The sequence below is a fragment of the Mycobacterium florentinum genome (assembly GCF_010730355.1).
Taxonomy (GTDB): domain Bacteria; phylum Actinomycetota; class Actinomycetes; order Mycobacteriales; family Mycobacteriaceae; genus Mycobacterium; species Mycobacterium florentinum.
In genome coordinates, this window is record NZ_AP022576.1 from 3,423,583 (window position 1) to 3,536,923 (window position 113,341).

Here is a 113,341-nt window from a genome sequence, read left to right on the forward strand (position 1 = left end):
GCGCCGATGCCGAGGCGGATCTTGGACTTGGTGGCCTCCATGTCTTTTGGCGCGTCGTAGCCGATGTGGCTGTGTTTGCCTTGCGCTTTCGACCATCCCTTGAATTCGCCGAACTTGTTGAACTCGGGATGCGTGGTGAAGACGTGGTAGGTCTCGTTGAAGGCCTCCAGTGCGACCTTCCAGTTGCAGTCGAAGGACAGCCACTTGCGCCATTTGCAGCGCATGTTCTCACACCCGAACGGGTCGAGAATCTTCGCGGCGGGGAACAGGTAGTCGGCCAGCGGCTCACAGTCGGGATCCATGTTGATCCACAACCAGCCGCCCCAGGTATCGACTCGGACCGGCCGAAGGTGGGTGTTGTCCGGGGTGAGGGTGTCCTGCCAGTCCTGCTGTTCGCGGATATGAGTGCACGCGCCGTCGAGACCGTAGGTCCAGCCGTGGAAGCCGCAGACGAACGACTTTCGCGTTCGGCCACAAGCGTTCTTGGCGCCCTCGGGCGTGTCGATCAACCGGCGGCCGCGGTGCATGCAGACGTTGTGGTGAGCGTGGAATTCGTCGGAGCCGGTGCGCACCACGATGATCGAGTCATCGAGAATGTCGTAGGTCAGGTAACTGCCCACCTCGGGCAACTCTTCGACGCGACCGACCTGCTGCCAGACCTTGCGCCACAGCTTGTCGCGCTCGGCACGGGCATAGTCCTCCGAGATATACGCCTCGACGCCGATGGTCATCGGTCTCGATAGTTCCTCGGCCGCTTCGGGATTCACGCCTTTAGCCAGGTCGGTCATCACATCCTCCTAATCGACTCGCGGAAGGATTCGTCATGCAAGAAAAGCGAGGTGTTGTCGGCGTCCAGATGGCTCCACTTGAGGTCCAGGCCGCCGTCGACAAGCAGCGTCTGGCCGGTGATGTAGCTCGACATCTCGGAGAGCAGAAACAGGATCGCGCCGGCCTGCTCCTCGGGCCGCCCGCGCCGGCCCATCGCGATTGCCTTGCGGTCCCGCTCCGGGTCCTCGTCGACATAGGTGCGCGAGGCCGCCGTCTCGGTAACGCCGGGCGCCACCGCGTTCACCCGGATTCCCGCCAGCGCCAGCTCGAGGGCCATCGTGCGGGTCATCGCCGTGATCGCGGCCTTGGCGGTCCCGTAGGCGATGTGAAACGGGGCGGTGTTCATGCCGCTGATCGAGGAGATCGACACGATCGATCCCCGCTGTTGTTGCGCGACTAGTTCACTCGCGACGGCCTGACTCATGAAGAACGCCGTCTCGAGGTTGTCGGCGAAGATCGTGCGCCAGTCGCTGCGCGCCACCCGAGTCGACGGCATCCACGTCGATGGCTGCGCGCCGCCGGCGACATTGACCAGTCCGTACAGGCTGCCCTCGGCGCGGCGCGCGTGGTCGATCACCGTGGCGATGCCCTCGTCGGTCGACGCGTCGGCCGCCACCGGCACCACGGCCAGGCCCTGTTGGGCCAGCGGAGCGACGTGTTCGTCGAGATTTTCCTTCGACCGGCTGACCGCGATCACCGTGGCGCCGGCCCGGGCGGTCATGGCCGTGACGGTCGTGCCGATGCCGCCCCCGCCGGCGCCGGAAACCACCACGACACGGCCGTCGAGCCCGAAGAGATCGTCCATGACCTGCTTTCGCCTGCCGCGGACGCGTCCGGCATCCCCAGCTGGATCTATCACCCATTTTGTCCGGACAAAATATCGCATTCTGTCCTTTGGAGAACACTATTCCGATCCATGGACTTGGCTGTCAAGGTCGGGCCCGGACGGTTTCGGAGCTATTGTCTGGACTAGGAGGAGTTGATAACGTCCAGCCCAAACGGCTGACGGAAGGACCCCCGGCGAGTCATGGCCATCTCAACGCAGTCCTCGCGGTACGCAGCGCCACACCCGGTCGACGTCGCGCAGGGCTGGGAGCTCGAACGGGTCACCGCGCCCAGCCGGCTGTTCGGTGCCAACGGTTTGCGCGCCGGCCCGGACGGTCGCATCTACATCGCCCAGGTGACCGGCAGTCAGATCAGCGCGCTGGATCACCGCACCGGGGAATTGGTGACCGCCAGCCCCAAGGGTGGCGACATCGTGGCGCCCGACGACGTCGCGTTCGACCCCAGCGGCAACTTATACGCGACCGAGGTGATGGACGGCCGGGTCAGCGTGCGCGACACCAGCGGTCGAACCCGGGTGTTGCGTGACGACGTACCCTCGGCCAACGGCATCACCTTCCATGGGGGCCGGTTGTTCATCGGCGAGTGCCGCGAGGGCGGGCGGCTGCTGGAGTTCGACCTGGCGGGCGGACCGCCACGGGTGCTCTTGGAGAACGTGCCGTCCCCGAATGCGATGGAGGTCGGCCCCGACGGCCTGCTCTACTTCCCGGTGATGGGCGCCAACGAAATCTGGCGCATCGATCCCGACGGCGGCGAACCACAGTGTGTCGCACGCGATCTCGGTGTGCCCGACTCGGTCAAGTTCGACGCGCAGGGCTACATCGTCTCGACGCAGGTCGCGAGCGGACAGGTGCTGCGCATCGATCCCCGCAGCGGCGAACAGCGTCTGCTCGCCCAGCTGAATCCGGGCCTGGACAACTGCACCTTCGTCGGCGACCAGCTGTTCGTCTCCAACTTCACCGGCGAGATCACCGAGATATCGCCAAACGGCACAACACGATCCGTGTTGGCAGGCGGGCTCAACTGGCCGATGGACCTGGCGGTGGGCAACGACGGACAGCTCTACGTCGCCGACGGCACCTACTTCTACGTCGCCCTGCCCGACGGCTCCTTGCACACCGCGGGAATGCTGTTCAGCCCCGGTTATCCCGGATTCCTGCGTGGCGTTGTGGCGAGCGGACCCGGCGAGTTCGTCGTGACGACGTCCGGCGGTCAGGTCAGCCGCTACCGGCCCGAGGCGAGCGAAAGCGAAGTACTGGCAGACGGTTTCGACCAGCTCTACGGCGTCGCCCTGAGCGCCGGTGGTGTGGTGTTCGCGGAATTGGGCACCGGGCGGGTGCTGTCATGGGAGTCCGGTGGTCTCGAGGTGCTGGCCACCGATCTGCGCGAGCCGGTCGGCGTCGCGATCGACGCCGACGGGGCCTGCCTGGTCGCGGAGGCCGGAGCCGGTCGCGTGGTCAGGGTGAACGGGTCGAGGACCGACACCGTTGTCTCCGATCTACAACGCCCGCAAGGGATTCTAGTCCGCGACGGTGTGCTCTACGTCGTCGACGCCGGGGCCAAGGAGTTGATCGCGTTCGATCTGGCCGGTGGCGCACGGCGCACGATCGCGTCCGGGCTGCCGGTCGGTCCCCCGCCCGGTGTGACGCCCAAGCCGTTGCGCGGCATGCCACCGTTTTCCGGGCCGCAGGGGCCCTTTGCCGGGATCGCCGCCGCGGCCGACGGGACGCTGTACATCTCGGCCGACGGCGACGGTAGCGTGCTGGCACTGCGCCAGACCACGGACGGCGGCTGATGCCCCAGGCCATCGCGGGCGACCACCGCTACCTACAGATCGCACGCACGCTGCGTAAGGAGATCGTCGACGGCGTCTACCCGGTGGGCTCGCAGCTGCCGACCGAGCACCAATTGTGCGAGCGTTTCGCGGTGAGCCGCTATACCGTCCGCGAAGCGCTGCGCCGGTTGCGGGAGGACAACCTGGTCGCGTCTCGACCGCGGGCGGGCACCCGGGTGGTTCCCCGTCCGGCATCGAGTTCCTATGCCCAGGACGCACTCTCGATCGACGACCTGCTCGCGTTCGCGGCCGGCGCGCAGCTGACCATCGAATCCAACGCGATGGTGACGATCGACGACGACCTCGCGGCTCGGACCGGACTCGAGGTCGGCAGCCAGTGGCTGTCGGTCCGCGGCTACCGGCAGGCCGACGGGGCGTCGGTGCCGATGTGCCGCACGGAGTACTACATCAGCCGGAGTTTCGCCGCGGTCGGCAGGCTGCTGCAACGCCATGCCGGCCCCATTTTTCCGTTGATCGAGGACCTGTTCGGCGTCAGCATCGCGCAGTTGCACCAGGAGATCGCCGCCGTCCTGCTATCGCCAGAACTGGCCGACGGCCTGGGCGTCGAAGCGGGGACGGCCGCGCTGCAGATGCGGCGCACGTACACGACCTCCGACGGCGAGGTGGCTCAGGTGACGATCAACACCCACCTCTCGTCGAGGTTTCGCTACGCGATGACCATGCGTCGCGTGACTGGTCAGGCCGGTTGAGGTGATCACCCGGGCCGCGCACGACACCGCACTTGCCTCCGAGGCATATCGCCGCTCGCTGTGGGTGCACACCACGTTGGCCGATTCACTGCGCACCGCGGCGGAGCTATCACCGGGGCGAACGGTTCTGGTGGACAAAGACATTCGGCTGGATTGCGCCTCACTGTACGCACAGGCCAGCGCGCTGGCGGCAGCGATGCTGGCGCGGATGCCGACCGGCAGCGTCGTGTCGTTCATGCTGCCGAACTGGCACGAGGCCGCCGTCGTCTATCTGGCCGCGACACTGGCCGGAATGGTGGTGAACCCGATCCTGCCCTCGCTGCGCGACCACGACCTGCGTTTTGTCCTCGAAGACGCGTCTACTGCAATGGTTTTCGTCCCGGGTCACTACGGCGGGCATGACTACGCGGGGATGCTCGAACGCGTGACGGCCGCGCTGAGCCCGGCGCCGGCCGTGGTGGTGGTGCGCGGCGACCCCGGTCCGCACACCTCGTACGCAGCGCTACTGGCCGAGCGGCGCGACGCGGCATTTCCGGCGCTGGATCCCGATGCCGTGCGGATGATTCTCTACACATCCGGCACCACAAGTCGCCCGAAAGGCGTCCTGCACACCCATAATTCGATACACGCCCTGATCTTTCAGATCCGCGACCACTGGATGATCGAACCCGGCGACAAATTCCTGGTCCCGTCGCCGATCGCCCACATCGGTGGCTCTATATACGCGTTCGAATGCCCGCTGCTGCTGGGAACGACGGCAGTGCTGATGGACCGCTGGGAACCTTCGCAGGCGGTCGCGTTGATGGACGCCGAACGCTGTACCCACATGGCCGGGGCCACCCCGTTTTTGCAGCAGCTGTTGTCCGCCGCCCAGCGCGCCGAAACCCACCTGCCCGACTTGAAGGTGTTCGTCTGCGGCGGCGCATCCGTATCGCCGCCGCTGATCCGCCGCGCTACCCAGTATTTCGAGCATGCGGTGGTCACCCGGGTGTACGGATGCACGGAAGTGCCCGTCGCGACGGTCGGCGCCCCGCGGCCCGGCGAAGCCGATCACGCGGCGGACACCGACGGCAGGCCCGGGATCGCCGAGATCAAGCTCGTCGCGCACGAGGCGGCGCCCGCCGGTGACGGGGAGATCTGTGTGCGCGGCCCGCAGATGCTGGTGGGCTACCGTCATCCCGAAGACGAATCTTTGGATTCCGCAGGCTTTTTCCGCACCGGGGACCTCGGGCGCTGGGTCGATCAGAAGTACCTGGTCGTGACCGGCCGGGCCAAGGACGTCATCATCCGCAGCGGTGAGAACATTTCGGCCAAGGAGGTCGAGGACCTGCTCGCCGACCATCCCGGCATCGCCGAAATCGCGGTCGTCGGACTGCCCGACGAGCGCACCGGCGAGCGGGCGTGTGCCGTGATCGTTCCCTCGGGCACCGAGCACCCGGACGTCGCGAGTCTGCTTGCGCTGCTGGTGAGCAAGGGCGTCGCCAAATTCAAGGCACCGGAACAGGTCGTGATCGCCGACGCGCTGCCGAAGAACGACGCCGGAAAGGTTCTCAAGCATCGGATCCGGGCGTCATTGCTGCGGACGGGAACCGAGGATGGGTGAGATGCAGGTCGCTATCGTCACGGGAGCCAGCAGCGGTATCGGCTTGGGCTGCGCGGTAAAACTGGCCGAAATGGGCATGGCGGTCGTGGGCAGCGGCCGGGACCGAGACCGGCTCGCCGAACTCGAAAAGGCGATCGGCGATCCGGATCGCGTCGCCACCCTCGCGGTCGACCTGACCGACGATGACGCGCCGCGACGCATCGTGGACCTCGCGGTCGGGCGATGGGGTCGCATCGACTTCCTGATCAACAACGCCGGCGTGGGCAGCCCCAAACCGCTGCACGAGACGGACGACGAAACCCTGGACTATTTCCTGGGTTTGATGCTGCGGGCACCGTTTCGGCTCGCTCGCGAGGTGCTGCCGCACATGTCACCCGGATCGGCGATCATCAACGTGACGTCGACATTCGCGGTCGTCGGCGGCTTGCGCGGCGGCGCCTACTCCGCCGCCAAGGGCGGGCTGACCGCCCTGACCACCCACATCGCCTGCCAGTACGGCGCGTCGGGGATCCGCTGCAATGCCGTCGCACCCGGGGTGACGGTGACGCCAATGGTCGAGAAGCGCTTGGCGGACGAGCGATTCCGCAAGATCAACACCGAGATGACCCCGCATCAACGGTTGGGCCGCATCGACGACATCGCCAGCACCGTCGCCTTCCTGTGCTCGCCGGGCGGAAGTTTCATCAACGGCCAAACGATCGTCGTGGACGGCGGCTGGAGTTCGACGAAGTACCTGTCCGAGTCCGCGCTGAATTCGCGGTGGATCGAGCAATGAATCTGTTTGCGATGCTCGAGCAGGCCGCAAGCCGGTTCCCCGATCGCGGCGCCGTGTACCTCGGCAATCACCGGGTCTGCACGTGGGTTGAGTTGCGGGACAGGGCGTTACGCCTGGCCGCGTCGATCCGCCAACAGCACGGGGCGGGTGCTCGTATCGCGATCGCGACCCACAACCGCCCCGAGATCATCGAGTTGATGTTCGCGATCTGGGCCGCCGAGTGCGTCGTCGTCCCGATCAACTACAAGCTGCATCCGCGCGAGATGGCGCAGATCCTCGAGGACGCGGGCGCGGCTCGGGTGTTCGCCTCGTCCGCCATCGGCGGCGAGCTTGCGTCGTTGACCGCGACACCGACGGAAGTCATTGACTCCGGGGACTATTCGCGACGATTCGCCGCCGCGCCGTGGGCTCCGCCGCGCACCGACCCGGCGGCGCTGGCGTGGCTGTTCTACACCAGCGGAACCACCGGCCGGTCCAAGGGCGCGATGCTGTCGCACCGCAACCTCACGGCGATGACGGTCGCCCACCTGGCCGACATCGACGATCCGGACGAGGGCTGCAGCCTCGTGCATGCGGCGCCGATGTCGCACGGCTCCGGCCTGTACGTGCTGCCGTACGTGCTGCGCGCCGCCCGTCAGGTGGTGCCGTCCTCGGGTGCATTCGATCCCGACGAGTTTCTCGATCTCTGCGCGCAGCACCCGGCCGCCAGCGCATTTCTGGCTCCCACGATGGTGCAGCGGCTGGTCGATACGGGCCGCGGCCGTACGGCCAGTCTCAAGAAGATCGTCTACGGCGGTGGGCCCATGTATGTCGAAAGCCTGCGCAAGGCGATCACGGCGTTCGGCCCGATCTTCGCGCAGATTTACGGGCAGGGCGAGTCCCCGATGACCATCACCGGGCTGCGCGGCGTCGATCACGAGTCGGGCGACGACGCCATTCTCGGTTCGGTCGGTTATGCGCGCTCGGGAATGGAGGTCGCGGTGCTGCGCGCGGACGGTCAGCGGGCACCCGTCGGCGAGATCGGCGAAATCGTCTGCAGCGGAGACGCGGTGATGTCCGGATACTGGCGAAACCCCGACGCGACCGCTGCCACGCTCAAAGATGGCTGGCTCTACACCGGTGACATGGGTTCCTTCGACTCGCGGGGTTATCTGACGCTGCGCGATCGGTCGAAAGATGTTGTCATCAGCGGTGGGAGCAACATCTACCCCCGGGAGGTGGAGGAGGTGCTGCTCGAGCACCCCGGAGTCGCCGAGGCATGCGTGGTGGGCACGCCCGACGCCGAGTGGGGCGAGGTGGTGGTCGCGTTCATCGTCGGCGCGGTCGACCCGGCCGCTTTGGACGCGCATCTGTTGCGGCGCATTGCCCGTTTCAAACGACCCAAGCGGTACGAATTCGTCGACGAGTTACCGAAAAACAGCTACGGCAAGGTGCTCAGGCGGGAACTGCGGGCCAGCTTGGCGCGGTGAGCCCGCGGCGAATGCCGAGAGAAATCAAGGAGGTCGCAATGAAGTGTCGTGCCGCGGTGATTCGCGGGGTCGGCCAGGACTGGGAGATCCGCGAGATCGAGCTAGATCCGCCCCGCGCCGGTGAGGTCCTGGTGCGGATGGCCGTCGCCGGGGTCTGCCACTCCGACGACCACCTGTTCACCGGCGACGTCGTGCCGACCCCCGAGGTGCTGGCCGCCAGCGGCCAGCCCGCACCGGACTGGTTCCCGCTGCTCGGCGGTCACGAGGGTGCCGGTGCGGTCGCCGAGGTCGGGCCGGGCGTGACGACGGTGCGGCCCGGCGATCACGTGGCGCTGTCGTTCATTCCGGCGTGCGGCAGTTGCCGGTTCTGCGTGAACGGGCAGAGCTACATCTGCGACATCGGCGCCAGCCTGTTCCGGCGGGAGATGCCGACCGACGGAACGTGTCGCCGGCACCTCGGCGACGAAAACCTGTTGGCCTACGGTCAACTCGGCACGTTTGCCGAATATGCGGTGCTGTCGGAGAAGTCCGTCATCAAGATCGACGACGCGATCCCCTTCCATGCCGCCTCCCTGGTGTCGTGCGGGGTCAGCACCGGCTGGGGCTCCGCGACGATCTCGGCCGGCACCGAGCCCGGCGACACCGTCGTGGTCATCGGCACCGGCGGGGTCGGGATGAACGCCCTGCAGGGCGCGCGAGCTGTCGGCGCAACCTATGTTGTCGGGGTGGATCCGGTTGACTCCAAACGGGATTCGGCCAAGTTCTTCGGGGCCACCCATACCGCCGCGTCGGCCGAGGAAGCGATCCCGTTGGTCAGGGAGATCACCGGCGGCCTGATGGCCGACCGGGTGGTGGTCTGTCCCGGCGTGGTGCACGTCGACTTGATCCCGTTGGCGCTCACGCTGCTGCGCAAGGGCGGGATCTGCGTGCTCACCGGTATCACCCCGTACACCGAACCTCCGACACCGTTGGTTCTGCAGGAGATGACGCTGTCGGCCAAACAACTCCGCGGGGCTCTGTACGGCGGGATGAACCCGCGCACCAGCGTGCCGCTGCTGTTGTCGTTGTATCAGGCGGGCGCACTCAAACTCGACGAGCTGGTCACCCGCCACTATCGGCTCGAGGACATCAACGAGGCGATGACGGATTTGCGCGAGGGCCGCAACATTCGCGGCGTGATCGATTTCGCCGGTACGTGATCGCGGGCGCAGATCATCCGGACTCGAAGTGACTCCGAATGCCGGCCAGCATCTTGATGTGTGCCTTGACCCCCTCGCGGACGGTCACCCCGGCCAACGGCCGCGGGGCGGTGAACCCTATCCGCTCGGTGACCCGGGTGCCGCCGTCGACCGGTTCGAAACTCACCGTGCCGCGCAGCCGCACCCCGGGTGACTGATCGGCCTCGGTGAGCACAACGCCGCTGGCGGGCACTCGCAGCCTGGCCTGATAGGAGGTGCGGATCGTGAATGGCCCCAACGGGATTCGGTCGACCACCCGGTAGGTCTGCTGGTAGCCGTCCTGGGTTTCGCTGCGGGACACCGATTCCACGGACACGATCAGCGGGTGGACGAGCTTGATGTTGTTCAGGTCCACGTAATAGTCGCGCACCGCGTCGGGCGGCGCGGGCACCAGCTCGGACAGCGTCCGGTCGGTGTGCACGGTCCACCAGCTCATGGAGGAAATCTAGCCCGGGGATGCGGGAAAGGCCCGCGGGCGTAACGCCACGCGACATTCTGTCGGGTTTTTCGACCGTGGCGTTACGCTCGGCGCAGACAGCGGAGCGGAGGCGACATGGGCAACCAAGGTCACGTGGTCGAGCGCTACCTGGAATGCCTGGCCGCCCACGACTGGGACGGACTGGCCGACACCATCGCCGAGGAAGGCCTGACCCGGGAGGGTCCGTTCTGCGATGTCGTCGACGGCAAGGCGCGCTACGTCGCCTATCTGCGCAAGGTATGCACCAATCTCAAGGGCCACCGGTTGCACGTGCAGCGGGTCTCACACGTGGACTCCCGGATGTCGTTCGCCGAGCTGTCCGAGACGTTCGAGATCGACGGCGTCGCGACGACGTGGCCCGAATGCATCCTGTTCGAGCAAGACAACGACGGCTTGATCGCTCGGGTCAGCGTGTTTTTCAAGCAGCGCCACGCCGACAACACGTAGCGGTCTATTCCCTCGCTCGCGGAATTGACCTAACGTGTCAGGGATGGAGGCAGATGCGACTCCGGAGTCGGTAGCGGTCGAGAAATTGCACTCGGGCGACCCGATCACCGATTGTGGCCAGCGGTACATTGTTCTCGAATCGAAATCCCTCGGCGATAGCTGCGTAGTTCTCGAACTGGAGTCCCGGGTGGATCACCAGCTGCAGGTCATCGAGAAGTCCTTCCCGGCCGGATACCAGGTCGACAGGGCACACCACCGAATTCTGTAAAGCGAATTCACGCGTCGGAAAATAATGCGCGAGTAGCCGTGGGACGGCTACCGCGCATTCGTGTTATTCGGGCCTAATTCCGGGCAATCAAACGCGTTTACGCGGCGGCCGTTGGTCGTTGGGATCGTTCGGGTCGGGTTCGCCGAACCACCGCGACGGCTCGTGCTGCCCGTAGGCGTCATGCCAGTCCCACCACTCGTACGGCGCGGTCTGCGGGTACCCCGGCGGCGAGTCCTCCCAGGCCTCCTGGCGCCCCAGCGCCGTCATGTCCAGGAAGCTCCACGTGTTGCCCAGCACCTCGTCGCCCCGGTTGTTGATGAAGTAGGTGCGGAAAACCCGGTCGCCGTCCCGGATGAAGGCGTTCGTGCCGTGCCACTCGTGCACGCCGAAGTCGACATCGAAGCTGTCCGTGATCGTGTACCACGGCATTTGCCAGCCCATCCGCGCCTTGAGGCGGTCGATGTCGGGCTGGGGTGCACGCGAGGCGAACACCAAGGTGGTGTCGCGCGCGTTGAGATGGGCGAGATTCCCGATGTGGTCGGCGATCATCGAGCAGCCGCGGCAGGCGTGGTCGGGCCAGCCGTGGACGTCGGGCCCGAAAAAGGCACGGTAGACGATCAACTGGCGCCGGCCTTCGAAGAGCTCCAGCAGGTTCACCCGGCCGTCCGGCGCATCGAATTCGTACTGCTGGTCCACTGCCAGCCACGGCATGCGCCGCCGCATGGCCGCCAGCGCATCATGGGCGCGCAGCACCTCCTTCTCCTTGACCAGCAGCCGCTGATGCTCGGCCGCCCACTCCTGCGCCGACACGATCGGTGGTGTGTCCATTGTGTTGTCCGCCTTTCGATTTGATGTCAGGTCAGAGATGACAGGCCCGACGCGGTGAGCAGATACGAGCCGTGGTGCCCGGGTTCGCCGCCGGCGATCGCCGATACCGAGGAGCCGACCAGTTCGGCGGTCAGCGCCGGCCCGGTCGACGCGACGAAGGTGTCGACGTCGACGCCTTGACGCTCGGCATAGGCCGCAACGGCCTTCGCGCCCAGCTCGGTGGCCGCCGTCAGCCGCGGCAGTACCGAGACGAAGGTGATGCCCAGCCCGGCCCGGTCCGACTCCCCCGCCGCATAGCCGGCGATGAACCGCACCGTCGACTTCGCCCCCGCATAGCCACCGGACAGTGGCGACCCGTTGACCGCGGCGCCGCTGGACATCAGGATGACCGCGCTGCCCGGCGCCAACGGGCGCGCCAGCGCGTGGCGGGTCCAGTGAAACGCTTGCGCGACATCAACATTCCAGTTGGCGCTGAAGGTTTCCCAGCTCTGCTCCTGCAGCGGGCTCATCCGCGGGGCGGAGCCGGCGCACAGCACCAGCGTGCGCGGGTTGTACTTGTCGATCAGCTCGCCGGCCGTGGCCGGGTCGGCGGCGTCGGCGACCACCGGGATGAAGGAGTCGCCGAGTTCACCGCGAACCTCGTCGAGCAGGGCGGCGGTGCGTGCGATGCCGACGACCCCGGCACCGGCTTCGGTCAGCGCGGCCGCGATCGCGCGACCGAACCCGCGACTCGCACCGGTCACGATCGCGGTGGTGCCCGCAAGTTTCTGGTTGGACCGGTTCATTTGCGTACTCGCTTCCTTGGTGAACTCTGCCGGTGCAACCCCGGCGTGGCTAGACATCCACTGGTTCAGATACGGCGCTTCGACCGAATTGATCGGCCGAAGGGCGATGAATTTCGCCGGCCCGATGTCTCTGTAGAAGGAGTAGCGTTTCGGCCCACCCCGCGAGACATAGGAGAGCGCCGGTGCCGGCTCAGCAGGATTTCATCGAGCAGGCCGCCCCGTATCGCGGCGAGTTGATTGCGCACTGTTACCGGATGCTCGGCTCGGTGCACGACGCCGAAGACCTCGTCCAGGAGACCTATCTGCGCGGCTGGCGTGGTTATCAGGCATTCGAGGAGCGCGCCGCGCTGCGGACCTGGCTGTACCGGATCGCCACCACGGCATGCCTGCGCGCGCTGGAGAACCGCGCCCGCCGCGTGCTGCCGGCCGGCCTGGGCGACAGCTCAATTGACCCGGATACCGACCTCGACGGCGGCGGCGCCGCCCATCAGTGGCTGGAGCCCATCCCCGACACGCGTGTGTTCGCGACGCCGGAAGACACCGTGACGGCGCGGCACAGCGTGCGACTGGCCGTGATGACGGCCCTGCAGGAACTCCCCGCGCGTCAGCGGGCCGTGCTGATTCTGCGTGACGTCGTGCAGTTCAGCGCGGCCGAAGTTGCCGAACTCCTCGACACCACACCCGCCTCGGTCAACAGCGCGCTGCAGCGGGCCCGGGCCCGCCTCGCCGAGGTCTCCCCCACCGAAGACGAGGTGGCCGAGCCCGGCGATGCCAAGCGCCGCGAATTGCTCGACCGCTACTGTGCGGCATTCGAAAGCGCCGATATGGCCGCGCTGACCGAGCTGCTGCAAACGGACGTCAAACTCGAAATGCCGCCGCTGCCGGTGTGGTTCACCGGCCGCGATACCGTGCTGGAATTCCTTGCCGCGCGCGCATTTACAACACCCGGCGACATTGTCATGGTCCCGACCGCCGCGAATGCCCAACCCGCCGTGGCCGAGTACCGCCGCGCCTCCGACGGCGTTATGCGGGCCCATTCGATACACGTCATCACGCCGCGTGCCGATGGCGTTGCCGCCATAACGGTTTTCCTCGACCCGGCCTTGTTCGCGACGTTTGATCTGCCGTCCAGCCGGTAAACTTTCCGAGGGACGCGATTACAGCCGCTGGTAACTCAGCGAATTCCCAGCCACCAAAGCCGTTGGTGTCATCGTACGGCCTGACTTCGGGCGCAGATGTGGACAGGTCCCGAACACCCCAGGATCATTAGCGCGACAGACGTATTTGAAGGATGACCGAATGAAGATTCCGGGTGTAACCAGCGTCGTCGCTGGTCTCACCGACGGAGCTGCCCAGCTGGTGAAAGCAGGTGTGTCCACTGCCGCCGGCGCCGCGGGCGCGGTCCAGGTCCTGGCGAGCCCGGTGGTCGAACTGGCCGGCCCGGTGGTGCAGTCGATGGCCGACTCCACCAGCCGCGCACTCGGGATCACGCCCTCATCCAACGGATCTGCGGGCCCCATCACACCTCCGGTGCGCTGGCAAAGCGGTCGGCGGGTGCACCTGGACCTGGATCCGTTGCTGCCGTTCTCGCGGTGGTACGAGTACTCGGCGGTCGTCGAGGAACCTGTTCGGCGAATTCCGGGCGTGGCCGAGGCCCATGTCGAGGGCTCGCTGGGCCGGTTGGTGTTCGAGCTCTCCGAGGACGCCGAAGACTACGACGACGTCGTGGACGAGGTCCGGTCGACTGTTGCCGCCATTGCCGCGGACCTGGCGACCACCAAGTCGGACGTACCGATTTCCGCGCCGTTCGCCGACCCGGGTAACCCGCTGGCGATCCTGGTGCCGCTCACCTCGGCGGCCATGGACATGGTCGCGATGACCGCCGCCGTCACCGGCTGGGTGACCCGCCTGCCCGCGGCACCGCAGACCACCCGGGCCGCGGCCGCCCTGATCAACCACCAACCGCGCATGGTGTCGGTGCTGGAGTCGCGACTGGGGCGGGTGGGCACCGACATCGTGCTCGCCGCCACCACAGCAGCGGCGCACGGGCTCACCCAATCGTTCGGCACACCGTTTCTCGATATGACGCAACGGACCCTGCAGATCACCGAAGCAGCGGCGCACCGGCGGGTGTGGCGAGAGCGCGAGCCGCACCTGGCCTCGCCCGAGCGGCCGCAGGCTCCGGTGGTCCCGGTCATCTCCTCGGCCGGAGCCAAATCGCACGTCCCACGGCACAGCTGGGCCGCCGCCGCGGCCGGCGAGGCCTCACACGTCGTGGTCGGCGGCGCCATCGACGCGGCGATGGACACCGAGAAGGGCTCGATGGCCGGGCCGGTGGAGTCCTATGTCGAATCGGCGGCCAACGGCTCGCTGATCGCAGCGGCCAGTGCGCTGGTGGCCGGCGGCGGCACCGAAGACGCGGCGGCCGCGATCGAGGCCGGGGTGCCCCGGGCCGCGCACATGGGCCGCCAGGCGTTCGCCTCGACGCTGGGCCGCGGGCTTGCCAACGGCGGACAGCTGGTCCTCGACCCCGGCGCCCTGCGCCGCTTGGACCGGTTGAAAGTGGTCGTCATCGACGGCGCGGCACTGCGCGGTGATCACCGCGCCGTTTTGAAATCGATCGGCGAGGCACCCGGATGGGACGACGACCGCGTTTACGAGGTCGCCGACGCGCTGTTGCACGGTGAAGAGGCTCCCGAGCCCGATCCCGACGAATTGCCCGCCACCGGTGCACACCTGAGATGGGTTCCGCTGCAAGGCCCGTCGGCCACCCCCGCGCAGGGCCTGGAAAGCGCCGACCTCATCGTCGACGGCGAATGCGTCGGCACGGTCGAAGTCGGCTGGGAAGTCGACCCGTACGCGATCCCGTTGCTGCAGACCGCGAATCGGACCGGGGCGCGAGTGGTCTTGCGTCACGTGGCCGGCACCGAGGACCTGACCGCCAGCGTCGCCGCGACACATCCGCCCGGCACACCGCTGCTGACCGTGGTGCGTGACCTGCGCAGCGATCGCGGCCCGGTGTTGCTGATCACCGCCGTGCACCGCGACTTCGCGTCGACCGATACGCTGGCCGCACTGGCTATCGCCGATGTTGGTGTGGCACTTGATGATCCACGCGCCGCGACGCCGTGGACCGCGGACATCATCACCGGCACCGACCTGGCCGACGCGGTTCGGATCCTGTCCGCGATTCCGGTGGCCCGCTCGGCCAGCGAATCGGCGATACACCTAGCCCAGGGCGGCACAACGCTGGCCGGGCTGCTGCTGGTCACCGGCAGCGAGCAGGAGCGGCCCAACAACCCGGCGAGCTTCCGCCGCTGGCTCAACCCGGTCAACGCCGCCGCCGTCACCGCACTGATCGCCGGAACCTTCTCGGCCAGTAGGGTTTTGCGCCTGCCCGACCCCACCCCACAGCCGCTCACCGCCTGGCACGCGCTGGATCCCGAGATCGTGTACTCGCGGCTGGCCGGCGGCTCGCGACCGCTGGCGGTGGAGACCCTGACCCCGTCCTGGCGCCGCCGCCTCGACGACCTGTCCTACAGCCCGCCGTTCGCGGGGCTGCGCGCGCCGCTGCACAACCTGGCGCGGCTGGCCGCGGCTACCCGGGTCGAGCTCTCCGACCCGCTGACCCCGATCCTGGCCGTGGGCGCCGCCGCGTCGGCCATCGTCGGCAGCAACATCGACGCGCTGCTGGTCGGCGGCGTCATGACCGCCAACGCGATAACCGGTGGGGCACAACGGCTGCGGGCCGAAGCAGCCGCTGCCGAACTGTTCGCCGAGCAGGATCAGCTGGTGCGCCGCGTCGCGGTCCCCGCCGTGGCCACCACCCGGCGCCGGCTGGAGGCGGCCCAGCGCGCTACCCGCACTGTCACGGTGTCCGCCAAGTCGCTGCGGCCCGGCGACGTCATCGACCTGGCCGCACCGGAGGTGATTCCGGCCGACGCGCGGCTGCTGGTGGCCGAGGACCTCGAGGTCGACGAGTCGCTGCTCACCGGCGAGTCGCTGCCGGTGGACAAGCAGGTGGAACCCGTCGCCGTCAACGACCCCGAACGGGCGAGCATGCTGTTCGAGGGCAGCACGATCGTCGCGGGCCGCGCTCGCGCGATCGTGGTGGCGACCGGGGTCAATACCGCTGCGCACCGGGCGATTTCGGCGGTGGCCGACGTCGAGACGGCGGCCGGAGTCCAGGCCCGGCTGCGCGAGCTCACTTCCAAGGTGCTGCCGCTGACCCTGACCGGTGGCGCCGCGGTGACCGCCCTGGCGTTGCTGCGCCGCGCGTCGCTGCGGCAGGCGGTCGCCGATGGCGTCGCGATCGCGGTGGCCGCCGTTCCGGAGGGTCTACCGCTGGTCGCCACGCTGTCCCAGCTGGCCGCGGCTCAGCGCCTGACGTCGCACGGGGTGCTGGTCCGCTCGCCACGCACGATCGAAGCCCTGGGCCGCGTCGACACCGTATGTTTCGACAAGACAGGCACTCTCACCGAGAACCGGCTGCGTGTGCTGTGCGCGATGCCGCACGATGCCCGGCCGGGCGATCCATTCCCGGAAGCCGAGGATCCGCGCTCGGCCGCGGTGCTGCGGGCGGCCGCCTGGGCCTCCCCGCAGCCCCAGGACGGTCAGGGCCACGCGCACGCCACCGACGAGGCCATCATCACCGCGGCGAGTTTCCTTCTCACCAAGAACAAGGCGGGTTGGCGGCTGCTCGCCGAGGTGCCGTTCGAGTCCAGCCGTGGTTACGCCGCCGCGATCGGCACCCTGAGCGCGGAGGCGGACAAGCCGGTGCTGATGCTCAAGGGCGCGCCCGAGGTGGTGTTGCCCCGTTGCCGGTTCGCCGACCCGGAAGCCGACCGTGCGCATGCGGAGTCGGTGGTGCGCAGCCTCGCCGAGCGGGGCTTGCGGGTGCTGGCGGTGGCCCGGCGCCCCTGGCCCAACGGGACCACTCACGATGAGGACACCGATGTCGACGCGGTCGACACCTACGCGCAGGAGCTCGAGTTGCTGGGCTACGTCGGGCTGGCCGACACCGCACGGGCATCGTCGCGCCCGCTGATCGAGGCGCTGGAAGCCGCCGGCCGCGAGGTGGTGCTGATCACCGGCGACCACCCGATCACCGCGCGGGCGATCGCCCGCCAGCTGGGACTTCCGGCGGATGCCCGGGTCATCACCGGCACCGATCTGGCCGGTCTCGACGAGGACGCCGCCGCCAAGGTCGTATCGAACGTGCAGGTGTTCGCCCGCGTCAGCCCGGAGCAGAAGGTGCAGATCGTGGCGGCGCTGCAACGCTGCGGGCGGGTGACGGCGATGGTCGGCGACGGCGCCAACGACGCCGCCGCGATCCGGATGGCCGACGTGGGCATCGGCGTGAGCGGCCGCGGTTCGTCGGCCGCCCGCAGCGCCGCCGACATCGTCTTGACCGACCGCGACCTGTCCGTGCTGCTCGACGCGCTGGTCGAGGGCCGCAGCATGTGGGCCGGCGTTCGCGACGCCGTCACCATCCTGGTCGGCGGCAACGTCGGCGAGGTGCTGTTCACCATCATCGGGACCGCGTTCGGCCAGGGCCGCGCGCCGGTGGGAACCCGTCAGCTGCTGCTGGTGAACCTGCTCACCGACATGTTCCCCGCGCTGGCGGTTGCCGTAACCTCGCAGTACGTCGAACCCGACGAGGCCGAGTACGAATCCGAGGAACAGGCCGAAAAGGCCCGCGCCGCACACCGACTCGCGGTGCTGACCGGACCCACCCCGTCGCTCGATGCCCCGCTGATGCGCCAGATCGTCACCCGCGGCGTCGTCACGGCCGCCGGCGCTACCGCCGCCTGGACCATCGGCCGCTGGACACCGGGCAGCGAGCGCCGGACGGCGACAATGGGATTGACGGCCCTGGTGACGACGCAGCTCGCCCAGACCCTGCTGACACGCCAGCACAGTCCGCTCGTCGTGGCGACCGCGCTGGGCAGCGCGGGCGTCTTGGTCGGCATCGTTCAGACCCCGGTGATCAGCCAGTTCTTCGGATGCACGCCGCTGGGACCGGTCGCGTGGTCGGGCGTGATGGGCGCCACCGCGGGCGCCACCGCGATCTCGTGGCTGGCACCCAACTGGCTGAACAAGACCGTCGGCGTCCTCCAGCCCGACGGCGCGGCCGAAGACGAGCAGGACACCCCGGAGGCTTAGGTCGCCAGTTCCTTCCGGATGACCTTGCCGGCGGGGTTGCGCGGAATGCTGTCGACGACGTGGATATCCCTGGGCTGTTCGAAGCGAGAAACCTTGTCCTTCAAGTACTCCCGTAGCGCCGCGACATCGATTTGACGCGCGGCGCGAGCCACGACGAAGGCGGCCAGCCGGCGTCCGAACTGTTCGTCGGCAACCCCGACGACGGCGTTCTCGGCGACGTCGGGATACGCGGCGAGCGCGTTCTCCAGCGCCCGCGGGTACACGTTTTCACCACCCGACACGATCATGTCGTCCTCGCGGCCGACGATGTAGAGCCGGCCCGAGTTGTCCAGATAGCCCATGTCGCCGGTGCTGGTCATCTGGTCGATGACGGCCTTGTCGGCACCGCCGATGTAACCCTTGGTCGTCAGCTCGCCGCCCACGAAAATCCGGCCCGTCACGCGCGGCCCGACGGCCCGGCCGGTTTTGTCGAAGATCCGAACCGGGCATCCCGCGACCGGCCGCCCCACCGTGTCGGGGGCATGACGCAACTCCAAAGGTGTTGCCAAAGCGCCGATTCCGACCTCGGTGGAACCGTATCCGTTGTAGAGGATGTCGCCGTAGGAGTCCATGAAGCGGCGCGCCAGGCTCGGATCAAGCCGATCACCGCTGGATATCACGACCTGAAGCGACAACGGGTTTCGCATCCGCACCCGTTGCGGTAAATCCATGATGCGCGCCAGCATGATCGGGACCACGCTGAGCGCGTCGGCGCGCTGCAGCGATGCCTGGGCCAGCGTCGTCTCGGCATCGAAGCGCCGATGCGTCAGAACCGTGCCGCCCAGGCTGACGGTGAGCATCAGCATGCCCAGGCCGAGGCCGTGAAACATCGGTACCGCCACCGCGATTCGTGATCCGACGCGCAGCCCGGTGCGCTGGAGAATGGTCATGCCGACGCCCACTCCCGAACTCATCCGAGGCATCCGCGGAACGCCCTTTGGCACACCCGTGGTACCCGAGGTCAGCAGAATCAGTCGACCGGACTCGACGACGCGCGGTCGCGGCGCGCCCGGCCGGATCAGCACGGTTGCCGGATCGATCACGCCGACCGACGGCGCGGCGTCGGCGACCCGATCGACAAACTCGTTGTCGCAGAACATGTTTCTGATCTGGTGTGAATCCAGCGCATCCGCGAGAGCCGTGCTGCGAAACTCCGTGTTCACCAGCACCACGTCGGCTCCGACCAGGGCCGCGGCGAACACGGAAGCCGCGAAGTCACTGCCGTTGCGGCACATGATCCCCACCGCCTCGCCCGGGCCGGCGCCATCGCGGACGAGCTCGTGAGCGAGCGCCTCGGCCTTGCACTGCAACTCGCGGTAGCTCAGTGCCCCCTCGTCGTCGATGATCGCCGTGCGCTCCGGCCAGCGCGCCGCCGCGACAGCCAGCAGCGTGGACAGGTTGGTGCCGCCCCGATAGACCTCGCGGATCAGCCGCACCGCCGCGATCGGGGTGGGCACACTCAGCAGCCGCGACGACAACAGGGCCCGGGCCGTCGTGGCGGCCACACCGTCGGTCATCCCCGGTCCTTTCGTCCGCGCGAATCGGCGAAGAACCGGCGATGCCACAACCGGGCGGCCCAGTCGGCCGGACCGGCCAGCAGCACCGAGGCCAGCTCGGCCGGAAACACCCAGGGCGGTTCGTTGCTGCGCGGACGCTCGATGACCGCCTTGGCGATGGCGTCGGCGGCCTCGTCGGGGGACAGACCGGGAAGGCGGCCCAGGATCGGCGTCGGTGCGATCATCCGCGTGCGCACCAGGGCGAAGTACACCGACGTGACGTCGACACCGTCGGCGTGCAATTCCGGCGCCACGCTGCGCAGCCAGCGGTCGAAAGCGCCCTTGGACGCCTGATACGCGCCCCATTGCGGACCCGGCACCACCCGCACGCCGACGCTCGACACGTTCACGATGTGGCCGCGGCCGTTTTCCCGCATGGCCGGCAGCAGTCCCAGCAGCAGCCAGATCGGCCCCAGGTAGTTGATGTCGATGGTGCGCTGGAAATCGTGTGGGCGGTCGTACTGGTGATGCAGCGAACGGCGCAGCGATTTGCCGGCATTGCTGACCACGATGTCGAGCGGGCCGTGGTTCTCGGTGATCTGTTTGGTCAGCACGTGGACGGCGGCCTCGTCGCTCAGATCGGTCGGATAGGCGATGGCGTTCCCGCCACCGGCGTTGATCGCCGCGGCGAGGTCGTCGAGGCGCTCCGCCGATCGCGCGACGACCAGCACCGTCGCTCCGGCCGCCGCCAGCCTGCGGGCAGTCGCCTCACCGATGCCGTAGGACGCACCGGTGACCAGGACCGTCTTGCCCGAAACCGCGGCGCGCAGCCTGTCGGGATCCGCCACCCGCGCCGGGTTGGCCAATCGGTCCGTCGCCGTCTTCAAGGCCTGGCCTATCAAGTTCACCTTCACACCGCATTCACCGAGATGGCGTGCCGAGTCCGGGTGCAGCGCTGCTTTCCCAACGCTTTGCGACTCGTAACCTACAGCTACCAGACCACCCGCACAGGCCGAACCGGTGGTCCCGGCTAAACGTGACGCGGTGTTAGTTCACGATTCGCGGCGGTCGGCGTCGGATGCGACTTCTTCAGCGGTGCCGGCGGTTTCGTCGCAGGGGTCCTCATGCCAATCGCCGAACGGGTCCGGGTAGCCGCCCCACTTCCGTGGTTGCGCCATTTCCGCGTCGGTGAGCAGCGCTCCGTACAGGGCGTCGAGAATGTCGGGGGCTTGCGCGCCGCAGGTCAACACCGTCATCGCCGTGTGCCGGTCACCGAACCGGAACTCCCATTGCAGCTCGGCGAAGAGGCGCCGTTCTGCGTCGATATCGGCCACTTCCTGCGCGGTCATGGCCGCCAGCCACTTTCCCGCGCACGCGACCCGCATGCCTGCGCCGGCCGACTCCAGCCACATGACCTGGTCGGGCCGGCTGGCCAGCCATAGCCGGCCGCGGGCGCGCACCACGCCGGTCAGCAGCAGATCCACCGCGGCATGCAGGCGTTCCGGGTGAAACGGGCGGCGGGCGTTGAATTCGACGATTTGCACCGCCCCGTCGGCTCCCAGTGGCGGCCGGCCCGCCAGCAGCCAGCCGTGCGGATGGTCGCTGAGGCCGCGGCGCGCGCCCTCTTCCAGGTTGGCCAGCGCCGTCTCGAGGCGCTCGATGCCCACGGTGAGGCGCGCCCGCGGAGCCAGCCTGCGCAGCACGGCCAGTGTCACGGGCTCGGGGCGGGTCAGCACCAGCACGTCGGCGAACTCGGCCTGACAGACGACGGCCTGGGCCATCGTGCGGCCGTCCCCCAGCACCGCGTCCCCGAGGGCGCGGGTTAGCCAAGTGCGGGAGTCGATGCACGTCACCACCCCGGCGATCGCCACGTCCAGGGCGGCCGGGCCGTCGGGGTAGTCGGGACCGATGCGCACCCGGACATGATTGATCGCCACGCAGATGGGCTCGGGCTCCAGCCACTCGGACAGATGCACGACGATCCGCTCGACGCCGGCATGGCGGGATAGCGTGCGCAGCAGCGCCAGCAGGTCGTTGCGGACGGTGCAGGACACGCACCCGTGCGCCAGCTCCAATGCGTCCTCGGCGGTGGTGAATTCGCCCTTGCACAACATGGCCGTCGTGCGCCGCACCACGTGACCGTCGAACCGATGCTCGACGACCACGGTCCCGGCCCGGCGCAGGAATGTCCCCGCCACCGCGTCGGTGTCGCCCTGACCCGCTACCAGCACCACCGGCGTCCGCATGCCCACTCCTTATTGCAAATGGTTTTCAATAATGCCTTCGCCACGGTACAGTGCCGGACGGGGCTTGTCGAAAATGATTTTCAATAACCTGCTGTCGTGGAGAGGAGACGTCATGCCCATGCACTGTCAGGTCACCGGCCGCACAGTGGGTTTCGGTAACGCGGTGTCGCACTCGCATCGCCGAACCAAGCGCCGGTGGTCACCCAATATCCAGACCAAGACGTATTACCTGCCGTCGGAGGGCGGGCGCGTCACGTTGCGGGTGAGCGCCAAGGGAATCAAGGTCGTCGACCGCGACGGGATCGAGGCCGTGGTCGCGCGACTGCGCCGAGAGGGTCAGCGGATCTGATGGCTCGCAACGAGATTCGACCCATCGTGACGCTGCGCTCGACGGCGGGCACCGGATACACCTACAACACCCGCAAGAACCGGCGCAACGACCCCGACCGGCTCACGTTGCGTAAGTACGACCCGGTGGTCCGCCGCCACGTCGAGTTCCGGGAGGAACGCTGAATGGCCAAGAAATCCAAGATCGTCAAGAACGACCAGCGTCGCGCGATCGTCGCCCGCTACGCCGAACGGCGCGCCGGCCTCAAGGAGATCATCCGATCGCCGCGCAGCACACCCGAGCAGCGGCTGGCCGCACAACAGGCACTGGCCCGCCAGCCGCGCGACGCCAGCGCGGTGCGGGTACGCAACCGCGACGCGGTCGACGGTCGTCCCCGCGGGCACCTGCGCAAGTTCGGGCTGTCCCGGGTGCGGATGCGGGAGCTGGTGCATCAGGGCCAGCTTCCCGGCGTGCGGAAGGCGAGTTGGTAGATGGCCGGCAAATCGAAAACCCGGCCCAGCCGGACTCAGCCGATCGAGAAGAAGCGAAACCTGCTGAGCAGCCTCGGCCTCAAGTACGTTGACTACAAAGATATTACGACGTTGCGGATGTTCATGTCCGAGCGCGGCCGAATCCGGTCCCGCCGCGTCACCGGCCTGACGGTGCAGCAACAACGGCAGGTGGCCACCGCGATCAGGAACGCCCGCGAGATGGCGCTGTTGCCTTACATCAACGAGCGCTAGTCGCGGATGAAACCCTTGTTGCGCATCAGCACGTCCGCGAGGAATCCGTCGTGCGGGATTTCGGGCGCGCCGTAGAAAGTCGGATGGTTTCCGCGGTAGACGTTGCTGACGGTCGGGTCACCGAGCACGCTGTCGATCAGGTCGTCGTCGCCGGTAATCACGGTAATTACCAATGAGTTTCGCAACGGCGCCAGGCCGGCCTCGCGCGACCAGGGCGACACCCACACGCAGGGGAACGGTAGTTCGATGTTGAGCCTGTCGACATCGGGCTCGGTCAACAGATGCACGGCCGGACGCAGGGCGGCATAGCCATCACCCACCGCGGCGACGACCTGATCCGCGCCGAGCAGCGCGGTGGTGCCCGCGGCCTTCGTCGCCAGATAGTTCGCCAGCGCCTGCGCCTTTTCCACGGGCTGAGTGGGCAGGATCGCCCGCTCGTCCTCGGTGGGTAGCGGCTCGATCGTCGCCAACTTCTCGGCGATCGCCGCGGCCAGCGGGGCCGAGTCGCCCTCGTAGAGCACTGCGGTGGTGTTAACGCACGCCATACCACCGAGATTCGCGATCGAGTCAACGATCAGATCGAGGTAGTCGCGCCAATCGCGGTCGGCGGTGATCAGGAGCTTGGCGCGGCCCGGCCCGTTCACCATCACCGTCGGATCGGCGGCGTATTTGTCGACGACGTCCTGGCCGCCGTACACCATGGCGAGATCGGCGCGGCGGATGATCTCGTCGGCGCCACCATGATCGGTGGGCAGAAATACGACGTCCTCGGGCCGAAATCCCGCTTGGCGCAAAGCGCTAACGAGCCGGTGCCCGGTGAAGGGTTCGCGTCGCGACGGGCGCACCGCGACCCGGTAGCCCAGGGCGAGTGCTTGCGGCCACAGGCCGTGTACCCCCGGGCCGTTGCCCGCGGCGTGCACGGCGAACACCTCGCCGCGCCGCGTCCAGACCGCACTGCCGGCGCGGGTGCGTTCCTCGCGCCAGTCGCGGACCGCGCCGATCGGCTGGGCCGGGCGCACCGCGTCGAATGCGTGGGCAACGGCGCCCGCCACATTGCGGGCCCCGGCGCGGGTGACCACGATCGGCACTCCCGAAATCCGGCTGGCGAGTTCGACATACGCGTCGAAGCCCAGGCCGCCGATTTCCCCGGTCGCAAAGATATCGGCCGCGGCAGCCAATGCCTTTTCCCGCTCCGCGACCGGCAGCGGCGCGACCTTGCGCTGCGCACCGATGGTGCGCGATACATACAGCGGCGCCACCTTACTCAGCTCGGCGACCGGTACCCCGGCGGTGCTGGTGACAATTTCGCGGTTGCGGGTCCGGTACTCGCCGCTGGGCCCCAGCGCGTCCAGCAATACCAGGTCGGTTGTCACACTTGGAGTTTCGCCGGTCACCTCAGTACACGCCCTCGATGACGGCCTCGCCCTCGAAGGTGGTGACCGGCCGTACCGCGCTGACCGAATCGCTGAGTTGCCCAGCGGGGCCCGGCATCCGGATCGCCATGTCGCGTTCCAGGTTGTTCGGCAGGAACATGCCCTTGCTGATGTGGTTCATCACCACCTGGCCGAGCTCACCGTAGGGCACCTGCTCTCCGGTGTCGGGATCGATCACCCAGAACACGACGTAGGGCGTGCGCGGGTCGAAAACGAATGCGTCGCCCTCGATTCGGGTGACCGCCTGCGACAGAATCATGGTGCTGCCGAACGCCATCGTGATGGTCGTCTCGGGGAAGATGTCGCGCAGCAGGTCCAGCGTGTCGGCGTCCGCGTGCGCACCGCTGAGCAACAGGTAACGAATCTTGGCGTTCACCAAGTCCACCAAGTCGTCGTTGCGGGCAATCGCCTCCAGCAACGGCGGGGTGGCGTGCAGGTTCGCGACGTTCTGCGTCTGCAGAACGTGCACCGCCTGCTCGAGGACGTGGTCGACATAGGCCGCCACTTCACCGACGGCATTGCGCGCGGCGATCTTCTTCACCCAGCGGGGATCGATGTCGATCGCGTGAAACGCCGAGCCGAGCCGCTCGGCGACCAGCCGCGAGAAAAACCCGACGCCGTGCGGGCCGCTCGGCATCAGGCACAGGAAGCCCTGGCCCCGTCGAAAGCCGCCGCCGGCGAAGTCCTCGGTTTGCCATTCGATGACTTGCGCGACCCAATCCGGAAGTTGCGCAGTACGTTTCGGCGCCCCGGTGGTGCCACCGGATTCGAAAACCTGCGGCACCGGAGGCGGTGAGCCGTACCCGCGCGGGATCAGATCTTCGACCGGCACATTGCGCAGCTCGCTGAGCAGGTTCGGAAACAACCGCAAATCGGTGAAGGTCTTGATATCGGTCAACGGGTCGAAGTCCAGCGTCTTGGCAATCCGCAGCCAAAAGGCCGAGCCGGTGTCCTCGCCGAAGTGCCAGGCGATCGCCGTGCGCAGGAACGCGTCGACGTCGTCGACCGGTGCCGATCTCGGGACGTCCAACAACGAAAAGTCGATATCGGCCATGCCACCGATCCTGTCGCATGCCGGTCCCGCCCGCCAAGCTGGCTGCGGTCTCGCCGGGCATACAGCGACTGAACGTTGGTCCATGCCGCGGCGAATTCCGGGTTACCGCAAGGGTTTCACTTGCCCGTGCCGCCCAGCCAGGCCGTGATCGCCTCGTTGAAGGCCGGATAGATGTCCTGATAGGTACCGTCGCGTTCGGCGAACCGGAAATTCTTGACGCGCTCCACCACGATCTCCTCGGCCTGCGGCTCGGATCGCAACAGGGCCATCGTCTCGGCGACGTAGTCGTCCAGCGGCATCGCCCGCGGGTCGAATCCGCGCTCGCCCTGCAGCGCGGTCTGCACATGCGGCGGAATGATCTCGATGACCTGCACCGCGGTGTCGCGAAGCTGGAAGCGCAGCGACTGGGTGTAGGAGTGCAGTGCGGCCTTGGAGGCGCAGTAGGTCGGTGTGAGCGCACTGGGCATGAACGCCAGGCCCGACGTGACGTTCAGGATCGCCGCGCGCGGCTTTCGCAGCAGCGCCGGCAACAACGTCGAGATGAGCCGGATCGGGCCCATCAGGTTGATCGCGATGCTCTGCTCCGCCGCGCCGGCGTTGCTGGCGGTGAGATCCTCGACGCGCTGCGTCCCGGCGTTGTTGACCAGGACGTTGAAGTCCGGATAGCGGTCTGTCAGCTCGACGGCGAACCGCCTGACATCGGCCGCGTCGGATTGATCCAGCGACAGGTAGCCGATACCGGGGTTTGCCTCGACGACGGCCTGCAGCAGCGCACGACGGCGGCCCGCGATCACTACCTGGTTGCCGAGCCGGTGCAACGACTCCGCCAAACCGCGGCCGATTCCGGTGCCGCCGCCAGTGACCAGCACGGTATTGCCCGTCATTTGCATGCTTGTGCTCCTCACGCTCGGGGCTGACGTAGCGCAATGCCCCAATCTACTGTGGCGCAGCCCACAGTTTCCGACCCGTACGTGGTCAGCTCGTATGCGCGAAAAACATACTTGCCATACAAGACATTCATTTCACAAATAATGGGGCGGGGCGCAGAGTCGAAGGGAGACAGAGCAATCCGACAGTGAGGAAATCCGATGCGGTACGTCGCCCTAGAGGAAGCCTTTTTCATCCCCGAGCTGGCCGAGCGCCAGCCCACCACGCAGCATCAGCAGCTACAGAAGCGCATGACGCCGGAATGCGCCCGGCGCTGCGCGCTCCGGCTGCCCGACCTGGGCGAGCACCGGCTGGCCGAGATGGACGACGCCGGCATCGACATTCAGGTGCTCTCCCTGACGTCTCCCGGTCTGCAGGTCGACATCGACGCCGAACGGGCCCGCGACAACGCGCGCTTCGCCAACGACCACCTGGCGAAGGCGATCAGTGAAAATCCGGATCGATTCCGCGGATTCGCGGCGTTGCCCCTGCAGGATCCCGCCGCCGCGGTGGCCGAGCTGGAACGCGCCGTAACCCAGGACGGCTTCTGCGGCGCCCTGGTCAATGACTGCATCACCGGACCCGGTGGCCGTTACCTGGATGCACCCGAATACGACGAGCTGTGGGCGGCGCTGGAATCCCTGGGCGTGCCGCTGTATCTGCACCCCGGCGCACCACCGGCCGATCACTGGAAGGTCATCGAGGGGCGACCGGAGCTGTACGGCGCGACCTGGAGCTGGGCCGCCGAGGTCAGCGGTCATGCGCTGCGGATCCTGTTCAGCGGCGTGTTCGACCGGCATCCGTCCGCGACCATGATTCTGGGCCACATGGGTGAATTCCTGCCGTTTCAGCGCAGCCGAATCGACTCCCGGTTCGCGTCGACGTCACATTCGACGACCAGCACGCTGCAGCGCGCGCCGTCGGCCTACCTCGGCACCAACATCGTCTTCACCAACAGTGGCGTGTTTTCACCGGCGGTGATGCTGGGAGCCGTGCTGGAGGTCGGCGCCGACGCGCTGATGTTCTCCATCGACTATCCGTACGAGTCCTCTTACGACGCGGTCCGGGGATTCGAGCAGACGACGCTGTCCGCCGGCGACCGAGAGAAGATCGCGCACGGCAATGCCGAACGGCTGCTGCGGATCGCCTAGCCGGCGCGGTTGTGCAGCCGGCGCGGGTCAACGCCCGCCCGGCGCCACGCCGTCACCGCCCACGGCGTGTACAGGAACCAGAGCGGCAACCGGTTGAGCACCGGATTCAACGCGCGCACGACGGCGGCGAATCGCTGAAACCGCTTCTCCTTCTTGGTATCCCACTCCAGCCGGCACACGTCGCGCATCTGCGGCGGCATGGTTCCGACCAGCACGAGGCGAGTGTAAGCGTTCAGCGGCGCGGACAGGATCTTCCACAGCGGCTTGGGCATCCAGCGCGGTCCCGGAATCCCCTTGCGGATATAGCCGGTGCCGTACAGGACGGTCTTGTGCGGCACGAACCGCTCGAGCATGTCGTCCCAATAGGTGACGAAGTCGGCGTAGGTCTCCGGTTGGCCGCGCCCGCTGACGCCGTAGAGGCTGTACCAGACCTTGCCTTCGCTGAAGATCTGTTCCTTCTCGGCGTCCGACAGCCGCCGGATGAACATGTCGGTGTTGTAGATGACCTGGTCGACGAAAGTGGCGTGCGCCCAATAGAACAACTCGGGATTCAGGGCGTGATACCGGGAGCCGTCGCTGATGGTGCCTTTGATCGGTTTGTGGAAGTCGCGGACCTTGCGACCCCACTCGTGTGGGTTGTCGGAGTAGACGGTCTTCATCAGCGGCGGTGCGGTTCGCTTGGCCCGGCCCAACGTGTCGCTGAAGATCACCGAGTGATCGAGCACGCCCTGGGCAAGCTGCTCGATGCAGTTCTCGACGCCGGCGACGCGCTGAAACCCGAAGAATTGCGTCCGGTGATCGCCGTAGAACTTCCAGATCAGCGAGTCTGGCCCCAGCCGCGGCGCGGTCTCGGCAATCTCGTCGTCGACCGGCATCGGGACCGCTTCGCGCACGCCGACGTCAAAACTCGGGCCGGCCAACTCGTCGTGCTGGGCGGTCATGCCCACCTCCCCCGAAGCAACCGCCGTGAAGCAGTGACACGAAAGTGTATCTTTGTTTCAGGCTAGCATTCATCCGCCGAGGTTGCCGTGGGGGTCGTGATTCATGCAGAGCAGCAGCCTCCGAGGCGATGTCGACCAAATCGCCGATGTCGACCGGACCATCCTGGACACCGCGCGAGCGGTCTTCGAGACCTACGGTGTGCGCCGGGCGAACATCGAGGACGTCGCCGCCCGGGCCGGGGTCAGCCGCAGCACCATCTACCGGCGTTTTCCCACCAAGGACGACCTGGTCGAACGGGTAGTGCGCCACGAGGGTGAACTTTTCTTCGCCACCCTGGACCGTGCCACCGCGGGCTGCACTCCGGGCGAAGCGGTGATCGAGGCGTTCACGCTGGGCGTGCGCCTGGTCCAGGACTCACCGCTGTACTCCCGCATCGTGGAAAGCGAACCCGAGCTGTTCGGCCTCTTCTCCCGGTCGCACGTCTTCCCGATCAGCCAGTTCGCCGACGGAATCGCGCACACCCTGCGCAGATGCGGGGCCGACATTCCCGAGGCCGACCTGGCCAACATCGCCGATGTCCTGCTGCGCGTGGCATTGGGCATCATCGTCTTCCCCACCGACCGGCTCGACATCTCCGATCACGCCGCTGTCCGGCGGTACGCCGCCCGCTATCTGGTGCCCATCATCGGCGACTTGTCGTAGCCCTGCATTAGCCTGGTGTCGTGGCGCCGGTTCCGCGGACCCGGTACGCCAGTTGCGGCGAGATCGACATCGCCTATCAGGTTTTTGGCGATGGCCCGATCGACTTGCTGGTGCTGCCGGGCCCACTCATTCCGATTGACTGTGTCGACAGCGAGCCGTCGATGTATCGCTTTCATCGACGGCTGGCGTCCTTCAGCCGCGTGATCCGGTTCGACCAACGCGGGATCGGCATGTCGTCGCGGGTTCCGTCGCTGGACATGATCGGGCCCAGGTCCTGGGCGCAGGATGCGATCGCCGTGATGGACGCGGCCGGGTGCGAGCGAGCGACGGTCTTCGCCCCGGGTTTCACCTCGTTGGCCGGGCTGGTGATGGCCGCCGAATTCCCCGAGCGAGTCAACAACCTGGTGATCTTCAACGGCGCGGCCAGGACGCTGCGCGGTCCCGACTATCCGATCGGCAGCGACGAGGTCGAGGCCGAGCCGTACACGACGGTGGGGGTCGAACCGGACGCCGTCGAGCAGGGCTTCGACATGCTGGGCATCATCGCCCCCTCGGTCGCCACCGACGACGCGTTCCGCGCGTGGTGGGACCACGCCGGCAACCGGGCCGCATCCCCGAGCATGGCGCGCGTGGTCATCGAGACCATCCGGCGCTCCGACGTGCGCGACATCCTGCCCCGCATCACCACGCCGACGCTGATCCTGCATCGCGACAATTCGGAGTTCAGCCCGATCGGCCACGCGCATTACATGGCCGAGCACATCGCCGGGTCGCGCTTCGTCGAGCTCCCGGGCGAAGATTCCCTCTACTGGACCGGCAACACCGCGCTGATGCTCGACGAGATCGAGGAGTTCATCACCGGCCTGCGCGGCGGCTCGGACGCCGAACGCCTGCTGACCACGATCGTGTTCACCGACATCGTCAGCTCCACCGAGCGGGCCGCGCTGCTCGGCGACGACCGCTGGCGCGATCTGCTGGACAACCACGACGCCATCGTGCGCCAGGAATTGCAGCGCTTCTCCGGCCGCGAAGTCAACACGGCCGGAGACGGATTCGTCGCCACCTTCAGCAGCCCGAGCTCGGCGATCGCGTGCGCCGACGCGATCGTCGACGCGGTCCGGGTGCTCGGCATCGAGGTGCGCGTCGGCATCCACGCGGGTGAAGTGGAGGTTCGCGGCGGCGCCGTGAAAGACATCGCCGGCATGGCCGTGCACATCGGCGCCCGGGTCGCCGCCCAGGCCGGCCCCAGCGAGGTCTTGGTGTCGTCGACGCTGCGCGACATCGTCACCGGATCGCGGCACAGGTTCACCGACCGCGGCGAGAGCGCGCTCAAGGGCGTGCCCGGCGCGTGGCGGTTGTACGCCCTGGTGAGCGAGCGCGCGGTCGTCAAGCGTTAACCAAGGCCACATTCTCGGCGGGTCGGGGTGTCGTGGCGTCGCGCGTAGGCTGCGTTGGGGGCCTGTCAGCGTCGCGGCTCCCGGATTTCGGCGTACAGCTTGACATTTGATCGAAGGAGTACGCATGACCGACGTGCACGTCTCGCTTCCGCCCGCGCTGCGCCGGGCGCTGCAGCTGCTGACGGATCCCCCGGCGGAGCCGGACGCCGGCAAGGGTTATCTGGATCTGCTCCGCGACGAATCGGGGGATGTCCCGAAGAACACCGGCCCAATCCAGGCCGCGTGGGCATCGCCCATCGGCTCAATGCTTTACGACAACGCGCAGGCTTTCTCGCGCCGGTTGATCGCCGCGCTGCAACACCCCGCCGAGTGGCTGGACATCCCGCCGGGCGGAACCGTGTTGGACGTCGGATCCGGCCCGGGCACCGTTACCGCGTCCCTGGCACGCGCCGCGGGCAAGGACGGACTCGCCCTGGGCATCGACATCTCCGAGGCGATGCTGGCCCGCGCCGTGCGCAACGAGGCTGGCCCGCACGTCGGCTTCATACGTGCTGACGCACAACGACTTCCGCTGCGCGACGACACCGTCGACGCCGTGGTCTCGATGGCGGTGCTGCAATTGGTTCCGGATCCGGCCGCTGCCCTGGCCGAGATGGCGCGGGTGCTGCGATCCGGCGGACGGCTGGCCATCATGGTCCCGACCGCGGGGCGTGCCGCGTGGGCGTGGCGGCTGGTGCCCAACATCGGGGCGCATGTGTTCGGCGAGGACGAAATCGGCGACATCCTGGAAGACAACGGGTTCGTCAGCGTGCGGGTGAAAAACATCGGCACGTTCCAGTGGGTGCGGGCCAAAAAGGGTTGAGCGTCAGTCGTGTTTGAACGCCGGGTGACCGCGAACGAGTAGCGGCAACAACGACTCGGGCGGCGCGATCCGGAAGAACGACGACGCGATCCGGTTGACCCAGCCGGGGACGACGACGGCCTTGCCGGCCGCCAGCCCGTCGATTCCGGCCTGCGCGACCTTGTCGGCGGGAATCCACATGATCCGCGGCAGGGCGGCTTCGGCTTCCTCCTTGTCGAAGCCCGCCGCTTCGCCGAATCCGGTGTCCACCGGTCCCGGACACAGCGCGGTCGCGGTCACGCCGGTGCCGCGCAGTTCGCCGCGCAAGCTGTGGGTGTAGGACAACACGAACGCCTTGGCACCGCCGTACGCCGCCTGCCCCGGCAGCGGCCCGAATGCGGCCACCGACGCGACGTTCAGCACCGCGCCCCGCCGCCGCTCGACCATGCCGGGCAGGAATCTGCTGCACAGATCGACCACGGCGGCCACGTCCACCTCGACGAGGTTAACTTCTTTCTCGGGAACAGATTTCGCGACGAGCCCGAGCGTCGAGAGCCCGGCGTTGTTGATCAGGATGTCCGGGCTCAGGCCCAGGGCGGCCACGCGGTCCGCCAGACTCGCCCGCGCCGACCGATCGGACAGGTCGGCGGACAGCGGGTGCGCGGTGGGACCCAGGCGTTGGGCGAGCTCGGCGAGACGGTCGGCGCTGCGGGCCACCAGCACGACCTGATAGCCGCGCCGCGACAGAATCCCGGCGAACTGTTCACCGATGCCCGAAGAAGCGCCGGTGACGATCGCGGCGCGATCGTTTCCCGGTGGCGGAAGGGGCATGCCGTACTCCTACTCGAAGCGCTGGGCTTGCATCGCGAGCTTGTCCATCGACTCGCGCAGCATCTCGGGCGTCGTCGAACGCGCCTTCTCCAGCCGGGTGGCGTCGGTCAGCGCGGTGAAGTCGTAGGTGTGGGTGACGTTGGTCAGGGTGGAGTTGACCTCGCTGAGCTCCCAGCGCCACAGGTGGCCGGGCGGCTTCTTGCCGGGTTCGGCTGGTTGCCAAGCGATCTTGACGCCTTCGATGAATTCCACGACGTGGTTCTCCCGCACGGCTCCGTTGGTCAGCGTCGTCTTGAACACGTCACCGACCGCGCGGACGCGCTGCCCGGGCACCGACGAGGCCAGGTTGTTGTTGCCGTCCCAACTGGGCTGGCTGGAGGGCTCGGCGATCAGTTCGAAGATTCGCTCGGCGCTGGCCGAGATGAAACGCGTGGCGCTGACAATGCCTTCGGGATCCGTATCGGCCATGGGCCAATCCAAACACGTCGCACACGCCGATGGGGGCCGGCGTCCTGCCGACCCCCAAAGCGGCTGACGATCAGTGCGCGCCGACCAAGTCGGCCGGGGCCGACAGCGCCGCCTTGGCCTGGCGGCTGTGCTCGTCGGCCAGCACCTCGACAGCACCGCCTCGGACGCCGTCGACGATTTGCCGTGCGACGTCGCGCGGGTCGTTCTTCGGCACGTCGAACGCGGTGGTCATGTCGGTCGCGGTGTAGCTCAGGTGGACCGAGGTGACCAGCGTGCCCTGTTGCTCCAGCTCGATGCGCAGCGAGTTGGTCAGCGACCAGATGGCGGCCTTGGAGTCACCGTAGCCGCCGAAGCCGCCCACCCATGACAAGACGGAGCTGATGTCCACCAGTGCTCCGCCACCGTTGTCGGCCAGGATCGGGGCGAACGCCTGGGCCACTCGAAGAGCACCGAAGTAGTTGGTCTCGAAGACGTCCCGAACCTCTTCGATGTCGCTGGCCAGCAGCTTGGGTGCACCGAGGACGCCGGCGTTGTTGATCACGATGTCGGCATCCGCCGCCACAATCGCCAGCGCCGCAACGGAATCCGCCTTGGTGACGTCCAGCGCCACACTCACGACACGGGGATCGGCGCTGGGCTTGGGTGTGCGGGCCGTCGCATAGACCTTGGCCGCGCCCCGGCTCAAAAACTCGTCCACGATCGCCTTGCCGAGTCCGCGCTGTCCGCCCGTGACCACGACCGTCGCTCCCTTGATGTTGACCATGATCCGTACTCCTTGACTGAGGTGAACTACTTTTACTTCTGTCAGGCTAATTGCTGACAGAGACATAGTCAAGTAGGATTTGCTTATGTCTACATGGCCTGCGTCACACCGCTTCGATCTCGCGACGGCGCCCGGCGGTCTGGGGTTTGTGCACGATTTCCTGAACACGGTCCATGAGCCCGACCTGCTCGCCGACACCGCGCTCGCGCGGGACTGGTTGGCCGACGCGGTGGGGACGTGGGCGGAGCTGCGCGGCCTTCCCGCCGAGCCGCCCGCCGTGACGGACGCGGACCTACCAAAACTTCGCGCCTTGCGCGCCTCGATCGCGCGGCTGGTGCGCGGAGAAGCGGACGCCGGGCCGGGTACGGCGACGATTTCCGCGTCGTTCGCGATGTCCGAGACGGGCGAGGTCCGGCTGGAGCCCGTCGGCAGTGGCTGGCGCTGGCTGGCCTCGGCGCTCTGGGGGGAGATCTTGCTCAGCCAGCAGGCGGGAACCTGGCGACGACTGAAGCAATGCCACAACCACCCGTGTGAGTCGACCTTTTACGACCGCTCGAAGAACAACAGTGGCGTCTGGTGCAACGTGAAGACGTGCGGCAATGTCGCCAACCTGCGGGCCTCGCGGGCGCGCCGGCGTGAACGTGAGCGCGCCGCGCAGGACGACCGGCTCAGCCCAGCGCCGGGAGCAGGCGCAGCAGCACCCGAGCCGAACTGATCGCGACCTCCTCGACGAAGAGGTTGAAATCGACGCCGGAGTCGGTGCCGGCCAGGTCGGATAGCGCGCGGATCACCAGCCAGGGAATCCCGAATGCCTCGCAGACCTGGGCCAGCGCGCCGCCCTCCATTTCGATGGCCAGGCCGCCGAGTTCGTCGTGCAACCGGGTGCGGCTGGATTCGCAGTGCAGATACTGATCGCCGGTCAGGACGGTGCCGTAGCTGATCCGCGGCGGCGTGCCGGTGCCGCCCGCCGCCGCGGCCAGCGCCGGCAAGGTGAATCCCTCGAGACGGTGTTTGACGCGATCGAGCAGTTCGGGTTCGACCGGGTAGCCGAAGCGGTCGGTCGGGTTGATGAACGGGACATGCCCCGGCTGATAGGGCGCCAACCGCTCGTCCTCGATGATCCCGAAGTCGTGCTGCACGACCCGGTCGGCGATCACGATGTCACCGATGTGCAACCGCGGATCCAGTCCGCCCGCCACTCCGGTGAAAACGATTGTGTGGCAATGAAATCGGTCGGCCAGCAACGTTGCCACCAGCCCCGTGTTCACCTTGCCCATGCCGGCCGCGGCCAGCACCACCCGGTATGCGTCGAGTTCGCCGGTATCGAAGGTGGTCTGCGCGATCTGTTCGCGCTGGGCTCCCGACAGAACGCTGCGCAGATACGCCCACTCTTGCGGGATTGCACAAATGACGCCGATCGTCACCGCGATTCGCTCGCGTGCAAGTCGCACTCCAATCACCGGCCACTGACGCTGGCACCGCCGGCGATTCTATCGACCCGGTCAGCGGGTCAGCAGCGCTCCGCACCCTTGCGCATGACGCGAGAGTCGTCTCCCCGGCCGCGCCACGTGCTCTTGCGCACCAGGTTCAGCGCGTCACAGGCGCGCGCTTTGATGGGGGCCACTACGTCGATGTTGGTAGCGCTCTGGTTGATCAAGGTCTGCAGTGTTGCCATAGTCTCGACCGCTCCTCCGTCAGCCTCGTCGGCCGACTCGTCAATTTCACCGCGCCTGTTTTACAAGTGTGCAGCAGGCGGGTAAACGCAGTGCTAATGCGGTTTGTGTCGTGGCGCACATTCCGGGGCGTTCCGTTCCGCTCGTCACGCTCTGCGAACCGCTCCGACCAGCACTGATCCGGTCGGCGCCCGCAGAAGTCGGGTCGCCAGTCGGCATCCACGGCATCGTGGAGCCCGGCGACACGCGGTTTGATTCACGCTGGCGAAAATGATGCTGCCACAAGGGAAATCCGCTACGCCCAACGCTGGGCAAGTCCAGTCTGCCACATGTGCCGGCGATGCGTCGCGGACGGAATGTTAGGTTGCCTATATGTCTGACGAGATGCTCTGCATTGACTACCGGCGGCTCGAATCGGTCTATGGTCCGCTGGCCCAGTCAATCCGCCGGCTCGTCGACCTCAGCATCCGCACCGAAGCCGACCCAGAGACAGTGGCATCCGCAAAGGCCAAAATCGACAGTGCCGCAGACGAATTGAGCGCCTCGGCGCGGCCCGGACCCTTCGGTGTGCAGGTGACGCCCGACGGCCAGACCATCGCGTGGGGCAACGCGGTGATCGGTCTGCGCAACCCGGTCGCCCCGCCCCTGGTGATCCACCACGAACCGGACGGATTGGTGTGGTCGGAGTTCACTCTCGGCGCGGCCTACGAAGGCCCGCCGGACCACGCGCACGGCGGGGTGTCTGCCCTGATCCTCGACCACGTGCTGGGTGCGACGGCCCACAAGCTGGATCGGCCCGTCTACACCGGCACCCTGACCCTGCGTTACCGGCGCCGTACCGCGCTGGGCCGTCCCCTGCGGGCCGAGGCACACATCGAACGCACCGAAGGCGTCAAGACGTTCTCCGTCGGTCATATCGCCGACGAGGACGGCGTCACGGTGGCTGCCGAGGGCATTTTCATCAGCCCGAAGACGTAAACGTCACGTCGTCATGGCGGCCCGCTCGACGTCGAGCAGCTGCTCGCCGCGTCGCTCCTCGTCGTAGGCCTTGCGGCCGCCGCGTGCGCCGAACAGTCGCTTGGAGACCACCAGGTAGATCACCGCGAGGATGTTGATGCTGAAAGTGACCAGGCGGGTCATCGTGATGCCCTTGGCCAGGTCGTGGATCTCCAGCGGCAGGAACACCGCGGTGGCGATCACCGCGAAATACTCACCCCAGCGCTTGAGCAACCACAGGCCGACAGCTTCGAGCACCTCGATCAATGCGTAGGCGGTCAGCATCAGCGTCAGCAGCGCCAGCGTGGAAGGCTTGGCGGCCAGCGCCTTTTCGAGCTCGTGCACGATCGTCATCTGGTCGACCTTGAACCCGGCGGCGCGAAAGATGGGCAGGTCGCGATCGAGGGTGGCCTGGATGGATCCCCGCGCGCCGCGGAATGTCCACACCGCGTACGCCGCGAGCGCGATCACCACGGCCCGGAAGACGCGTTCGACCGCGAGCGCACGAATGATGATGGCTTGCCGTAAAGCCTTGCCGCGCATGATCATCGGGGCGTCTTCGGCGTGGCCGCGGCCGTGCGGTGCGCCGACGACGAATTCCCCGCAGCGCAGGCACCGCCACACTTCGCCGAGTCCGGTGGTGCCGCTGAGCCGGTCGGCGAGTCCCTGCTCTTCCGGCGCGTAGGTGACGTGACCCGCTAGCGCGCAGCTGACGAGCTCCCACCGGTTGATGCCGCGTTCTTTGCGCATGGCCGATCATTCAACGCGGGCAGCAAATGACGCAAGAGGGCGCGCGGGTTTCAGAGCCGCGGCCGGCTACGCGGGCGCAGCGGCCGCGGGCTCGCCGCGCCCAGCAGTCCGGTGAGCTCGGCGACGGCGATCTCGTCGATCTGGTCGACGGCGGTGACGATGTCGGCGCGCAGCGCGTCGTCGCAGAACGGTTCGGCGAGCCAGCCGAACTTGTCCACCACCCGGTCCCACGTCATCGGCCGGGTCGGCGATCCCTCGTAATCGCTTTCCTCGCGGCTGAATTCCCGTCCGTCGCTGGTGCGGACATGCACTCGCGTCGCGGTACGTTGCGGGTAGTCGGCGGTCAGGTCGGCCGCGGCGACCACGTCGACGCGCGCCAGCAACTCCTGCACGTCGTCGCGCAGCACACGTTCATTCTCCAGCTGCTCGGGACCCACTCCGCCGTCGAGCAGCGCGACCGCGCTGAGGTACTTGAGGTTGTAGTCGGCCTGTTCCTTGGTCCGCGGATGATCTTTGTCGCCGTAGGCTCCCCCACCGGCGATGTCGTAGGCGGTATGAAAAACCTCGATCCGCACCCGCGCGACGTCGTCGCCGCGCAGACCGTTGTCCGTCCGAATCGCCAACAGCGCGTCGATGATGGCCTGTCCGTGGATCAGTGCACAATATTGCTTGAGATAGGTCTGCTCGACCGATCGGAGTCCGCGGTCGGCGGTGTCGAAATCGATTGGCTGATCGAAGAGTTGGACCAGTCCGTTGGGGCCTTCGAACAAGGACTTGGGCCCGGTGATCCCACGACCGGCCAATATCGTCGTGTACACCGCACGCATGCCGGTGATCGCCGGCGAGATGCCTTTCCAGTTCGACACCGGCTCGGTGTGGACCGCGGCGAGGGAGACATTGTCGGCCGCGGCCGCCGCGATCGCGTGGGCGGTACGCTCGGCGTCCAGGCCAAGCAACTTCGCCGATCCGGCCGCGACCGACATCGCCAGTTGCAGCGCATGGTTGAGGCCGCGCGCCATCACGGGAACCTGTGCACTGAAACGACATTGGACTTCGTAGGCGACCGCGAGAGCGAGCAGGAAATCGGCTCCGGTGGCGTTGACGTGTTCGGCCACCGCCAGGACGGCGCCGAAGTTGTCGGCCGGGTGGCACAGGCCGCCCACGGTCAGGTAGGTGTCGAGCAGGTCGGGATAGCGCACCAGCACCGCGTTGAAGAACGCGGCCTGGTCCACCGAGGCACGGCCGCCACCGATGAGCGTCGCCGAGGCGCGGCCGCTGAACTCTTCGGTGTGCGCGCGGATCGTGGCGATGAGTTCGCCGTCCAGCGAACCGACGGCGCAGGCGATGCTGTCGAGCACGTTGCGTTTGAGCAATGCCCGTGGGTGCTCGCTCAGATCCGACGGCCCGGCACCGACGACGAAGCCGGCAAGATCGTCCACAACATAGTGATGCGCCATCGCTTTTCGCCTCCCCCGCCGCCTACGAGCTTAGGCTCGGCGGCGGACGCCGCTGCGCTCCTCGAGGTCCACGACCGGCGGATGCCGCTGGGCTTCGCTGATCGCCGTGGTCTCCGCGGTGAGCTTGTTGCCGATCACCTGGATCTGCCGGGCGCTCAGCGGCGACAGCGGATGCACGCCAACCATCAGGGCGACGTGGCCGCGGTGGTCGAAAACCGGCGCGGCGACGGTCGCGACGGGTTGTTTGCGGCGACCGGGGTTGTCATCGGACAGAAAGCCGATGGTGGTGAACTCGACCAGCAGCTGGTCGAGAATGTGACGCACCGGAGTCGGCATCTCGTTGCTGTCCAGCGTGCCGACTACCTGGACGGCCTGGGCCAGCGCGGGCGTTGTCCAGTCGACGTCGAACCCGCGCTCGCGGGTGCGCGCCAGGACGTGTTCCAGGCGCTGGATCCGATCGGCATTGCTGCCCGTGCCGCGGCGTATCCACGCGCGCTGTTCTTCGTCGGTGTCCCAGGCGGCGAACGCGACGCCGAACGGCGGCGTGTACGGGATGCGATCGCCGGGTATTCCCGCGGGCTGGGTGGCGGGATCGTCCTCAAAAGCGGTGACTACCAACGAATCGCCGAACCGCTCGACTACCGAGCCGGCGTAGCCGACCTCGCGGGAAAGTCGCACCGCCGCGGACCGTGCGGCGTGCGCCAACGGCCGGGCCGTGTCCATCCGCGCCGCCACCGGGGCCAGGGCCGGGCCCAGCGAGAAGGTCTTCGCGACGGGGTCCCGGCTCGCCCAGCCGCGATCGCACAGCGTCTTGAGGATCGCGTGCACCGTCCCCTGCGTCAGGTCGAGCTCGCGCACGATGTCGGAGAAGCGCATTCGCGTGTTTCCGGACCGCGCCAGCAACTCGACAACGTCGAGTACCCGCGCGGTCGGCGCCGAGGTGGATCCGCGAATGGCTTGACTCCTTTGAGACCGGGTTCCTACAGTTATAGCGAACATTCGACAGAATTACTCGATTATTCGAGAAATTGAGGCAGACGCGTTGCGCGCTGTGGTTTTGAGAGACGGTCGGCTCACGGTCCGCGAGACAGCCGACCCCGAGCCCGGGACGGGCGAGCTGCTGCTGCGCACGCTGAGCACCGCGATCTGCGCCTCGGACGTGCACTTCATGGACCACCCCGAACTCGCCATCGACGATCCGACCGGCCGTTCGTTGTACGACACGGATCGCGACATCGTGCTCGGTCACGAATTCGTCGGCGAGGTCATCGGACATGGACCCGGCTGCTCGGATCAGTTCGCCGTGGGCACCCGGGTGACCTCGATCCCGATACGCCTGGTCGACGGCGGCGCGGGCGGAGTGCGGATCATCGGCCAGCACCCCGAGGCGCCGGGGAGTTTCGGTGAGCTGCTGGTGATTTCGGAGGCGGCGGCCAAAGCCGTCTCCGGTGACATTGCCAGCGACGCCGTCGCGTTGGTCGATGCCTTCGCGGTGGGCGAGTTCTATGTGAGGTCGGCCGATATCCAACCGGGCGAGATCGCCATCGTCATCGGCGCGGGGGCGATCGGCCTCTCGGCCGTTGCCGCCTTGGCGTCCCGCGGCATCGAACCGATCATCGTGGCGGACTACAAGTCCGATCGGCGCGAGCTGGCCCGGGACCACTTCGGCGCGCACGTCGTCGTCGATCCCGCACAGAGATCGCCGTTCGACGCATTCCGAGACGTCCGGGCCGACCGCGGATTGCCCGGCCCCGCCGTCGTATTCGAATGCGTCGGTGCCGCCGGTCTGATCCAGAACATCGTCGAATCCGCCGAAATGCTGACTCGCATCTACTGTGCGGGCGGCTGGTACACCGGGGACACCCTCGACATCACCACCGCGACCCGCCAAGGCGTCACAATCCAATTCGGCGGCGGACCGCACCCGCAGGACTGGTACGGGACGCTCGATGCCATCGCCTCGGGACAGCTCGATCCGCTCCCCAGTGTCGGCAAGGTCATCGGCCTCGATGAGGTTCCCGACGCACTCGATCTCGCCCGGCGATCCGACGGGCCGCCGCGCATCGTGGTCCACCCGAACGGAGACATCGCATGACCGAACAAGACGACCGTCAGGACATCTCCGATCTGCTGGTGCGCTACGCCACCGGAATCGACAGTCGCGACTGGCCCCTGTTCCGCACCGTGTTCACCGACGATTGCGAACTCGACTACGGCGAAATCGGCACCTGGCATGGTGTGGACGAAGTCACCGACTTCATGGACAAGACGCACGCGATGGCGGGCCATACCCTGCACCGCTTGTCCAATCAGGCCATCACCCTCGATGGCGACAAAGCCACCGCCCGAACCTACATCGACGCGGTAATCATGTTCGGCGACAACCAGTCCGGGGTCAACGCGTGGGGCTTCTACGACGACGTGATCGTCCGGACGCCGGACGGCTGGCGCATTGCGCGACGCCAGTTCACCCAGGTTCGCGTCGCGACGTTCGGCCAGTAAGAGGAGCGAAAACATGACGTTCGCAACCAAGTACGGCCCGTGGGCGCTGGTGGCCGGCGCCTCCGACGGCTTAGGTGCTGCCTTCGCCACCGGACTCGCCGAGCGCGGCGTCAACGTCGTGCTGCTGTCCCGGCGGCAGTCCGTGCTCGATCAGGTTGCGGCCCAGATCGAATCACAGACTGGCACCCAAACCCGTACACTCGCTGTCGATCTCGCGCGACCGGACGCGGCAACCGTCATCGCCGAAGCCACCGGCGACCTGGAGATCGGCTTCCTGGTGTATTGCGCGGGCGCCGACCCGAATTACCAGCATTTTCTTGATACTTCGATCGAGACCGCCGAAGCGATGGTGCAGCGCAACTGCATGGTGCCGATGCAGCTATGCCACCACTTCGCCCCCGCAATGGTCGAGCGAGGCAACGGCGGCATCGTCATCTTCTCCTCCGGTGCCGCTTTGGCCGGAAGCCCCAACATGGTCGCGTACAGCGCCTCCAAGGCGTTCGACATGGTCTTCACCGAGGCGCTGTGGGCCGAGCTGCACGACAAGGGCGTCGACGTACTCGGTCTGATGCTGGGCAAGACCAACACACCCGCACTGCGCGAACTCGAATACAGCCGCGGCCAGATCGGTTCGCCCGACGAGGTACCGGCCGGCGCAATCTCGGTGGACGAAGTCATTGCCGAGGCGTTCGAGAACCTGACCAACGGGCCGACCTGGATGGCCGGCGACATGATGCGCGCCGGCGCACAAATGATCGCGTCCCTCACCCGGAATCAGGCGGTCGAACTGTTCACCCAGGCCGCGGCCGCGGCGATGGGGCCGGATCACTAACCGCCCGGCCGACGTCGGGGATCCGCCGGGCATCGGTCGGAGCCCCGGACTCCAGCTATGCGCCGCCGTGCATGTTGACGTGCCGCGGTTGCCTTGCCGACCCACCGGACGGGTGCCCGAACCGCTCCCCAGGCCGGCAGAGTCCCCGCAAGACCCCTAGATCGGTTTGCCACAATCTGAAGTTAGTTGAGCCTAAATTTCGAGATTGAGTGCTCTGGCCAGCAAATATAGGAGCCTAAACGGCTTCGCTTGGCATAGTCATAACGTTGCTGGACATGGCTGAAGCGGGTAGCTTTGGCGAGCAGGTCAAGCCACGGCCGCGAGCCAAGTAGCCATTCATGATCGGCACCCAGAGTGAAGGATGACGATGCTCGCCACTGACAGGGCCATCGCCTGGACTCCGACGGCGGCGTCACGCTGGCCGCGGCGCACCCTCTTGCGTTCGGCACTGATCACCGCGACGTTCATCGCGCCCGCGGTGATGGTCCGAGTCATGGGCCTGCATCCGGACCCGGTTGCCGCCCTGCTGATCTTCGGCGCCGCGGTCGTGTCGGCCAGCTTCCTGCTGGCGTGGGCCGCCGAGGCGGCGCAGATCGACGTTTCCGGCGGGCTCGCGATCGCGGTGCTCGCCCTGGTCGCGGTGCTGCCCGAATACGCGGTGGACCTCTACTACGCGTTCGTATCGGGCCATAACGCCGAGTACACGCAGTACGCGGCGGCCAACATGACCGGATCCAATCGACTGTTGATGGGCCTGGGATGGCCGGTCGTGGTGCTGGTCAGCGTCGTGGCCGCGCGGCGGGCCGGCGCCGGCAAGATCACCGGCTTGACGCTGGAGCCCGCCAATCGCGTCGAACTCGGGTTCCTGCTGATCGCCGGAGTGGTGGCGTTCGCGATACCGGGCGGCGGCGAAATCCACCTCGGACTGGGGTTGGCCCTGCTGGCCTGGTTCGGTTTCTACCTGTACAAGGTCAGCCACGGCGACGTCGAGGAGCCCGACCTGGTCGGTACCGCCGCCGCTCTGGGTGAACTATCGGACCGGACCCGCCGCATCGTCGTGGTCAGCCTGTTCACGGTGTCCGGAGCGGTAATCCTGCTGTGCGCCAAGCCATTTGCGGACAATCTGGTCGCGGCCGGTACCGAGCTGGGCATCGACCGGTTCCTGCTGGTGCAGTGGCTGGCGCCGTTGGCCTCGGAGGCGCCCGAGTTCATCATCGCGACCATCTTCGCCACCCGCGGCAAGGGCACCGCGGCCATCGCCACGCTGATCTCGTCCAAGGTCAACCAGTGGACGCTGCTGATCGGGTCGCTGCCGGTCGCCCACATGCTCGGTGGCGGCGGCTTATCCCTGGAGCTCGACTCCCGCCAGATCGAAGAAGTCCTGCTCACGGCCTGCCAAACCCTGATGGGTGTCGCGATGATCCTGGCGCTGCGCTTCCGCCGGGCGGCCGCCTGGACGCTGCTGGGATTGTTCGTCGTTCAGTTCCCGCTGACCTCGACCCCGGAGCGACTCATCCTGTGCGGCATCTACGCCGTGATCGCGATCGTCGCCCTAGTCGTCAACCGCCGCCACCTCGCGGCCACCCTGCAGGCACCGTTCGTCGGGACCGCGGTCCGGCACGCCGGCCATCCGCACCACCCGGTAGAGGAGTCGGCGCTCCCGAGGTAGCGGGGTTTAGCAACGCGTCAATACCGCGCCTACGTCCGGCAAGCCGCCTATTCTTAACGACTGGGGTGGTACGGCCTGGATGGGTGGTGCTCACGTGACGACGTCGACAGTGGCGTGCCCGTCATGCGGCGCGGAATTACGTGCCACCGCCAAGTTCTGCGACGAGTGCGGTTCGCCAACCAAGACTCCGTACACGGCAGCGGAGTACAAGCAGGTGACTGTGCTGTTCGCCGATGTCGTGCATTCAATGGACCTCGCTGCAGCGGTGGGTGCCGAACGACTGCGCGAGATCATGGGTGCGCTGGCGCCGAGCACTTCAAAGCCGCGGACGAGCTACACGCGGCCTTCGACTGGCACATGCGCGCGGGGACGTGGTTGACCCATCGCAATATCACTGCCGCACGGGCGAGTTGGCGGCATGCACGCGATGTCGCGGACCGACTACCCGACGGCGACAGTGACCGCACCGCCATGCGGATCGCGCCGCGAACACTGCTGTGCGCCAGCGCTTGGCTCGCCGGTGGCAGTGTGGCCGACATCGGGTTCGACGAATTACGTGATCTAGCGAGCGACGCCGGTGACAAGGTCTCACTCACCATGGGTATGGCGGGTTGGGTGTCGGCACTGGTAACCCACGCCCAGGTCGACGAAGCATCGCGGTTGGCGACCGAGCTCACCGGGCTGCTCGAGTCCATCGGAGACCCGACGCTTGTTCTCGGGTTGCTTTACAGCCCCGTCGCAGCCAAATACATGCACGCCGAGATGACCGAAACCGAACGCCTTGCCCAACTGATGATCGACCTTGCCGATGGCGATGCCACCAAGGGCAATCTGATCATCGGCTCTCCACTGACGGGGGCGATTTTGCTGCGCGGCTGTGCGCGGAGCCTGCTTGGGAAATCCGGCTGGAGGGCCGACGTCGATCAGGCCGTGACGATGGTTCGTGCGTTCGACCCGACGTTGTTTGGAATGGCCCTGCTTTTCAAACACACCCTGATCACTGTCGGGGCATTGCTGCCGGACGTCTCGGCCGTTGACGAGACGTCCGAATTGATGGAAATTGCGGAGAGGTTCGGCGACAACCTCACGCTAGCCCGCGCCCAGTATGTGCGGGGCATTGCGCTGACCACCTTCTTCGGGCCCGGCCGCGACGACGCTTACGCGCTCCTCGTATCGGCTCGGGAAGCCGCCAGACAGGAGCGCTTCACGATGGTGGCAGGCGAATTGGTGAACCTCTATTTCGCCACGGAGTTGGCGCGTGCCGGCGATCTCGACGGCGCCATCGAAGGTTCGCGAACCGTCGTCGAGACCGAATACGACTGCGGCGACATGTTGTTGCGCGGCGTTTCCGTTTCGGTCCTCGTGGGTGGCCTATTAGGTAGGGGCCGTCCGGCGGACCTCGAAGAGGCGCAAGCTGCCATCGAACGATTAGCAGCTGTCCCGACCGAACCCGGATTCGTCGTAAACGAGCTGTGGCTGCTGCCGATGCGCGCCCGGGAGGCGCAAGCCCGCGGTGACGAATCGGCCTATCGCGACTATCGGGACCGCTATCGTGCGAGAGCGAATGCGCTTGGCTTCGAAGGACATATCGCCTGGGCGCAGGCAATGGAATAGCCCGGCGCTGCACACCATCGGCCGCCGTATACCGTCCAGGTATGAATCGAGTGTCGGTGATCACAGGCGGCGCCGGTGGCATGGGTCTGGCCACGGCCAAAATCGTCGGGCGCGACCACGCCCTAGTTCTCTGCGATGTCAGGCAGGAACGGCTGGACGACGCGGCCGCAACCCTGAAAGAGCTCGGGATGGATCCCACCGTCGTCAACTGCGATGTGACCGATCGGGACGCGGTCACGGAGTTGTTCGACAACGCGAGCAACCTCGGGACACTGACCTCGGTCATCCACACCGCGGGGGTGAGCCCGAGTATGGGTTCCGCCGACTATGTGATGCGGACCAATGCGGTCGGCACCGTCAACGTCAACGAGGTGTTCTACGCGACCGCCGGCGAAGGTTCCGTGATCGTCAACGTGGCATCGATGGCGGCCCACATGTTGCCCGCGGAAATGATTCCGACGGCACGATTCCCGCTGGCGCTCGAGGACAGCGGTGCCTTCGCGGACGCGATGGTGGCCGTGTGCGACATCGCCCCGGAGGAGGCCCGCTCGGGTCTCGCGTACGCGTTGAGCAAGAGCTTCGTGAAGTGGTACAGCCAGTCGCAGGCCGAGCGATTCAATGCGCGCGGATTGCGGATCGTCTCCGTTTCTCCGGGGTCCATCGACACCGAGATGGGCCGGCTCGAGGAGCAGGCCGGCGCCGGCGCGATGGTGGCCAACGCCGCGGTCCCGCGCTGGGGCAAGCCGGAGGAGATGGCCGAGCTGCTCGCCTTCTGTGCCAGTGACAAGGCGGGCTACCTCTCCGGCACCGACATCCTCAACGACGGCGGCGTGATCGCCTCGATGACCGAGCGGTCCAGGCTAGCCGAGGGCGGCTAGACCAGGTAGTAGAAGCTTGTGAGCTCGGGCGCGATCGGAGGCGGTTCCCTCAGGTTCAGGTCAGCCAGCTCGCTGTGGGCGTAGCGCACCGCCTTGAGCGTCGCCGAGAAATCCTCGTCCTCTTCGGGGAAGACATGCTCTGCGGCGAACCAACTTTGGAACCCGACATTGTTCAGCACCGCGAGGGTGTCGGGACGCACGCCGGCCAGTAGCACGGTGACGCCGCGTGCGGTCTCTTCCCGCAGGAAGTGCTCGATGCGCTCGATGCATACGACGTCGGGGTGGCGCACCCGTTTGAGCCGCAACACCACGAACTTGATGTCGTCATCCGCGATCCGCTTGCTGATCTCGGCCAGGTGGCGATCCAATTCCGGTGCGGCGCCGAAGAACAGCTCACCTTCCAAGTCATAGATGACGACCAACGGGTCGGCATTTTCGCCTGAAATGCGCTCGCGTACAACGCGTTCGGGCGTGACTATGAGTTCCCGGGCCTTCAGCTTGGCGGCCCGCGGCACGAACAACAGGATCGACAGCACCACACCGAGCAGGACCGATTTGTCGAGATCGACCGCCACACCGGTGAACGCGGTAACGATCACCAGGCCCGCGTCGTAGCGCGACGCCTTGACGGTGTAGATCAGGCGCTTGAAGTCGACCAGCCGCACCGCAGTGACCAACAGCAGGCCCGCGAGTGCCGGCTGCGGCACGTAGCGCAAGAGCGGAGCGAACAACAGCAGCGCGCCGGCAACCGTTGCGGCCGAGACGATCCCGGAGAATCGCGTTTTGGCCCCGGACTGAAAATTGATCGCCGACCGTGACAGCGAGCCCGAGCCAGGCAGGCTCTGGAAGAAGCCGCCGGCCAGGTTGGCGAGGCCTTCGGCCATGATCTGCCGGTTGTAGTCGATCTTCTGCTGGGTTTGGTACGCAATGGCTTTGGCGATCGACAACGCCTCGATGATGCCGACGAAGGCGATCGCCAGCGCGCCGGTGGAAAGGTGCGGCAGGAATTCGGTGTGGACTTCGGGGACATGCGCGCTGGGTAGGCTGCGCGGGATCTTGGCCGCCACGGACACCGCGGTATGGCCGCCGGCCCCCGGAATCGACCATCCCGCGAGGTAGGCGATCACCGAGGTGATGATCAGCACCGCAAGCATGTCGATCTGCGGCCAGCCGTACCGCCGCACCAGCTTGCGCAGGACAACCGCCAAAAGCACTGCCGCCGTGCTCAATACCACGGCGCGGTAGTTGACGTGATCGCCGTGCGACAGGGTCAGCCACACCCGGTGCAACACCTGCATGTGCCCGTTGCCCTTGTCGCGCACGCCCAGGGCATTGCCGAGCTGGCCGACGGCCAGCAGAAATGCGGCGGCCGCCATGAAACCGATGATGACCGACTCGGAAATGTAGCGGGTCAGGTTGCCCAGCTTGAACAAGCTGATCACGATCTGAAACACGCCGACCAGGACGGCCAGCAGGAACAGGCCTTCGAACAGTTGGGTGCTGTTCTCCGAATCGATGAAGGCGAGCGCGGTGAACACCAGCAGCGATATGGCGCTGGTCGGCCCGTTGATCAGATGCGAGGACGACCCGAAAATCGAGGCGACGATCGTGACGACGATCGCCGAGTACACCCCGAACCGGGGATCGACCCCGGCGATCAGCGCATAGGCCATCGCCTGCGGAAAGGAGATGGCGGCGACGGTCAGGCCGGCAACGACGTCATGCCGGCCTTTCACCGAGTCATAGTTCAGCGCGAAACCCACCTTGGCCACGTCTTTCCGCTAGGTTCCCGACGCCGCGGCGGGCGGCGCCGAGATCGTGTCGAGGATTCCGTTGTTGCCGAAGAACTGCTCGCGCGCATCGCTCCAGTCCTTGGCGATCTCAGCGATTCCGAACAGCGCGAGCGGAGGCAGCCGGTCCGCGTGTTTGGCGAGGATCCCCGGCTTGAACGGTCGATAGCCGAATTGCGCGGCCTGCTCCTGGCCGGCATCGGTGAACAGATACTCCAGATACGCCTTGGCGTAGGTCGCGGTGTTGGGCTCGGTGATGTTCGCGTCGACCCAGGCCACCGCCGGCTCGGCCAGGATGCTGACCGGCGGATAGACGAGCTCGAGATCGTCGGAATTCGCGGCGACCTCGCGCAGCGCTTCGTTCTCCCACGTCAACTGCACGTCACCGATCTTGGAAAGAGTGAAACTGTCGCCCGCGCTGCGCGCACCGGCGTCGGATACCGCGACGTGCTGCAGCAGCGACTTCACGTAAGTCTTCGCCTGGGCCGCGGTGCCGCCACGAGTGGTCACCGAACCCCATGCCGCCAGCACGCTCAACTGACCGTTGCCGGAGCTGCGCGGGTTCGGTGACACCACGGACACACCGGCATTGACCAAGTCGGGCCAATCACGAATGCCCTTGGGATTGCCCTTGCGGACGACGAAGACGACGGTCGATGTGTACGGCACCGAATTGTTCGGCAGGCGCTGCCGCCAGTCGGGCGCGATGAGTCCGTGCTTGCTCAACGTCTGGATGTCGCTGATCAACGCCAGCGACACCACGCTCGCCTTCTGGGTGCCGTCGAGGACACTCCTGACTTGGCGGCCCGAACCGCCGTGTGACTCCTTGATGTCCAGGGTGACACCGGTCTGCGTCCGATACTGCGGGATGAACGCCTTATCGATCGCCGCATACAGCTCGCGCGTGGGGTCATAGGAGACGTTCAGGATTTGGTTGGATCCCGCCTGCGGGACGTTCTTGACCACGAGGGCGGTCGCGGCGAACACGATTGCCAGCACGCCAATGACGTTGAGCCAGCTAATGTGCGGAAGGAAATGCTTCAGCGTCGGACGCGGTTTCAACATCCAGGCGTCCTCTCAAAACAATCTCCAGACGATGCGCCTGGCACCCAGCATTTTCGGCGATGTTAACCAAAAGGCCACGTCATGACAGCGTTGAGAATCAGTCTGACGCTAAATGCGCGCGCTACGTATGCTGAGCAGATGCCGCAGCGGGCGTTGCGTGACCGCCTGATCGATCTCGAAGTTCCGGCCGAGGATGCGGCCCGCGGCCGGGCGCTGCGTAAGACGGTTCCACGGCGTTCGCTCGCGCAGCTGACTCCCTCGGCGCGGTCCGCGACGGAGATTCTCGTCGCCCAAAATGCCGGGCGGATAAGCGAACTCGTCCCCCTGCGGTTCGCACGAATGCTCGCCGACCCGTTCGCCTTCTACCGAGGTTCGGCGGCGGTGATGGCCGCCGATCTCGCCGCGAGCCCGACCAGCGGGATCGAAATCATGTGCTGCGGCGACGCGCACGTCTCCAACTTCGGCTTGTACGCCGCCCCGCACCGCTCGATCGTCTTCGACCTGAACGACTTCGACGAGGCCGCGGTGGCTCCGGCCGAGTGGGACGCCAAGCGCTTGATCACCAGTGCGGTGATCGGGGGCCGTCACGCCGGCTACCCGGCCAAGGCGATTCGCCGCTGTGTCGAACAGGCGCTCGTGCGCTATCAGCGCAGCCTGGAGTCGATGCTCGAGGAGATGGACGTTCTGGAGCGGTACTACCTGCGGGTGGAACCCGAGCACTACACCGGGACGGTCTCCAAGGGTCTGCAGGCGGTGATCCAGAAGACGATCTCCCGGGCCCGTAGCCGGACATCGGCCCGAGTCTTCAAGCAGATCACCGAGATTGGGCCCGACGGTACTCCGCGCCTGCGGGAAGCACCCCCGGTCTTGCAGCACGTCGACGAGGACGTCGAAGCCTTCCTGGTGGCATCGATCCAGGAGTACCTGGCCGCGGTGCCGGCGGATATCGCGCTGCTGCTGTCGCACTTCCGGGTCACCGATGTCGCACTACGGGTGGTTGGGGTCGGCAGCGTCGGTACGCGTTGCTACCTGGTCATCCTGGTGGGCCCGAACGACACGCCATTGATCCTGCAGATCAAGGAGGCCACTCGGTCGGTGCTCGACGAATACGGCGGCTGGCGCCAGCCCGAGAGCCTGACCACGGCGATCGAGGCCAACGGCCAGGGGGTGCGCGTGACCGACGGCCAGCAGATCCTGCAGGCCATGTCGGATGTGTTCCTTGGATCGACTCGCAAGGACGGCCGCGACTACTACGTTCGTCAGTTCCACGACATGAAGGGCACCATCGAGACCGAAGGCATGTCGCCTGCCACCTTCTCCGACTACGTCAGCGCGTGCGCCGTGCTGCTGGCGCGGGCGCATTCCCAAAGCGCGAATGCCTCGATCCTGCGCGGGTATGTCGGCACCAGCGACGCGGTGCACGAAGCGGTCGCCGAATGGTCATACGCGTACGCGGACAAGTCCCTCGACGACTTCCATCAACTGCGCGCGGCGGCCGACGCCGGCGACATCGAGGTTGCCGAGGATCCCGCGCGCTAGCGCCTACTGCCGAAGGTCGATCACGAGTTGTAGGTCTTCGGCACAGATTTGGACGACACCGCTAAACGCCGAATCGGTCGCGGCAACGCATTCGCGGGCGGCGGCGACGCGGACACTCGCCGAATCCGGATCCGTCTCACCGAGGGTCAGTCCCGCCTCGAGCTCACCGATCGCGTCGTGCACCGGCGGGGGAATCGACCCGCTGACGGTGAAGGCCGTCGTCACGGCGCGCGCCAGGTACAGCAGCGAGCCGGCGAGCACGGCCACCTGCGCGGCTTGCCGCTCCGCACCTCGAACGGCGTCGCGCGCGGGCCAGCGCCGAGGCGCGATCCACGCGAGATGACGAGCGTGAGTGCGCGCCTTGGCGAGTACCTCCAGCCGCTCGTGCAGCCGATCGACGGCCGCGTACTGCCAGCCCGACGGGATCGCCGCAGCGCCGCCGATCCGGTCCTCGGTCTCGGCGAGCAGGTCGCTCAGGGCGGCGAAGACGCCGACCCGGGCGCCGCGCAGCGCGGCGCGCGGATTGGGCGGGAACAGCAGGATGCTCAACACGAGCGCCACACCGCCACCGATCAGCGCCTCCTGAAGGCGTTGAAAAACACTGTCGGTGCCGACCGACAACGCCATCACCAGGATCGCGGACCCAGCGGCCTGATTGGCGAAGGTCAAGTCCCGCGCCAGGATCCCCTGCCCGAGCAGCACCGCCACGCAGAACACGGCAAACACCGTGGCGGCCATGGCAATCCACTCGGTGCCGAACAGTTGCACCACCGTGGAGCCGAGGCAGATCCCCAGCGCCACACCGACAATGTTCTGGACCGCCCGTTGGGCTTGAAACACAGTGCTCGCCGACACGCACACCGCCGCGGCGATCGGTGCGAAGAAGGGGTCCGGGTGGCCCAGCACGTCATGGGCGATGTACCACGCCACCCCCGCGGCCACCGACGCCTCGGCGATCGCCCACAGCACATCGCGCAAACGTTGAACGGCCGCCACGCCGCTGTCTATGGTCCTGGTAAGCGAAGCAGTCCTCACGTTTGCCTACCCCAGCACAACCAGCGAGTTCACGGAAGGCCGAATGTCGATGCGAAGCCGCGCGGCGATCCTCTACGAGTACGGCCGTCCCTGGTCGGTGGAGGAGTTCGAGCTGGATCCGCCTCGGGCCGGTGAGGTTTTGGGGCGGCCGGCCGCCACCGGGCTCTGCCACTCCGATGAACACATCCGGCAGGGCAGGCTGGCCACGCTGTACGAGTCGGACACCTACTCCTCGACGAGATGATCACCAAGCGCTACGGGCTCGACGAGATCAACGACGCCTACGCCGATCTAGCCTCGGGTGAACTGATCCGCGGCGTGATCGATTTCGGTATCGGCTAGCCCACGTCCGCCGCCTGGAGCCGCCCCAGTGTGGTGCAGCCAGTCCCGGGTTCGCAGCCGCCAGGTCCGGCGCGCGTATTCCAGCGCGGTGTGCGGCCACTGGGTGACGATCCGGCCCGTCGGCGAGCGAAAGTAGCTGTCGCACTGGGTCCAGATGGTGTGCTCCAAGTCGGCGGAAAGCCGGTCGTTGTAGCGCTTTTCGGCCTCGGGGCGCACCTCGAGGTAGCCGCCGCGGCGCGCCAGCCGGGTGACCGCGCTGGTCACCAGGCGCGCACCGGCCTCCAGGATGTAGACGATCGAGTTGCCGCCCTGGTTGGTGTTGGGGCCGTACAGCATGAAGAAGTTCGGGAACCCCGCGACCGCGACACCCAGGTACGCGCTGGGATCCTCGCCCCACCGCTCGTGCAGGCGCTGCCCGCCGCTTCCGACCACCTCGATGCCCGACAGATAATGCGACGTCTCGAATCCGGTCGCCAGCACGATCGCGTCGACGTCGACCACCTCACCGGCGGTGGTGACGACCGACGTCTCGGTGATCCGGTCGATCGGGTCCGTGACGAGCGCGACATTGTCCTGCTGCAATGCCCGGTAGTAGTCGTCGCCGAGCAGCACCCGCTTACAGCGGAACGGATAGTCCGGCGTCAGGGCGCGGCGCAGCCCGGCGTCGGCCACGGTGCGCTCCAGAAAAGACGTGGCGATCCGGGTGCGGTCCGCGACCACCGGGTCGTCCGCGAAGGTTGCGGTGTTGTCGTGCAGCAGTTTCCAAATCTGCCAGCGAGCGCGACGTACCGCCAACGGGCTGCGCCGGAATTGCGCCAATTCGGTTGCGCTGTATGGCCGGTCGTCTTTGGGGACCATCCATGGCGGGGAACGCTGAAAAACCGTCACCCCTGCGGCGGCCTTGGCCAGTTCGGGGACAAGCTGAATCGCGCTGGCGCCGGTGCCGATCACCGCCACCTTCTTGTCCGCCGGCGCGAAGCCGTGATCCCACCCTGCGGTGTGCATGACGGAGCCACCGAAATCGGTCAAACCGGTGATATCGGGCAGCTTCAGCGAGCCGAACAGCCCAACGGCGCAGACCACCACGTCGGCGCTCAGCGTGCCGGTGCGGCCGTCGCGTTCCAGCAGACACTCCCAGCTCCAGGTGTCCGCATTCCATGCCGCCGAGCGCACCCTGGTGTTGAGCCGTAGGTGACGGCGCAGATCGAAGTCGTCGGCCACCGACTCCAGGTAGGCGAGAATCTCGGGCTGCCGAGCGTAGGTTCGGCTCCAGGATTTGTTGGGCGCGAACGAGAACGAGTACAGGTGGCTTTGGACATCGCATGCGGCGCCCGGATAGGTGTTGCGCCGCCAGGTGCCGCCGACGCCGTCGCCGGCCTCGATGATCACCAGGTCGTCGATGCCGGCCCGGCGCAGCGCGACCGCCGCGCCCAGCCCGCCGAATCCGGCGCCGATGATCGCGACCCTGGGTGAGCGTCGACGCCGAGTCGCCGCCCGGGCCCGGCCGAGTAGATACTTCACGGGCCGGCCCGGCGAATCTCGAGGCCGGCCATGTCGCCCTGGGCCCGCCAGGCCTCCAGGATGTCGGCGTATTCGGTGGGCGTGCCGAAGAAGAAACTGCCCTGTCGGGTCTTGGCGTCCGCCTTGCCCTCGCGGTTGTAGTAACCGGGCGTGCAGGTCTTGGCCCGCTCGGCGGTCGCGGTCGAGCGGGCCACCACCGTGTCGACCCACGCGGCTTCGGCGGCGATCGACGCCTCGACCTCGGTGGCGCCGTTCTCGAGGGCCCACGCGATGATCCAGGCGGCATGTGTGGCTTGGACGTCAAGCAGGTACGGGAAGTTGACCGTCAGTCCCGCCTGGGAGATGCTTTCGATGAAGCAATTCGGAAATCCGTTGGCGCACAAGCCTTGAAAGGTGCGCACCCCGTTGTTCCAGGATTCGGTCAGGCTCACGCCGTCGCGGCCGATCAGCTCGAAGCCGGTACGACGGCTGTAGTCGGTGCCCACCTCGAAACCCGTTGCGAAGATGAGGCAGTCGAGCTGGTAGGCCACCCCGTCGACGACCACGCCGGACTCGGTGATGCGCTCCACACCGCGACCTTGAGTGTCGACCAGCGTCACGTTGTCGCGGTTGAAGGTTTGCAGATAGTCGTCGTGAAAGCACGGTCGCTTGCAGAAGTAGCCGTACCAGGGTTTGAGCGCCTCGGCGGTGGCGCGGTCGACGACGATCTCGTCGACCCGCGCCCGGATCTCCTCCATCTTGGCGAAGTCCGCGAGCTCGATGTCGCGGCCGCGCTGCTCCGGATCCACCGACCCGTCGCCGTCGTGACGCATCACCGGGAGCTTGCGGGTGATGCTCGTCCAGGCATCGGCGACCAGATCCTCGGATGCCTGCCCGCCGGCGGTCAGGATCTGAAAGTTCTGGATGCGACGGCGTTGCCAGCCGGGCTGTAAGGTGTTGACCCACTGAGGATCCGTAGCCGCGTTGGCGCGCACATCGACCGACGACGGGGTGCGCTGGAAGACGTAGAGGTGCCGCGCGGCGGCGCCCAGATGCGGCACACATTGGACCGCCGTCGCGCCGGTGCCGATGATCCCGACGCGCAGACCGGCCAGGTTCTCCAGCTTCTCGCCGGTGTAGCGGTAATCCCAGCGGCTGGTGTGAAACGTGTGACCGCGAAACGACCCGAGCCCCGGGATGCCCGGCAGTTTGGGCTTGGCTTGATACCCGTTTGCCATCGAAACGAACTTGGCCCGCATCTCGTCGCCCCGGTTGGTGCGGATGATCCAGCGTGATTCCGTTGAATCCCAACGGATCTCCTGCACATCGGTGCGCAGACATGCGTCGCGGTACAGATCGTACCGATGGGCGATGCGCTGGCAGTGCGCGAAGATCTCCGCGCCCTTGGCGTATTTCTCCACCGGGATGTAGCCGAGTTCCTCCAGCAGCGGGATGTACACGTAGGACTCGACATCGCAGGCGATCCCCGGGTAGCGATTCCAGTACCAGGTGCCGCCCACGTCGGCCGCCCGGTCGATCAGCCGCATGCTTTGCACGCCGAGCTCGCGCAACCGCGCCCCGGTCAGCAGTCCACCGAAGCCGGCCCCCACGATCGCGACGTCGACCTCGTCGGTCCGGGGCTCTCGGTCGAATTCCTGGTCGACCCAGGGATCTTCGGCGAACCGGGCGAAGTCACCGGCGATCTCCACGTACTGGTCGATCCCGTCGGGCCGCAACCGGCGCGCGCGTTCCTCGGCGTACTTGCGCCGCAGCGCATCGACGTCGAACGCGCACCCGACAGTCTCGGTCAAAATCCCGACTCCGCTCTTCGGCGTCGACTCTATAATCAATCACTTGATCGTATCAAGGAGATGCCGCCTTCTGGTCGAACAAAGCTCCCCTGACCAGCACCTTCGCCGAGCCCAGCGCGGCATGGTAGTCCTCCGGCGGCAGCGTGGCCGCCACCTCCGTCAGGCCGTAGACGAGCGCATAGAGTGCCGCGACGACGGCCCGCGAATCCGGATGGTCACCGAGCTCACCGCGCTGTCGAGCGTCCTCGACGACGCCCTCGATGATCTCGCGGAACGCCTCGAACCCGGGATTCTTCGGCTGCCCGCGCGATGTCCGGCGCGCCGCAACGGTTTCCGCCCGGATCGCGAACTCGAACGCGGCCAAGTCCGGGTACTCGCGCATCAATTGGCCGGATTCCTCGAGCACGGCCTCAATCCGGTCGACGATATTGCCGGGGCGTTGGGCGGCCCGGCGCAGCCGGGGCATGGCCGTGTCGGTTCGGGCCGCGATGGCCGCCTTGATCAGCTCCGACTTGTTCGGAAAATAGTTGTACAGGCTGGCACTGGTCATGTCCGCCATGCGGGCGATCTCACGGATCGTCGCCTTCGCATAGCCGACCTCGGCCACACATTTCATCGTCGCGACGATGATGCGCCGACGGGTCTGTTCACCGCTGGCGCCGACCGGGCGGCCCAGCTGTGTCCTGGCGCGCATAGTTGCCCACCCTTCGACCGCGGGCGCGGTACACCGTCGAATATATTTGACCGACCTGGTAATTCCGGAGGTGAGCGGCCGTGAACCTCGCGTTGGGGGAATTCTCCCGCGCAATCGACTTGGCCGGCGTGTTCGTCAATGCCGTGCTGGGCGGCGTCGTGGCGCGCGAATTCCGCATGGATCCAGTGGGATTCGTCGCTCTTGCGATCCTGTCGGGACTCGGCGGCGGCTTGATTCGCGATACGCTGCTGCAGCACGGGCCGCCGGTGGCATTGACGGACTCGCTCTACGTCGTGGTTGCGCTGGCGGGAGCGGCGATCGCATTCTTGATACCGCTGCGCGCCCGGCTGTGGTCGTTGATCTATCCGGTTGTCGACGCGCTGGCGCTGGGCACCTGGGCAGTGGCCGGCGCGGAGAAGACCTTGGGGTCCGGATTGTCTTGGCTCCCAGCGATTTTGCTCGGAACGATCAGCGCCGTCGGGGGCGGGGCGCTGCGTGACCTGGCGGTGCACCGCACACCGGCGATCTTCGGCGGCAATACCCTTTACGCGACGCCCGCGGTGGCGGCCAGCGGCACCGTGGTGCTGCTCTCCCGTTACGGCATGGCGCCGCTGGGCGAGCTGGCGGGAATCGTCGTCGGCTCGGGCCTGTGCCTGCTGGCCAGATGGCGCGGCTGGCGGCTCGGCGAGAGCCTGACCGCGGACTACTACCTGACGCGGCGCAAGCGCACCTGGCGCATCCGGATCGGCACCCGACCACGCCGCCGCGACGACCGGTGAACCAGCTGGGCCGCCCGGTGGGCGCGGACAGCGAGGAGACCCGCCGCCGCATCATCACCGCCGCAATGCGCTGCGTGGCCGAGGTCGGCTACTCGCAGGCGAGCATCCGCGAGATCGCCCGGGCCGCGGACATGACCAGTGGCAGCCTGTATCACTACTTTCCGAACAAGTCCGAACTGTTGCACGCGACCGGCAAGGAGATCGAGGAGATCGTGCTGCCCCGGCTGCGGTCGGCCGCGGGGCAGCGCGAGGACGTCATCGACCGGCTCGACGCGGTGCTCGACGAGTCGACGCGACTGGTCCGTGACTACCCGTATCTGACCGGGTTCTTGCGGGCGCTGCGCGCCGCGGGCACGGCGGAATCCCCGGGATCCAAGGCGTTGCACGACGTCGTCTTCGAGATCATCGACGATGCCCGGCAACGCGGGACGCTGTCGGGCGAGACCGATACCCGGTCGGCGGTCGAAGCAATCTGCGCGCTGGCCCGGGGGCTGTCGGAGCAGGCGGACAGCCTCCCCGCGCAGACCTATCAAGCCGCGCTGGGTTCAGCCAAGAGCCTGATACGGGGAACGCTCTTCACGCAGCGCGTCGCCGAGCGTCCATAGCGCGACCCCGATCAGCACCAGGTCCTTGAGCAGGAACTGGCCCGGCAGTGCCGACAGCACGGGCAATCCCGCGGCGTGGGTCGAGACCACCCCGGGAGTGGTGAACAGAAAGCTCAGCGTCCCCAGGAACAGCACCACCGCCAGCGCGCTTCCGATCGCCGACACGCGTGGCCACACCGGGCGCAACGCGATGAGAAGGGCGGCAACGATTTCCATCGTTCCCAGCCCGCGGGCAACCGTCGTGACGCTGAAGACGTCGTAAACCCAGCTCATCAGCGGGTTGTGTTCGATCAGCACGCGGGATTCCATCTTCACGTACTTGCCGAACCCGATCCAGGCCAGCACGACGACCAGACCATAACGACTGATCAGATGACCCAGGCGGATCAGCGAATCCGACAACGGATGCGGTGCGTTGGTAAAGGTACGACTGATCATCGAACCGGTCATTGAACGAAGTCCTTTGGCAGGCGGGGCTGGTCATCCAGAAGATCCACGAAGAACGCCGCCATTGAGTTCAGTTCTGCAGCTGCTCGAGCCCGGCGACCAAGAGTTGCAATCCGAACGTGAACTCCTCCGCCAAGGGAACAGGGAGAGCGTCGGCGACGGACGCCGTCGCGGGATACCGCTCGGGGTCGAGTTGCTGGAATGCACTGGCCGACTCGGCATCTTGCGCAGTATCGGCCGCCCCGGAGTGTTGGATGGCAAAGCCGAGGACGTAGCGGGCCAGGGTCGCGTAGGCGTGGGCGGCGACCCCCGGCGCAAAGCCGCTGTCGAGAAGCACCGACAGACACCGTTCGCGATGGGCCAGCGCATTCGGCCCCATCGGGATGTAGTCGATCAGCAGGGCGGCGACATTGCCGTGCCGGCACAGCGCGTCAAACATGTACTGCGCGGACAAACTACAGGCTTGCTGCCATGGCAGTGCGGCGAGCTCATCGGGGTCGACGTCGACTGCCCCGAGTATGTGGTCGACCACCGCGGAAACCAGCTCGGATCGGCTGGCGAAGTGACGGTACAGCGTTGCGGTGCCAGATCCCAGGCGCTGTGCCAGCGTTCGCATCGACAGCGCGTCGGCGCCTTGTTCGTCGAGGATTTCGACGGCCGCCGCAATGATCCGCTCTACCGGCAGCGCGGGACGCCCGCGGGAGCGGGCCGGCGACGGTTGGTTGACGTCGGTCACATCGCCCAATTTAGGGATTGCGGCGACTTGACACCATCAGTATTTATGGTGACACTGTATCCATTATTTATAGCCGGGTCAATACCCCTGATAACAAAGGCATTTCGTCATGCTTCTTCCGCTGGCCACCGAGCCCTACACGGCACCGACGGACCGCGACATGCGTCCGTCCGAGCGACGCGAATTCGTGCGCACCCATCGCACCTGCGTGTTCGGCTACCGCCGGCGCAACGACGGCCCCGCCATGTCGATCGTGTACTACGTCCCCACCGACGCCGGCGAACTGCTGGTGTCCACGATGGCCGACCGCGGCAAAGCCCGCATCCTCGCACGCGACGGCAAGGTCGGTCTGTGCGTGCTCGACGAGCGATGGCCCTTCGCCTACCTGCAGGTATATGCCGACGCGACGATCGAACGAGACCGCGATCTGGTGGTCGACGTGATGATGGCCGTCGCCGGCCGGATGTCCGGCGAACCACTCGCCGAAGAGGCGCGGCCTTACGTCACGGAGATGTCGGAGCGAGAGAATCGCGTCGTCATCCGATGCCGGCCTTACGCCAGCTACGCGCAACCCCCGCGGCACCTGTACCGCAACGACCAAGCCGAGGAAGTGACCCACTGGGTGTCCGGCCTGGTCGCGTGGGACGCCGACGATACGGCCTGACCTACTTCGCGGCGTAGCGATCGCGCAGCTTGGCCAGCGTCGCCTCGATGCCCGACGCGTTGCCCTTCGCGAACCCCATCCGCTCGTAGTACTTCAGTTTCTTTTTCAACGCCCCCGCGTCGCGGTAGTCGAACGTCTCGGTGACCCGGGTCAGGGTGGGTGACAACGACTCGAATTTCCAGCGCCAGCGATGACCCAGCGGATGACGCCATTCGATCAGTTCGTGCGGTTTCAGTTCGGTCACCGTGCTGGTAATCCGGTACGGCACACCCAGCATCTTCATGCTGGTGCAGAACTTCGACCCGACGACCAAGGCGTCCGGCATTTTGATGTTGCCGACAACGGTGCCCGATCCGTCCAGCTCGCAATGCCGCCGGGGATCGGCCGCCCACTCATAGAGCTCCGCGGCGGGCGCGGCCACATCAACCGACCTGCTTACCTGATGGGGGCCCGCGTCGACGATGACGACGGTCATGATGTCTCCTTCCACCTACCGGGCAGCGTAGCCCCGGCTACTGCGGCTCCGGAATATTCGGATCCCACACGGGTGAGGACGCGAAGCGCGCCGGCCACAATCCGGATTTGGTCAGCCGGGCGACCTCTTCGCGCAAGACGACCCCGATCTTCGTCGCGAACTCGCGCGGCAGTTCCAGCGCCGCGGTCGTACCGACGCCGAGCTGATGATTGATCTCGGGCTCGCAGATCGGCGCGCTGCGCAGCCGCCCGGCTTCGACCTCGGCGCCACACGCCGCCGGCGGCAGCACCGCATATCCCAGGCCCGCCTCGACCAGCTGCTTGCAGACGTCCAGCGAATCCGTCGAAAATCGGGCTGTGATAGCGACTTTCATGCGCAGCGCCGTGTTCTCCAAGGTATTGCGAATCCCGGTCTGAGCACTGGGCATGACGAGCGACAGTGCGGCCAGGTCGGTGAAGCGCACCGGGCTCGCCGGCGAGAGATCCGATGCGGGCCCGCCGACCAGCACGAGGTCCTCGACGACGAGGTTGCGATAGAAGAGCCGGTCGTCGGAGACCGGATTGACGACGGCAAGATCGACCGCACCCTTGAGCATGCGTTGCATCAGGTCGTCGGTCTCGGCGACGGCGACATGGAAGTGCACGTTCGGGAACGCCGCGCCGAGGCTGGCCAACAGCGGCGCGGCCAGCACCCGGGCGGCGGTGGGCACCATGCCGAACAGTAGACCGCGCTCGATGCGAGCCAGCGGTGATCCGGCGTAGCGGACCGCGAGCTCCAGCTGACGCAGCGGCGCGGCCGTCGACGACCGCAGGCGTTCGCCCTCTTCGGTGAGGTGCACGCCGCGGCGGGTCCGCTCGAACAGCGTGATGCCCAGGTCCTCCTCCAGCAGCCGGATCTGACGGCTCAGTGCGGGCTGGGCGATGCCCAGCACCGTGGCAGCGCGGGAGATCGAGCCTTCCTCCGCGATCCGCAGGAAGTATTTGAGCCGGTGGGTGTCCATCGCTTCCAGATCTACCAGCCATACAAAACCGGCATGACTGGTTTCCCGAATTGGTATTACCTCACGCCCCCGATCCGGTCATATCGTCGGCGATGTGGGCATGGCGCACCGATGCGATGCCGTGCGGGTCTGACTGGGAGGTCGGCTTCAATGCAACTGCAGGACGACCAGGACTGGGTGCAATTGCTGGGGCTGGACCGGCTGCCCGAGCACATCATCGGCAAGCGGGTGACCGAGCTGATGGACCTGTCCGGCAAGAAAGCGTTCGTCACCGGCGCCGGGGGCGACGGCCTGGGCCAGGCGATCGCGAACCGGCTGGCCGGCTGCGGCGCCGACGTGGCGCTGATCGGACGGACCTTCGAGAAGGTGGAGCGCCGCGCCAAGGAGGTCGAGCAGCGCTGGGGGGTGCGGGCCATCCCCGTCAAGGCCGACATGTCCGACTGGGACGAGGTGCACGGCGCGGTCGCGCAGGCGCATGACGAACTCGGCGGTCTGGACATCATGGTGAACAATCCGGTGATGGTCGCGGCCGGCCCCTTCGAGAAGCAGACCAAAGAGGAAATCGACTACACCGTCCTGGGCAGTCTCACGATGATGATGTACGGCGCGCATGCGGCGCTGCAGTACCTGCTGCCGCAGGGTTCGGGAAAGATCATCAACATCGGATCGGTCGGCGGCCGCATTCAGCAACGCGGCCTGGTCGTCTACAACTCGTGCAAGGCCGGGGTCATCGGGTTCACCCGCAACCTCGCCCACGAGGTCGCCCTGCGCGGTGTCAATGTGCTGGGCGTGGCTCCGGGCATCATGATCAAACCGGAGATGCGCCAGTACCTGCTCGATCCGCAGGACGACAAGCACCGCGCGGGACGCGGCGCCATCCACGAGGCGATCACCAACCAGGTTCAGCTGGGGCGGGCCTCACTGCCCGAGGAAGCCGCGAACATGGTCGCCTTCCTGGCGTCGGAGGCCGCCGACTACATGTGCGGCCAGACCATCGACGTCGCCGGCGGCCAGTGGATGGGTTAACACCTTGTACCGCAACGATTTATGTGACGAAGCCAAAGCCCAGACCGGTCTCACCGACTTCGGCGAGGAATCTTACGCCGAAGGCCTCGACATCCTGCTCTCCGCGTTGCGGGACGAGGCGCGGCTGAACGAGCGCGGCCAGGCGTTCCTGCACCAGCGCATCGTGGGCTATCTGTCGCAGCGCCTGCAGGTCGAGGATTGGTATCGCCGCCACCCCGAGATCGACGACGTCCCGATCGCCGCGCCGTTGATCGGCTTGGGTTTACCGCGGACCGGGTCCACCGCGTTGTCGATGCTGCTGGCCCAGGATCCGGACGTGCGCTATCTGCGGCGCTGGGAATCGTCGCAACCCTGTCCGCCGCCTGCCACGGTGCGGGGTGTGGATCCGCGGATCCCACCCGACCAGGGCGAAATGGTCGGCACCCGCCGCCACGTCCCCGGCGACACGCATGGACCGATGGAATGCCACGAGCTGATGGCATTGGATTTCAAGTCGCACATCTTCCAATCCTTCGCCCAAATACCTTTGTATTCAACATGGTTGGTCCAGGACGCCGATCTCACGCCCACCTTGCGTTATCAGCGCCGGGTGATGAAGCTGCTGGCATGGGGCGAGCCACAGCGTCCGTGGCGGCTGAAATGCCCGTCGCACGTGTTGTGGCTCGACGCCCTGGATGCCGCGTTCCCCGACGCGCGGTTCGTGATGACACATCGCGATCCGACCGACGTCATCTTGTCCGTCGCCGATCTGTATGCCGACATCATCGGAACATTCAGCGACGCGATCGACCGCCCGTACATCGGACGGCTCAATGTCGAGCATTGGTCGCTGGGCATGCAGCGGGCCCTGCGGTTCCGCGCGGACGGCGCCGAGGATCGGTTCTACGACATCGACTTTCGCGCCATGCAGGACGACCCGATCGGGGAAGTCACCCGGTTGTACGGATGGCTGGGCGTCCCGGTCGGTGCGCAGTTCGAAGCACAAATGCAGAGCTGGTGGACGCACGCCGCCGCCGAGCGCGAGCCGAGCTCGCACGCCGACCCGATGCAGTTCGGCATCGATTTCGACGAGGTGCGCCCCCGGTTCGCCCGCTATGCGGACAGCGCCCGCCGCTGGACCGCGCACTGAAACGCCTACGAGCAAAGGACATTCGATGACCGTTGATCTAACCGGGGGTATCGATCCAGCGCGCGAGTACATGCTGGCGCAGCGACCGCAGGACCCGGAGATGCGCGACTCGGTGAGCTTCTGGGTTGTCGACGACCGCGGCGAGATCGGCCTGCCACGCATCGGAATCGAAGCGGTGGGCGCGAATTGGGACTCGCACGACGTTCAGGTCAACGTCGCTTTTCCCGACGGCCGGGTGTATCGGCTGCGCACCAACGAGCCGTCGCTGCCGGCCCGGGGTCCCGACGGACGGGCCAGCGTGCTCGGCGCCGGAGGGCTGGCCTTCCAGTGCATCGAGCCATTCGAGACCTGGACCATGTCCTACGACGGTCCGGCGGTGAAGACCTCGTCGGCCGATTTGGTCGCGGGCAAGAAGAGCGGGCCGGGCGCCGACATCAGGTTCCATGTCGAGGCCAAGATGGCCGCGCCGCCCTGGGTGCAGGGAGCGCTGCAGCCCGACGCCGACACCCAGCTCAAGACCACCGCCGTGGGCGCCATCATGGGTGGGCCGCGTTACGAGCAATTGTTCACCGCCACAGGTGAATTGCGTGCGGACGGCAGACAGTACAAATTCACCGGCAGCGGGCTGCGCATCCGTCGCACCGGCGTACGCAAACTGGCCGGATTCTGGGGCCACTGTTGGCAGTCCGCGTTGTTTTCCAGCGGGAGGGCGTTCGGCTACATCGCCTATCCCCCGCGGCCCGATGGCAAGCCCACGTTCAACGAGGGGTTCGTCTTCACCGGCGACGGCGGGCTGATACCCGGACGAGTGGTGCAGGCGCCGTGGCTGACCCGGCTGCGACCCCTCGGCGAGGATGTCTCGCTGGTGCTCGAGACGGCCGACGGCACCGTCGAAATCAGCGGGGAGACAGTATTTTCCACGCACGACATCCACCACGACGACGATATGTATTCCATGAATGCCCTCAAGCAGGAGATGCCGAGTTTCCCCGCCCTGCAGCAGGCCGGCGTGCGCTACACGTGGGATGGCGAACAAACCTACGGAATGCTCGAACGGTCCAACCCGCTCGACAAGATCGCCCGTGACTAGGAAGGACCGATGAGCCAACTAATCCCAGGCAAGGTGGCACTGGTGACCGGCGCCGCACGCGGACAGGGCCGGGCGCACGCCGTGCGGCTGGCTGCCGAAGGTGCCGACGTCATCGCGGTGGATATCGCCGGCCCGTTGCCGTCGAGCGTTCCCTACGATTCGCCGACGCCCGACGACCTGGCGGAGACCGCGCGGCTGGTCGGGGCCGGCGGGCGAAGGATTGTGACCGCGGCGGTCGATATTCGCGACCTCGACGCGCTGCGGGCCGCGGTCGACGAGGCCGTCGGCGAGCTGGGCCGCCTGGACGTCGTCGTCGCCAACGCCGGAATCTGCTGCCCGGCCCCGTGGGATCAAATCACGGCGCAGGCGTTTCGAGACACCATAGACACCAACGTGATTGGCACCTGGAACACCGTGATGGCCGGTGCGCACCACATCATCGACGGCGGTCGCGGCGGGTCGATCATTCTGATCGGGTCCGCCGCCGGCATCAAGATGCAGTCGTTCATGATCCATTACACGGCAAGCAAACACGCCGTCGTCGGGATGGCGCGTGCGTTCGCCGCCGAGCTCGGCCGCTACAACATCCGCGTCAACAGCCTGAACCCGGGAGCGGTCGCCACCCCGATGGGCACCGGCCGGATGCGCGAGGCGCTGGAATCGGCAGCCGACGACTATCCGCATCTGCGCGGCCTGCACAAGCCGCTGCTGCCCGAGGGCATCGCGCAGCCCGAAGACATCTCCGACGCCGTCGCGTGGCTGGCCTCCGACCAATCCAGACTCGTTACCGCAACCCAGGTTTCGGTCGACATCGGCGTCGGATACATCTGATGCGCGGGCTGACGGACAAGACATTCCTGGTGGCCGGCGGCGCCACCGGGATCGGTGCCGCCACCGCCAAACGCCTTGCGGCCGAGGGCGCCCGGGTGGCCATCGGCGACATCAACATCGAGGGCGCCACCGCCGTTGCCGCACAGATCACCGACTCCGGCGGCCGAGCGATCGCGATCCAATTCGACCTTGCCGATGCGGGATCCGTGCAGGACCTCGTCGACTCAACCATCGGCGAATTCGGTGGTATTCACGGTCTGCACAACGTCGGCGCCGACCTCTCGGAAGCCAATCTCGGCCGCGACACCACGATTCTCGATACCGGCATGGACGTCTGGCGGCGCACGCTCGACGTCGACCTGCTGGGCTACGTCCGAACGATCCAGGCGGTGCTGCCCCACTTGCTGGAGGGAGGCGGCGGCAGCATCGTGAACACTTCGTCGGGTGCCGCGCTGGGCAGCGACCCGCGGCACGTCGCCTACGGCGCCGCCAAGGCCGCCGTGAACCACCTGACCCGGCACGTCGCCGTCAACTGGGGCAAACACAACATCAGGAGCAACGGGGTGATGCCCGGCCTGGTGATGGGCGAGACCCAGGAACGGCAGAACGACGTCTCGCTGCAGCAGGCCTTCCTGATGTTCGGCAAGACCACCCGGCTGGGCAAACCCGACGACCTCGCCGCGGTGACGACTTTCCTGCTCTCCGAGGAGGCCGAGTGGATCACCGGTCAGGTGTGGTACATCGGCGGCGGATCGCATTTGCGGCAATGAAGCTCAACTAGACCTCGGCGGCACAATCGCGAGGTAAAGTCGCCCGCCATGGGCGTCCTGCGCTTCGTCTGGCAACGCGTGTTGGCGTTCGACCGGATCGGCTCGCGGATTCCCCAGCTGATCCAGATATGGCTCACCGAGTTTTTCTTCGTGATGCCGTTGACCTTCTTCATTGGCAAAGTCATCGATATTCGCGGGGCATTCGGCGTGCCGGGGACGGGCGAGCGGCTCGACGGGGTGTTCTGGGGCGCGCTGGTAGTCTCGTTGATCTTCGGCTTCTTCTTCGTGCGCTCGCTGGTCAAGCCCCGGGTGGTGGAGGGTTCGTGGACCCCGGTGGTGCACGCCGATATCGGGTCGATGACCGTCTACGGCGGCAACCGCGCATGGACCGTGACCTATCCGTACCTGACCAGCCACCCGAGTTACGCACTGCTGCTGCTGATTACGGCGCCGATCCCGGCCGTGATGCTGGCCGCGACCACGAATCAGGGTGACAGCACGTTCTACTGGCGGGTGTCCGGGATCGTCGGCCTGATCATCCTCGCCTGCATGGCGCTGACCCGGATCTTGGCCTGGTACGTCTTTCGCCTGGGGCGCCGGAAGCTGGATGCGCGGCTGGAGGGATTGCCGATCTCGCAACGCCGGCTCGGCTGGGAGATCGCCTGGAAGCCGGTGCTCGTCCTGCTGGTGCTGATGTACGCGATCGTCTGCATCCCGTTGGGCGCCATGTGGTTCAAAGAGCAACGCAGGATCGCCGCGCTTCCGGTCGTGACCCTCGCCGACACGGCCCACCCGGGCGACTACCGGCGAGTCAGCGGCACGGTGGCATCCCCAGCCGTGTACTGGGCGCCGCGAGGCACCGGGCGCGGCGGCAACAATTACGCGGGTGCCGGGGTCCTGGTCACGCTGGCCTCGGGTGGTGAGGCGCTGCTACTCGCGGAATCGCTGTCGGTGCCCGACTTCAAGGGCATGATGGCCCGCGTCCACGGGGGCGTCGGTCAAGGCCAGCTGACGGCCACCGGCAAGGTGATCGACGCGATCACCGCCGACCAGCGCAAGTACTACGGCTTCGATCCGAGCGCCTTTGCCGAGGCGCCGCCGGAGGGCCGGTTGATGCTGTTGCTGTCGCAGCCGTAGGCCTGGACGCCCCGCGCCCGACACCGCGTCGCGACCAGGCAGAATGGCGCGGGTCACACCGTCTTGACGTATATACCCCACAAGGGTATACAGAGGGTGAGAGCTTGAGTACCCCAATGGGGTATTGGGAAGGAGCGCCATGACCACGAGCGCCGGCAGCAACCTGGAGCTGGACATCACCGGCATGACGTGCGGCTCGTGCGCGGCGCGGTTGGAAAAGGCGCTGAACAAACTCGACGGCGTGACGGCGACCGTGAACTTCGCCCTGGAGCGGGCGTCGGTCAGCGTCCCGGCGGGATACGACCCGCAGTTGGTCGTCGACGAGGTCGAAAGGGCCGGTTACACCGCTGTTTTGCCGCAACGGCACGCGGAACCCGCGGCGAGCGCCGACGACCGCGAGCTGGCGTCGCTGCGCAGTCGGCTGATTACGGCGGTGGTGCTCGCGACCCCGGTGCTCGCGATGGCGATGATCCCCGCGCTGCAGTTCCGCAACTGGCAGTGGGCATCGCTGGCCCTGGCCGCTCCCGTGGTGGTGTGGGCGGGCCAGCCCTTCCATGCCGCGGCCTGGGCCAACCTCAGGCACCGCGCCGCCACCATGGACACCCTGGTGTCGATCGGAACCCTCTCGGCGTTCCTGTGGTCGCTGTATGCCCTGTTCTTCGGGACCGCCGGCCATCCCCACCTGCACCACGGCTTCACGCTGACCTTGGCGCGGGCCACTGCGCCCAGCAGCGGCGCCGGCAACATCTACCTCGAAGTGGCCGCCGGTGTCACCCTGTTCGTCCTGGCCGGCCGCTATTTCGAGACGCGCGCCAAGCGGCGGGCCGGGGCCGCGCTGCGCGCCCTGCTGGAGCTCGGTGCCAAGGACGTCGCGGTGCTGCGTCCCGACATCCTGCGCCCCGACATCGACGGCGTCGAGATCCGGATCCCCGTCGAACAGCTCAAGGTCGGCGACAAGTTCGTCGTGCGTCCCGGGGAGAAGATCGCGACCGACGGCATCGTCACGGCCGGGTCGTCGGCCGTGGACGCGTCGATGCTGACCGGCGAGTCCGTCCCGATCGAGATCGGCGAGGGCGACGCCGTCACCGGCGCCACCGTGAACGTGGGCGGACGTCTCGTGGTGCGCGCCACCCGGGTTGGCGCAGACACCCAGCTGGCGCAGATGGCCAAGCTGGTCGAGGCCGCGCAATCGGGCAAGGCCAAGGCCCAGCGGCTCGCCGACCGCGTCTCCGCAGTCTTCGTTCCGATCGTCATCGCCATCGCCGTGGCGACCCTGGCGACATGGCTTGTCGCCGGATTCCCGGTCGCCGCGGCGTTCACTGCCGCGGTCGCGGTGCTGATCATCGCGTGCCCGTGCGCACTGGGCCTGGCCACGCCGACCGCGCTGTTGGTCGGAACGGGCCGCGCGGCCCAGCTCGGCGTGCTGATCAAGGGACCCCAGGTGCTGGAGTCCACCCGCAAGGTCGACACCATCGTGCTCGACAAGACCGGCACCGTGACCACCGGCAAGATGACGCTGGTCGAGGTCGTCACCGCGCCCGACACCGACCGCGCCGCGCTGCTGCGCTACGCCGGTGCGCTGGAGGACGCCTCGGAACACCCGGTTGCCCAAGCGATTTCCAGGGCCGCCGCCGCCGAACTCGGTTCGCTGCCGGCACCCGAGGGCTTTACGAACGTGGAAGGCAAGGGCGTGCAAGGCGTTGTCGACGGCCACGCCGTGGTCGTCGGCCGCGAGAGCCTGCTGGCCGATTGGTCGCAGTACCTGGACCCGACGTTGTCGGCCGCGAAAGACCGCGCCGAGAGCGAAGGCAAGACGGCCGTGGCGGTGGGCTGGGACGGCAGCGCCCGCGGGATCCTGGTGATCGCCGACACGGTCAAGCCGACCAGCGCCGAGGCGATCCGGCAGTTCAAGCAGCTTGGGCTGACGCCGGTCCTGTTGACCGGTGACAACGCGATCGTGGCCGACCGCATCGCCGGCGAGCTCAGGATTGCGCACGTCATCTCCGAGGTGCTGCCCGCGGACAAGGTCGCCGTGGTTCAGCGTTTGCAGTCCGACGGCAAGGTCGTCGCGATGGTCGGCGACGGGGTCAACGACGCCGCCGCCCTGGCCACCGCCGATCTCGGCATCGCGATGGGCACCGGCACGGACGTCGCGATCGAGGCCGCCGACCTGACCCTGGTCCGCGGCGACCTGCGCGCTGCTGTCGACGCGATCCGGCTCTCCCGCAAGACGCTGGCCACGATCAAGATGAACCTGTTCTGGGCGTTCGGATACAACGTGGCCGCGATCCCGCTGGCCGCGCTGGGCCTGCTGAACCCGATGCTCGCGGGTGCCGCGATGGCCTTTTCCAGCGTCTTTGTCGTCGGCAACAGCCTGCGACTGCGCTCCTTCGCGAGCACGATCCGTTCCGGCGATATGCGATAGTTGGTCTGGCCAACCGGTTTCCATAGCTTTTAAGGTCTGCACGTTTGCCCCGATTCCTCGGACAACTGTCCCTGCTGCACGGCTGGTTGCCACTCGCGACGCAAGCACTCGCCCTGCTCGTGGCGCTGATCGTCATCGACTGGCGCAAGCCGAGTTGGTGGAAGCGTGCGCTGCCGGTGGCGCTGATCGCGGCGATCGCCGTCACCGCGCTGGCGTACTGGTACATCGCCTCGCTCGGCGTAGCAGGGGACCCCGCACCGAAGTCGCTGTGGCTGTGGATCGCGATGAGCGGATTGACCGCCACGGTGCTGCTGCTGGGCTGGAAGAGCGCCCGCTGGTGGCGTCGCGGGCTCGCGTTCCTTGCGGTCCCGCTGTGTGTGTTGTGCGCGGGCATGTCGTTGAACCTGTGGGTCGGCTACTTCCCCACCGTGCTCGCCGCATGGAATCAGCTGACGTCCGCGCCGCTGCCCGACCAGATCGACCGGCTGCAGGTGACCGCGATGCAGGTCGCGGGCACCAGGCCGGACAAGGGCGTCGTCGTGCCGGTCAACATCGACTCCGACGCATCCCACTTTCCGCACCGTCAGGAACTCGTCTACCTGCCGCCGGCCTGGTTCAACTCCAACCCGCCGCCGCGGCTGCCGACGGTCATGATGCTGGGCTCGGCGTTCAACCTGCCGTCCGACTGGCTGGGGCCCGGTGGCGCGTTCACCGCCATCGACGGCTTTGCCGCCCGCCATCACGGTTTCGCCCCGGTCTTCGTGTTCCCCGATCCCACCGGCTCGTTCGACAACGACACCGAATGCGTCAACGGGAGCCGCGGCAACGCCGCCGATCACCTGACCAAAGATGTGGTGCCGTTCATGGTCTCGAACTTCGGCGTCAGCGGCGACCGGGCGAATTGGGGTGTCGCCGGGTGGTCGATGGGCGGTACCTGCGCCGTCACCCTGGCCGTCATGCATCCCGAACTGTTCAGCGCGTTCGTGGACATCGCCGGCGACTTCCGGCCCAACATCGGCAGCAAGGACCAGACCATCGCCGAGTTGTTCGGCGGCAACACCGCCGCCTGGGCGGAGTACGACCCGCTCACCGTGATGACCCGGCACGGCCGCTACACCGGGTTGTCGGGGTGGTTCGACATCCCCACCCCGCCCGGTGCGCACAGTGTCGCGCAGGCGGCCAACCCCGCCCTCGGGAGCACCGCCGCGGCCAATCCGGAGGGCCAAGACGCGGCCGCTCATGCGCTGTGCACCATCGCCGAGGCCAACGGGATCAGCTGCGCGGTGGTGACCCAGCCGGGCAAACATGACTGGCCATTCGCCGCCCAGGCGTTCGATGCAGCGTTGCCCTGGCTCGCCTCGACGCTGGGGACCCCGAATGTGGAGCCGGCCCAGTTGCCGCAACGGGGCGGCGGAGAACCGCACTGATCCGATAGCGCGTCGTGACCGCATCGTGACCTTTGCAGGTCCACGCCTTTTTCGTCGAGAATTCACAGCTGACCCTCCCGTAACGAAACCGACATATTAGGGCTGGAAATGGTACGGTTCGCTGCTGTGGTCGCGAAGTTTGGCAAGGTAGGCAGCCCGTACGCGGGCCCGCCTGTCAGCCGCCGCACCGCAAACCAGTTGCCTGGCCGTTCGACCGAGGCCGTGCCATGGAAGAGATGAAACGCCGTCGATTCCTCGGCTCGCTGGCCGCGGCCACGGTCGCGGCCGTGGGCGCCGCTCGCCTGATTGTCGACCCGCAACCGCGAACTTTTGCTCAGGTGCCACTCGATGCGGCCCCGACATCCGGCCCCCTCGCCCCGTCGCCGGTCGGCTTGTTGCCGCCCCCGCCGCTGAGTGCCCGGATCCCGCTACCGGGTGGCGGCGCGCTGACGACGATTCCCGGCGAAGGCGACCTGCTCGCACTGACCCTGGATGACGGGGTGAACAGCGACGTCGTGCGGGCCTACACGCAGCTCGCCAAGGACACCGGCGCACGGATGACGTTTTTCGTCAACGGGATCTACAACTCCTGGACCGACAACCTGGATCTGTTGCGTCCGCTGGTGGAGTCCGGGCAGATTCAGCTCGGCAACCACACCTGGTCGCACCCGGACCTGACGTCCGTGCCGCAGAGCAGGGTCGAAGAGGAGCTCAAGCGCAATGACGAGTTCCTGAAGAAGACCTACGGCGTCGGCGCCAAACCGTATTACCGGCCGCCCTATGGAAAGCACAACGGCGCCGTCGACGCGGTGGCGAACGAACTCGGCTACACCGTCGCGACCCTGTGGTCTGGATCGTTATCGGACTCGACGCTGATCACCGAGGAATACATCCTCAAGATGATCGACGAGTACTTCACTCCGCAGAACATCGTGATCGGCCATCTCAATCACCTGCCCGTCACGCACGTCTATCCGCAACTGATCGACACGATCCGTGAGCGGAACCTGCGCACCGTCACGCTCAACGACGTCTTCATCAGAACGCCTTAACGACAAGACGATTGGCCGCGAGTATGCCCGATCCACAGCGGCTTGGCGGGCTCGGCTGGGTGCGTCGGACCGGTGGCCGGCTCTCGGGTGCCGAGCGGCGCCGCCTGCTGATCGCGATCGCGGTGGGGCAGTGGACGAACGCGGTGGGACGGGTCAAGCTCGCATTGGGCCGGATTCCGGAGGCGGCCGCCCGCGTCGACCTGGACACGTTGCGGGTACCGGATTCGAAGTTCGCGCGCGAGGCCGAGCAGGCCGGCGCGGAATTGCCGCCGACCCTGCTGGGGCACTCCTACCGCACCTGGCTGTTCGGGCATGCACTCGCGGCCGTCGACGGTTACCAGCTGGACGACGAGCTGTTCTACTGCGGGGCGCTGCTGCACGACTACGGCATCGTAAATCCCACGGCGGGGCGCGATTTCACCCTCGGCAGCGCCGAGCGGATGTTCGCCTGCGCGCGGACCGCGGGCGTGGATGACCAACGCGCGGATCTGCTCGCCGACGGTATCTGTGTGCATACGACACCGGGAATCACGGTCGATGCCGACGGCGCGATGGGCTGCTATCTGCAATGGGGAGCGATGGTCGACGGCGCCGGACTGCGGGTCTGGGATATCGCGCCGGGCAACGTCGCCGAGGTCCTACGGCGTCATCCGCGGGGCGATTTCAAACGCGAACTGGTGAGCATGATCCGTGCGGAGGCCGCGGCGGTACCGGCGGGACGCTTCGGGCTACTCGTTCGCTGCGGAATGCCGCTGGCCGTGCGGCTAGCGCCATTCGATTCCTGACGTCAGTCGGGAGTGCCTGCCGAAGCGGCAGCCAGGCGCTCATCGAGAGTGGCATGGAAGTGGCCGATCGCGCTCTCATGACGTCCAAACTCCACGAATTCGTTTGCACCGGACTGTAAGCCACGTTGTACCCCCGCCGACATCTCATTGTCTTCAACCAAACCGCGCTCGATGAAGCTACCCGCGCCGACCAGCCTGTCGGTCGGACTGAGCGAGACCCGAGCGGCGACATCGGGCCTGACCATCGAATAGGTGGTGACCGTGCTGTGGCCGACGTCCACCGGGTCTATCACGACCACGGCGATTACGTCCGGAAACGTAGCCAACATGACGTTGGGGAACAGCTGATACAGATACGTCACCCGGGCATCCGTCGTCCAGGTGCTTTCCGGGCGTCCGCGAAGCCGCTCAATGTTTTGGTACGGAAACGTGATTCGACTGTTCGGTCCGAATCTCTCGACCACATTGAGATCGTCGTACTGCACCGGGAAAAAGGTGTCTTTGTGCGTCGAACGGATGTGATAGCCCTCCAGGAACTGCTCGGCCAGCACCTTCCAGTTCATTGCTCGCAGCGTCGAGTCCACCAGGATGAGTCGCTCGGCCGGGACCAACTTGTCCCGCCACGGACTTCCGTCGGTCAGCCACGCCATCGCGTCGTCGGCGGACTCTTGCCGGCCCACGTCAGCGGAGTCGAGCGGACCGATGACGATCAGGCCATCGACTTCGCGGCTGGGGACCTCGACCAGACCGCGGGTGGACACGTCCAAATCGGTGAATGCGTCGGAGTGCGGCACATGTGACAGCGAGCCGTCCAGACGATACGTCCAGCCGTGGTAGCGGCATACCAACGCGTGGGCGCATCCGGCCGCCTCGACAAGGGCGAATCCCCGATGCCGACATGCATTGCGGAACACCCGGGCCCGCTGATCCCGCCCACGCACCGCGAACAGCGGCACGCCGAATGCGATTCGTTCGACGTGATCGCCGGGGTTCGGGATGGTCGCAGCGGGAACGAAAACACTCGGCATCGAGCGTAACATCCGCAGTTCCGCCGCGAATCTGCCTGGATTCAAGTAGTTTTCGACCGGCTCGCGCCAACTCTCACCCTCGTCGGTGGTGCCGGCGTCGATATGCGCCAGGATGCGCCGAGCGATTTCCACGTCGTCTGCGACGAGCAGCCTGGTGGCGGAGCTCATGCCCGCCAGTATCACACTACGGACGTCACGCGTCAATCATTTGGTGATACGGTTGCGCACGTGCCCGCCGTGTCCGAGTCTCGAATCAGCGATCTGCTGGACAGCCGGCCGCTCAGCGCACGCTCGGTGCTCGCGTCGGCATTGTTGGGATCCGACCATGCTCGCCTCACGGTCGCGGAGCTGGTTGCCGTGGCCGGCCTGTTCGGTATCAGCGCCGGTGCCGCCCGCACCTGTTTGTGGCGGATGGTTTCCAACGGCGAGCTCACCGGGGACGACGGCAGCTACGCGCTGGCCGGCCGCTTGCTGGAGCGGCGCCTGCGCGTAGACGAAGCATCCCGCGGCGACGACGCCGTTACCTCCCGATGGGACGGTACATGGGAGTTGGCGATCGTCTCGCTGGATCGCCGGTCGGCCGCCGCTCGGCTCGAGCTGAGGAAATCAGCAATGGCGCTGCACCTTGCGGAGCTTCGGGACGGCGTCTGGATACGCCCGGACAACCTTGACCCGCAACGGCTTCCGGCGTCGCGGGAGGTGCTGGATCGACAATGCACCCATTTTCACGGCGCCGCCACCGACATCACCCCGGACAGGTTGCGAGCGCTGTTTTCCCTTGAGGAGTGGGCGAACGATGCCAGGGCGCTCATCGACGCGATGAACGCCGCGTCCACCACGAGCACACGCGATGATTCGACCGAAAGCTTCACCTACGACTTCGCGTTGTCGATCGCCGTGGTCCGGCACCTCCAGCTCGACCCGCAACTACCCGTAGAGCTGATTCCGAAGCGCTGGCCGGGGCACGCGCTGCGCACCACCTACCGCCGGTTCGACGATGCATACAAACGGCGAATGAACACCGCCTTCCGCGGTTCATGACCGGCAACTTGGCTGTCCCACCCTATCGCCGCGATTCTGCGTCGGCCTTGATCGTCTTCAGGGTCGCGCGCATGATGTGCGCGACGAACGGCCGTATCAGCCACCAGTACCGCAGGAACCGGCGGCGCGACTCCACATCGGTTGTCGCGGTTCGGCATTGGTAGCTGAGCAGTGTGTGGCTTTCCCCATAGCGCGCGACCGAGAAGTTGGCGGCAATCTTTCCCCAGCCGGGCTCGGCGAACGCGGCGAAATCCGCCAACGCTACGTCACGCCACTCGATCACCGGCTGCCAAAACTTCCCCACCGCACCGAAGGCGATCTCGCGGTCCGGTCGTTCGCCGAGCAGTAGCCAGCCCGGCAGCCCGACGCCCTCGGCGACCAGGAGTCGCGGCGGCGGCGGGGCGGCCTTGCCGCGCAATCGCTCCGGTAAGCCGCGCAGCCACATCGACACCGCCAGCAGCGGCGTGCGTACGGAAAGCAGGTCCAGAGACCTGGCCGCCCGAAACGTGGCCGGCACGTCGGCGGCCACCACCGCATGTTCGACGAGCATCGCATCGAACGCCGGAACGGAAGCCTCGATGACCATGCGTTCGGCGGCGCCAACCATGGTGCAATTCTCGAGGCCGGCGCCACCCGGAGCTAGGGTCACTAGTCCCCTAGCCGGAAGGGCGTTCGGCACCGGGCCCCGATTCGCCGGATTCCGCCGACAACAGCGTCACCAACGTCTCGCGAAACTCACCCAGCCGCTGCTCCCCCAGCACCTGCTGCCATCGCTTCTCCAATTCGATTGCGTTGGAGCGCATTACCCGCAGCGCCCGCCGACCACGCGCGGTCAGCTCGATGATTCGGGTTCGGGCGTCGCCGGGGTCGGGCACGCGGGTGACGTAGCCGTGTCGCTCCAAGGCCGCCACCGCCTGGGCCACCGCCTGCCGGCTCACCCGAAGCCGGTCGGCCAGCGCGGACGCATGCAGTCCGCCGACCGCCAGTGGTACCAATGCAACCGCTTGTGCGGGCCGGATCCCGTCCAGCCCGGCCGCGGCGAACGCCGCTCGCAGCTGCGGTGCACCCGATGCGGCAACCAGATTCACCAGCGCCGGCACGGTGGGCTTCCACTCGGCATTCACAAGACGTCGCATGAACACAGAGTGTGCCATTCGCGTCGAGATTGACAAGCTACTTGTCAAATATTGCCGCGGGTGCCACGATGGCGTCATGCGATCCGGCTACCTGCGCACGTTGAGCGTGTGCGTCCTGGCAACCCTGGTCATCGTGCTCGGCGGATGCGTGGGCGGCGGACATGCGTTGGGAACACCCGGTTCTCAGTCGATCCCGGTGGGGAAATCCACCCAGAGCATCGAGTCGGGCGGGGTCAGCAGGACCTTCCATCTGTACCGGCCGCAAGGTTTGGGCGATGCCGTCCCGCTGGTGGTGATGCTGCACGGCGGCTTCGGCAACGGCGCTCAGGCCGAGCGGTCCTACCACTGGGACGACGCGGCCGACGGCGGTCATTTCCTGGTCGCCTACCCCGACGGTCTCAACCGCGCCTGGAATGCCGGCACGTGCTGTGGTCAGCCGCACCGCGAGAACGTCGACGACGTCGGATTCATCACCGCGATGGTCGCCGCGATCGAACAGGAGATCCCGATCGATCGGGCGCGCATCTATGTCACCGGCATGTCCAACGGCGCGATGATGGCGCTTCGGCTGGGCTGTCAGAGCGATACCTTCGCGGCGATCGCTCCGGTCGCGGGGACCCTGTTGACGGATTGCGCCGGGGCGCGGCCGACGTCGGTTCTGCAGATTCACGGCACGGCCGACGACCGGGTCCCGTACAACGGCGGCCCCGGTAAGGCGTCCGGCGCCAACGGAAATCCGCGCGTGGACGGCCCTTCGGCGGAAGCGGTCAACGCCACCTGGCGTGCCATCGACGCGTGTGGTTCACCGAGTTCCACGACGGCCGGGGACGTGACGACCCAAACGGCCGGATGTGCGGGCGGGCACACCGTGGAGTTGATCTCGGTCGCCGGCGCGGGACATCAATGGCCCGGCGGTGAGCCGAGCCCACTTGCGGAGCGGGTCGGCGGGATTCCGGCGCCGTCCACGGCGCTCGACGCCACCGGCACGATCTGGCAGTTCTTCGCCGAGAACCACCGCTAGTAGGCGGGGTACGGCGGACGCTTACCGAAGTAGAGTCCGCCGGCCCATTCCCACACTCGCCGATTGGTCAATCCATGCTGGTCAATCATATTGAGATCACGCAGTTTTCGGCTCAACGGAGAAGATCGCTGCAGCTCCGGTGTGCACAACGCATCCCGCCCACTGCGCGCGTTGTTCGAACGAGGGTTCATCGCCCCCCACGATCCGTCAGCCCGTCGGGTTGTGCAGCATCCCGTCGATCAATCGGTGCAGCACCTGACGGGTCTCGCGGCGGGCCCGCTTCGGGTCGTCGGAGGTGGCGATCAGCATCGCCGCCTCGTCGAGCGCGCCGATCAGCACGTGCGCCAACGGTCGCAGCGGTTGGCGCGCCAGCTGGCCGGCCTTGATCGCCTCGGTGAGCATCTGCTCGGTCATCCCCAGGCTGTACCGCTGAGCGACATCGCGGAAGCCCGCCCAGCCCAGCACGCTCGGCGCGTCCAGCAGGATCAGCTGGCGCACCTCGGGATCACCGGAAACCTCGAGCCAGGCGTCGACGGCGGCGCGCAGCAAATCGGCCGGCGTCGTTGCCCCCGACGAGGCGACGATGGTCGCCATCCGGCCCATCACGTCCTGTTCCACCACCTCGACGACCTCTGCGAATAGCGCTGCCTTGTCGGCGAATTGGTGATACATCGCCCCGCGGGTGACGCCCGCGGCCGCGGCGATCTGCGGGGTGCCCACCTCCGCGTAGCCCCGTTCGCCCCATAGCCGGCGGGCAGCCGAGATCAGCGCGTCGCGGGTCGCCGCGGAGCGCTCTTCCTGAGTCCGTCTCTTGCTTTCCATACAACCTGTTGGTAACTTACGAACAGACAGCCTGTTTGTAAATGCACATCCCTGAGTAGGAGTTATCCATGTCGACGATCGACATTAGTGCCGGGACCATCCATTACGAAGCAACCGGACCCGAAAACGGCAGGCCAGTCGTATTCGTGCACGGCTACATGATGGGCCGAGAACTCTGGCGCGGCGTCAGCCAAAAGCTGAGCGAGCGCGGCCTGCGGTGCATTGCCCCGACCTGGCCGCTCGGCGCGCATGCGGAACCGCTGCGCCCCGGGGCCGACCGGACCATCTACGGCGTGGCCCGCATCGTCGCCGATGTGCTGGCCGCCCTCGACCTCGAGGACGTGGTGCTGGTCGGCAACGACACCGGCGGAGTGGTCACGCAACTGGTCGCGGTGCACTATCCGGAGCGCCTCGGTGCGCTGGTGCTGACGAGTTGTGATGCGTTCGAACACTTTCCGCCGCCGATTCTCAAGCCGGTGATCCTGGCGGCCAAGTCGAAGACGACGTTCAAGGCGGTGGCCCAAGCCATGCGGGTGCCGGCCGCGCGCAAGCGCGCATTCGACGGCCTGGCACATCGCAACATCGACGATCTCACCGAGATCTGGGTGCGCTCAGGGCTATCCGATCCGGCCATCGCCGAGGACCTGCGCCAGCTTTCGCTCTCGATGCGCACCGAGGTGACCACCGGCGTCGCGGCCCGGTTGCCCGAATTCGACAAGCCCACGCTCATCGCATGGTCGGGCGACGACGTGTTCTTCGAACTCGCGGACGGCGAGAAACTGGCCGCCACCATCCCGAACGCCCGCCTCGAGGTCATCGAGGGTGCCCGGACGTTCTCGATGGTGGACCAACCGGACCGGCTCGCCGATCTGTTGTCGACGATCGCGGTGCGCGCCTAGGCGCTGCCTCACAAGGCGGTGTAGGCGCGGCTGCGCTGGCCGTATAGCGTTTCGGCCATGTCAGACGTGACTCAGGCGCTCAACGGCCGACGGATCCTGGTAACCGGCGGCGCGACCGGAATCGGTGCGGCCGCCGTCGGAGTTCTCACCGCGGCGGGGGCCGACGTCGCCGCGACCTATCACCGCACGCCGCCACCGGAGGGCCTCGCTGCCAGCTGGATGCAGTGCGATGTGCGCGACGCCGACGCCGTCTCGGCGATGGTCCGACAGGCCGCCGGGACGCTCGGCGGGCTCGACGTCCTGGTGAATGCCGCGGGACTCTGGCAAGCCGGAATACCGGGCTACGTCGGCGCCGACGACATTTCGTTCCTGCTGGACACCAACGTCAAGGCGACCATCCTGACCAATCAGGCGGCATATGCGGTGATGAAAGATCAGGATCCCAAGGGCGGCAGGATCATCAACTTCGGATCCTCCGAAGCCATTATGGGCAGCCCGATTTCGGCCGTCTACGCCGCGACCAAGGGAGCGGTGCAGGCGTGGACGCGATCGGCCGCCAAGGCCTGGGCGTCCGACCACATCACCGTCAACGCGCTGGCACCCGCGGTACAGACGCCGGGCGCCGACCGGCTGCGCGATTTCCTGGGGCCGGACGCCGCCGCGCTGATCGATCAGCAGATGCAGATGATGATTCCGCTCGGTGGAACCTTGGGAGATCCGGCGCGCGATGTCGGCCCGATGCTGGTTTTCCTGGCCGGCCCGGGGTCGGGCTTCATCACCGGGCAGCTGTTGGCGGTGGACGGCGGCCTGATGATGGTGGGCGGGTAGGGAACCGCCGGACGCGCTCATGCGTGAGTTGGGCATCGAATTCATCAGCGTCTTCGGGCTACCGCCCGTCGAGTTCGTCCATCTGGCCGCCGACCTCGGCTGCCGATACATCTCCACCACGTTGGTCGGGCGTCCATTGGAATCCCTTGGCTATCCGGCATTCTCGCTCAAGCAGGATGTGCGGCTGCGGCGCGACCTGCGCACGGCGCTTCACGAGCGCGGCGTCAGCATCTCGCTGGGCGAGGGCATGGTGATCATGCCGGGCGCCGACGTGTCGGAGTTGGCCGGCGACCTGGACGTCCTGGCTGAATTGGGTACCGCGGCGATCAACACCCTGAGCTTCGACAAAGACCGCGGCCGCACGTTCGACCAACTGGCCACGCTGACCACCATGGCCGCCGCGCGCGGCATCGCGACGTCGATCGAGATGGCGCCCGGGCTGACCATCGGAGACCTGCCCGCGGTGCGGGCCGCCATCGAGCACGTGGGCGGCGCCGGCGTGCGTGCGACGGTGGACACGATGCACTGGGGACGCTCCGGCTACGGCGCCGCCGAGCTACGCGAACTGGGGGCCGAGCGCATCGGCTACTTACAGCTCAGCGACACCACGCGGGAACCGCGCACGACAACGTCCTATCTGAAGGAAGCCATGTACGAGCGGATGCCTCCGGGCGCCGGGGAGCTGGCACTTGCCGACATGCTCGAAGCGGTGCCGACCGATGTGGTGGTCGGGCTGGAGATTCCGATGCGTGCCCTGGCCGAGTCCGGCGTCGGACCCATGGAACGCCTGCGGCCCTGTGTGACGGCGGCGCGTGAATTACTGGACAGTTCGACCGGCTAAGATAAGACGGACCGTCTCGTCTCGTAAGAGTGAGGGTGAATCTCGATGGCTGACGACACCATGCAGGCATTCCTGCGACGGCGCCTGTCGGATCCGAATGTCGCCGTGAAACACCGTGACCTGCGATGGAGTTGGAGCCAACATCTCGAGCAGGCCAGCGCGCGGGCCGCGGCCCTGATCGGTGCCGCCTATCCGCAGCGACCGCTGCACGTCGGCGCCCTGCTCGGCAATACCCCGGAGATGCTCAACCAGATGGCGGCGGCCGGGCTGGGCGGCTACGTGCTGTGCGGCCTGAACAACACCAGGCGCGGTGCGGCGCTGGCCGCCGACGTGCGCCGGGCCGACTGTCAGTTCGTGGTGACCGACGCCGAACACCGGCCGCTGTTGGACGGCCTGGACCTCGCGGGCACGCAGATCTTCGACATTTCGACACCACAGTGGGCCGAATTCATCGGTGCTGCCGGCGAACTGGTTCCACATCGGGAGGTCGAAGCGACCGACGCGTTCATGATGATCTTCACCTCGGGAACCAGCGGAAATCCCAAGGCAGTTCAGGTCTCCCACCTGATGGCGATGTTCGCCGGCACCAACCTGGTCCAGCGTTTCGCCCTCACCGAACAGGACACCTGCTACGTGTCCATGCCGCTGTTTCATTCCAACGCCGTCGTGGCCGGATGGGCGCCCGCGGTGTGCTCCGGCGCCGCGATTGTCCCGGCGAAGTTCTCGGCGACCAACTTCCTCGACGATGTCCGCAATTACGGCGCGACCTACATGAACTACGTCGGCAAGCCGCTGGCCTACATCCTGGCCACCCCCGCCCGCTCCGACGACGCGGACAACCCGCTGCGGGTGGCGTTCGGCAATGAGGCCAACGACAAGGACATCGAGGAATTCGGGCGCCGGTTCGGGGTCCAGGTCGAGGACGGCTTCGGCTCGACGGAGAACGCGGTCATCGTGATCCGCGAAGAAGGCACACCGAAGGGCTCGATCGGCAAAGGCATCGACGGCATCGCGATCTACAACAGCGACACCATCACCGAGTGTGCCGTGGCCCGCTTCGATGCCAGCGGCGCGCTCGCCAACGCCGACGAAGCGGTGGGCGAGCTGGTCAACACCGCGGGATCGGGTTTCTTCACCGGCTATTACAACGATCCTGCCGCCAACGCCGAACGCATGCGGCACGGGATGTACTGGTCCGGCGACCTCGCCTACCGCGACGCCGACGGATGGATCTACCTCGCCGGCCGCACCGCGGACTGGATGCGGGTGGACGGCGAGAACATGGCCGCCGCCCCGATCGAACGAATCTTGCTGCGCCACAGCGTGATCAATCGTGTGGCGGTGTACGCCGTGCCGGACGGCCACGTCGGCGATCAGGTGATGGCCGCTCTCGTGCTGAACGAGGGCCAAACCCTGGACCCCGGGGAATTCGAAGCCTTCCTGGGCCAGCAGCCCGACCTGTCCCCCAAGGCGCGCCCACGCTATGTGCGTATCGCCACCGAATTGCCCAGCACCGCAACGCACAAGGTCCTCAAGCGTGAGTTGATCGCCCAGGGAACGGCGATCGCCGAGGGCGAAACCCTATGGGTGCGCGAACCACGCGGCACCGCCTACGCCGAACGCGGCTAGTTCCTGGGGGCCCGACGGCGGATCTGCCCCTTCACCCGTGACACCCGATTGACGGGGTCTCTGCCAGTGCCGCTGGCGATCTCGTCGCGCAGCTGCGCGATGTTGGAAATCTCCGCGTACAACCCGCGAATCGCGTAGTCCAGCACGGCGAACGAGAAGCGCTGATCCGGATCGTCGGTGATGCCGAGGTCGCGAGACCGCTGCCGCGACCACAGTGCCTCGTCCAGCCGGGCCCGGGTGGCGTCGAGATGCCGATCCAGCGTGTCGACGACGCGTTCGGGGTCCTCGCCCCGGGCGAGCCAGGTTCGCAAGATGACGGGGTGCTTGATGACGACCTGATCGTCGCCTGGATAGTGCTGGACCCACCGGCGAAGCGCGTCGAGCCCGGAATCGGTGGTCTCGTACAACGTGATCGCACGCTTGCCGGATTGAGCGGCGATCTCGCTGACCATCCCCCACTCGAGCAGCCGGTTGAGTTCGCGCCGCACGTGACTGACCGACGGCGACCAGTAGAAGTGGCCGACCGTCAGCTCGGCGCGCATCTTGATCTCGCCGGCGGTCAGTTGTTCGTCGTTGGCCGCCAGTACACCCAGCACCAGGTACGCCGTTACCGGTAGACCGTTGGTGCTGCGCAGGGGACTCACGACCGGCTACTTCGGACTGGTGAAATAGGGCAGCGTGACGTCCGGGCCGACGACATGGAACTGCACCCGCACCCGCATCCCGATCGCCAACTCTTCGGGCGCCACCCCGACGACGTTGGTGAGCATCTGATAGCCCTCGTCCAGCGTGATGATGGCGGGCGCGTAGGGCGGTTCGAACTCCGGCGTGACGGGTCGGTAAACCACTGTCCAGCTGTAGATCTCGCCGGCCCCGGCGCTCTTGATCCACTGCAATTCGGCCGACAGGCATTGGCGGCAGTGCTCGGTCGGCGGGAAGTTGGCCCGACCGCACGCATCGCAGCGCTGGTAACGCAGCTCCTCTGCTTGACAACCCTGCCAGAACGGCACGCTGAGGTGACTGCTTGCGTGCGGCAGCGGACCGGTCTGCGGTTGCAACGCGGTCATCGTGGCTCATCCCCGACGATCAGCACCGTGGTGAACAAGGCACCCGCTCCGCCGTTGCTGCAGAACGCAATATGCGCGTCGGGTACCTGCAGCGCACCCGCTTGGCCGCGCAACTGCTGGACGGCCCGAACGGCGCGCTGCATCATCTGCGGATTGGCACCGGCATGACTGAAGGACATCGTTCCCCCATCGGTGGTGATCGGATGACTGCCGCCGATCGCGATGTGGCCGTCGGCGACGAACGGTCCGCCTTCGCCCTCGCCGCAGAAGCCGAAAGCCTCGAGCTGACGGATGATTTCGAACGAGAACGGGTCATAGAGTTCCAGCACGTCGACGTCGTCGGGCCGAATTCCCGCGTGGCGGAACGCACCTTCGGCCGCGCGTCGGCCGACGACACCGTTCACGTGATCACCGCGGCGGCCGGCGAGGTCCCAGGCCGGTGGGTGCTGATAGGACGGGCCATGGAAGTCCGCGCCGCTGCCCAGCACGTAGACCGGCCGGCTGGCGACATCGACCTTGTCGACGTTCGCCACCACCAGTGCGCAGCCGCCTTCGGAGGTGGTCGCACAATCGAGCAGGTGAAACGGGTCCGCGATCGGACGGGACGCGGTGATGTCGTCGGGTGTGAACGGACCCCGTTGGTAGTAAACGGCTTCGGGGTTCTGGGAGCCGTTGTTACGGATGGTCGCCGCCACGATGGACAGCTGTTCGCGCGTGGTGCCGTAGACGTGCATGTGCCGCCGGGCGATCAGCGCGAACTCGGCGGTGGTGAACATTCCCCACGGCGCCACGAATTCGTTCTCGGGCCTGGTCCACGGCGCCGTGGCCTCGTGGTCGCGGTACTCGCCGGCCTGGGCGGCGACCAGGACCACGACGTCGGCCATGCCGTGCTCGATCGCGGTGACCGCCTCGGTGATCATGCCGACCCCGAAGGCCAGGCCCTGCCACGCCGGGCCGATCCGCAGGTCGTAGATCAACGAGGTCGAGTTCGGGCTCGCGCTGATGCCGTCGACGTCGTCGAGGCTCAGCCCGGCGTCGTCGAGTGCGCCCAGGATCGCCTTGATCGCCAGCCCGCGCGAGGTCTCGCCGTCCAGGCGCCGGCCCTGCCGGGTGTTGTGCACCCCGACGATCGCGGCGGTTCGTTTCGTCGCGCTCACCCGTGCTCCATTCGTTGCGGCCCTTCAGTTCTCATCGGCGACGACACCGAGATAGGTTCCCAGGACGTCGTATTGGCGTCCGTCGCGCAGCACCGTGCCGATCGTCCGGGTGCGCGCATCGACGGCCGGCGTGCCGGCATCGACCACGTCGATGCGCACATCCACCGGCCGCGCGGTTTGCGGGTCGGTGATCTCGACGACCATCGCCACCGCACGCTCCTGTTCGTCCCACTCGACGCTGGTGATCCGATGGCGCGCAGTCAGTTCCATCACGACCGAGTCCTGCCGCACCAGGAAACGGACCGGCGCGCAGAGCTCCCCGACCCGCGGCGGCACGCACAGCGTGACGGCCATGTCACAACCCTGCCGGCCGCACGCTCGTTGCGCCCGCCGCGCGCAATTCCGCCAGCTCTTCTTCGCTGTGGCCCAGCACGCCGGCCAGCACTTCGCTGGTGTGCTGCCCGTACAACGGTGCCCCGTGCCGGATCCACCGCCTGGGCTTGCCAAGGAACGTGAAAGGCATTCCGACACAACGGAACGAGCCGGCGACGGGATGATCGACCGTTTCCCAGAATCCGCGGGCGAGCAATTGAGGGTCGCTCAGCAGCGCGGCGGCCTCCGTGACCCGCGCCGCGGGCACCTGCGCGGCGCGCAGCACGGCGACCGCGTCGCCCACCGGGCGTCGCGCGGTCCAGTCCGAGAGCAGCTTGTCGATCTCGTCCGCGCGCTCCCGCCACCCGGCCTCCTCGTTTCCGAGTTCGGGCTTGTCGATGAGCGCGGCCAGACCGGCGCGTGCGACATCGCTCGTCGCGGCGAGTGCGACCCATTCGTCGTCGCCCTGGCAGCGATACACGCCCTGCGGAGCCGCGCCGGGGCCCCGATTTCCCTCTCGGCGCATCTGGATTCCGTTGCGGGAGTGTTCGAGCAGCATTTCAGCGGCGACATTGAGCGCCGACTCCACCATCGTGGACTCGACATGCATGCCGGTCCCGTCCCGGTCGCGGATCACCAGCGCCGCGACGGCCGCGAAGGCGGCGTGCAACCCGGCGATCGGGTCGCACACGCCGCGCGGAATCACCGGCGGCCCGTCGGCATGCCCGGTCATCCACGCCATGCCGGTAGCCTGCTCCATCGTCTGTGCGAACCCGACGCGGTCGCGCCACGGGCCGTCGAGGCCGAACGCCGGCATCCGGACCATGACGGCGCGCGGATTGGCCGCGTGCACCGAATCCCATTGCAGGCCGAAGTTTTCCATCACTCTCGGGGAGAAGTTCTCGATGACCAGATCACTCGCGGCGATGAGCTCCAGCGCCAACGCCCGGCCGGCGTCGGTGCTCAGCTCGACGCTGATGCCGCGTTTGTTGTTGTTGCTGCACAAGAAGACTGGGCCCCACTCCCACCACTGGTCCCAGTCGGGTGGGCGGCCCGCGGAGAACCGCATGCCATCGGCGCGGCGAACACCCTCGAGCTTGATCACGTCCGCGCCCAGCGTACCGAGGAATTGGGTGGCGACCGGCCCGGCCCAAAACGCGGTGAAATCGGTGATCCGGATGTCGGACAACGGAAGTGTGCTCGCTTCAGCGAGATTGGGACGGGCGGGGCGAGGCGGCCAATGCACCCGGCCGTTGTCGGCGCCCAGCAGCGGAGGCAGCCCGGGCGGGCGGGTCGCGATGGCGTCGCTGCGATACGGCACCCTCGGCTGCAGCACCCCGATCTCGGATTGGACGAACACGCCCCGCTCCACGAAGTGATCGACCATCGGCAGTGTGGCGGGGGAGCCGATGGGCGCCACGGGGATGCGGAATGCCACCGCGAGATCGACGATCTCCTGCGTGGTCCGGGTCTGGGTCCACTGCGTCACCATGTCGAGGAACTCGTCGCGGCGCTCGACTCGACCGACAAACGATGCCAGCTCGGCGTCATCGACCAGCTCCGCGCGATCGATCATGATCAGAAAATCCTGGAACTGCTGCGCGGTGATCGTGCAGAAGCCAACATTGCCGTCGGCCGTGGGGACGATCGACGGCAGTTCCAGGCTGCGTTGGTGCAGCAGGGAATCCGCGCCCAGGACGCTGGCCGACATGGCGGACAGCCCGCCCATCGCGATCGCCATGGCCTCATACGTCGAGACGTCGATGACTTCGCCGCGGCCACCCCGGGTGGCGTGCCGGGCCGCGGCGGCCGCGACCGGGGCGGCGAACGAAGCCGCCAACCACTCCCCCAGCCGGCCGCCCGCCTGGACCGGTTCGTCGCCCGGCCAGCCGCGGCCGGAGATCGAGCCACACAACGCTTGCAGGATGAACTCGTTGGCGACCAGTTGGTCGTCGACGTAGGGGCCCGTCGTGCCGAACGGTGTCACGGCGACCACAACCGCCGACCAGCCGGTGTGCGCCGTGATGTCGTCGAGTGTCCATCCGTCGGTCAGGTCGGTGAGCACCACGTCGGCGCCGGCCAACAGCGCCGTGACCTCGGCGTCGTCGTGACCCACCACCGATTTCTTGCCCGCCGCCAGGTAGCCGAACAGCGCCCCCGGCTCGCCACCGGCCGACCAGCCGCGCATCGAATCACCCTGCGGGGATTCGACTTTCACCACGTCGGCGCCGGCGTCGGCGAACATCTTGGCGCAGTAGGACACCGCGATCCCGTTGGACAGCTCCAGCACACGCCAGTCGGCGAACGGTGCCTGGGCCGCCACGCTCAATTGCCCAGCGTGGTAGCGCGGCCGGCGATGCCGGCCACCTCGGCCGTCACCGGCGTGGCGTCGCGCTGTTGCAGAGCGAACTGCGTCATCCGCGTCCACGCGTCACGGTCGCGCTGGCTGGCCTGGCGGCCGACGTGGGTGACCACGTCCACATCCGTCGCCTGCGCGCGCAGCTGGCCGGCCCGGGCATGCTCCTTCGGTATGTACCGGAACGGGTCGAAAGAGTATGCGGCCATCGCATTTTCGTGGGTGATCTTGTTGATGACCGCATCGTCGAGGTGACCCATCGTCTCGATGATGTCCTCGGGCGCAAACGGCCAGTTGCTGTCAGAATGCGGGAAGTCGGATTCCCAGCACAGCATGTCCTCGTTGAACCAATCCATGTTGCGCACACCGACTTTGTCGCTGATGAAGCAGGTGTAGAAGTGCCGCCTGAACACGTCGCTGGGCCCTTCGTAGCCCGGCGGGAAGGTCGCCAGCGTCCAGCCCGAGTGACGGTTGTAGACATGCTCGGCCCGCCATAGGAAGTACGGGATCCAGCCGACATCGCCCTCGGTAAGCGAGAACTTCAGTTGCGGGAAGTCTGCCCAGAACTCGGCCCAGATCAGCTCGGTGAAGGTGAACATGCTCATCATCGACGAGGCCGTCATCTGCACACTGGGCGGAGCGTCCGTCGACACCTGCGGGGATCGGGACGCGGAGCCGACGTGCGTGCACAGCACCGTTTTGTTCTCGCAGACCGCCTCGAACAACGGATACCAGTACTTGGTGTGAATACTGGGCATTTGCAACGCTTCTGGGTTCTCCGAGAATGTCACCGCGTGACATCCCTTGTCCGCCAGGCGCTTGACCTCCTTGGCCGCCTCGGCGACGTCGTACAAAGGCAGGATTCCGCACGGGATGAAGCGCCCCGGATAGGCCGCGCACCATTCGTCGACGTGCCAGTCGTTGTAGGCCTTGATCATCACCAAGTTGACGTCGCGGTCGGGGCCCTGGTTGAGAACCTGCCCGGAGAACCCGGTGAAATTCGGGAAGTTCAAACCCGCCAGCTGACCGCCGGCGTTCATGTCACGCACCCGCTCGTCGACGTTGAAGCAGCCCGGCCGCATCTCGTCGTAGCGTGAGGCGTCGATGTTGTACATCTCGCGGGGCTTGCCGGCGACGGCGTTCAGGCCCATGTTCCGCCCGCGCACCTGGCCGTAATACCACTGCTGGACGCCGTCGGGCTCCATGACCACCCGCGGCGCGAGCTCTTTGTACTTCGCCGGAACATGCGCGTCGAACATGTCCGCCGGCTCGGCGATGTGATCGTCCACGCTGATCAGGATCAGATCGTCTTTATTCATGCCGCACTCCTCGAATAGAGCGACTAGTAGGCAATGATCTCAGTCACAGGGTCAACGCCCGCCGTTGCTGCTTCTGGGAAGTCACAGTGGCGATAACAGCAGTAATATACCGCTGGAGTCGCGACAAGCAACCGCGTCCACCCAATTCGATAATCAGTGACTAATAGTCCATACGCATAAGACGCGTGCCGGGGTCTGAGATTGCCGGATCGTGACCAGCGGTCGCCGTCGCATGCCACCATGAATCATGGCTGGGCCCGAGTTGAACACGAGCAAGGTGGTGCGACCCACCAATGCCGACGTTGCTCGTTTGGCCAGTGTGTCGACGGCGACCGTCAGCTATGTCCTGAACAACGCGGCGGGCCGCAGAATCTCGGCGCAAACACGTGAGGCCGTCCACCGCGCGGCCGAGCTGCTGGGCTATCGGCCCAACCTCGCCGCGCGCAACCTCGCCCGGGGCAAGAGCGGCGTGGTTCTGTACGTGGTGCCGCATGTGGCGGTCGGCGAGATGCCGATGATCGCCGGCAGCCGAATGACCACCGAACTGGCGCGCCTGGGTCTGCTCCAGGTACAGATCTTCGAGACCGACGACGATCAGCACGTCGTCGATGCGATCGAGAACCTCGACCCGATCGCGGTCACCAGCCTGTTCCCGCTCAGCGAGGCCGCGTCGAACTCGCTGCGGGCCGCGGGCATACCCAATATCGAGATCGGGACGCTGCCCGCACTCGGAGACCCGCACCTGTCCATTGGCGAGATGCGGGTCGACCATCTCGTCTCGCGCGGTCACCGGCAGATCGCGTTCGCCTACACCGGAATTCCGAGATGGCGCATGCTGGGCGACTACTGGTTCGAGGGCGTCGCGCGCGCGGCGAAATCGCGCGGTCTGCCGGGGCTGGCCGTTGCCGAGCTGACCGTCGACAACGCCGCGGAAGTGGTGAGCGGATGGGTGCGCGACGGCGTGACCGCCGTGTGTGCACAAAGCGACGAGATCGCCTGCCTTGTCCTGCACGGTATTCATGAAGCGGGGCTGCGGTGCCCGCGTGACCTCGCCGTGATGGGCGTCGATGCCACCCCGATGGGTGTGGTGAGCAGCCCGCCCCTGACCACCGTGCAATTCGTATCGCGCGCCGTCGCCGATATCGCGCTCGCCGCTCTGCTCGAACGGTTGGGGTACCCGGCTCCGCCGTCGGGTGGGCCGAGCGAGATCGCCCATCTGATCGTGCGCTCGTCGACCTAGGCAACCGCGGGCGTCCGCGCGGAGATAGTTCGCGCTGGCATACTCCCGTGTGAGCGGCCCGCCGGATAGGAGCAATTCGATGGACATCGTCGACGCCCAGGTGCACGCCAACGTGCTCGGCACCGAGGTCACGCTGGCGATCATGGATGCCCTGGGTATTGCGGGCGTGGTCTTCGACGAGTTCGACAGGTTCACCCAGGACGGCTTGCTGCCCGGCTATCGCCTGGCCAACGGAGCCTTTCGCTGCGTGGGGCCGAATGCCGAGGCGGCGGCGATGAGTCATCCCGAGCGGTTCGCCTTCCTGATGCGAGTGGATCCGACAGACCCGGGCCTGGAATCCTGGGTCGAGACGCTGACCGCCGCGCCCGGTTTCAAGGCCCTGCGCACCACGATGTTCACCCCGGCCGAGGGTGCGGTGTTCGAGGAGGGCGGGCACGATCGGCTGCTGAAAATCGCACGGGCCCATGGCTTGCCGGTATTCGTCACGTGCCCGGGACGGGTGCCGCACCTGGCCCAGTACGCGCAGCGCTTCCCGGAGGTCCAGTTCGTCATCGACCATTGCGGTGCCGCGTTCGATGCGCCGCCCGGCCAAGCCGGCATCGACGACGCCGTGGCGATGGCGAGCTACGCCAACGTGGCCTACAAATGGGCGCACGCGGCGTCGTTCCTGTCGAGCGAGCCCTACCCGTTTGGCGACCTCGAACCGAAGCTGCGCCGCGCGCTCGACGCCTACGGGCCACAGCGCGTGATGTGGGCCAGCGACTACACGATGACCCGGCACCGCGCAACCTGGGCCGAGACACTGTTCAGCATCCGCGACGCCGCGTCGCTGTCGGAGGACGAGAAGTCCTGGATTCTCGGTGGAACGGCCCGACAGATTCTGAAATGGCCTGCGCCGCAAGCTAGCTCGTAGTTACGTCAGGCGATCGTAATCGCGGCCAGGCCCTGGCGAACCCGGTCGGGCAGCGATCCCCCCTCGCTGAGCCAGTCGTCCATGGCGATGCGAACCGCCGCCATCGCCAGCGCACCGATCAGTCGGGGCCTGGGATCTTGCGCAGCCGGCTCGGGTAGCCGGGGCGCGATCAGTTCGGCGATCGCCGATTCGTAGCGCACGTAGATGTGAAGATTCCACGCCTCCAGCGTCTCGGATGATCTTGTCAGCTCACCTAATTCACGCACCTGGTCCTCGATCTCGGCGAATCCGACGGCGAGGTCGCCGAAGGCCGCGGCGACGGCCTCGACGGCGGTCAGATGGTCCGGCTGCGCGGCCAGCGCGCCGGTGATCCGGTTCAGCCAATGGACGTTCATCCCCTCGGAGACGGCGTCTTCCTTGGAGTTGAAGTAGCGAAAGAAAGTTGCCCGACCAATGCCGGCCGCGTCGGCGATACGGTCCACGGTCGCCCCCGCCAGTCCGACATCGGCGACCAGTTTCGCCGCGGCCGCCGCGATGCGCTGGCGCGTCGCCGTGCGCTTTTGTTCCGCGAGGGACATCGACACAGATGTCACAGACATCCACCCACCATATCCCGGGGCAGAGCCGGCATCACAAACCGAGCCCGGTTCAATCCAAATTGTTGTTACCGAGACTTAATTCGTCCGGAACGTGGCCATATCATTGTCATCGCGCCATGTGAGACGAAAGTAGTTGTGCAACATCATCATCAAGATGAATAGGTCTCATCACGAATTGCTATTGGACCCAGATTATTCGTCACTGCGAGGATCCCTTGGAAACGTCGGCCAAATCGAAATCCCCGGAGACACCAATGGATCAGAGTTTAGTGCACAGTGCGCGCGAAACCCTCGTGGAAGGCGTCGGACGGCGTGACTTCGTCAGGGCCGTCGCGGCAATCGGCGCCGGTGTCGGGGTAGCCGGCGTCGCGGCCGGTTGCACCCGAACCGGTTCGGCCGCTTCAACTTTGGGAGCACCGAAGGTTCTGCAGCCGGGTGAGGGCAATATCGGGGGCAACCACTACCTGCAGTCCACCCCCGACCAGGTGCTCTGGGGCTATGTGCCGAACGTGCATGCCAAACCGGTGCTGCAAATGAAGTCGGGCGAAACGATCACCATCGACGCCGTCTCGCACGAGGGCATCCTCGAAGACCAAGGGCGCAATCCCGTCGCCTATTTCGGGTCGAAGGGCGTCTCCCAATCCGATGTCCTCACCGACGCCATCGCGATCGCAGCGGAATATCGCCGCACACCACGCAATTTCGACAAGGATGGACCTCACGTGGTCACCGGGCCGGTGTTCGTCGAGGGCGCACAGCCAGGAGATGTGCTCAAAATTGAGACGCTGGAGGCGACACCGCGGGTGCCCTACGGCGTCGTCTCGAGCCGGCACGGCAAGGGCGCGTTGGCACGGACCCCGGACGGGAATGCGCCCGCGGGGATCACGCTCGACGAGGTCATGCCGCCGGTCAGCCAGGACCACCGGCCCAACCCCGACCCGACGAAATACGGCGACGCCTTCACGTTCACCGCCATCGAGGACGGTTACGGCGTCATGCGCTACCAGAAGGCGTCGGTACGGTTCCCGCTCGACCCCTTCATGGGCATGATGGGTGTCGCTTTTTCTCAGGACACCGATCTCACGGCGGCGAGCGCCAATTCGATCCCGCCCACGCTGGGCGGCGGCAACATCGACATCCGGTTACTGGGCGTGGGCTCCACCTTCTACCTGCCGGTGTTCGCCGAAGGCGCGCTGTTCTACGCCGGCGACCCTCACCACGCGATGGGCAGCGGTGAGGTCGCGCTGACGGCGATGGAAGGCTCGCTGCGCGGAACGTTTCGGCTCACGGTGTGCAAGCCGAAAACGGGTGACGCACCGTCGGTGGCGTATCACTACCCCTTCGCCGAGACCGCCGATCTGTGGGTGCCGATCGGACTGTCGGATCCCGACGCCAGCGTCAACGGACAGATCAACGACCTCAACGTGGCGATGCGCCGGGCGGTCGTCAATGCCCTCGATTTTCTCGAATTCGACAGGGGCATGGAGCGCGCGACGGCATACGCGTACCTTTCCGCCGCCGCCGACTTCTCGGTCTCGCAGGTCGTCGACCGCACCGTCGGCGTGCACGCCCAGATTTCCAAGTCGCACTTCAAGTGATTCACGGGTTCCCAGGAGACCGCCCATCGTCTTAAGATGAGACTATGTCTCACGCACCTGCGATGACGCCGATCGATCAGGCGGCCCCGCAATCACGCGCCGCATGGCAGTTCTTCCAGCAGATGATCGCCGACGTCACCAAGATCGTGACCGAGGACGCCGAATCCGAGCGTGAGCTGCTCGAGGGGCTGCGGGTGATCGCCCGGGTCTCGTCGCTGTGCTCGCAAATGGCCGTCGAGGCCGACACCGCACGCCCGGCCTTCTTCGATATGTGCTCGGACACCAGGATGATCGGCGGACCCAATCCCGACGGCAACTACTTCCTGGCGATGATCCGCGGCGACCGGCGCTACCGGATCACCGGCGCCCGCGGCACGACGGCCTACCTCGGCTTCCAGATCCTGGCCGGCACCGGGCTGACGCCACGGCGGATGTCCAACTACGTCGGCGACACGCACCTGGACCTGAACTCCGGCGAGTTCGCGCTGGTGCTCTCGCCCGACGAGCCGGCCGATCTGGGCGGCGCGCAGTGGATCCAGATCCCCGACGACGCGTCGTCGGTCGTTGTCCGGGAGTACATCGGTGACCGCGATTCCGAAGAGCTGGCCACCATGCGCATCGAGGCACTCGACCCCGATCCGGTGACCGCGTTGTCCGATGACGAACTGGCCGAACAATTCACCGCGATGGCGTGGTCGTTGATGAAGCTGACCACGCTGCACCGCACCATCAAGCCCGAGCTGCTACAGCAGCCGAACACGCTGCTGACCGCCGAGGCCGCCGATCTCGGCGCGGCCGACACGACGCCGGACAACCTGTACATGATGGGCACCTACCGGCTCGATCCCGGCCAGGCGCTGGTGCTCGACATCGAGCCGCCCGACACCCGGTACTGGAACGTCACGCTGGAAAGCGTCTGGCATGAGTGCTACGAGCCACGCCGCCGGCACAGTTCGGTGACCAATCGCGGCGTGCAGCCGGACGCCGACGGCCGGGTGCGTATCGCGATCTCCGCGCAGGACTTCGGATTTGGGCATTGGCTCGACACGGGCGGCCGTCATCGCGGCTTCGTGGTGGTGCGCTGGCTGGACAACCCCAACGCTCCCGACGTGAAGGTGTCCGTGCGCGAGGGCCGGGAGCAGGCATGACGCTGCGGGAGCGGTTCAACCCGGAGAACCTCATCGCCGCAGCCTGCGAACAGGTCGGTAGCGACGACTTCGGCGACGACGGTTGGCAGCCCGGGCTGGAACGGGTCGCCGACGGGCTGGTCAACGATGCGCGGCTGTCGCCGATCGGTGTCGAGGTTGCCCACCTCGATCTGATGCGGGCCCTGAAGAACCGGCTCGGCGTGATCGCCTGGCGCAAGCAACATCCCGAGATCGCGGACAAGCCGATCACCGCGCCGATCTTCATCGTGGGGCAACCGCGCACCGGGACCACCATCCTGCACGACCTGCTCGCGCAGGATCCCGAGCTGCGCGCTCCGTTGACCTGGGAGGTCGACGAGCCCTGTCCCGTCCCGCAACCCGAGACCTACCACAGCGATCCGCGAATCGCGCAGGCGCAGGCCAGCATCGACATGTCCGAGCAGATCGTTCCCGGCTTCCTGGCATTTCACCCGATGGGCGCGCTCCTCGCCCAAGAGTGTGTTCGCATCACGGGCAGCGAGTTCACCAGCATGATCTACACGGTGCAGTACCGGCTGCCGAGTTACTATCGCTGGCTGCTGTACGAGGCGGATCACAGCGGCGCCTACCGCTATCACCGAATCTTTTTGCAGCACCTGCAGTCTGGCATCCCCGGACAGTGGCTGTTGAAGTCTCCGGCACACCTCTGGCAGCTCGACAAGCTCCTCGCCGAGTACCCCGACGCGTTGATTGTGCAGACGCACCGCGATCCGCTCAATGTCATCTCGTCGATCGCCGCGCTGACCAATCACTTACGGCGGATGGGCAGCGACGAGACGAACATCGCCGAGTGCGCGGCGCAATCGTACGAGGAGATCACCGTCGGCCTCGACCGCGGGATGGCAATGCGCGACCAGGGCGTTGTGCCGGACGGCCGCGTGATCGACGTCCAGTTCGCCGATTTCGTGAAGGACCCCTGGACGACGATCAAAGATATCTACGCCTCGCTCGGCCGCGAGCTGAAACCCGAGGCCGAACAGAAGATGCGTGAATTCCTGGCCGCCAATCCGGGCGACGGCGGACGCGGGCGCTACACCTGGTCGGACACCGGCCTGGACGCCGGCGAAGTGCGTGAGCGGGTGCGTGCGTATCAGGAGCGCTACAACGTGCCGACCGAGGAGCTGCGATAAGCCAGCCGCGTGAAACTAGCTTCACGCTCGGCACTGGGGTGGGGTTAGTCAGCCGGCTCGTAGCGCAGCATGGTGACGTCATGTTCGGGATAGTCGAAGAACACCGGGCGCACCCGCATGCCGACGCTGAGATCACCCTGTTCGACATTGACCATCTCGGTGGAAAACCTTGGGCCCTCGTCCCATTCGACGATCGCGAGTAGCTGCGGAACCGCGTCGGCGAAATGCGGGCTGACGGGCCGGTGCGCCACGGTGAACGAATACAACGTCCCCATCCCGGAAATCTCGCGCCATTCCAGGTCGTCGGCCAGCGTGCGCGGCGCGCGTACCCGCGGATAGAACACGTACGCGTCCGACGACGGCGAGTACTGAACGACGATGCGGTGCTGGGCTAACGCATCCCAAAACGGCGCGGTGGTAGGCGTTTTGACGGGCATCGGACGTTCGAAAGTCGCCATGTGTCCTCAGTCTCCCTGCAAGATGAGTGTCGTCTGCTCGGAAAGAATTCCGCCATTGCCGGACACGAAAGCACGGTTGCAGTCGGCGACTTGCGCCGCGCCCGCGCGACCCATGATCTGGCGGGTGGCGTCACAGACATGGTGCATACCGCCGGCCAACCCCGCCTGGCCAAAGCCGAGCTGACCGCCGGCGGTGTTGAGCGGAAAATCGCCGCGGAAGGTCAGGTCATGCTCGGCGACGAACTCCATCCCGGTGCCCTTCTCGCAGAAGCCCGCGTCCTCCAGCGACAGCAGAACGGTGATCGTGTAGCAGTCGTAGATCGACACCATGTCCATCTGGTCGCGCGTCAGATCGGTCATGGCGAACGCGGTGTCGGCGGCCTCCGCGATCGGCGTATGCAGCAAGTCCGCGGCGTAGGTCGGGGTCTTGAAGGGCACATGCTCGCCAAAGCCCTTGATCCACACCGGACGATTGCGCGAACGCCTGGCCAGATCGGCGTTGGCGACGACCACCGCGGCACCCCCGACGCACGGCATGACGATCTCCAGCATGTGCAGCGGATCGGCGATGATCGGGCTGGCCAGCACGTCCTCGACGGTGAGTGGCTTGTCCCTCCAGATCGCGCCCTCGGTGTGGTTGGCGTTGACCCGCGTGTCGACGACGAGCTTGGCCATCGCCCGCTCGTCATAGCCGTAGATCGCCGCATAGCGCTGGGCCACCTGCCCGTAGGGCCCGTTCTGGCCGAGATTGCCGTACGGAATCTCGAATTCGGCTTGCGGAGAACCGTATTGATTGCTCGACGACCCGAAATACAAGGCGTCACCATAAGCCTTGGGCTTCTTGGGCGACAACGGCGTGATGTACCGGGCGGGCAACGCGCACAGCACGGCCTCACAGATGCCGAGTTCGACGGCCGCGGCCGCCCGCCACACCATGGCCGCGGCGCTGGCGCCACCGAGGTCCACGTGCTCGGCGAATCGCGCTCCCACACCGAGATATTCGGCGATCGTGGAGGGTACGAAGATCTCCGACTCGGATAGGTGTGACGCCACGATGCCGTCGACGACCTCGAAAGGCAGCCCCGCATCGGTCAGGGCGGCGGCGCCGAGTTCCGCCCATTGTTCAAGGGCGAACGGCGCGGGCGAGGCCTTAGTCATCCGCTCCGGCGCCAGCTCGACGTATCCGACGATCGCGGCCTCTCCGCGTAATCCCATGGTGTGTCCTTATTTTCGGGCTTTACTTGCGCGGCAGGCCGAGAATCATCTGCGCGATGATGTTCAGCTGAATCTCCCGCGTTCCGCCGCCGATCAGTTCGGCGGGCAGATGCAGATAGGGCGCCACGACAGCGGGTTCGGAGTCGGTGACCATGACCGTCTGTCCGGTCAGGCGCAGCGTAGCCTCGAATGTACGGCGCAGCAACACATTCATCGCCACCTTCGCGATGCTCGACGCCGGACCGGATGCCTGACCATCCAGCAGCCGTATGGTTTCACGCACGCCGAGTGCCCGGATCGCGTTGGCGTAAGCGTCCAGTTCGCCCAGCGCCCGCTCGGCGTCGTCGCGCTCGGGGCCGGGCTCGGCCGCCAACTGCCGCAGCGCAACAGCACGGTCGAACTTGACGTATCCGCTGATGGCGGAACGCTCTTCGGCCATCGTGGCGATAGCGAGGCTCCAGCCGTCGGTAGGACCGCCGAGCAGCATGTCGTCGGGGACGAATACGTCGTTGAGGAAGACCTCGTTGAAATGCGCTTCCCCGGTCGCCGTCTTGATCGGCTGGACCTCCACCCCCGGCGATCGCATGTCGAGGATGAAATACCCGATCCCGCGGTGCTTGCCGGCCTCGGGGTCGGTGCGCGCCAGCAGCGCGCCCAGGTCGGCGTACTGCGCCAACGACGTCCAGATCTTGTGGCCGTTGATCCGCCAACCGCCGTCGACCTTGGTCGCCCGGGTGGCCAGCGACGCGAGGTCGGAGCCCGCTCCCGGCTCACTGAACAGCTGGCACCAATGAATGTCGCCACGCTGCGTCGCCGGAATCAGACTCTCCTGCAGCTCTTTTGGCGCCGCGGCCAGGACCGAGGGCAGGATCCACTCGGCGATGTTCAGCGACGGCCGGACCAGCCCGGGCCGCTTGGCGAACTCCTCGTCGATGATGAGCTGCTTGAGGGGACCGGCATCGACGCCCCACGGCGCCGGCCAATGCGGCGCCATCAGACCGGCGTCCGCGATCAACGTGCGCTGCGGCCCCATGGCCTGGTCCTCGTAGTCGCCGTGCGGTGCGGGTCTGTCGTTGCGCAGCTGCTGGGCGGCATCCAGCGTCTCGGCGACCCAGGACCGGAACTCCGACTCGGCGTCGCCCAGATTGACCGACATGTCGCGCTGCTGGGCGCAGCCCAGCTGTCCCAGCAGCCGGGCCCAGCGACTGGCCGGACCGATCGATCCCGCCAGGCTGATGGCCCGGCGCCAATACAGGTGCACGTCGTGTTCCCAGGTGAAACCGATGGCGCCGAGCATCGTCAGCGCGTCGAGCACCAGGTCCGGTGCCGGTGCGATCGCGATCGTCGCGGCTCCGGCCGCCGCGAGCCGATGCTGGTCGGTCGACTCGTCCGCGGCGCGCACCGCGTCCCAGGCCGCCGCGGTGGCCAACTCGCTGTTGACCAAGAGCATGGCCGCGCTGTGCTGCAGCGCCTGGAAAGTCCCGATCACCTTGCCGAACTGTTCGCGGGTGCGCAGGTGCGCGGTGACGACGTCGACGCACCACTGGGTGATACCGGCCGTCGTGCTGGCGACCAGACCCACAACGACGCATGCCGCGCGATCGTCGTCGATTCCGCTCAGAACGTCGGACTGGCCGGCGTGATAGTCGTCGAGCCGCAGCACCCCGACGTCGACGACGAGATCCGTTCCGGGCGCGGATTCGACTGTCGCAGTGGGCTGTTCGGTGTCCACCGCCACCCAGACCGTCTCGCCACCGTCGGTGCGGGCACCGACCAGGATCACCCGTGCCGCACATACGCCGGCGGTGACCTTGGAGCTCCCGGTGACCAGCCAGCCCGGACCGTCGGCGCGGGCCCGGAAATCCGCGTCGCCGGACAGCACGACAGCGGCGGGTGCGCCCGAAGCAAGATCGCGGATCAGCGATTCGGTGGCGGGTGTCGGATCTGCCAGCAGCGCGACGGCTCCCGTGATCACGGTCGGGAGCAGCGGGCCGGGCAGCAGCGACTTGCCCGCCGATTCCAGCACGCACGCCGCATCGATCAGCCGCCCGCCCTGACCGCCGAGGTCTTCGGGCAGGTGAACGGCGTGAAAGCCGTTGGCCACCAACGTATCCCACCACTCGGGTAGCCGACCAGCCGCCAGGGCGTCGAAATTGTCTCGGGTGGCGGCGATCGGGGCGTGCCGGCCGGCGAACTGGCCGACGGCGGTGCTGAGATCCTGCTGCTCGGGAGTCAGTCCCAGGGTCATGATCGCGGCCGCATAGTGGCGAACATGGGTTTCGGCCGCACCGGCTGATATCCTTTCGTCTGACAAGACGAACCGTCTCGTCTTGTGGAAGATTACCGGGGCCGGTCGAGGTCTGTAAAGCGACCCCGGGGCCCCGCGGCCAGCGGCGAGGACGGCGAAGGGGCCTGACACACGAGGATCACCAGATGCCAACCGATCTCACTCAGGCGAGTACGCCGAGACGCCGCAGCGAGAAGTCACGGACGGCGATCGTCACCGCCACCCGTGAACTCCTGCTCGAGCGCGGATTCGACGGATTGACGATCGAGGCGGTCGCCGCGCGCGCCGGGGTGGGAAAGCAGACGATCTATCGCTGGTGGCCCAGCCGCCCGGCACTCGTGGCCGACGTCATGCTCGAAGACGCCGACAAGATTCTCGCGTCGGTCGATCACACCGACGACCTGGCCGCCGACCTGGTGGGGTGGGTGCGCAAGCTGGCCTCGACGCTGACGACGGAGCGCGGCGCGGCAATGCTGCGGACGTTGACCGTCGCCTGCATGGAGCACGAGGAAACCGCGGCCAAGTTGCGCGTCGGATTCAGTTTGCCGCTGCACGACAGCGTGCGCACCAGGCTGTTGGCCGACGGCATCGATGCGGCCACCGCCGAGTCGGCCGCCGATGCCATTGTCGGCGGCGTGGTATATCCGATCCTGTCTGACGCACGGCAGTATTCACGACGGCGGGCCGAATTGACCACGCAAATCATCGTTGAGGCCTTACGCAAACGCTGAACTCGCCGGATTGCGCGATTGGGATCGGGGCCGAAATGCGGCCTGGGCGCCCGGAGAAATAGTTAGATCAGCGAGGCACCTCACGGCCCATCCGCGAAATTAACGGTTCCGCATAAACGTTGCGCGTCACCGCCGTGGTCGCGGTGAAAGTCGCTGGCCTACAGCATCATCAATACGGATTGCCGGTATCACGGATTCGGATTGGACCTCGATCCGGCCGGGTGTAAAGATTCCGTTCAGAACGTCGACCGGACGACAATCCAGGAGCCCAGCAATGGATCTGTCTATTGAGCGAGTGTGGAACTCGCAAACTGCTACGCCGAGCAACTACTTCGGGGATTTCGGCGACACTCAGGGTGGTAGTCGCTCGGCTACCCGAAAAACGGCACGAACGAATTAGGCTCGGCGATTATGGCGAACCGACCGAGTCCGTGGGGGAATGAGCGAGGGAAACTCTCGCATCAGCTGGACATGAACGGTGAGGTTCTCGGCCGCAGGCACGCGCGGCGGCTTTGCCACCGCTTCGCGCGCGTCGGCGTCGAAACATCGCCCGCCCGGCTCAGGGCGATGCTGGCCGGCGCACCGTGCCCGGCCAGCGAAGAGGCCAACGTCCGATTCGCGTTGATCGCGGCCGAACTCGACCGCGAAGCCCGCTGCGCGAAGTACCGGCAGATGCGACGCGATGGTGCGCGATCATTGCTGATCGCGGGCATGACGCTGCTCGCCCTGAATTTCCTGCTGTGCGCGGCCTACGCGCTGTTGAACCTGGCCCAACAGTCCTCGCCGTACTAAACCGCGCGGATTCTTCCGTTGGGGCACATCACCATAGCGCAGGACCGCTGACCTGTCGGCCCGGCGACCAAGTCCCCACGACGGCAGCCATCGGCTCGGTGCGTACCGCGACCAGGTCGGCGGGTTGGCCGGGCGTCAGCCCGCCGAAATCGCGGTTCGAAGTCGCGATGACCCGACGCGGATGCGTGGTGAGCATCGCCACCGCGGTGTCGATCGAAGCCACCCCCGCCTCGCTGACGGCCACCGCGGCCCGGGACAGTGGCCCGCTGTGGTAGTCCGAGGTGAGCACATCCACCACACCGGCCTCGATCGCATCGCGCGCGGACAGATTACTCAGGTGCGAGGGCCCGCGCCACGCGTTGGGTGCGCCCATGACGATGGCGAGGCCGTTATTGCGTGCTGCGGCAGCGGCATCCAGTGTGAGCGGGAACTCACAGATGCCGGCGCGCATCGCGGCGGCCTCGATGACGGCGCTTTCACTGTCCGGATCGTGCGTGGCGAAGACCGTGTTGTGTGCGGCGGCGAACCGGGCAATCTGTCTGCGGCGCAACGGAGTTCCGGTCGCGTGCCGGTCGGTGAATGCCGGCCACAGTTGTAGCGGTCGCAGGTCGAACTGCGCCGCGTGTGGGTGTGGCTGGGTACCGACGGCGCTGATGCAGCCGTCTTCGATCGTGACCCAGCGGGGTGCGACGACCTCGTCGTGGTCCACGTGTTCCGGAGTCCCGGTGGTCACCCGGGCCGCTTGCAGGCTAATCAGCATGCGGGGCAAACGGATTGACGTAGTGAGCGGGACGCATCCGCGCTGCGCAGCGCATCGTCGATGTGATCCAGATCGGCCGCCGCCGCCACCAGCTCCGCGAAGGGATAGCGGTCGTGGTGAGCGGCCAGGAAATCGATGGCAGCCCGAAGATGCAGGGGGCGGTAATTGTGCACCCCAGTGATCGTCATGAGATTGCGGACGAGATGCTCGGGGTCGATCGAGATGGGCTTGCTGGCGGCCACCGAACCCGCCAGAACGGCCCGGCCGCCGACATCCAGACTGGCGATGCACGCTTCAACGGCCATCGGGTTGCCCGACAGCTCCAGCGCCACATCGACCGGTGGCACGTCCTCGGGGTCACCCACCACGAGGTCGGCGCCGAAGCTATACGCCGTTTCCTGCCGCACCGGGTCGGGATCGCACACCGCAACCCAGGCGCCGAGCGCATCGGCCATCGCGGCCGCGGTGACTCCCAACATGCCCGCACCGGTGATCAGGATCCGGGTGGGATCGCGGTGCCGATCGAGTTCGGCGGCGTCGAACACGGCCGCGACCGTCGAGGTCGCGCACGACGCCGGTGCGGCCACCGTGTCCGGAACGCTGTCGGGTACTTCGACGATCGTGGTGCCCGGCAACAGGACACAGTGACTGGCGAAACCGCCGTTGAGCGGCCAGGCGCTGTCGAGCGCCTCGTGGCCGTACTTCTTGAGGTGCAGGCACTTCTGTTCCAGGCCCCACACGCAATTGCGGCATCGTCCACACGACGCGGTGATGGACCACACCACCCGGTCACCGATCGCCACCTCGGCGTCGTTCGGATAGCGGGGACGCCCGCCGGAACCGATGGCCACCACGTGGCCGACCTGTTCGTGGCCGAGGATGCCCGGATGCGGAGCGTCCCGGCGTCCGTGCACGGTATGCAGATCGCTCCCGCAGATGGTCGCCAGATCGATTGCGACCAGCACCCGCCCGGGTCCGGGGTCGGTCGCCGCACTGGTCGCGACCACGGTGATCGGCTGCCCCACCCCGTCCCAGCGCGCATATCGCGCGGCGACGGCACCGTCGACTGCCGTCATGCGGACACCGGCCGGGCGCCCGCCGGCGCAATCAGCTTGCCGGCCTGACGTTTCCGCTGCCCCGCCTCGATATCGAGGCTATCCAGCGCGGCACCCTTGGGCTCGGCGAGCAACGTCGTCGCGACGATGCCGAGCGCAAAGCACACGCCGGCGATCAGTACCGTCGGGCGCAGGCCGAGGTGAGCCAGCGCGACCGGGGTGATCAGGGCACCCAGGAATGCGCCCACCTTGGCGGTTCCGGCCGAAATCCCGTGTGCTGTACTGCGAATCGCGGTCGGAAACGATTCCGCGGCCAACAGCATGGTCGTGTAGTTGGGTCCCACGGCGATGCCGAACAGCGATAACCCGAAGACCACTGCGAACGGCGTCACCGTAGACGTCAGGCCCGGTATCGCGGCGATCAATGCCAACGACAGCGCCGAGAGGCCGAACCCGATCATCTGCAACGGTTTACGGCCGATGCGGTCCAGCAGGGCCACGCCGACCAGCGCGGCGACCAGGCTGAAGCACACCACCAGCGCGGCGTTGATCGCCATGTTCGTGACGATGCTGGTATGCGGTGCGATGCTGTTGATGAGCAACGGCTGGCTGACCGAATTCCCGTACACGGCAACGTTGAAGAAGAACCAGCTGCCCGCGGTACCGAGCAGGGTGAGCCGAAATGACTGGGAGCGCAGCGCTTTCCGTAAGGTCATCGATCCGGGTGAGCGATCGTCAGTCGCCGCCCGCACCGCGCGGCCGGAGAAGACACTGAGATCCCGCGCCGCCCGCTCGGCATCGCCGGCGACGACGAGAGTCCAGCGCGGGGATTCCGGCATGTGCCGCCGATTCCATAACACCAGCAGTGACGGGATTGCCCCGAGGCCGAGAATCAGCCGCCAGGACAGCCCCGGCGCCGTGCCCAGCCCGACGATGACCAGCGCGACGACGTAGGCGGCGACCTGGCCGACAACGTAGAACAGGAAGGTCAATCCGACCAGTCGACCGCGATTTCGCCGGTTGGCGTACTCGGTCATGATCACCCCGGACGCCGGGTAGTCGCCGCCGATGCCGATGCCCAGGACGACGCGGGCGATGACCAGGCTGATGAAGTTCGGGGCGAAGGCCGACGCGAGCGCCCCGATGATCATCAGCACCGCCTCCAGCCCGTACACCCGCCGGCGCCCCAACAGGTCGCCGAGGCGCCCGAACAGGAACGCGCCCACCGCAACCGCCAACAGGGTCGAGCTGGCCAGCGCCCCGACCTGGCCGGCAGATAGGTGGAACTCGGGTTTGACCAACAAGGTCACCGTGCCGATCACGTTGAGGTCGTAGGAGTCGGTGAAGAATCCCATGCCGGCGGTCACGGCGGCTTTCAGGTGAAACCGGCTCACCGGTGCATCGTCGAGTCGCGCGCGCACCCCGGTGGTGTTCGGCACGGTCATCGCGACACCGCCTGGTTATGGGTGTCGATGCGGGCGACCAGGTCGGCGACCGAGTCCAGTACGTGGGTGTGTGGCACCGTCGCGAAGTCGGCATCGCCATGTGCCCCGGTCCGGACACCGGCCACGATCGCCGCACCGGCTCGGCTTCCCGCCCACAGGTCACTCGTGGTGTCGCCGGCGACGGCGATCTGGTCGACGGCCTCCGTGCCGGTGCGCAGCAAAGCCGTCAGGACCATGTCCGGGTAGGGACGTCCCCGGCCGGCGTCCGCGGGTGACAACGCATGTGTGATCAGGTCGCCCCACCCCAGGGCCGCGATGATCTGGTCGCGAGTACCCGGGGCAAAGCCCGTTGTGAGAACGACGGCGCAGCCTGATCCGCGGAGCTTTTCGATGGTCTCGGCGGCGTGCGGAATGGGCGCCACCCGGTTGCTCCGGATGGCTTCGACGTAGGCCGCTTCGAACGCGGCGTTGGCCGTGTCCGCACGGTGCGGATCGCCGTCGAAGATCGACCGAAACACCTCGATCTTCGACTGTCCCATCGTCTCGTGGACATAGCGGACGGCCGCGTCGTAGTCACCGCTACCAGCGGACAATCCCGACGCCGACAACGACGCGTCGAATGCGTCGGCGACAGCGCCGTCGTCGAGCACCGTGGTGCCCGCCATATCCAGGCAGGCCAATCTGATCATGTCCGTCTCCTCATGATTGCCGGCGCCGGGCATCTGACTACCGCACCGAGCTTTGCTGAAACGGTCTGGGTGAGCCCTGGCGCGACGGCTGCGCGGAGGTGTACGAAAGGTGAACGTTGACGGCCGATCTCGTCGCGGTTGTCCGAACAACTCGAAGATCCTCAGTTTCTGGCAAAGCGCGGGAATCCGAGCGGCGTTAGGGTGCGCCCGAAGTACCGTTCGATCGCGCGAATCCTGGAAGAAGAGATTCGCGATCTCAGCGATGGGCAACGGGTCCCGAGCGAGAACGAGGTCGCTCAGCGGTTCACCGCCGCCCGCTCGAATGGGTGCCCGCCGCACTGGTTCCCGACCTCGCGCTGGCGATGCGGGCCAACGACTCGCTGCACGAGGTTCTCGCCAACGCGGGCCTGTCGCCGCGGCGGTCGTGGGTGCACGCCAGCACCGAGATCTTCGAAGGTGAAGTCGCCGATCAACTCGACGCGCCACAGTCCGGCCTGGGTTGGTACATCGAAAGCCTCAACGCCGATGACGGCACGTTGCGGCAGGTATCGCTGATGCAGCGCTGGTTGCGTGCCGACGCCGTTCGCGTCACCTTCGACAGCGCGGTCAGCAGCCGGGTCAGTCGCTAGCCAACGCGTGTTGCCCGATGAGCTCGCCGATACCGGTCGCGCCGAGCCGTTCACGGAACGCCTGCGCGGTGTAGCCGACAGCCGTCGCGTCGGTTCGGGCACGCACGGTCGCGGAGCGCGGCATGTGAAACAGCACGCCGATTTCGCCGAAGTAGTCCCCGGGCCCGGCCACCTTGACCAATTCCTCACCCCCGTCGGCTAATTCGCGCACAATATCGAATTCGCCCTCGGACACCACGTAGATCAGGTCGCCCATCGTGCACTGTTCGAAGAGCATCTCGCCGGCGCTCAAGTGCACGGTTTCGGGTGGCCGGTTCGTTGACGCGTGCGCGGGCGCCAGCTCGACGACGTGATCGGCCATCGGCAGGATCCGGCTGTCGTGCGTGGCGACCACCACCACACGGTCACCCTCCGCGAGCGAGCGGATCAACCGCAGCACCTCCTCCACCTGGATGAAGTCGAGGTGTGCGGTCGGTTCATCCGCCAGGATCAACGGGGGGTCGAGCGCGATGGCACGCGCGATCGCGACGCGCTGCTGCTGTCCGCCGCTCAGGTCGCCCGGCCGATGTTTCATTCGGTCGGCGAGATTGACGCGCGTCAGCAGTTGCTCGGCACGCCGACGCGAGGCCGCACGTGGCATCCCCGCCGCGCGCAGCGGAACCATCACGTTCTCGAGAGCGCTGAGGCTGGGCACCAGGTTGAACGCCTGAAAGACGATGCCTACCTTGTCGCGCCGATAGTGCGCCAATGCGGTGTGCTCGAGCGCCGTGACGTCGACACCGTCGAACTTGATGACGCCCGACTTCGGACGCAGAATGCCGCCGAGGCAGGACAGCAACGTCGTCTTGCCGCAGCCGCTCGGCCCGAGCAGGATCACCAGCGACCCCGCTGCCACCTCGAGGTTCAACCCGTTGATCGGCCGAACCGCGTACCCGCCGCTGGAGTACTCGACGACCAGGTCGGCAATGCTCAGATCACCCATCGCTCAAGGGCCTCCGAACGCCAGCGCCGGATCGACGGCCACCGCACGCCGGAACCCGGCCAGGCTGGCCAGCAGACCGACGACGGTAGCGATCAGCGGTAGCCAGATATAGGCACTCAAGGGCACCACGACGAGCAACGGGAACAACGGTGCCAGCAGCCGCGAAAATAATGCGCCCAGCACCGCCGCGAGTAGCGCGACGACGACCGCCTGCAGCGCCAGCCCGCCCAGGATCGAACGCGCAGGCACGCCAATCGCTTTGAACACCGCAAAGTCGCGCAGCCGCTCGAGGGCGGAGAGATAGACAACCGATCCGACGATCAACACGGCGACGATCCACAGCAATACCGCCACGATCGTGATGGAACCGCCCGCGACCTTGACCGCGCGCATCAGGTCTGCGACACCGGCTGCTCGATCGACGGTCTGGTAGCCGTCCGGAAGCTGCCGGGGTGTGCCCTGGATCGCGATAGACGAGATGATCGGTTGCCCGTTGTACGCCAGCTGCTGCAGGCCCGTAGTGGTGAGAAAAACGTTGGGCATCTTCGCCAGCGAGGTGGAATTCGGCACGATGCCGACAATCTTCAGGATGCGCGCACCGACCTGGATCCCGTCGCCCACGTGCCGGTCCAGCGTGCTCGACACGGCGACCTCGTCCGGCGTCGACGGTGCGCGCCCCTCCGAAACGCGTGGCATGCCGGGTCCGTCCGCCTGCGCCCCGAACGCCGTGACGTTGCGCGCCGACGAGCCATCCCTGACCGTCGACGGCGCACAGGCCAAGGGAGCCGCGGCCACGACGCCCGGCTCGGCGGCTACCCGAGGCAGTTCGGCTTCGGCGAAAGGCGTTGCGCCCAGGAATGGTCCGGCCGCTCCGGCCTTGACCACGAACGCATCGATGCCAATGGAATCGACGGTTCGCTGGGCCTCGACGTGAAAGCCGTTCGCCAGCCCCGTCAGGACGAGCGTCATCGCGAACACCAGTCCGGTGCTCACCACCGCGATGACCAGGCGTCTGCTTCGCCATTGCATGTCGCGCAAGGCCGCGAACAGCATGTTCAGACGCTACCGCCGCCCCCGGTCGGTTGACCAGAGCTTGACGGGCATCGTCCTTCTCGTCGAACGTGCACTGAGGGCGACTTTTCGGCGATTTTCCCGCCACGAGTGCACGTTCGGCGACCGTCGAGGTGTCAGCCCGAATGGTCGGCGGTCAGGATCGCCGCGGCGCGCTCACCGATAATCACGCACGGGGCCATCGTGTTGCCGGTGGTGATTCGCGGCATGATCGAGGCGTCCGCGACGCGCACGTTGTCGATGCCGTAGACCCGCAACGATCCGTCGACGACGGCGTCGCAGTCCCGTCCCATCTTCGCGGTGCCGCACGGGTGCCAATAGGTGGTGGCGGCGTCGCGGATGAACTCGTCGCGTTCGTCGTCGTGCAGGCCGCCTGGCATGACTTCGCGACCGACAAACGGCACCAGCGCGTCCGCGTTGCCTATCGCGCGGGCCAGCTTCATGGCGCAAGCGGCCGTCTTGAAATCTTCAGGATCGCCGAAGACGTTGGCATCGACCCGGATTGGGTCGTTCGGGTTCGGCCCCGTCAGCGACACGCGGCCGCGACTCCTGGGATGTGCGACGCCGGCGAACATCGTCCAGCCGGCCGCCGGCAGGCCGAATCGCGCAACGGCCTCATCAGTGCCCAACGGCACCTCGGCCTGGCAGATGAACACATCGGGTGTGTCGGAGCCGGACACGCTCCAGTACACGGTGGACTCGGCCATGTTGTTGCGCGGCGGCAGCGGCGCCCGCGCCTGCCAGACGCAGTTCACCGAAAGGTGATCTTGCAGGTTGCGACCCACCCCCGGAAGATGCTGGCGCACCGGGATTCCCACGCGTCGCAGCTCAGCTTCGTCGCCGATACCGGCGCCCATCAGCACCTTGGGCGTGTGCATCGCCCCAATGAGAGCACCACCTCGGAGTCGGCTCCGATGACCATGGTCGAGCCTCGGTGCGAGATCTCCACACCCGTCGCGCGGTTGGCTTCCAGCATCACGCGCGTCACGAGCGCGTCGGTCAGCACCGTCAAATTCGGGCGGTCCATCACCGGGTAGACGTAGAACCGAAAAACCGATTGCCGCTTGCCATTACGCAACCGCACATCGGCGACGGCGGCACCGCCCGGGCCTTCCATCATGCGCCCGTTCTGATTCTCGTACGTGGGGATGCCGATCGACCGGGCCGCCATCAGGGTGGCGTGCACCAGCGGGCTGGGCTCGGGGGCCGGCTGCACGAAGACCGGTCCGCCGGTGCCTCGATAGGCCGGATCGGCGGGCCCGTGCCAATCTTCGATGCGACGGTAAATGCCGAGGACCGCGTCGTAGCCCCAGGCCGGGTCGCCGGCTTCGGCGGCGAAAAGGTCCCAGTCGCTTCGATGTCCGCGCGCCCAGACCATCACGTTGATGGCGGATCCGCCGCCCAATATCTTGCCCATCGACATCGATATCTTGGTCTGCTTCGACGACCGCAGCACGCTGGCGTCTGGATTCTCGGCCAGTCGCCGCGCCACCACCGAACCGGATGAGCCGGACCCGCAGACGATGAAGTCATAACGCGGTTGCGGCGCCGCGCTGAGCCGCTCTTGGTTGGCGGTACCCGCTGTGAGAATTCAGTCTCGGCTTGTGAATCGCCTTGCGTCGTTGTGGTCATCGCCCGCTCCTTTGCCAGAGATGTTGGCGTCCAGCATTTCTCGCATCACAAGCGGCATCCAGACCGGAACATTCCTGGTAGCTGTGCGGTCAGTTAGGCGCGAGGTGGTTGGAGCGACGGTTGAGGGCCGATGAGGGTCGAAAGCAACCGCAGCCGTTCCTCGGCGGTCGAACCGGGTTCGGCGTAGTAGGTGACCAGCACGTGCCCGGATTCCGGCAGTACGAATGTGCGGTAACGCATTTCGAGTAGTCCCACTTGCGGGTGGTCACCGATGGCCGGACCGCTTGTCTTTTGTCTGACGTCTTGGCGGGCCCACAGGGTTCGGAACCGCTTGCTGGCGATGCTGAGTTCACCGATCAACGACTGCAGTTCAGGATCGTTGGAGTTGTCCTCGGCAATGTTGAACCGCAGCGATGACACCAGAATACTGGTGACCTCTTCCCAGTTGACGACCCAATTGCGCAGCGACGGTTCCAGAAACAACGCCCGCAAGTGGTTGACTCCCGGAGCGAAAAACGGCGTCAGCGCGCATGCCATCGCGTTGGCGGCCACGATAGTCAGGTTCCGGTTGTGCACGTAGGCGGGGGTCAGAGGCCAATTGTCGATCAACGTCTGCACACCCGGATCAACTTTCTCGGTCGACGGCAAGGCGCGCCGCCGCCGCCGGGGCGCGGGACGAGCCAAGTTGCGCATGTACTGGGTGGCGTCGTCGTTGAGTTGCAGCGCGCTCGCCAAGCTCTCTAGCACTTGATCCGATGGCTGACGCTCCCGACCTTGCTCGAGCCTCAGGTAGTACTCGGAGCTGATGCCGGCAAGCATCGCCACTTCCTCGCGGCGTAACCCCGCCACTCGCCGCCGCTCCCCTTCGACCAAGCCGACATCGGCCGGCTTCAGCAAATCGCGGCGGGCTCGCAAAAACGTTGCCAGCGACTGCGGATCGGGCATATTGCGACGATAGCGCGAGCTAGGCACTCGAGGGTGACCCCGTTGCTACCAGGAAGATGCCGACCGGGAAGAACGCCCGGCCGCTTATCACGAGCCAACCTGTATATCGCCCTGCCGCGGCACACCGGACTTGTTGGGCCACAGTGCCATTCGATCGAGCAGCTTGTCTCGCAACACGAGCGTGTGAAACAGGACCGCGCACATGTGAGCGGTAAACGCGGCGAACAGCAGGAAGGCGAAAACGCCGTGGCACTCACGCAGAATCGCGTACAGGTCGAGGTTCTGCAGTGCGATGCCGGGCAGGCGCAGCGGCCCCACCATGGTGACCGGGAGTTTGGCGGCCGACAGCGTGGCCCATCCGATCACGGGCTGTACCAGAAGTAGGGTGTAGAGCGCGTATTCCGACCAGGTCGCGATCCGCCGCTCGATGCGGCTCATGGTGGCCAAAAACGGTGGCGGGCGGTGCGTGAGCCGATTCGCCAGCCGCACCACCGCGAAGATCAGGATCGCCACACCCAATGGCCGATGGATGGCCAACAGCAAGGGGTAGTAGCTCAGCGAGGCGATCATGGTCACGCCGATGAGCAGCTGCACGACGACCATCGGCGCCATCGTCCAGTGCAGAATCCGGGAGAGGATCGTGAAACGTGCTGCGGTTCCTGACTTTACGGTCTTCTCGTCGGTCATGAGCGAACCTCGCGGACGTTGACCGCACTGGGCGACTTGGGTTCCTCGGCGCGGCGGGTGAACGAGCGCGCGTAAACCGCCGATCGCGCGGCGAGCAGCGGGTCGTCGGACACGGTGATGCCGTCGGGCAGCACGGTCGGGTCGAAGTTGACGTCGCGGGCGTTGCCGGCCTCCTCGGTCTGCACCGCATTGATGGTGATGGTGCCGGCGTCGATCGACCGCCGTGATTGCGGCCAGGGCTTGGTGGCGTCGTTGGTCGGGTCGCCCGGTTCACCGATCGTGAGAACGAGCTTCCATGTCAGCGGCCGCTGCGCCACGGCGCGGATCAGGTCGTCGAACAGGTAGTCCTTGCCGACCGAGGGCGGCGGGACCGCCTGCCCACTACCCTGCTGCGCAACTGCCGACCAGCGCACCGGGACGGTCGCACCCGCGCTGTTGGTGAAGCAAAACGCGTTCAGACCGTGAAATGTGCTGTCCGCGAAGCCCACACTCGGCGGTGCCTGTTTGATGATTTTCAGCGCCGCAACCGTCTCGGGGTGCCGGGCGAGGAACGCGGCCATCTTCTGCGGATCGGGCTTGCCGGTCGCGGGAACGGGTTTGGACGCGAGCAGCCGCTCGTAGAAGCCCTCCGGCGTGCGATCGGTGAAGACCGGGAAATTGACCATCGCGGTACGCCACTGCTGGCCATTGGGGACCTGGAACACCAGCCCCAGACCGCGGACCGTGTCGGGCTTGTCGCTCTGGTCGGGCAGACCACCGCCCAGCGAGAACCGGCCGACCAGCGGAACGTTTCCCGCTTGGAAAACCGCCGCCCGGCAGATGGCCGCGCCCGCTCCCGTGCTCGCGAACGATCCGATCGCGCTCAGCCCTTTGGCGTGATTTCGCCGGAACCCGTCGTGGCGGCCGAAGACCTGCTCGAAGCGATCCGCGAAGCGCGGTGGGGTCAATTCGTCGGGTCGCAACCAGCCACCCGCGTAGGCGAACCCGCCGACGTCGACGGCGGCCACCCCGGCCACCGCGCCCATCCCCAGCAGCGCACCGCGCCGGGTCAGTGGGCCGAAGCGGCTGGGTGGTGTTTCCGCAGACCGATCCTCGGGCTCGTGGTCGCGATCAGCGGGCTCCATGGCCCACCGTCCTTTCCGTACTGCCGCGCAGCGTGGAACTAAGTCGCTGAAGGCAATTCAATCCATGGGCTGTTGAGGTGCGCAACTCTCAAGGGGCTACCGATACGCACAATCCGGACCACGACGCGGCAAGAGGATTCGTTCAACTCTCGCCAAGACCTTCACTATTTACGCTCCGAGGCGTAGCGTAATGGTCGGCCGAGGCCGGGCGTCCCCCGGTCTCGTGTCCACCATCTCCGGCCAGCCAGCCCATGGCGACCCCGAACAGACTCGGAGGAGAACAATGTTCGACCTCAAAATCACCGGTGGAACTGTTGTCGACGGCACGGGCGCCGAGCGCTACCGCGCGGACGTCGGGATCAAGGATGGCCAGATCGTCGACATCGTCCGACGGGGTGCTGACGACCCGGAGATGGGAGGCTTGGCGACAGCCCCCGCCGCCGAAACCATAGACGCGACAGGTCAAGTGGTGGCCCCCGGTTTCGTCGACATCCACACCCATTACGACGGTCAGGTCACCTGGGACAGTTTGCTGGAGCCGTCCAGCGGTCACGGCGTCACGACGCTGGTGACGGGCAACTGCGGTGTCGGCTTCGCGCCCGTACGGCCCGGCAGCGAGCAGTGGCTGATCGAGTTGATGGAAGGTGTCGAGGACATTCCCGGCACCGCACTCACCGAGGGCATCACCTGGGGCTGGGAGACCTACCCCGAATACCTCGACGCGATCGGCAAGCAGAAGTTCGCGGTGGACGTGGGCAGCCAGGTCGCGCACGGTGCGATTCGCGCCTACGCGATGGGCGAGCGGGGTGCCCGCAACGAGCCGGCGACACCGGAGGACATCGAGGCGATGGGCCGGCTGGTGCGGGAGGCCATCGAAGCCGGCGCGCTCGGCTTCTCGACGTCGCGCACGATGGGACACCGCGCAATGGACGGCGAGCCCGTACCCGGCACGTTTGCCGCCGAGGACGAGCTGTTCGGACTCGGCCGCGCCATGGCGGCCGCGGGTCAGGCGGTATTCGAGCTGGCCCCACAGGGATCGGCGGGCGAGGACATCGTCGCCCCGAAGAAAGAACTGGACTGGATGCGGCGGTTGAGCGGCGAGATCGACCGACCGGTGTCGTTCGCGCTGATTCAGGTCGACGCCGACCCGAACCTGTGGCGCGAGATGCTGGACCTGTCCGCGGACGCGCACGCGGCCGGCGCCCGGCTGTACCCGCAGGTTGCGGCGCGCCCGTTCGGCATGATGATCGGCTTCCAGGGCCATCACGGCTTCAGCCACCGGCCCAGCTACCGCCGCCTGAAGGCCGAGTGCAGCCGTGAGGAACTCGCGCATCGGTTGGCCGACCCCGCGGTGAAGGCCGCGATCCTGGCCGAAGACGACCTGCCCGCCGACCCGACACTGTTGTTCGACGGCATGTTCGCCCTGGTGCAGCACTCCCTGAAACGGCTCTACGCGCTCGGTAACCCGCCCGACTACGAGCCCACCGCCGACCGCACCGTGGCCGCCATCGCGAAGGCCCGCGGCGAGGACCCGCTGTCCACGCTGTACGACCTGATGCTCGAACAGAACGCGACCGCCATGCTGATGCTGCCGCTGTTCAACTACGCCGACGGCAACCACGACGCGATCCGCGAAATGATGCTGCACCCCGCCGGCGTGCTGGGCCTGTCCGACGGCGGCGCGCACTGCGGAATGATCTGCGACGCTTCCTATCCCACCTTCCTGCTCACGCACTGGGCCCGGGACCGGCACCGGGGTGAGAAGTTGTCGCTGGAGCACGTGATCCGCAAGCAGTCCCGCGACACCGCCCACCTGTTCGGTCTCACCGATCGCGGCACGATCGAGCGGGGCAAGAAGGCCGACATCAACGTCATCGACATGAATGCGCTGACCCTGCATCCCGCGGCGATGGCCTGGGACCTGCCGGCCGGCGGTAACCGGATCCTGCAGGGCGCCAGCGGATACGCGGCGACCATCGTGAGCGGCACGGTGACCCGCCGTAAGGACGTCGACACCGGAGCCCGGCCCGGCCGGCTGGTACGCGGAGCGCGCTAAGGACCGCGTCGGTGACCGCGGCTGCCGGCAATCCGGCACGCACCCGGGAGGAGGATGCGATCGGCACCCCGCCCGAAAGCCCGACGCTGGTGCCGGCCGAACGCTACTACTCTCCCGCGTTCGCGCAACTCGAGATCGAGCGAATGTGGCCGAAGGTGTGGCAGGTCGCCTGCATGGTCGACCACGTCGCCGAACCGGGCGACTACTTCGAATACCGGTGCGGCCCATACGGGGTGCTGATCGTCCGCGGTGACGACGGCGAGCTGCGGGCGTTCCAGAATGCGTGTCGCCATCGCGGCAACTCGCTGTGCACCGGGTCGGGTTCGGGACTGCGCGAACTCAAATGCGGCTACCACGGTTGGACCTGGGACCTGGCCGGTGCGCTCAAGCGGGTGCCCAACCGCAAGGGCTTCGGAGCCCTGCACATGTCTGATTTCCCGCTG

Annotated in this window: 110 protein-coding genes and 2 pseudogenes (2 of these 112 running past the window's edge); 58 read left to right on the forward strand and 54 right to left on the reverse strand. The window is 66.8% G+C overall.

What is annotated here, in order from left to right; translation table 11 throughout:
* On the reverse strand, positions 1-788 hold the 5' portion of the coding sequence (locus G6N55_RS16215; protein ID WP_085222335.1) for an aromatic ring-hydroxylating oxygenase subunit alpha. It extends 589 nt beyond the left edge of the window; 788 of the gene's 1,377 nt are visible here — the first part of the coding sequence; the start codon lies at positions 786-788; the stop codon falls past the left edge of the window.
* Positions 788-1,633: an SDR family NAD(P)-dependent oxidoreductase gene (locus G6N55_RS16220; RefSeq protein ID WP_085222334.1), complete on the reverse strand. Its 846-nt coding sequence runs from the start codon at positions 1,631-1,633 to the stop codon at positions 788-790. Before G6N55_RS16220 ends, G6N55_RS16215 begins: the two co-directional genes overlap by 1 nt.
* Positions 1,634-1,855: 222 nt before the next feature.
* Here G6N55_RS16220 and G6N55_RS16225 point away from each other — a divergent pair, with 222 nt between their 5' ends.
* Genes G6N55_RS16225 through G6N55_RS16250 form a run of 6 tightly spaced genes read left to right on the forward strand, consistent with a single transcriptional unit; the run spans position 1,856 to position 9,261 of the window.
* Positions 1,856-3,466: a Vgb family protein gene (locus tag G6N55_RS16225; RefSeq protein WP_085222333.1), complete on the forward strand. Its 1,611-nt coding sequence runs from the start codon at positions 1,856-1,858 to the stop codon at positions 3,464-3,466.
* Positions 3,466-4,215 (forward strand): GntR family transcriptional regulator, encoded by a 750-nt coding sequence (locus tag G6N55_RS16230; RefSeq protein ID WP_085222332.1) that lies wholly within the window; start codon positions 3,466-3,468, stop codon positions 4,213-4,215. Before G6N55_RS16225 ends, G6N55_RS16230 begins: the two co-directional genes overlap by 1 nt.
* A gap of 1 nt (position 4,216) precedes the next feature.
* Complete coding sequence (locus G6N55_RS16235; protein WP_085222331.1) at positions 4,217-5,818, forward strand: AMP-binding protein; 1,602 nt, start codon at positions 4,217-4,219, stop codon at positions 5,816-5,818.
* Positions 5,811-6,593 carry an SDR family NAD(P)-dependent oxidoreductase gene (locus tag G6N55_RS16240; RefSeq protein ID WP_085222330.1) on the forward strand — a complete coding sequence of 261 codons (783 nt, stop codon included), beginning with the start codon at positions 5,811-5,813 and terminating at the stop codon, positions 6,591-6,593. Before G6N55_RS16235 ends, G6N55_RS16240 begins: the two co-directional genes overlap by 8 nt.
* Positions 6,590-8,062: an AMP-binding protein gene (locus G6N55_RS16245; RefSeq protein ID WP_179968075.1), complete on the forward strand. Its 1,473-nt coding sequence runs from the start codon at positions 6,590-6,592 to the stop codon at positions 8,060-8,062. The genes G6N55_RS16240 and G6N55_RS16245 overlap by 4 nt, the downstream gene beginning before the upstream one ends.
* A gap of 56 nt (positions 8,063-8,118) precedes the next feature.
* Positions 8,119-9,261 (forward strand): NDMA-dependent alcohol dehydrogenase, encoded by a 1,143-nt coding sequence (locus G6N55_RS16250; protein ID WP_085222979.1) that lies wholly within the window; start codon positions 8,119-8,121, stop codon positions 9,259-9,261.
* A gap of 13 nt (positions 9,262-9,274) precedes the next feature.
* Here G6N55_RS16250 and G6N55_RS16255 read toward each other — a convergent pair whose 3' ends face one another.
* Positions 9,275-9,736 carry an SRPBCC family protein gene (locus G6N55_RS16255; protein WP_085222328.1) on the reverse strand — a complete coding sequence of 154 codons (462 nt, stop codon included), beginning with the start codon at positions 9,734-9,736 and terminating at the stop codon, positions 9,275-9,277.
* 117 nt (positions 9,737-9,853) lie between these two features.
* Here G6N55_RS16255 and G6N55_RS16260 point away from each other — a divergent pair, with 117 nt between their 5' ends.
* Positions 9,854-10,225 (forward strand): nuclear transport factor 2 family protein, encoded by a 372-nt coding sequence (locus tag G6N55_RS16260; protein ID WP_036465861.1) that lies wholly within the window; start codon positions 9,854-9,856, stop codon positions 10,223-10,225.
* Between the two features lie 43 nt (positions 10,226-10,268).
* Positions 10,269-10,493, forward strand: coding sequence for a hypothetical protein (locus tag G6N55_RS16265; RefSeq protein WP_036465859.1), 225 nt, complete (start codon positions 10,269-10,271; stop codon positions 10,491-10,493).
* Positions 10,494-10,580: 87 nt separating this feature from the next.
* Here the strand turns inward: G6N55_RS16265 and G6N55_RS16270 are convergent, their stop codons facing one another.
* Positions 10,581-11,321, reverse strand: coding sequence for a DUF899 domain-containing protein (locus tag G6N55_RS16270; RefSeq protein ID WP_085222327.1), 741 nt, complete (start codon positions 11,319-11,321; stop codon positions 10,581-10,583).
* A 26-nt stretch (positions 11,322-11,347) separates the two neighbouring features.
* Positions 11,348-12,106, reverse strand: a complete 759-nt coding sequence (locus G6N55_RS16275) for an SDR family NAD(P)-dependent oxidoreductase (protein ID WP_085222326.1) — start codon at positions 12,104-12,106, stop codon at positions 11,348-11,350.
* A gap of 110 nt (positions 12,107-12,216) precedes the next feature.
* On the opposite strand from G6N55_RS16275, the gene G6N55_RS16280 reads away from it, so the two are divergent.
* Positions 12,217-13,245, forward strand: coding sequence for a sigma-70 family RNA polymerase sigma factor (locus G6N55_RS16280; protein ID WP_085222325.1), 1,029 nt, complete (start codon positions 12,217-12,219; stop codon positions 13,243-13,245).
* Between the two features lie 160 nt (positions 13,246-13,405).
* Positions 13,406-18,271, forward strand: coding sequence for a cation-translocating P-type ATPase (locus G6N55_RS16285; protein ID WP_085222324.1), 4,866 nt, complete (start codon positions 13,406-13,408; stop codon positions 18,269-18,271).
* Here G6N55_RS16285 and G6N55_RS16290 read toward each other — a convergent pair.
* From G6N55_RS16290 to mrf, 3 genes are all read right to left on the reverse strand, one after another.
* On the reverse strand, positions 18,268-19,827 hold the full coding sequence (locus G6N55_RS16290) for an AMP-binding protein (RefSeq protein WP_085222323.1): 1,560 nt from the start codon (positions 19,825-19,827) through the stop codon (positions 18,268-18,270). The genes G6N55_RS16285 and G6N55_RS16290 overlap by 4 nt on opposite strands.
* Positions 19,824-20,714, reverse strand: coding sequence for an SDR family NAD(P)-dependent oxidoreductase (locus G6N55_RS16295; RefSeq protein ID WP_085222978.1), 891 nt, complete (start codon positions 20,712-20,714; stop codon positions 19,824-19,826). Before G6N55_RS16295 ends, G6N55_RS16290 begins: the two co-directional genes overlap by 4 nt.
* Positions 20,715-20,858: 144 nt before the next feature.
* The gene (mrf, locus tag G6N55_RS16300; protein ID WP_085222322.1) at positions 20,859-22,052 is read right to left on the reverse strand and encodes a ribosome hibernation factor-recruiting GTPase MRF; all 1,194 of its coding nucleotides are present in this window, start codon (positions 22,050-22,052) and stop codon (positions 20,859-20,861) included.
* A 112-nt stretch (positions 22,053-22,164) separates the two neighbouring features.
* Between mrf and rpmB the strand changes: the two genes are divergently transcribed.
* The 4 genes from rpmB to rpsR are packed head-to-tail and all read left to right on the forward strand — an operon-like array spanning position 22,165 to position 23,123.
* The gene (gene rpmB / locus G6N55_RS16305) at positions 22,165-22,401 is read left to right on the forward strand and encodes a 50S ribosomal protein L28 (RefSeq protein WP_085222977.1); all 237 of its coding nucleotides are present in this window, start codon (positions 22,165-22,167) and stop codon (positions 22,399-22,401) included.
* A complete protein-coding gene (rpmG, locus tag G6N55_RS16310) occupies positions 22,401-22,565 on the forward strand; it encodes a 50S ribosomal protein L33 (protein ID WP_085222321.1) in 165 nt (54 codons plus the stop codon). The genes rpmB and rpmG overlap by 1 nt, the downstream gene beginning before the upstream one ends.
* The gene (rpsN, locus tag G6N55_RS16315) at positions 22,566-22,871 is read left to right on the forward strand and encodes a 30S ribosomal protein S14 (protein WP_085222320.1); all 306 of its coding nucleotides are present in this window, start codon (positions 22,566-22,568) and stop codon (positions 22,869-22,871) included.
* Positions 22,872-23,123 (forward strand): 30S ribosomal protein S18, encoded by a 252-nt coding sequence (gene rpsR / locus G6N55_RS16320; RefSeq protein WP_085222319.1) that lies wholly within the window; start codon positions 22,872-22,874, stop codon positions 23,121-23,123. It abuts the gene before it with no gap.
* On the opposite strand, the gene G6N55_RS16325 is transcribed toward rpsR, so the two are convergent.
* From G6N55_RS16325 to G6N55_RS16335, 3 genes are all read right to left on the reverse strand, one after another.
* Positions 23,120-24,484 carry an aldehyde dehydrogenase family protein gene (locus G6N55_RS16325; RefSeq protein WP_085222976.1) on the reverse strand — a complete coding sequence of 455 codons (1,365 nt, stop codon included), beginning with the start codon at positions 24,482-24,484 and terminating at the stop codon, positions 23,120-23,122. The genes rpsR and G6N55_RS16325 overlap by 4 nt on opposite strands.
* Before the next feature lie 34 nt (positions 24,485-24,518).
* Positions 24,519-25,610, reverse strand: coding sequence for an acyl-CoA synthetase family protein (locus G6N55_RS16330; RefSeq protein ID WP_085222318.1), 1,092 nt, complete (start codon positions 25,608-25,610; stop codon positions 24,519-24,521).
* A 116-nt stretch (positions 25,611-25,726) separates the two neighbouring features.
* A complete protein-coding gene (locus tag G6N55_RS16335) occupies positions 25,727-26,500 on the reverse strand; it encodes an SDR family oxidoreductase (protein WP_085222317.1) in 774 nt (257 codons plus the stop codon).
* A 198-nt stretch (positions 26,501-26,698) separates the two neighbouring features.
* Here G6N55_RS16335 and G6N55_RS16340 point away from each other — a divergent pair, with 198 nt between their 5' ends.
* Positions 26,699-27,688 carry an amidohydrolase family protein gene (locus tag G6N55_RS16340; protein WP_085222316.1) on the forward strand — a complete coding sequence of 330 codons (990 nt, stop codon included), beginning with the start codon at positions 26,699-26,701 and terminating at the stop codon, positions 27,686-27,688.
* On the opposite strand, the gene G6N55_RS16345 is transcribed toward G6N55_RS16340, so the two are convergent.
* Positions 27,685-28,629, reverse strand: coding sequence for an oxygenase MpaB family protein (locus G6N55_RS16345; protein WP_085222315.1), 945 nt, complete (start codon positions 28,627-28,629; stop codon positions 27,685-27,687). The two genes, G6N55_RS16340 and G6N55_RS16345, sit on opposite strands and share 4 nt — an antisense overlap.
* 103 nt (positions 28,630-28,732) lie before the next feature.
* Between G6N55_RS16345 and G6N55_RS16350 the strand changes: the two genes are divergently transcribed.
* The 3 genes from G6N55_RS16350 (at position 28,733) to G6N55_RS16360 (ending at position 31,591) form a co-directional block, all read left to right on the forward strand.
* Positions 28,733-29,332, forward strand: coding sequence for a TetR/AcrR family transcriptional regulator (locus tag G6N55_RS16350; RefSeq protein ID WP_085222314.1), 600 nt, complete (start codon positions 28,733-28,735; stop codon positions 29,330-29,332).
* A 20-nt stretch (positions 29,333-29,352) separates the two neighbouring features.
* Positions 29,353-30,729, forward strand: a complete 1,377-nt coding sequence (locus tag G6N55_RS16355; RefSeq protein ID WP_085222313.1) for an adenylate/guanylate cyclase domain-containing protein — start codon at positions 29,353-29,355, stop codon at positions 30,727-30,729.
* A 124-nt stretch (positions 30,730-30,853) separates the two neighbouring features.
* Entirely contained in the window at positions 30,854-31,591 is a 738-nt protein-coding gene (locus tag G6N55_RS16360) for a methyltransferase domain-containing protein (RefSeq protein WP_085222312.1), read from the forward strand.
* 3 nt (positions 31,592-31,594) lie between these two features.
* Here the strand turns inward: G6N55_RS16360 and G6N55_RS16365 are convergent, their stop codons facing one another.
* From G6N55_RS16365 to G6N55_RS16375, 3 genes are all read right to left on the reverse strand, one after another.
* A complete protein-coding gene (locus G6N55_RS16365) occupies positions 31,595-32,401 on the reverse strand; it encodes an SDR family NAD(P)-dependent oxidoreductase (RefSeq protein WP_085222311.1) in 807 nt (268 codons plus the stop codon).
* 9 nt (positions 32,402-32,410) lie between these two features.
* Positions 32,411-32,869, reverse strand: a complete 459-nt coding sequence (locus tag G6N55_RS16370) for an SRPBCC family protein (protein ID WP_085222310.1) — start codon at positions 32,867-32,869, stop codon at positions 32,411-32,413.
* A gap of 70 nt (positions 32,870-32,939) precedes the next feature.
* Complete coding sequence (locus G6N55_RS16375) at positions 32,940-33,632, reverse strand: SDR family oxidoreductase (RefSeq protein WP_085222309.1); 693 nt, start codon at positions 33,630-33,632, stop codon at positions 32,940-32,942.
* 85 nt (positions 33,633-33,717) lie between these two features.
* On the opposite strand from G6N55_RS16375, the gene G6N55_RS16380 reads away from it, so the two are divergent.
* A complete protein-coding gene (locus G6N55_RS16380) occupies positions 33,718-34,347 on the forward strand; it encodes a CGNR zinc finger domain-containing protein (RefSeq protein ID WP_085222308.1) in 630 nt (209 codons plus the stop codon).
* Here the strand turns inward: G6N55_RS16380 and G6N55_RS16385 are convergent.
* Both G6N55_RS16385 and G6N55_RS29400 read right to left on the reverse strand, forming a co-directional pair.
* Positions 34,301-35,062 carry a 5'-methylthioadenosine/adenosylhomocysteine nucleosidase gene (locus tag G6N55_RS16385; protein WP_139826889.1) on the reverse strand — a complete coding sequence of 254 codons (762 nt, stop codon included), beginning with the start codon at positions 35,060-35,062 and terminating at the stop codon, positions 34,301-34,303. The genes G6N55_RS16380 and G6N55_RS16385 overlap by 47 nt on opposite strands.
* Positions 35,063-35,142: 80 nt before the next feature.
* The gene (locus tag G6N55_RS29400) at positions 35,143-35,307 is read right to left on the reverse strand and encodes a hypothetical protein (protein WP_169718495.1); all 165 of its coding nucleotides are present in this window, start codon (positions 35,305-35,307) and stop codon (positions 35,143-35,145) included.
* Positions 35,308-35,677: 370 nt separating this feature from the next.
* Here G6N55_RS29400 and G6N55_RS16390 point away from each other — a divergent pair, with 370 nt between their 5' ends.
* Complete coding sequence (locus tag G6N55_RS16390) at positions 35,678-36,283, forward strand: PaaI family thioesterase (protein ID WP_085222307.1); 606 nt, start codon at positions 35,678-35,680, stop codon at positions 36,281-36,283.
* A gap of 3 nt (positions 36,284-36,286) precedes the next feature.
* Here the strand turns inward: G6N55_RS16390 and G6N55_RS16395 are convergent, their stop codons facing one another.
* From G6N55_RS16395 to G6N55_RS16405, 3 genes are read right to left on the reverse strand one after another with little or no spacing between them, the layout of a single operon-like run.
* Entirely contained in the window at positions 36,287-37,051 is a 765-nt protein-coding gene (locus G6N55_RS16395) for a DUF2127 domain-containing protein (RefSeq protein WP_085222306.1), read from the reverse strand.
* 50 nt (positions 37,052-37,101) lie between these two features.
* Positions 37,102-38,490, reverse strand: a complete 1,389-nt coding sequence (locus G6N55_RS16400; RefSeq protein ID WP_085222305.1) for an MmgE/PrpD family protein — start codon at positions 38,488-38,490, stop codon at positions 37,102-37,104.
* Between the two features lie 48 nt (positions 38,491-38,538).
* Positions 38,539-39,462, reverse strand: coding sequence for an IclR family transcriptional regulator (locus tag G6N55_RS16405; protein ID WP_264002039.1), 924 nt, complete (start codon positions 39,460-39,462; stop codon positions 38,539-38,541).
* Between the two features lie 97 nt (positions 39,463-39,559).
* Here G6N55_RS16405 and G6N55_RS16410 point away from each other — a divergent pair, with 97 nt between their 5' ends.
* The 7 genes from G6N55_RS16410 (at position 39,560) to G6N55_RS16440 (ending at position 46,003) form a co-directional block, all read left to right on the forward strand.
* Complete coding sequence (locus G6N55_RS16410) at positions 39,560-40,603, forward strand: zinc-binding dehydrogenase (protein ID WP_085222303.1); 1,044 nt, start codon at positions 39,560-39,562, stop codon at positions 40,601-40,603.
* Complete coding sequence (locus tag G6N55_RS16415; RefSeq protein WP_085222302.1) at positions 40,600-41,010, forward strand: nuclear transport factor 2 family protein; 411 nt, start codon at positions 40,600-40,602, stop codon at positions 41,008-41,010. Before G6N55_RS16410 ends, G6N55_RS16415 begins: the two co-directional genes overlap by 4 nt.
* 13 nt (positions 41,011-41,023) lie before the next feature.
* Positions 41,024-41,842 (forward strand): SDR family NAD(P)-dependent oxidoreductase, encoded by an 819-nt coding sequence (locus tag G6N55_RS16420; RefSeq protein ID WP_085222301.1) that lies wholly within the window; start codon positions 41,024-41,026, stop codon positions 41,840-41,842.
* 367 nt (positions 41,843-42,209) lie between these two features.
* Positions 42,210-43,511, forward strand: coding sequence for a sodium/calcium exchanger protein (locus G6N55_RS16425; protein WP_232078765.1), 1,302 nt, complete (start codon positions 42,210-42,212; stop codon positions 43,509-43,511).
* 79 nt (positions 43,512-43,590) lie between these two features.
* Positions 43,591-43,890, forward strand: a complete 300-nt coding sequence (locus G6N55_RS30365) for a zinc-ribbon domain-containing protein (RefSeq protein ID WP_085222299.1) — start codon at positions 43,591-43,593, stop codon at positions 43,888-43,890.
* A complete protein-coding gene (locus G6N55_RS16435) occupies positions 43,887-45,125 on the forward strand; it encodes a hypothetical protein (RefSeq protein WP_139826851.1) in 1,239 nt (412 codons plus the stop codon). The genes G6N55_RS30365 and G6N55_RS16435 overlap by 4 nt, the downstream gene beginning before the upstream one ends.
* 41 nt (positions 45,126-45,166) lie before the next feature.
* Entirely contained in the window at positions 45,167-46,003 is an 837-nt protein-coding gene (locus G6N55_RS16440) for an SDR family oxidoreductase (protein WP_085222297.1), read from the forward strand.
* Here G6N55_RS16440 and G6N55_RS16445 read toward each other — a convergent pair.
* Positions 46,000-47,766 carry a SulP family inorganic anion transporter gene (locus G6N55_RS16445; protein WP_085222974.1) on the reverse strand — a complete coding sequence of 589 codons (1,767 nt, stop codon included), beginning with the start codon at positions 47,764-47,766 and terminating at the stop codon, positions 46,000-46,002. The two genes, G6N55_RS16440 and G6N55_RS16445, sit on opposite strands and share 4 nt — an antisense overlap.
* A gap of 18 nt (positions 47,767-47,784) precedes the next feature.
* Positions 47,785-48,858, reverse strand: a complete 1,074-nt coding sequence (locus G6N55_RS16450) for a sulfate ABC transporter substrate-binding protein (RefSeq protein WP_085222296.1) — start codon at positions 48,856-48,858, stop codon at positions 47,785-47,787.
* Positions 48,859-48,996: 138 nt separating this feature from the next.
* Between G6N55_RS16450 and G6N55_RS16455 the strand changes: the two genes are divergently transcribed.
* Positions 48,997-50,397, forward strand: coding sequence for a DUF2252 domain-containing protein (locus G6N55_RS16455; protein ID WP_085222295.1), 1,401 nt, complete (start codon positions 48,997-48,999; stop codon positions 50,395-50,397).
* A gap of 3 nt (positions 50,398-50,400) precedes the next feature.
* Here the strand turns inward: G6N55_RS16455 and G6N55_RS16460 are convergent, their stop codons facing one another.
* Entirely contained in the window at positions 50,401-51,393 is a 993-nt protein-coding gene (locus tag G6N55_RS16460) for an FUSC family protein (protein WP_163667356.1), read from the reverse strand.
* Between the two features lie 88 nt (positions 51,394-51,481).
* Between G6N55_RS16460 and G6N55_RS16465 the strand changes: the two are divergent.
* A pseudogene (locus tag G6N55_RS16465) lies at positions 51,482-51,637 on the forward strand (alcohol dehydrogenase); the annotation flags it as partial.
* Between the two features lie 86 nt (positions 51,638-51,723).
* Here the strand turns inward: G6N55_RS16465 and G6N55_RS16470 are convergent.
* From G6N55_RS16470 to G6N55_RS16480, 3 genes are read right to left on the reverse strand one after another with little or no spacing between them, the layout of a single operon-like run.
* Positions 51,724-53,295: a flavin-containing monooxygenase gene (locus G6N55_RS16470; RefSeq protein WP_085222292.1), complete on the reverse strand. Its 1,572-nt coding sequence runs from the start codon at positions 53,293-53,295 to the stop codon at positions 51,724-51,726.
* Positions 53,292-55,085, reverse strand: a complete 1,794-nt coding sequence (locus G6N55_RS16475; RefSeq protein ID WP_085222291.1) for a flavin-containing monooxygenase — start codon at positions 55,083-55,085, stop codon at positions 53,292-53,294. The genes G6N55_RS16470 and G6N55_RS16475 overlap by 4 nt, the downstream gene beginning before the upstream one ends.
* A gap of 52 nt (positions 55,086-55,137) precedes the next feature.
* Positions 55,138-55,779, reverse strand: a complete 642-nt coding sequence (locus G6N55_RS16480) for a TetR/AcrR family transcriptional regulator (protein WP_085222290.1) — start codon at positions 55,777-55,779, stop codon at positions 55,138-55,140.
* 80 nt (positions 55,780-55,859) lie between these two features.
* Here G6N55_RS16480 and G6N55_RS16485 point away from each other — a divergent pair, with 80 nt between their 5' ends.
* Both G6N55_RS16485 and G6N55_RS16490 read left to right on the forward strand, forming a co-directional pair.
* Positions 55,860-56,558, forward strand: coding sequence for a trimeric intracellular cation channel family protein (locus G6N55_RS16485; RefSeq protein ID WP_139826850.1), 699 nt, complete (start codon positions 55,860-55,862; stop codon positions 56,556-56,558).
* On the forward strand, positions 56,555-57,163 hold the full coding sequence (locus G6N55_RS16490; RefSeq protein ID WP_232078766.1) for a TetR/AcrR family transcriptional regulator: 609 nt from the start codon (positions 56,555-56,557) through the stop codon (positions 57,161-57,163). Before G6N55_RS16485 ends, G6N55_RS16490 begins: the two co-directional genes overlap by 4 nt.
* On the opposite strand, the gene G6N55_RS16495 is transcribed toward G6N55_RS16490, so the two are convergent.
* Together G6N55_RS16495 and G6N55_RS16500 are read right to left on the reverse strand one after the other, a co-directional pair.
* A complete protein-coding gene (locus G6N55_RS16495; RefSeq protein WP_232078767.1) occupies positions 57,104-57,613 on the reverse strand; it encodes a YkgB family protein in 510 nt (169 codons plus the stop codon). The genes G6N55_RS16490 and G6N55_RS16495 overlap by 60 nt on opposite strands.
* A gap of 67 nt (positions 57,614-57,680) precedes the next feature.
* Positions 57,681-58,346, reverse strand: coding sequence for a TetR/AcrR family transcriptional regulator (locus G6N55_RS16500; protein ID WP_139826849.1), 666 nt, complete (start codon positions 58,344-58,346; stop codon positions 57,681-57,683).
* A 109-nt stretch (positions 58,347-58,455) separates the two neighbouring features.
* On the opposite strand from G6N55_RS16500, the gene G6N55_RS16505 reads away from it, so the two are divergent.
* Positions 58,456-59,010, forward strand: coding sequence for a pyridoxamine 5'-phosphate oxidase family protein (locus G6N55_RS16505; protein ID WP_085222287.1), 555 nt, complete (start codon positions 58,456-58,458; stop codon positions 59,008-59,010).
* Between the two features lies 1 nt (position 59,011).
* Here G6N55_RS16505 and G6N55_RS16510 read toward each other — a convergent pair whose 3' ends face one another.
* Both G6N55_RS16510 and G6N55_RS16515 read right to left on the reverse strand, forming a co-directional pair.
* Positions 59,012-59,485 (reverse strand): SRPBCC family protein, encoded by a 474-nt coding sequence (locus G6N55_RS16510; RefSeq protein ID WP_085222972.1) that lies wholly within the window; start codon positions 59,483-59,485, stop codon positions 59,012-59,014.
* A 37-nt stretch (positions 59,486-59,522) separates the two neighbouring features.
* Positions 59,523-60,485, reverse strand: coding sequence for a LysR family transcriptional regulator (locus tag G6N55_RS16515; RefSeq protein WP_085222286.1), 963 nt, complete (start codon positions 60,483-60,485; stop codon positions 59,523-59,525).
* Between the two features lie 150 nt (positions 60,486-60,635).
* Between G6N55_RS16515 and G6N55_RS16520 the strand changes: the two genes are divergently transcribed.
* From G6N55_RS16520 to G6N55_RS16565, 10 genes are all read left to right on the forward strand, one after another.
* Positions 60,636-61,511 (forward strand): SDR family NAD(P)-dependent oxidoreductase, encoded by an 876-nt coding sequence (locus tag G6N55_RS16520; protein WP_085222285.1) that lies wholly within the window; start codon positions 60,636-60,638, stop codon positions 61,509-61,511.
* Between the two features lie 4 nt (positions 61,512-61,515).
* Positions 61,516-62,640, forward strand: a complete 1,125-nt coding sequence (locus G6N55_RS16525) for a sulfotransferase family protein (RefSeq protein ID WP_085222284.1) — start codon at positions 61,516-61,518, stop codon at positions 62,638-62,640.
* A 25-nt stretch (positions 62,641-62,665) separates the two neighbouring features.
* Complete coding sequence (locus G6N55_RS16530) at positions 62,666-63,730, forward strand: hypothetical protein (RefSeq protein ID WP_085222283.1); 1,065 nt, start codon at positions 62,666-62,668, stop codon at positions 63,728-63,730.
* A gap of 9 nt (positions 63,731-63,739) precedes the next feature.
* Positions 63,740-64,561 (forward strand): mycofactocin-coupled SDR family oxidoreductase, encoded by an 822-nt coding sequence (locus G6N55_RS16535; protein WP_085222282.1) that lies wholly within the window; start codon positions 63,740-63,742, stop codon positions 64,559-64,561.
* The gene (locus G6N55_RS16540; protein ID WP_085222281.1) at positions 64,561-65,331 is read left to right on the forward strand and encodes an SDR family NAD(P)-dependent oxidoreductase; all 771 of its coding nucleotides are present in this window, start codon (positions 64,561-64,563) and stop codon (positions 65,329-65,331) included. Before G6N55_RS16535 ends, G6N55_RS16540 begins: the two co-directional genes overlap by 1 nt.
* Before the next feature lie 48 nt (positions 65,332-65,379).
* Positions 65,380-66,468, forward strand: a complete 1,089-nt coding sequence (locus tag G6N55_RS16545) for a hypothetical protein (RefSeq protein ID WP_085222280.1) — start codon at positions 65,380-65,382, stop codon at positions 66,466-66,468.
* 139 nt (positions 66,469-66,607) lie between these two features.
* A complete protein-coding gene (locus G6N55_RS16550; protein ID WP_085222279.1) occupies positions 66,608-68,893 on the forward strand; it encodes a heavy metal translocating P-type ATPase in 2,286 nt (761 codons plus the stop codon).
* A gap of 44 nt (positions 68,894-68,937) precedes the next feature.
* Positions 68,938-70,320: an alpha/beta hydrolase-fold protein gene (locus tag G6N55_RS16555; RefSeq protein WP_085222278.1), complete on the forward strand. Its 1,383-nt coding sequence runs from the start codon at positions 68,938-68,940 to the stop codon at positions 70,318-70,320.
* Between the two features lie 236 nt (positions 70,321-70,556).
* Positions 70,557-71,372, forward strand: a complete 816-nt coding sequence (locus tag G6N55_RS16560; RefSeq protein WP_085222971.1) for a polysaccharide deacetylase family protein — start codon at positions 70,557-70,559, stop codon at positions 71,370-71,372.
* A 23-nt stretch (positions 71,373-71,395) separates the two neighbouring features.
* Complete coding sequence (locus G6N55_RS16565) at positions 71,396-72,157, forward strand: HD domain-containing protein (RefSeq protein WP_085222277.1); 762 nt, start codon at positions 71,396-71,398, stop codon at positions 72,155-72,157.
* A gap of 2 nt (positions 72,158-72,159) precedes the next feature.
* Here the strand turns inward: G6N55_RS16565 and G6N55_RS16570 are convergent, their stop codons facing one another.
* The gene (locus G6N55_RS16570; protein ID WP_179968076.1) at positions 72,160-73,353 is read right to left on the reverse strand and encodes an aromatic ring-hydroxylating oxygenase subunit alpha; all 1,194 of its coding nucleotides are present in this window, start codon (positions 73,351-73,353) and stop codon (positions 72,160-72,162) included.
* 60 nt (positions 73,354-73,413) lie between these two features.
* Between G6N55_RS16570 and G6N55_RS16575 the strand changes: the two genes are divergently transcribed.
* Positions 73,414-74,226: a PaaX family transcriptional regulator C-terminal domain-containing protein gene (locus tag G6N55_RS16575; protein WP_139826848.1), complete on the forward strand. Its 813-nt coding sequence runs from the start codon at positions 73,414-73,416 to the stop codon at positions 74,224-74,226.
* Between the two features lie 22 nt (positions 74,227-74,248).
* Here the strand turns inward: G6N55_RS16575 and G6N55_RS16580 are convergent, their stop codons facing one another.
* Positions 74,249-74,833: a hypothetical protein gene (locus G6N55_RS16580; RefSeq protein ID WP_085222275.1), complete on the reverse strand. Its 585-nt coding sequence runs from the start codon at positions 74,831-74,833 to the stop codon at positions 74,249-74,251.
* 49 nt (positions 74,834-74,882) lie between these two features.
* A complete protein-coding gene (locus tag G6N55_RS16585) occupies positions 74,883-75,362 on the reverse strand; it encodes a MarR family winged helix-turn-helix transcriptional regulator (RefSeq protein ID WP_085222969.1) in 480 nt (159 codons plus the stop codon).
* 76 nt (positions 75,363-75,438) lie between these two features.
* Between G6N55_RS16585 and G6N55_RS16590 the strand changes: the two genes are divergently transcribed.
* Positions 75,439-76,383, forward strand: a complete 945-nt coding sequence (locus G6N55_RS16590; RefSeq protein WP_085222274.1) for an extracellular catalytic domain type 1 short-chain-length polyhydroxyalkanoate depolymerase — start codon at positions 75,439-75,441, stop codon at positions 76,381-76,383.
* Between the two features lie 207 nt (positions 76,384-76,590).
* Here G6N55_RS16590 and G6N55_RS16595 read toward each other — a convergent pair whose 3' ends face one another.
* Entirely contained in the window at positions 76,591-77,205 is a 615-nt protein-coding gene (locus G6N55_RS16595) for a TetR/AcrR family transcriptional regulator (RefSeq protein ID WP_085222273.1), read from the reverse strand.
* Between the two features lie 68 nt (positions 77,206-77,273).
* Here G6N55_RS16595 and G6N55_RS16600 point away from each other — a divergent pair, with 68 nt between their 5' ends.
* From G6N55_RS16600 to fadD1, 4 genes are all read left to right on the forward strand, one after another.
* Positions 77,274-78,104 carry an alpha/beta fold hydrolase gene (locus G6N55_RS16600; RefSeq protein ID WP_085222272.1) on the forward strand — a complete coding sequence of 277 codons (831 nt, stop codon included), beginning with the start codon at positions 77,274-77,276 and terminating at the stop codon, positions 78,102-78,104.
* Positions 78,105-78,170: 66 nt separating this feature from the next.
* On the forward strand, positions 78,171-78,932 hold the full coding sequence (locus tag G6N55_RS16605) for an SDR family NAD(P)-dependent oxidoreductase (RefSeq protein ID WP_139826888.1): 762 nt from the start codon (positions 78,171-78,173) through the stop codon (positions 78,930-78,932).
* Positions 78,933-78,951: 19 nt separating this feature from the next.
* Positions 78,952-79,773: a sugar phosphate isomerase/epimerase family protein gene (locus tag G6N55_RS16610; RefSeq protein WP_085222270.1), complete on the forward strand. Its 822-nt coding sequence runs from the start codon at positions 78,952-78,954 to the stop codon at positions 79,771-79,773.
* 45 nt (positions 79,774-79,818) lie between these two features.
* On the forward strand, positions 79,819-81,402 hold the full coding sequence (fadD1, locus tag G6N55_RS16615) for a fatty-acid--CoA ligase FadD1 (protein ID WP_085222269.1): 1,584 nt from the start codon (positions 79,819-79,821) through the stop codon (positions 81,400-81,402).
* Here the strand turns inward: fadD1 and G6N55_RS16620 are convergent.
* Genes G6N55_RS16620 through G6N55_RS16645 form a run of 6 tightly spaced genes read right to left on the reverse strand, consistent with a single transcriptional unit; the run spans position 81,399 to position 87,673 of the window.
* Entirely contained in the window at positions 81,399-82,046 is a 648-nt protein-coding gene (locus G6N55_RS16620) for a MarR family transcriptional regulator (RefSeq protein WP_085222268.1), read from the reverse strand. The genes fadD1 and G6N55_RS16620 overlap by 4 nt on opposite strands.
* Before the next feature lie 6 nt (positions 82,047-82,052).
* Complete coding sequence (locus G6N55_RS16625) at positions 82,053-82,469, reverse strand: Zn-ribbon domain-containing OB-fold protein (RefSeq protein WP_085222267.1); 417 nt, start codon at positions 82,467-82,469, stop codon at positions 82,053-82,055.
* The gene (locus G6N55_RS16630) at positions 82,466-83,626 is read right to left on the reverse strand and encodes a thiolase family protein (protein ID WP_085222266.1); all 1,161 of its coding nucleotides are present in this window, start codon (positions 83,624-83,626) and stop codon (positions 82,466-82,468) included. Before G6N55_RS16630 ends, G6N55_RS16625 begins: the two co-directional genes overlap by 4 nt.
* Before the next feature lie 24 nt (positions 83,627-83,650).
* Positions 83,651-83,980: a hypothetical protein gene (locus tag G6N55_RS16635; RefSeq protein ID WP_085222265.1), complete on the reverse strand. Its 330-nt coding sequence runs from the start codon at positions 83,978-83,980 to the stop codon at positions 83,651-83,653.
* A gap of 1 nt (position 83,981) precedes the next feature.
* The gene (locus G6N55_RS16640) at positions 83,982-86,321 is read right to left on the reverse strand and encodes a CaiB/BaiF CoA-transferase family protein (protein ID WP_085222264.1); all 2,340 of its coding nucleotides are present in this window, start codon (positions 86,319-86,321) and stop codon (positions 83,982-83,984) included.
* A gap of 2 nt (positions 86,322-86,323) precedes the next feature.
* Positions 86,324-87,673 carry an amidohydrolase family protein gene (locus G6N55_RS16645; protein WP_085222263.1) on the reverse strand — a complete coding sequence of 450 codons (1,350 nt, stop codon included), beginning with the start codon at positions 87,671-87,673 and terminating at the stop codon, positions 86,324-86,326.
* A gap of 247 nt (positions 87,674-87,920) precedes the next feature.
* On the opposite strand from G6N55_RS16645, the gene G6N55_RS16650 reads away from it, so the two are divergent.
* On the forward strand, positions 87,921-88,913 hold the full coding sequence (locus G6N55_RS16650) for a LacI family DNA-binding transcriptional regulator (RefSeq protein ID WP_085222262.1): 993 nt from the start codon (positions 87,921-87,923) through the stop codon (positions 88,911-88,913).
* 79 nt (positions 88,914-88,992) lie between these two features.
* The gene (locus G6N55_RS16655; RefSeq protein WP_085222261.1) at positions 88,993-89,826 is read left to right on the forward strand and encodes an amidohydrolase family protein; all 834 of its coding nucleotides are present in this window, start codon (positions 88,993-88,995) and stop codon (positions 89,824-89,826) included.
* 5 nt (positions 89,827-89,831) lie between these two features.
* On the opposite strand, the gene G6N55_RS16660 is transcribed toward G6N55_RS16655, so the two are convergent.
* Positions 89,832-90,425, reverse strand: coding sequence for a TetR family transcriptional regulator (locus tag G6N55_RS16660; protein ID WP_085222260.1), 594 nt, complete (start codon positions 90,423-90,425; stop codon positions 89,832-89,834).
* Positions 90,426-90,679: 254 nt separating this feature from the next.
* Between G6N55_RS16660 and G6N55_RS16665 the strand changes: the two genes are divergently transcribed.
* The 3 genes from G6N55_RS16665 to G6N55_RS16675 are packed head-to-tail and all read left to right on the forward strand — an operon-like array spanning position 90,680 to position 94,340.
* Positions 90,680-92,023: an acetamidase/formamidase family protein gene (locus G6N55_RS16665; protein ID WP_085222259.1), complete on the forward strand. Its 1,344-nt coding sequence runs from the start codon at positions 90,680-90,682 to the stop codon at positions 92,021-92,023.
* Between the two features lie 44 nt (positions 92,024-92,067).
* Positions 92,068-93,171, forward strand: coding sequence for a DUF1214 domain-containing protein (locus tag G6N55_RS16670; protein ID WP_085222258.1), 1,104 nt, complete (start codon positions 92,068-92,070; stop codon positions 93,169-93,171).
* Positions 93,168-94,340, forward strand: coding sequence for a sulfotransferase family protein (locus G6N55_RS16675; protein WP_085222257.1), 1,173 nt, complete (start codon positions 93,168-93,170; stop codon positions 94,338-94,340). Before G6N55_RS16670 ends, G6N55_RS16675 begins: the two co-directional genes overlap by 4 nt.
* 44 nt (positions 94,341-94,384) lie before the next feature.
* Here the strand turns inward: G6N55_RS16675 and G6N55_RS16680 are convergent, their stop codons facing one another.
* From G6N55_RS16680 to G6N55_RS16690, 3 genes are read right to left on the reverse strand one after another with little or no spacing between them, the layout of a single operon-like run.
* The gene (locus G6N55_RS16680; protein ID WP_085222256.1) at positions 94,385-94,798 is read right to left on the reverse strand and encodes a Zn-ribbon domain-containing OB-fold protein; all 414 of its coding nucleotides are present in this window, start codon (positions 94,796-94,798) and stop codon (positions 94,385-94,387) included.
* 6 nt (positions 94,799-94,804) lie between these two features.
* Entirely contained in the window at positions 94,805-96,013 is a 1,209-nt protein-coding gene (locus tag G6N55_RS16685) for a thiolase family protein (protein ID WP_085222255.1), read from the reverse strand.
* Positions 96,014-96,035: 22 nt separating this feature from the next.
* Complete coding sequence (locus G6N55_RS16690; RefSeq protein WP_085222254.1) at positions 96,036-98,261, reverse strand: acyl-CoA dehydrogenase; 2,226 nt, start codon at positions 98,259-98,261, stop codon at positions 96,036-96,038.
* A gap of 185 nt (positions 98,262-98,446) precedes the next feature.
* Between G6N55_RS16690 and G6N55_RS16695 the strand changes: the two genes are divergently transcribed.
* Both G6N55_RS16695 and G6N55_RS16700 read left to right on the forward strand, forming a co-directional pair.
* Entirely contained in the window at positions 98,447-99,031 is a 585-nt protein-coding gene (locus G6N55_RS16695; RefSeq protein ID WP_085222253.1) for a TetR/AcrR family transcriptional regulator, read from the forward strand.
* Positions 99,032-99,502: 471 nt separating this feature from the next.
* Positions 99,503-99,823: a hypothetical protein gene (locus G6N55_RS16700; RefSeq protein WP_085222252.1), complete on the forward strand. Its 321-nt coding sequence runs from the start codon at positions 99,503-99,505 to the stop codon at positions 99,821-99,823.
* A 28-nt stretch (positions 99,824-99,851) separates the two neighbouring features.
* Here the strand turns inward: G6N55_RS16700 and G6N55_RS16705 are convergent, their stop codons facing one another.
* The 4 genes from G6N55_RS16705 to G6N55_RS16720 are packed head-to-tail and all read right to left on the reverse strand — an operon-like array spanning position 99,852 to position 103,772.
* Complete coding sequence (locus tag G6N55_RS16705) at positions 99,852-100,583, reverse strand: amidohydrolase family protein (RefSeq protein WP_085222251.1); 732 nt, start codon at positions 100,581-100,583, stop codon at positions 99,852-99,854.
* A complete protein-coding gene (locus G6N55_RS16710; protein ID WP_085222250.1) occupies positions 100,577-101,659 on the reverse strand; it encodes a zinc-binding dehydrogenase in 1,083 nt (360 codons plus the stop codon). The genes G6N55_RS16705 and G6N55_RS16710 overlap by 7 nt, the downstream gene beginning before the upstream one ends.
* Positions 101,656-103,083, reverse strand: a complete 1,428-nt coding sequence (locus G6N55_RS16715) for an MFS transporter (RefSeq protein ID WP_085222249.1) — start codon at positions 103,081-103,083, stop codon at positions 101,656-101,658. The genes G6N55_RS16710 and G6N55_RS16715 overlap by 4 nt, the downstream gene beginning before the upstream one ends.
* Positions 103,080-103,772 carry an HAD family hydrolase gene (locus G6N55_RS16720; protein WP_085222968.1) on the reverse strand — a complete coding sequence of 231 codons (693 nt, stop codon included), beginning with the start codon at positions 103,770-103,772 and terminating at the stop codon, positions 103,080-103,082. The genes G6N55_RS16715 and G6N55_RS16720 overlap by 4 nt, the downstream gene beginning before the upstream one ends.
* A 326-nt stretch (positions 103,773-104,098) precedes the next feature.
* On the opposite strand from G6N55_RS16720, the gene G6N55_RS16725 reads away from it, so the two are divergent.
* Positions 104,099-104,401, forward strand: a complete 303-nt coding sequence (locus tag G6N55_RS16725; protein WP_085222248.1) for a hypothetical protein — start codon at positions 104,099-104,101, stop codon at positions 104,399-104,401.
* On the opposite strand, the gene G6N55_RS16730 is transcribed toward G6N55_RS16725, so the two are convergent.
* The 6 genes and pseudogenes from G6N55_RS16730 to G6N55_RS16755 all read right to left on the reverse strand — a co-directional run bounded on the left by G6N55_RS16730 (position 104,391) and on the right by G6N55_RS16755 (position 110,842).
* Positions 104,391-105,383: an ABC transporter ATP-binding protein gene (locus G6N55_RS16730; protein ID WP_085222247.1), complete on the reverse strand. Its 993-nt coding sequence runs from the start codon at positions 105,381-105,383 to the stop codon at positions 104,391-104,393. The genes G6N55_RS16725 and G6N55_RS16730 overlap by 11 nt on opposite strands.
* A gap of 3 nt (positions 105,384-105,386) precedes the next feature.
* Positions 105,387-106,436 carry an ABC transporter permease gene (locus G6N55_RS16735; protein ID WP_085222246.1) on the reverse strand — a complete coding sequence of 350 codons (1,050 nt, stop codon included), beginning with the start codon at positions 106,434-106,436 and terminating at the stop codon, positions 105,387-105,389.
* Between the two features lie 134 nt (positions 106,437-106,570).
* Positions 106,571-108,045, reverse strand: a pseudogene (locus G6N55_RS16740) (GMC family oxidoreductase).
* Between the two features lie 134 nt (positions 108,046-108,179).
* The gene (locus G6N55_RS16745; protein WP_085222245.1) at positions 108,180-109,031 is read right to left on the reverse strand and encodes a helix-turn-helix domain-containing protein; all 852 of its coding nucleotides are present in this window, start codon (positions 109,029-109,031) and stop codon (positions 108,180-108,182) included.
* Between the two features lie 87 nt (positions 109,032-109,118).
* Entirely contained in the window at positions 109,119-109,718 is a 600-nt protein-coding gene (locus G6N55_RS16750; RefSeq protein ID WP_085222244.1) for a cytochrome b, read from the reverse strand.
* Positions 109,715-110,842, reverse strand: a complete 1,128-nt coding sequence (locus G6N55_RS16755) for a catalase family peroxidase (RefSeq protein ID WP_276072100.1) — start codon at positions 110,840-110,842, stop codon at positions 109,715-109,717. The genes G6N55_RS16750 and G6N55_RS16755 overlap by 4 nt, the downstream gene beginning before the upstream one ends.
* Before the next feature lie 283 nt (positions 110,843-111,125).
* On the opposite strand from G6N55_RS16755, the gene G6N55_RS16760 reads away from it, so the two are divergent.
* Positions 111,126-112,898, forward strand: coding sequence for an N-acyl-D-amino-acid deacylase family protein (locus G6N55_RS16760; RefSeq protein ID WP_085222242.1), 1,773 nt, complete (start codon positions 111,126-111,128; stop codon positions 112,896-112,898).
* Between the two features lie 11 nt (positions 112,899-112,909).
* A protein-coding gene (locus tag G6N55_RS16765; protein WP_085222241.1) for an aromatic ring-hydroxylating oxygenase subunit alpha crosses the window boundary here: on the forward strand, positions 112,910-113,341 show its 5' portion. The gene runs 927 nt beyond the window's last position; 432 of the gene's 1,359 nt are visible here — the first part of the coding sequence; the start codon lies at positions 112,910-112,912; its stop codon lies off the right edge, out of view.

Excerpts from the sequence above, each read along its gene's own strand:
- G6N55_RS16670 (WP_085222258.1), top strand. The coding sequence starts at position 92,068 with ATGTCTCACGCACCTGCGATGACGCCGATCGATCAGGCGGCCCCGCAA.
- G6N55_RS16570 (WP_179968076.1), bottom strand. The coding sequence starts at position 73,353 with ATGAGCTCCGCCACCAGGCTGCTCGTCGCAGACGACGTGGAAATCGCT.
- G6N55_RS16495 (WP_232078767.1), bottom strand. The coding sequence starts at position 57,613 with ATGACCGGTTCGATGATCAGTCGTACCTTTACCAACGCACCGCATCCG.
- G6N55_RS16660 (WP_085222260.1), bottom strand. The coding sequence starts at position 90,425 with ATGTCTGTGACATCTGTGTCGATGTCCCTCGCGGAACAAAAGCGCACG.
- G6N55_RS16715 (WP_085222249.1), bottom strand. The coding sequence starts at position 103,083 with ATGACCGTGCCGAACACCACCGGGGTGCGCGCGCGACTCGACGATGCA.
- G6N55_RS16340 (WP_085222316.1), top strand. The coding sequence starts at position 26,699 with ATGCGGTACGTCGCCCTAGAGGAAGCCTTTTTCATCCCCGAGCTGGCC.
- G6N55_RS16530 (WP_085222283.1), top strand. The coding sequence starts at position 62,666 with ATGACCGTTGATCTAACCGGGGGTATCGATCCAGCGCGCGAGTACATG.
- G6N55_RS16260 (WP_036465861.1), top strand. The coding sequence starts at position 9,854 with ATGGGCAACCAAGGTCACGTGGTCGAGCGCTACCTGGAATGCCTGGCC.
- G6N55_RS16255 (WP_085222328.1), bottom strand. The coding sequence starts at position 9,736 with ATGAGCTGGTGGACCGTGCACACCGACCGGACGCTGTCCGAGCTGGTG.
- G6N55_RS16560 (WP_085222971.1), top strand. The coding sequence starts at position 70,557 with ATGAAACGCCGTCGATTCCTCGGCTCGCTGGCCGCGGCCACGGTCGCG.
- G6N55_RS16565 (WP_085222277.1), top strand. The coding sequence starts at position 71,396 with ATGCCCGATCCACAGCGGCTTGGCGGGCTCGGCTGGGTGCGTCGGACC.
- G6N55_RS16240 (WP_085222330.1), top strand. The coding sequence starts at position 5,811 with ATGGGTGAGATGCAGGTCGCTATCGTCACGGGAGCCAGCAGCGGTATC.
- G6N55_RS16425 (WP_232078765.1), top strand. The coding sequence starts at position 42,210 with ATGCTCGCCACTGACAGGGCCATCGCCTGGACTCCGACGGCGGCGTCA.
- G6N55_RS16270 (WP_085222327.1), bottom strand. The coding sequence starts at position 11,321 with ATGGACACACCACCGATCGTGTCGGCGCAGGAGTGGGCGGCCGAGCAT.
- G6N55_RS16505 (WP_085222287.1), top strand. The coding sequence starts at position 58,456 with ATGCTTCTTCCGCTGGCCACCGAGCCCTACACGGCACCGACGGACCGC.
- G6N55_RS16455 (WP_085222295.1), top strand. The coding sequence starts at position 48,997 with ATGCCGCAGCGGGCGTTGCGTGACCGCCTGATCGATCTCGAAGTTCCG.
- G6N55_RS29400 (WP_169718495.1), bottom strand. The coding sequence starts at position 35,307 with ATGGCAACACTGCAGACCTTGATCAACCAGAGCGCTACCAACATCGAC.
- G6N55_RS16720 (WP_085222968.1), bottom strand. The coding sequence starts at position 103,772 with ATGATCAGATTGGCCTGCCTGGATATGGCGGGCACCACGGTGCTCGAC.
- G6N55_RS16365 (WP_085222311.1), bottom strand. The coding sequence starts at position 32,401 with ATGCCCCTTCCGCCACCGGGAAACGATCGCGCCGCGATCGTCACCGGC.
- G6N55_RS16375 (WP_085222309.1), bottom strand. The coding sequence starts at position 33,632 with ATGGTCAACATCAAGGGAGCGACGGTCGTGGTCACGGGCGGACAGCGC.
- G6N55_RS16635 (WP_085222265.1), bottom strand. The coding sequence starts at position 83,980 with ATGGCCGTCACGCTGTGCGTGCCGCCGCGGGTCGGGGAGCTCTGCGCG.
- G6N55_RS16520 (WP_085222285.1), top strand. The coding sequence starts at position 60,636 with ATGCAACTGCAGGACGACCAGGACTGGGTGCAATTGCTGGGGCTGGAC.
- G6N55_RS16540 (WP_085222281.1), top strand. The coding sequence starts at position 64,561 with ATGCGCGGGCTGACGGACAAGACATTCCTGGTGGCCGGCGGCGCCACC.
- G6N55_RS16450 (WP_085222296.1), bottom strand. The coding sequence starts at position 48,858 with ATGTTGAAACCGCGTCCGACGCTGAAGCATTTCCTTCCGCACATTAGC.
- rpmG (WP_085222321.1), top strand. The coding sequence starts at position 22,401 with ATGGCTCGCAACGAGATTCGACCCATCGTGACGCTGCGCTCGACGGCG.
- G6N55_RS16225 (WP_085222333.1), top strand. The coding sequence starts at position 1,856 with ATGGCCATCTCAACGCAGTCCTCGCGGTACGCAGCGCCACACCCGGTC.
- G6N55_RS16390 (WP_085222307.1), top strand. The coding sequence starts at position 35,678 with ATGTCTGACGAGATGCTCTGCATTGACTACCGGCGGCTCGAATCGGTC.
- G6N55_RS16360 (WP_085222312.1), top strand. The coding sequence starts at position 30,854 with ATGACCGACGTGCACGTCTCGCTTCCGCCCGCGCTGCGCCGGGCGCTG.
- G6N55_RS16680 (WP_085222256.1), bottom strand. The coding sequence starts at position 94,798 with ATGGCGACTTTCGAACGTCCGATGCCCGTCAAAACGCCTACCACCGCG.
- G6N55_RS16595 (WP_085222273.1), bottom strand. The coding sequence starts at position 77,205 with ATGGAAAGCAAGAGACGGACTCAGGAAGAGCGCTCCGCGGCGACCCGC.
- G6N55_RS16645 (WP_085222263.1), bottom strand. The coding sequence starts at position 87,673 with ATGAATAAAGACGATCTGATCCTGATCAGCGTGGACGATCACATCGCC.
- G6N55_RS16585 (WP_085222969.1), bottom strand. The coding sequence starts at position 75,362 with ATGCGACGTCTTGTGAATGCCGAGTGGAAGCCCACCGTGCCGGCGCTG.
- fadD1 (WP_085222269.1), top strand. The coding sequence starts at position 79,819 with ATGGCTGACGACACCATGCAGGCATTCCTGCGACGGCGCCTGTCGGAT.
- G6N55_RS16480 (WP_085222290.1), bottom strand. The coding sequence starts at position 55,779 with ATGCGCGCCAGGACACAGCTGGGCCGCCCGGTCGGCGCCAGCGGTGAA.
- G6N55_RS16350 (WP_085222314.1), top strand. The coding sequence starts at position 28,733 with ATGCAGAGCAGCAGCCTCCGAGGCGATGTCGACCAAATCGCCGATGTC.
- G6N55_RS16650 (WP_085222262.1), top strand. The coding sequence starts at position 87,921 with ATGGCTGGGCCCGAGTTGAACACGAGCAAGGTGGTGCGACCCACCAAT.
- G6N55_RS16230 (WP_085222332.1), top strand. The coding sequence starts at position 3,466 with ATGCCCCAGGCCATCGCGGGCGACCACCGCTACCTACAGATCGCACGC.
- G6N55_RS16710 (WP_085222250.1), bottom strand. The coding sequence starts at position 101,659 with ATGACGGCAGTCGACGGTGCCGTCGCCGCGCGATATGCGCGCTGGGAC.
- rpsR (WP_085222319.1), top strand. The coding sequence starts at position 22,872 with ATGGCCGGCAAATCGAAAACCCGGCCCAGCCGGACTCAGCCGATCGAG.
- G6N55_RS16760 (WP_085222242.1), top strand. The coding sequence starts at position 111,126 with ATGTTCGACCTCAAAATCACCGGTGGAACTGTTGTCGACGGCACGGGC.
- rpmB (WP_085222977.1), top strand. The coding sequence starts at position 22,165 with ATGCCCATGCACTGTCAGGTCACCGGCCGCACAGTGGGTTTCGGTAAC.
- G6N55_RS16625 (WP_085222267.1), bottom strand. The coding sequence starts at position 82,469 with ATGACCGCGTTGCAACCGCAGACCGGTCCGCTGCCGCACGCAAGCAGT.
- G6N55_RS16440 (WP_085222297.1), top strand. The coding sequence starts at position 45,167 with ATGAATCGAGTGTCGGTGATCACAGGCGGCGCCGGTGGCATGGGTCTG.
- G6N55_RS16380 (WP_085222308.1), top strand. The coding sequence starts at position 33,718 with ATGTCTACATGGCCTGCGTCACACCGCTTCGATCTCGCGACGGCGCCC.
- G6N55_RS16590 (WP_085222274.1), top strand. The coding sequence starts at position 75,439 with ATGCGATCCGGCTACCTGCGCACGTTGAGCGTGTGCGTCCTGGCAACC.
- G6N55_RS16220 (WP_085222334.1), bottom strand. The coding sequence starts at position 1,633 with ATGGACGATCTCTTCGGGCTCGACGGCCGTGTCGTGGTGGTTTCCGGC.
- G6N55_RS30365 (WP_085222299.1), top strand. The coding sequence starts at position 43,591 with ATGGGTGGTGCTCACGTGACGACGTCGACAGTGGCGTGCCCGTCATGC.
- G6N55_RS16690 (WP_085222254.1), bottom strand. The coding sequence starts at position 98,261 with ATGACCCTGGGACTGACTCCCGAGCAGCAGGATCTCAGCACCGCCGTC.
- G6N55_RS16675 (WP_085222257.1), top strand. The coding sequence starts at position 93,168 with ATGACGCTGCGGGAGCGGTTCAACCCGGAGAACCTCATCGCCGCAGCC.
- G6N55_RS16285 (WP_085222324.1), top strand. The coding sequence starts at position 13,406 with ATGAAGATTCCGGGTGTAACCAGCGTCGTCGCTGGTCTCACCGACGGA.
- rpsN (WP_085222320.1), top strand. The coding sequence starts at position 22,566 with ATGGCCAAGAAATCCAAGATCGTCAAGAACGACCAGCGTCGCGCGATC.
- G6N55_RS16330 (WP_085222318.1), bottom strand. The coding sequence starts at position 25,610 with ATGGCCGATATCGACTTTTCGTTGTTGGACGTCCCGAGATCGGCACCG.
- G6N55_RS16610 (WP_085222270.1), top strand. The coding sequence starts at position 78,952 with ATGCGTGAGTTGGGCATCGAATTCATCAGCGTCTTCGGGCTACCGCCC.
- G6N55_RS16370 (WP_085222310.1), bottom strand. The coding sequence starts at position 32,869 with ATGGCCGATACGGATCCCGAAGGCATTGTCAGCGCCACGCGTTTCATC.
- mrf (WP_085222322.1), bottom strand. The coding sequence starts at position 22,052 with ATGCGGACGCCGGTGGTGCTGGTAGCGGGTCAGGGCGACACCGACGCG.
- G6N55_RS16745 (WP_085222245.1), bottom strand. The coding sequence starts at position 109,031 with ATGCCCGATCCGCAGTCGCTGGCAACGTTTTTGCGAGCCCGCCGCGAT.
- G6N55_RS16515 (WP_085222286.1), bottom strand. The coding sequence starts at position 60,485 with ATGGACACCCACCGGCTCAAATACTTCCTGCGGATCGCGGAGGAAGGC.
- G6N55_RS16750 (WP_085222244.1), bottom strand. The coding sequence starts at position 109,718 with ATGACCGACGAGAAGACCGTAAAGTCAGGAACCGCAGCACGTTTCACG.
- G6N55_RS16755 (WP_276072100.1), bottom strand. The coding sequence starts at position 110,842 with ATGGAGCCCGCTGATCGCGACCACGAGCCCGAGGATCGGTCTGCGGAA.
- G6N55_RS16695 (WP_085222253.1), top strand. The coding sequence starts at position 98,447 with ATGCCAACCGATCTCACTCAGGCGAGTACGCCGAGACGCCGCAGCGAG.
- G6N55_RS16535 (WP_085222282.1), top strand. The coding sequence starts at position 63,740 with ATGAGCCAACTAATCCCAGGCAAGGTGGCACTGGTGACCGGCGCCGCA.
- G6N55_RS16345 (WP_085222315.1), bottom strand. The coding sequence starts at position 28,629 with ATGACCGCCCAGCACGACGAGTTGGCCGGCCCGAGTTTTGACGTCGGC.
- G6N55_RS16415 (WP_085222302.1), top strand. The coding sequence starts at position 40,600 with ATGACCGAACAAGACGACCGTCAGGACATCTCCGATCTGCTGGTGCGC.
- G6N55_RS16580 (WP_085222275.1), bottom strand. The coding sequence starts at position 74,833 with ATGGTTGGCGCCGCCGAACGCATGGTCATCGAGGCTTCCGTTCCGGCG.
- G6N55_RS16685 (WP_085222255.1), bottom strand. The coding sequence starts at position 96,013 with ATGGGATTACGCGGAGAGGCCGCGATCGTCGGATACGTCGAGCTGGCG.
- G6N55_RS16290 (WP_085222323.1), bottom strand. The coding sequence starts at position 19,827 with ATGACCGACGGTGTGGCCGCCACGACGGCCCGGGCCCTGTTGTCGTCG.
- G6N55_RS16705 (WP_085222251.1), bottom strand. The coding sequence starts at position 100,583 with ATGCTGATTAGCCTGCAAGCGGCCCGGGTGACCACCGGGACTCCGGAA.
- G6N55_RS16665 (WP_085222259.1), top strand. The coding sequence starts at position 90,680 with ATGGATCAGAGTTTAGTGCACAGTGCGCGCGAAACCCTCGTGGAAGGC.
- G6N55_RS16655 (WP_085222261.1), top strand. The coding sequence starts at position 88,993 with ATGGACATCGTCGACGCCCAGGTGCACGCCAACGTGCTCGGCACCGAG.
- G6N55_RS16335 (WP_085222317.1), bottom strand. The coding sequence starts at position 26,500 with ATGCAAATGACGGGCAATACCGTGCTGGTCACTGGCGGCGGCACCGGA.
- G6N55_RS16600 (WP_085222272.1), top strand. The coding sequence starts at position 77,274 with ATGTCGACGATCGACATTAGTGCCGGGACCATCCATTACGAAGCAACC.
- G6N55_RS16395 (WP_085222306.1), bottom strand. The coding sequence starts at position 37,051 with ATGCGCAAAGAACGCGGCATCAACCGGTGGGAGCTCGTCAGCTGCGCG.
- G6N55_RS16735 (WP_085222246.1), bottom strand. The coding sequence starts at position 106,436 with ATGCTGTTCGCGGCCTTGCGCGACATGCAATGGCGAAGCAGACGCCTG.
- G6N55_RS16245 (WP_179968075.1), top strand. The coding sequence starts at position 6,590 with ATGAATCTGTTTGCGATGCTCGAGCAGGCCGCAAGCCGGTTCCCCGAT.
- G6N55_RS16420 (WP_085222301.1), top strand. The coding sequence starts at position 41,024 with ATGACGTTCGCAACCAAGTACGGCCCGTGGGCGCTGGTGGCCGGCGCC.
- G6N55_RS16700 (WP_085222252.1), top strand. The coding sequence starts at position 99,503 with ATGAACGGTGAGGTTCTCGGCCGCAGGCACGCGCGGCGGCTTTGCCAC.
- G6N55_RS16510 (WP_085222972.1), bottom strand. The coding sequence starts at position 59,485 with ATGACCGTCGTCATCGTCGACGCGGGCCCCCATCAGGTAAGCAGGTCG.
- G6N55_RS16730 (WP_085222247.1), bottom strand. The coding sequence starts at position 105,383 with ATGGGTGATCTGAGCATTGCCGACCTGGTCGTCGAGTACTCCAGCGGC.
- G6N55_RS16265 (WP_036465859.1), top strand. The coding sequence starts at position 10,269 with ATGGAGGCAGATGCGACTCCGGAGTCGGTAGCGGTCGAGAAATTGCAC.
- G6N55_RS16275 (WP_085222326.1), bottom strand. The coding sequence starts at position 12,106 with ATGAACCGGTCCAACCAGAAACTTGCGGGCACCACCGCGATCGTGACC.
- G6N55_RS16545 (WP_085222280.1), top strand. The coding sequence starts at position 65,380 with ATGGGCGTCCTGCGCTTCGTCTGGCAACGCGTGTTGGCGTTCGACCGG.
- G6N55_RS16550 (WP_085222279.1), top strand. The coding sequence starts at position 66,608 with ATGACCACGAGCGCCGGCAGCAACCTGGAGCTGGACATCACCGGCATG.